Below are 108858 nucleotides of genomic sequence, written 5' to 3'. Positions count from 1 at the left end.
CCGGAGAAAATATCGCGGTCTTCACGCCAGATCTGCCCGGCAAGCGCGACGGTGGCGATGATCTGGCCGAACACACTTGCCGCAATGAGGCTCCCGCCAGTGGCATACCCGGCGGCGCCTGCCCCCAGCTGGGTGCCCGTCGCCAGCACTTTGCTCGCCACCGTGGCAACAGAAAGTCTGCCGAAGTGTTTTGTCCTGGAGTTCCAGGAGTTCAGCGAGAGAAAGACCCCGCTGAAAAAGACGGAAGGAGCCGCAAGCCAGAGATATCTGGCCAGTTCGGGGGCATTCATCATCCCCGCCACAAGATCCCCGTTCAGGGCAAAAAACAGCGTGAGCCCGGAGATGAGGCAGGTGACAAGCAGACACCCGGCAAGGAGGTTCGCCGCTTCAAGATCAGATTCAGGCAGCATGATCGCCATTTCATAACGCATGCAGACGATCACCGCAATGATGGCGGTGACCGAGGTGAAGAGAGAGAGAAGACCAAATGCCTCAGGACCATACATGCGGGTGAGGATGGGGGAGGCAAGAATAACGATCGCCTGGGATATGGCTGTCCCGCCGACAAGTTTGAAAATGTCGCCGGCAAATGTCGATGCCACTCTGACCACGTGGCATAATAGTCTCAGACCTAATAATAGGCTATCCTTGAGATCCGTGCCAAGGTATTATTAAATTGTACAGACAGTATAATTTAAAATGGATTCATCATCTCTGAAAAGATTTGCCGAATACCTCCCATTTCTCATCTCTCTTGCCGTAATAGGAGGAATTCTTTTTGGAGGAATCGTCATATCCCGATGGGACTATTCGGTCAGAGGCCTGTCGATAGCAATTCCCTTTGTGATTGCTGCAGCAGTGCTGGCATATCTCTTCAGGCACCCGCAGGAGATCGGGGATGATGGACCTCTCTTCGGGGTATCCAGGTTCACCCTTTACAGGCTCTATGCAGTAGTATATATGGTATCGATCGTCCTGCTCATCGCAGGATTCGATCGCCATTATTATCTCGTAATGTTAATCGGATTATTTTTGATACTCTTCGTCGGCATATTCTCACGCACGGTCAGTGTCCCTCTCACATTGTGCGGGATCATCCTGACCATGATGAACATCATCTACGGGATCACATGTGCGTATCCCCTCTTCTTCAGCACCACCGATGTGATGGGCCATATATTCATGGCCAGCGTTACCTATCTCTCAGGACATGGCATCCCGGTCGACCTCTCCCCCTCGTACGCCTCGTTCCCCCTCTATCATATATTCATCGCAGAATCAGCCCACATTCTGAACCTGCCCATTCAGCAAGCGCTGTTTCTTGTCACCTGCCCTGCGTATGCGTTATCGGTCGTGTTCATCTATCTGATTTTTACCCGTATAACGGGAAACCCTCGTCTCTCCCTGTTTACGTGCCTGGTTTTTTCCATGACGGGCGTTGTGCTCTCCGAGGGCGTGCAGATGATAACACGCAGTGCGGCCTTTGTCGGTTTTGTCATTCTGCTCCACCTGATCTTCAGGATGGAGGCCAAAAACGGCAACAGGCAGATCTTTCAGGGGCTGGCGGTGATACTTGCACTCTTCATCATCCTTGTACACCAGGTCTCGATCATCCTGATCGTGATCCTTCTCTTCACTCTCATGATCTGCGAGTACATCGTCAGAGACCGGAAATATATCTCAACGATATTTGTCCTGTATATCTGTGTCCTGTTCCTTGGGTACTGGGGCTATTCTGCACTTCAGTTTCTGGCCTGGTTCGGCAGAGCGAGGTGGAACATTGACTTCTTCGAGTTTGAAATAAAACATACCGTCCTCTCAGATCCGACAATGGATCAGACACAGGTGGTGCTGATATATCTGTACAATAATATCCCGACAAGCATATTTGCGGCATTTGCCGTAACAGGAGCAGTATATCTGATATGGCGACAGAAACCAAAGTATCTCGCTGTTTTCGGGCTTTTTTCATTAATAACCCTGATACTCTACCTGCCAAACCCCCTTTTTGCCTCAGAAACATTTGCCCACCTCTTCAGGATCGACAGGTTCAGGATATTATTGAGCCCGATCATGACCCTTGCAATGGCGTCAGGATTTCTCCTGATCTATTCCCATCGGGGAAAGAGAGATGTCGGCAAACGCATTGTACGGTCGATCCTCCTGATTGTATTCGTATGCTTTGCTTTCTTCTCGCTGGGCACTGTTGTCCTTACAGAAGATCCCGGCACCCAGCGACTGTACTTTACCTCAGAAGAACATACGGGGTTCGATTTCGTTTTCCAAAGCGTCCCCTATGGATCGGCACTGTACTCAGATTACTACACCAAACGATATTTTATCCAGAAAAAAACTGACATTACAGAGGAATTTGGTCTCCCCTATTACCAGAGCGGCCCTCTGCCAGGTGCCATCGCGATCCCCCGGATGGAGGGCTACACCATACTGCGCAATAAACAACTCCTGGAGTATAACCTGATATTCGAAGAGAATAACGCCCGCTATTCATTCAGGCCGACCGAAAAGAACATACAGCTGCTCTCTTTAAGCACAGACGCCGCCAATGGAGTCTACTCAACGGGCGGCCTGGAGATCTATCAGGGCCTTCCAGAATGACCTGCAAAAAAGGTGTCGCATCAGAGAGAGGCTACAGGATCCCCTGGCTGTAGTTTCACGCACACCACGTCGAGCACGCCATGGTTCACCGAGACCGAGCTCTGAGCAGGATCGATCTCGTCGTCGAGATCGATCGTCACCTCCCGTTCGCCCATCCTAACGGTGACGGCCACCGGTCCGATCGCGGCCGACGCCCGCCCCTCGCAGGCCGGCGGCACCCGGGCCGTGATATAGACGCACCGTTCGCTCTCGGTCAGTTCGTACGAGATATCCGGGCCGGCATCGTCCTGTCCGGGGGCGCGTCCAGGAGAACCGCCCGAGGCGATGATCGTGCACCCGATGATTCTGGGCGGATCCCCGTTCTCGCCGAGGACGTCTTCAAGGATCTTTGCAATGCTCCTGAATATCTCGTCATAGGGGTTGTTCGGCATAGGGACCACGCAGCATGTACTGGTTTCCGTTCTGTTCGACGATATCTTTTACCATCAGGTCCTGGAGCATCTGCTCCACAGGCCCGGCCTCAAGGCCGGTGTAATCCTCAAGGTCGCGGAGGGAGAGTGTGCAGTGGGCGAGTGCCAGCACAAGGTCCATCTCGGTCTCGCTGGAGAGCAGGTCCTGACTGTACCTGACGACCTCGTCCATCCGCGCATCGATATCGCGCTCGATCTCCTCGAGGTTGGCGATGAGCGTGTCGCGCGTGCGGAGCATCCGGGCAAGCATCGAGAGGGCGGCGAGATACTTCGCCTCACGCGATCCGCCCGGTTGAACAGCCTGAGCCGTGTCTTCCCCGCCATAGCGGATATCGATGCAGATCTCGCGTGTAAGGCTGTAGTATTTTCGCCGGCGGTTGTCATGGAACGAGGAGAGGATCTGCTCCTCCTCCATCATCTGGAGATGTTCTATCACGGCCTTGGGCGAGATCATCAGCTTGTCTGAGATCTCGGTGACAAAGCAGGGCTTCTGCCTGAGAAGATCGATGATACGCCTCCGGTTCCGGTTGCCGAGGATATCAAGGAGACGGGAGGTCTCTCCATCATCAAACATCTTTACTTCACGTTAGTGTCAATAGTATAAAAAAGAAGGAGATCATCCGGTCAGCCGGTAGTTCGGGGCCTCGTCGGTGATCAGGATATTGTGCGGGTGCGACTCGCCCATCCCGGCTGCGGTGATCCGCACGAACCTGCCCTTCGTGCGCAGGTCGTCGATCGTGGCCGAGCCGGTATAGCCCATCGCCGACTTCAGCCCGCCCACCAGCTGGTAGATCACGTCGGAGACGTTCCCGACGTAGGGAATCGCCCCTTCAACGCCCTCGGGGACATATTTCGTCCTGCCGATCCCCTTCTTCTGGAAGTAGCGGTCGGAGGACTCGCCATGGCTCATCACGCCCAGAGAGCCCATGCCGCGGTACTGCTTGTACTTGCGCCCCTGGATCGCGATGATCCGCCCGGGCGCCTCGTCGGTCCCGGCAAAGAGGCTGCCCATCATCACCGCGTTGGCACCGGCGGCGATCGCCTTTGCGATATCCCCGGAATAGCGGACACCACCGTCGGCGATCACCGGGAGCCCGAGCGGGGCGGCGACGTCGGCGACACTCGCGATCGCCGAGACCTGCGGGACGCCGACACCGGCGACGATCCGGGTGGTGCAGATCGAGCCAGGCCCGATCCCGACCTTCAGCCCGTCCACGGTGTCGGCAAGCTCCATCGCCGCCTCTGAGGTGGCGATGTTGCCGGCGACCACGTCGGCCTTCACGCTCCCCTTGATCTCGCGCACCGCCCTGACCACATGCATATTGTGGCCGTGGGCGCAGTCCACCACCAGGGCGTCGACACCTGCCTCGTCGAGCATTGTCGCCCGTTCAAAGTCGAAGGGGCCGACGGCGGCGGCGACGCGCAGGCTGCCCTTTGCATCGCGGTTGGCAAGGGGGTACGAGCGCTTCTCCAGGATGTCCTGCATCGTGATGATCCCGAGGAGGCGGCCATCGCCGTTCGTGACCGGCAGGCGCTCGACCTTGTTTGCGTACATCGTCTCAAGCGCCGCCTCCGCGGTGACGTCCTCCCGGGCCGTGATCGGGAACTGGGTCATGATCGTGCGGATCGACTCTTTCCCGCGCCGGTGCACGATCGCCCTGATGTCACGGCGAGAGACGATCCCGATGAGTTTTTTGTCCTCGATCACCGGGACGCCGCCGATACCGTGCTTGTTCATCATCTCCTCAACCTCGGAGAGGGTGGTCTCGGGGCCGACCGAGAGCACCTCGCGCTCGATCAGGTCTTCGGCGCGCTTCACCCTGACCACCTCGTCCACCGAACGTTCCGGCCGCATGTTCCGGTGAATGACGCCGATGCCGCCGAGACGGGCGATGGCGATCGCCATTCCCGCCTCGGTCACGGTATCCATCGCCGACGAGACGAGCGGGATATTCAACGGGATGTTCTTTGAGAAGATCGAGTGCACATCGGCGTCGTTCGGCTCCACATACGAGGCGGCGGGGACGAGCAGAACGTCGTCGAAGGTGAGAGCCGTCGGGACAGCGAGTTTTTCCGCATACATCATGATCACCTGATCATCGCGAGTGCTTTTTCCACCAGTTCGGGCCTGATGACACAACTCCGGTCGCCGCCGCAGACCATGCCCCTGACCCCGATGATCTCCGGATCGATGGTCTTGAGGGCAGAGAGGTCCTCGAACTTCAGCGAACCTGCAAGGGCGGTGGCAATGCCGCGGCTCCGGTTCTCCTCGGTATAGGAGGCGAGGGTGTCGGCGTCCATGAATTCAAAGGTGCTTTTACCATCTTTCATGCCGGTATCGATCATGGCGATGTCGGCGCCGGCCTCGGCCGCGGCCTCTGCTGCGGTGAAGGGCGATATCGTGCCAAGGCGCTCATAGTCGGAATATGCTGCAATAACAACGGTTTTTTCCGGAAAATCGTCCTTGACCGCCCTGACAACCGCTCTGGCGAGGTCGAAGGCCCGGTCCCTGCCGTCGAACATGAGCCCGACCTTGATGAAATCGGCACCGGCGCAGGCCGCTCCATAGGCTGCAAGGGATGCGCAGCCCGGTTTATAGTCAAAATCACCAATAGCAGCACTGACCGGTTTTCCCGCCATCTCCTTGATCGCGCGGATCACCCAGGGAAAGTTGGCCCCAAGCGATCCCTCGGACGGCTTTTTGACATCGATAATGTCTGCGGCGAGTGCGGATCGGGCCTCTTCGATACTGCTAGGGCTGACCAATAATCGCATAGGAATTAATGATCCTTAATCCTAATAGTGATTACGTTGAACACATGGAATGTATCCTTGCAATGGACCTGAAAGACGGCGCTGTCGTCCACGGGGCAAAAGGGAAGCGGGAGACCTATGCCCCGCTCAACTGGGGGCTGGCCGCCTCGGCTGAGCCGATGGCATACCTTGCGGACATGCAGCCGGAATACCTCTATATCGCCGATCTCGACCGGATCTGCGGGGTGGGGGACCACGACCGAATCGTGAGAGACCTCGCCGGGATGGTGCGGCGGTGCTATGTAGACCGGGGCTGCCGGTCCCCTGCCGACCTGATGGACGGCGTGGTCAATGTGATCGGGACCGAGACCGCCGGAGAGGATCTCGCCGGGTATGCGGGCTGCTATCTCTCGGTGGACATCAAGGACGGACGGGTGATCCCCTCGGGGGAGGCGCCGCTCTCGGTCCTGGAGCGGGCCGACGCCCTGCCCTTTGCCGGCTGCATCCTCCTCCACATCTCCGGCGTCGGGACCGGGTGCGGCCTTCCCACCGACCTCGAGGACCTCAGGGCCGCATATAGCGGGCGCCTCCTCTGGGGCGGCGGGGTCGCGGGGGTGCGCGACCTCGACACCCTCGAAGGGGCAGGTTTCGACGGCGCCATCGTGGCGACCGGCGTGCACCGGGGGACGATCCCCCTTGCCTGGCTGCGGGAGGGGCAGACGTGCTCGTGACGATCGAGGGGATCGACGGGAGCGGGAAGAGCACGCTCGTCGACGGCCTGCATGCCGCCCTCGCCGATCTCGACCCCGTGATCACCCGCGAGCCCGGGGCCACCTGGGTGGGCGAGGCGGTGCGCCGGTCGATCGCCGAGAACACCGACCCGGTCACCGAGTGCCTCCTCTTTGTCGCCGATCATGCCGCCCACCTTGCGCACGTCGTCCGCCCGGCCATCGCCAAAGGGCGGGTCGTCGTCTCTGATCGTTATTCAGACAGCCGCTACGCCTACCAGGGCGTGACCCTGGAGGGCGTCATACCCGATCCCATCGGGTGGCTCAGGGCCGTCCACGCCCCCTTCACCCTTGTCCCCGACCTCACCTTCCTCTGCGTCCTGCCCGTGAGTGAGGCGGAGAAACGGCTCAAGGCGAAAAGGGAGCACTTCGAAGACGCAGAGGTGCTCGAGCGGGTGCAGAAAAACTATCTTGCCCTTGCCCGGGCCGAGCCCGAACGATTTGTGCTGGTCGACGCCCTGCTCCCGCAGGAGGACGTCTGCGGGTTTGTGGCTGACGAGATCAGGCGGCGGGCGAGGTGAATCAGGTCGCCTGATCGTCGAGGAGATCGCCGACGCTTTTTTTGAGGAGCGGGATGTCTCGCTCCACGACAACCCATAATTCTTCCGGGTCGACCCGGAAATATGCATGGACAAGGATATTTCTCAGGCCGACAATCGCCTGCCAGGGAATTTCCGGTGTGTGGCTCCGCACATCCGGAGAAAGAGATGATGCTGCCTCCCCTATCACCTGCAGGTGGTGGATAATCCATATCTGAACAAGTTCGTTCTCAAGGAAGTCCTCTTTTGCGACAGGCGCATACCGCTCGATCTGCGTGATCGAATCGGCGATATCCAGAAGACGCCCTCTATCATCTCTCATAAGGGGATAGAATCTCTCAGTATACTCTTTTTCAAGCGATCTTTCAAGGACCGTTCAGTGACGACGTCCACCCTGCACCCGAGATATGCCTCGAGGTCCTGGATGAGAGCGACATGATCGAGAAGACTCCGGCCAGGCTCCATATCGATGAGAAGATCGAGATCACTTTCCGGATGCGCCTCGCCCCGCGCGACCGAGCCGAAAATTCTGATATTGTATGCACCATGTTTTCGTGCAATCTGTTCAATGTAGCGCTTTTTCTTCCGGAGAGATTCTGTTGTCACTGATTGCATGTCAACACCTCGTTTTTCTCGGGAGAGGACGTGTTATAGGTGCTCACTCCTCATCATAGATATTCAGGATCTCCTCCTCGGTGTCCAGCTGCTCCTCTTCGTCGTACTCCGAAGGAGCGAGCCCGATAACGATCAGGACCACGCCGAGAAGGGCGAGCAGGCCGCCGACGGCCACGTTGCCCGAGACCGCCCAGACGCCGACACCCGCAAGGGCGCAGGCGATACCGATGAGCAATGCATCACGCGACATTGCAATCCCTTCTTCCGGCCCTGTCCATGCAGGAGTGTGCCCCTCTCAGAAGATAGAGGTTGCGCAAAAAAAGGTGCGTGGGCGTTTCAGGCCCGCCGCAGGGTGACGGTGACCTCGCCGATCGTGAGGACGTCCACCGCCTCGCCCTCCACCTGGTAGGCGAACTTCGGAGTGAAGGCGTTTTCGGGCACGGCAACCTCGGCGCCGTCCACGATGACCGTCGCCGGGGGGTTCTGGAGCTGGTCGGCCGGCAGGGCCTCGACGGCCTGCATGAAGCCCTTTGCCCCCTTGCGGAGCGCCGGACCGATCACTGCCATGTTGAACTCCACGCCCGCGGGCACCTTTTCAAGCCGCGGCTCCCCGGTCCGCCAGGCGATGGCGGCGTTCAGGGCCCGGGCAACGTCTCCGGCGTCATCGACCTTTTCGGGAGCGTAGATGGCGAGGTTCCCGAAGGGGGCGTTCAGGGCAAGCCCGAGGTCGTGCTTGTACCGGCGGAGCTCGGCGGTGAGGGCGACGAGGCGGTCGCCAATACGCTCGGCCTCCTCGTCCTCGCAGGCAAATGCCGGCCAGGACTGGACGAGCACGCTCCCCTTTCTGAACTGCGCCCAGCATTCCTCGGCGAAGTGCGGCACATAGGGGGCCAGGAGCCGGCAGAGGACGTCGAGGGTGGTGGTCAGGGCGCGGCAGGCGCTGGCGCGCTCGGCGTCGTCTGAGTAGAGCCGACCCTTCACCAGTTCGATATAGTCGTCGGCAAGGATGTTCCTGGTGAAGTCACGGATCGCCCGCAGCCCCTGGTCGAACTGGTAGGTATCGAGGGCGTTCGTCACCTCGGCAACGGTCTCTGAGAGTTTTGCAAGGAGCCAGCGGTCGAGCACGGCGGTGACCGGGCCGTCTTCCACGGGCTCGCGCTCGATCTGGGTGAGCACGAAGCGGACGATATTCCACATCTTCGTCTGGAAGCGGGAGGCGGCGACCACGTCGTTCCAGTTGAACATGATGTCCTGGCCGGTGGCCGCCCCCATCGCCCCCCACTGCCTGAAGGCGTCGGCGCCGTACTCGACGAGCACGGTCTCCGGGGCGATGATGTTGTTCCGGCTCTTGGACATCTTGAACCCGTCCTCGCCGAGCACCATGCCGTTGACCAGGATCGAGTCCCACGGTTTCTGGCCGGTGAGGGCGACCGAGCGCAGGATCGTATAGAAGGCCCAGGTCCTGATGATATCGTGGCCCTGCGGCCGGATCTGCGCAGGGAAGATCGGCGGCGTACCGCTCCCGTCCCAGCCGGTGATGTTCAGCACCGAGATCGAGGAGTCCATCCAGGTGTCAAGCACATCGTGCTCGGCCACGAACTCCTCGCAGCCGCACTGCGGGCAGGGGCGCTTCGGCTGTTCGGTCGTCGGGTCGACCGGGAGGTCGGCCTCGTCAGGCGTCACGATTGCGCCGCACTGCGCACAGGACCAGACGGGAATCGGGGTTGCAAAGATCCGCTGGCGGGAGATGCACCAGTCCCATTCCATCTGCCCGGCCCAGTTCTCCAGCCTGGTGCGCATGTGCTCGGGGTACCAGGAGACCTGGTGCGCCGCTTCCAGGATCTCGTCCGACTTCACCCTGATGAACCACTGCCGTTCTGAGAGGATCTCGATCGGGGTCTTGCACCGCCAGCAGGTGCCGACGCGCTGCTCGATCGTCTCCTGCCTCCGCAGGATCCCGGCCTTCTCCATGTCGGCGAGGATCACTTCCCGGCACTCCTTTGCGATCATCCCCTGGTACTGCCCGCAGAGCGCCGTCATCCGCCCTGCCCGGTCGATCGCCTTTCTCAAGGGGAGGTCGTACTCCTTCCACCAGTGGACGTCCTGCTTGTCGCCGAAGGTGCAGATCATCACGGCGCCCGACCCGAAGGAGGGGTCGACGGCCCCGTTCTGGAGCACCGGGACGTCGTGGCCGAAGAGGGGGACCTTCAGGTGTTTTCCGGCGAGGTGACGGTAGCGCTCGTCGTCAGGGTGGACGGCGACGGCGACGCAGGCCGCAAGGAGCTCGGGGCGCGTGGTGGCGATCTCGACGCCGTCGAAGTCGAAGAAGTTGAGTTTCGTCTCCCTGGGCTCGTAGCTGACCTCGGCAAAGGCGATCGCCGTCTCGCAGCGGGTGCAGAAGTTCACCGGGTGTTCGCTCTGGTAGATATAGCCCGCATTGAGCATCCGTAAAAAGGAGAGCTGCGTCTTGCGGTAGTATTCAGGGAGCATCGTGATGTACTCGTGGCTCCAGTCGGTCGAGAAGCCGCACCGGCGGAGGGTGGCGCGCATCTTCTCGATGTTGCCGATGGTGAGGTCCCGGCACATCTGCCTGAATTCCTCGCGGGAGACGTCGTTTTTCGTGATCCCGTGGATCTCCTCCACCTTGACCTCGGTGGGGAGGCCGTGGCAGTCCCAGCCCTGCGGGAACATCACGTTATAGCCGCACATCCGCTTGTAGCGCGCAATGAAGTCGATATAACACCAGTTGAGGGCGTTGCCGATATGGAAGTTGCCCGTGGGGTAGGGCGGAGGAGTGTCGATGACGAACTGCGGTTTTGGAGAAGACGGGTCGAAGTAATTGTCCTCGTCGCGCCAGGTGCGCTGCCACCGGTCCTCCACTTCCCGGAAGTCATAGTTTTTTGGGATAGTATGCGAGGATGACATCTTCATTCCTATTGTATTTTCAAGTTTTTAAAAGAATTATACGCTCCGCAGAATGAAGGGCGGCGGCCGCTTCGCACTACAAAGTTCATGTCTGAGAACCCCCTATCATAACACTGAATGATACGGGAAACCGGGCCGGCGCTTGCCACTGTCCTCGCCCTTCTTGGGATCCTGATAGCGCCGCTGATCCAGCCCGCATGGCTCCTGTCCCTCCTGGTGATCCTCTTCTCAGGGGTGCTGCTCCTGATCAAGGGGACGCGCTACGCCTCCATATCCATCATCGTCATCGCCGCCCTGTACGGTCTGGGGCTCCTCTCCCTTGCAGTCTTTGCAGCGACGCTTGCGATCGTCGTCATCGGCGAGTTCGCCTTCAGGCTCAGCGGAGATCGCGCCCGGTCGTATGTCCCGTTCATCTTCACCGCGTGTGCAACGGCAGTTCTCGCCATGTGGTACGTGGGCGTCTTCTCGCCGCTCACCGTGATACTGGGCGTGCTGGTCGCCGTCCTCCTCAGGGCCGCCCTGAACAGCAGGGACGACACCCTGATGATCGAGGGGCTCGGGGTGGCGATGGCGATGCAGCTCTTCTACGAGATCGACTATTCGGTCGACCTCAGCATCCTGGCGATGGCGGCCGTCATCACCCTCGTCTTCGTCGTCCTCTCCTACCGGTTCAGGGTCGCAGACCTATCAGGCCTTTTCTCGGCGGCGATCATCGGCATCCTCCTCATTGTCTTTGCCGACGTCAGGTGGTTTTTGATCATGCTCCTGTTCATGATGCTGGGCTCGCTGGCGACGAAGTTTCGGTACCGGGAGAAGGACGCCCTGGGCGTCGCCCAGTCCCACGGCGGGGTGCGCGGCTACTTTAACGTCTTTGCAAACGGGCTGGTGGGCACGGCCGGGGCCGTCCTCTTCGGGATCACCGGGCACCCGGCATTTGTCGCCCTGTTTCTGGGGAGCGTGGCATCGGCGGCTGCAGATACCGTCGCTTCGGAGATAGGCGTCATGGGCGGCGATCCCTACCTGATCACGACCCTCGAACGGGTGCGCCCGGGCACGAACGGCGGGGTGACGGTGCTCGGCGAGGGAGTGGCTCTGGCAGCCGCCGTTGCAATCTCCCTCTCGGCCTGGGCGCTCGGGGTCGTCGGTCCAGACGTCGCCGTCATCGGCATTCTTGCCGGGTTTTTCGGGACGAACGTGGACAGCCTTGTCGGGGCGACCCTGGAGAATAAGGGCGTCTTCGGGAACGCCGGGACGAACCTCGTCGCCACCCTTGCCGGCGGGATCTTCGCGCTGGTGCTGGCGCTGCTCGTCTGAGCCCGGCCGCAGGGATGATAGAAAATCACGAGTTCCATTTTTGCAGGTTCGTTGCTGGTGCGCGCGGGTATTGCGGGACCCATGCTCCAGCGCCGAGATATGGGGAGACAGCACACTCCCCCTTGCCCGATGTTCGGGGAAAACTCACGCGAAGACGCGAAATGACGCGAAGGTACAGGGGCATTTCAGGGCCTCACTCGTTCGCGTAAACGGACTGAACACCGACGCCCCGGGATCCCCGCGTGAAAGGGCAACGACCAGAAAAAGAGTATATTCTGACGGCGCCGCTCAGTAGCGGTACCACCGCCCCTTCTCGTCGTACTCTCCCACCTGAGAGGCGGCAGCCTCCACGGCACCGCGGCTCTCATAGAAAGCGGCCTTGAAGGCGATGGCGAAGGGGAGGAAGAGAGCGATCACGACGGCATAGACGAGAGCGGTCACCCAGATCCCCTCGGGACCGAGGAGGGCGGCAAACTGCGCCTGCACCGCCGTGGCGTTGGCGGTGTCCATGAGGGCCAGTTCCCCGCTCTCGGCCAGGGGGGCGAGGCGGTCGTAGAGCAGCGCCGTCCAGAGGAAGACCGCCCCGAACCCGACGAGGAGGAGCGCCGCAACATTTGCCGCATAGAAAAGAACAGTCCGTGTAAAGGCGGTGAGGACGAAGGCCGCACTCCGCTGGAGGGAGGCGAAGACGCCCAGTTCGTCCCGGACCGCCGCCGTGTCGTAGAAGTACGCGAAGAGGGCGAACGAGAGGATCACGCCCAGTGCCGTCGAGCCCGCCGCTTCGACGGCGTTCTCCCCGAGAATGATCGAGAGCGGCACGGCCACCAGGAAGATGGTTACGATCGCCGCAAACAGGAGGAAGACGGCGGGGAGGAGGACCCGGAAGTAGTGTTTCTTCCCCTCCTCCAGAAATACTGCCGGACTCCCGTCATTCCGCCTGATCGCCCCGAGACTCCCGGCGACGAAGAAGGGGATGAGGAGAAGCCCGAAGAGGAGGACCTTCCCGGCAAAGAAGGTCTCCCCCGAGAGTTCGAGATAGATGTCGAGCCCTGCGGTGATCCCAACGACGATGCCGGCCGTCCAGATCAGCGGCATTTTTACGAGGAGGCCCAGGGCCTTCCTGAACGATGCGAAGACCATATTACCGGTTCCTGGGCATGGCGACGATCTCGCGCACCTGCAGGTCGAAGAACGTTGCTGTGTGGGCCGGCCTGATGACGCAGACGGTGTCGGCGCCGCTCATCGTCCCGCCGACGGCGACGACCTCCTCGTCCACCCGGATCGCTCCCTGGTCGGCGGCGATGAGCACGCACTCGACGGCCACCTTCAGGCCGACGGCGACGGTGCGCCGCAACGCCTCGGCGATCGCCTCGGTCCTTGAGGCCCCGCCGAGTCTCGGCGAGCGGGAGATCGCCCGCTCGAGACCGGAGAGAGCGTGGGTGCCGGTGACGATCGTTGCCCCGGCCGCCTGAAGCGTTTCAGCCGCCTTTTCGTCGAACTCCCTGACACCCGGCGTCGAGAACCCGACCACATGCGTCACCACGACGAGGCGGAGGCCCGTGCCCGCAATCGCTTCGAGGAACGAAAGGGCGGTGCTGCCCGAGGTGCTGGCCACGACCACCGTCCCGATCCCGGCCTCCCGCGCGCGCTCGACCGCAAAGCGTGCGGCGTCCGCGGTGTTCGCTTCGCCCGGCTTATCGAAGTAATAGGTATTCCGCGTGATGTAGCCCATGGTACCAGATTAATAAGCGTGCAGACGTAAAAGAGAGTTGTTATGATTACGCTCGCACTCGCCGGCAAACCGAACTGCGGTAAGTCCACCTTCTTCAAGGCCGCGACCATGGCACAGGTCGAGATCGCCAACTATCCCTTCACCACCATCGACGCCAACCACGGCGTCGCCTATGTGCGCACCACCTGCCCGTGCAAGGCCCTCGGGCTCTCGGGCTGCACCGCCTGCAAGGACGGCGTCAGGTTCGTGCCCGTCGCCTTCATCGACGTGGCCGGGCTTGTGCCCGACGCCCATAAGGGCAAGGGGCTCGGGAACCAGTTTCTCGACAACCTGAGGGAGGCCGACGCCATCCTCCATATCATCGACGCGAGCGGGGCAACCGATGCCGAGGGCAACCCGGTGAACGCCGGGAGCCACGATCCCAAGGAAGACATCGCCTTCCTCCGCTACGAGATGACGATGTGGGTCGTCGGCATCCTTGCCAAGCACTGGCCCCGCCTCCAGCGGCAGGCCCAGTCGAAGCTCTCCGACGTCTACGACGGAGTCGCCGGGGTGCTCGCCGGCCTTGCAATCACCTACGAAGACGTGAAGGACGCCGCCGACGAGGTCGGGATCGACCTCAGGCGCGCCACCGAAGAGGATCTCGCCCCCTTCTGCGACCGCCTGCTCCAGAAGACCAAACCGATGCTCTTCGTCGGCAACAAGATGGACACCGCCTCGGACGAGATGCTCGACGCATTGAAGGGCGTCGGCTGCATGCCGGCAAGCGCCGCCGCCGAACTCGCCCTCAGGATGGCGGCCGAGGGCGGGTTTATCCATTATCTCCCGGGCGATCCCACCTATACGATCAGGGCGGATGCCAAACTCACCGCGGCGCAGCGGGCCGGGATCGAGCGGCTCGGCATCCTGATGCAGAAGCACGGCGGCACCGGGGTCCAGCAGGCGATCAACCGGGCGGTCTTCGAACTCCTCGACCAGATCGTCGTCTACCCGGTGGAGGACGAGCACCATTTCACCGATAAACAGGGGCGTGTCCTCCCTGACGCCTTCCTGATGCGCCGGGGCTCGACCCCGAAGGACCTCGCCTTCCGCGTCCATACCGAGATCGGCGAGGGCTTCCTCTACGCCGTCGACGCCCGGAGCGGGATGCGGATCAAGGAGAGCACCGAACTGAAGGACGGCGACATCATCAAGATCGTGAGCACCCGGAAGTGAGATAAAACAGATATCTTTTTTAACGACGGCGATGAAGGTCTGATATCCATGGGCGGCGAGGTCTATCAGGCGCAGGTGCTCAGAAACTTTTTCGACACGATCACCGGCAGCGACCGCAACCTCAGCCGCATCTTTATGTGCGTCGTTTCCCTTGCGAAACTGCGGGCGGAACGACCTGAGAAGATGTCGTTTTTGATGGACCAGCTCAGGAAGAGCCAGCAGCACAAGGAGCTCTCGGTCGATATTCTCGACTACATGTGCTCGTGCGCCGCCGAGATCGATCTCGTCTCGGTCCAGACGGCCTTCGGCGTCAGGGAGATCAGGGAGATCGCCGAGTCCTTCGAGGGGATCTCGGTCGACTCGTTATAACCTGTTTTCCAGGCAGAACTGTCAAAAAAGATTTTTTTCAGAGATCAAGCGCTTTTCTATAGGAGTTAAGGATCTGCAGGGGAAAGCCCCGGTGCTCATCGAGCGCCTGCTCGTCGTCGGGCGAGGCGATCAGACCCACCGCATAGAGGAGGAGGAGGGCGTTGTCGAGGGTGTAGCTCTGGGGATCCTCGACCAGATCGGCAGGAAGGTCCAGCGCAAGATACTCTCGATCATCAGGAAAGAAGACCGGAAGATCGGCTGAGACGACGATCGTTGCCTTGAGATTGGCCGCCCGTGTCCGCAGGACACGCATGGCCACAGAGAGTGCCTCAGGCGCCTTGCCGGTGCTCAGCAGCTCAAGCGCCGTATCGGCCCGGGTCACCGCATTGCCGTAGAGGCCGAACTTGAAGCCAAGCAGCGCCGAGGCCACGGCGTGCGCGGTCTCCCTGTCCATCCCCTCAAATGCGGGCCTGATCCTCTCGATATACGCCTCAAAATATTTCTCTGCCTTTCCCATATGCCAAACTTCCACTCCTAATTATTGAAACTTTTTCTCGACCCTGACGGCAAGGATGGTGATCGAGGCGGCAAAGAGCACCTGCATGACAGGACCGGTGGAAAAGTCGCCGACCAGGAAGATGATCACCGCATACATCGGGGCGAGCAGGGCCACGAAATCTTTTCTCGGCCTGGTATAGGCATAGAGGCAGAGCATAAACGACGCCGCGATGTTCGCCCAGAGGCCGATGCCCCACATCGGGTGGTCTACATACATCAGGTCGCCTGCTGCGAAGATTGCAAGCGCCGATACCAGGATGCCGCCGAACGATACGGCCGGAACGGCAAGCCAGAGCCGATCCAGAACTCCGTGCCCTGTTGTCATCACACAATAGTGCGCCGCACTTTTAAATGAAGGTGTGGTAGATCGTAGGTGTGGTCGTCGTCGTCTTCTCAGATGTCCATGCCGATGCCCGGGCGCTTGAGCAGGTGGCATCCTTCCTGGAGGGCCGGCGATTCGCCGGACTGTTCGGGGATATCGAGTGCATCGTCAGCCTCGGCGATCTGCTCGGGCGCGGCTGCGCGCCGGCCGAGACCCTTGCAGCAATGGAACGGCTCAAAACGGAGTACCGGGTCATTTCGCTCCTGGGCAACCACGACCATGCCTTTGTGCACGGGATCCCGGTGAGCGGGAGCGACGCCGCAAGCATCCGCGCGCACGCATCCCTCACGGGGTCGCCCCTTCTCGGCGAGATTGCGGACCTGCCGGTGGAGGCGGTGATCGACCGCACGCTTTTCGTGCACGGCGGACCGCTCAGATTGGGCGACGCCCTCACCGATCAGCCGTTCTGGCAGCGCCTCGCAGAGCGGCCCGGACCGTCGCTCTCGGGTTACCATTACACGCCGGAGATGGCCTTTGCAGAACTCGAACGCCGGGGGCTCAGGCACCTCTGCTGCGGCCACCAGCACACGCCCATCTGCTGCCTGCTGGAGGGGGGACGGATCGTGAACCGGCAGATCAGGTACGAAGGCGGTGTGCCGGCCTCCGACACCGTCGCCCTCGACCGTCCGGCCATTCTCCGGGTCGGGGCGTGCATGGGGCCGCACCCCGAGTTCGCCGTCACCGATTTCGAGCGGTTTTCGTTTCTGCGGCTATGACAAAGCCTTCCCCCTCAAGGGAGAGGGGACGGCCCGCGACGGTTTCAAGGGCATCGTGCAGGGTGCGGGCGCGGGCCGGGAGGCTCTCCTCCAGGCGGAGGATCTCCTCCTCTTTTGCCCCAAGGTCTGTGCTGTCGGCCTCTATGCCCGCGGAAAGCGCCGCGATCTCCTTTTCAAGGTCTGCAATCTCACCCGGAAGGCTGCAGGACCGCACCTCCTCCTGCGCGGCCGAGAGCCGCTCTTTCATCAGGGCGCACCGGCTGAATGCGTCGAGAAAGGCCTGGCCGATCCGGTCGTCCTCGCCGAAGAGGGCGAGATCTTCCTTCCCCTTCAGGGCGAGGTCGCCGCGGGCGATCTGCGCCCTCACCATCGCCGCCGCGGGGGGGAGGGCGGCCAGCACGGCGTCAGGGCCGGCGGCAGCCGGGTCGTCGAGGAGGGCGGTGCATCCGGCAAGCGCCTTTGCATCGGCTTTCGCGCCGGCACGCTCTGCGATCCGCTCGGCCTTGCGCAGCACGCGGGCCGCCTGGGCGCCGAGGTTCCTGAGGTCCTGGTCTGCCCTCGCAGCACCGGCAGAGAGCGTTTCCACCCCCTCCCTGAGGTCGAGGCAGCGGAGGTATTCGGCATCGTCCCTGAGGATCCTGACCAGCTCCTCTTTTTCGGCGATCGTGGATCTGGCCCGGGAGATGCGGCTTTTCAGAGCGGGGATCGCCGCTCTGGCCGACCGGAGATCGTTCCCTCCCTCCTCGAGATCAGCCAGCGCCGCGCGTGCGCCGTCGAGGCGGCCCTGCGCCTCCCGCGCCTCCTTCACGATACCGGTGAGGTCGTTGAGCGACCGGCCGATCCCGGCGGTGAGGTGTTTGGCCTCCTTCATCTCCTCGGGAAAGACCCCGGAGAGGTAGCGTCCCTGCCCCTTCTGGACCTTTAACAGGGCGGCGAGGAGATCGGCCGCCGCAGCATAGAAGGCGTCGGGGTCGTCGGGCAGGTGCCGGGCGATCTGCTGGCGCATCGCCGGGATGAAGACGGGCAGAGAGCGATCGGTGACGCTCCGCAGCTTCGGGTGGATATCTTCCCGCCCCTCTGCCGCCTCGAGGTCGCGGAGCACCTCTTCGAGGCCCTGGAGGCAGTCCGCGACGGCGGCGCGGGTCTCCGCCGTCTTTGTCCGCAGCCCCTCCTCCACCTCTCGCTCGCGTCCGTCCAGCCAGCCTTCCGCCTCCCTGACGGTGAGGGTAAAGGGCTTCTCCTCCTTCTCGAAAAGGCCCCTGAGAAACCTGAACATCATCGATCTATCGGCGCGTTAATATAAAGGGTTTCAGGCCAGCCTCAGTCTGAGGAAGAGATCTGTTTCAGCCGCTCGACACCGTTTATCTCGTCGATCACCGCGGCGACCGGAGCGGGCACCAGGCTCCGCCACTCTTCCCCGGCGACCATGCGCCTGCGCACCTCGGTCCCGGAGAGCGTGTCCCGGCGGTACATCGGCAGGGTCTTCACCTGCATGCCGGCCTCGTCGAAGAGCCTGATCACGAGAGGGTTGTTCGAGTAGACGATATCGAAGTACGGCGTCATGGAAAAGACGTGCGAGGCCCAGAGGGCGTTTCTGCGGAGGTCTTCGATCGGGACGGCATAATAGGGGACGCCGATCTCCTCGAGGGCCGCCGCGATCATCATCAGCCGCTCGCCCGCGGTGAACGGGTTCTCCACCTCGTGGGAGAGTTGCGCACTCCCCACCCCGATGACGATCTCGTCCACCAGGGGAGCGATGCGCTCCAGCACCGAGTGGTGGCCGTTGTGGTAGGGCTGGAACCGCCCGATGTAAAACGCCCGCGTCATCGTCGCCCCGCAAGGGCTGCGATCTGCGCCGCATGCGCCCCGGCCACGAAACCGGCGTCGATGTTCACGACCGTCAGCACGGCGCAGGACTGGAGCATGCTCGCAAGCGCCGCCTGCCCCTGGCCCATATACCCGTAGCCGGTCGAGACCGGGACGCCGATCACCGGGCGGTCCACGAGCCCGGCGACGACGGCCGGAAGCGTGCCCTCGCGCCCGGCGGCGACGATGAGGACATGCGCCTTCGAGAGGCCCTTGAGCGCCGGGAAGAGACGGTGGACGCCGGCCGCCCCGACGTCGTAGGCGGTCCGCACCTCGCAGCCCATCTCCTCGGCGACGACCCGCGCCTCCTCGGCGACCCTGATATCGGCGGTCCCGGCGGTGAGGATCCCGACGATCCCGCCGCTCTTCGCCACCTCCCGTCCGTTCGAGAGGACGAGGGTGCGCGCCCGCTCCTCGTAGCGGCAGGAGAGCCCGGCGGCGCGAGCGGCCCGCGCCACCTCTTCGGCCTGCGCCGGCGTCACCCTGGTCGCAAGGCAGCGGCCGGCCGCCGCGCAGTGATGCTCCATGATCGAGACGAGATCGGCCGTCTCCTTCCCCTCGGCGAGCACCACCTCAGGTATGCCGCAGCGCATCTCCCTGCCGAGATCGATCCGTGCAAGCTCCCCCACCTGCTCGATCCGCAGACCCGAGATCAGGTCGAGTGCGTCGTCAGTGGAGAGCCTGCCGGCGGCATGGGCGGCGAGCACCTCCTTCAGGCTTTTCTCCGCGGTCATGGTCAGATACTACAGTATTATGTGGGCGGATAATAAAACTCCACCCGGATGACGTATCTTCTCTACGTGGCCGGGCTCGGGACGGCGGCGACCTTTTTCCTCTGGCTGCGGGATGCACGGATCTTTTACCGCACCGCCCTCCCGGGCTACCGGCAGGCGGCGTACCGCGGGGTGCTCTATACGGCGCTCGCCCTCGCGGGTTTTCTGATGGCGTACAGTTCGCCGGACCTCGAGTTCCTCGCCCTCGGGGCGGTGCTGCTCGCCCTGTACCTGCAGGGGCGGGTGGAGAAGGAGGGGGTCTGGCAGGGGAACGAGAGCGCGCTGACCCGTTTTCTCGGGAAGGCCCGGCGCAGGTAAGATAAGACAGCGCCCCCAACCTGTACATCAAGGAGTCGAGTGAATGCTTCAGAAACCACGAGGGACCAGGGATTTTCTGCCTGACGAGATGGCGCAGCGGCGGGCCGCGGAGGCGAAGATGCGCGATGCGGCCGGACGATGGGGCTACGGCGAGGTCTGCACCCCGACCTTCGAGCACATCGAGCTCTTCACCATGCGCTCGGGCGAGAACATCAGGCAGGAGATGTACACCTTCGAGGACAAGGGCGGGCGCCAGATGACCCTGCGGCCCGAGGTGACCGCCTCGGTCGCACGGATGTTCGTCAACGAGGGGCGGTCGATCCCCAAACCCGTCCGCTGGTACTATGTGGCCGACTGCTTCCGGTACGAGCGGCCGCAGAAGGGGCGGTATCGCCAGTTCTGGCAGTTCGGCGTGGAGCTGATCGGGGCGGACTCGGCGGCGGCCGACGCCGAGGTGATCATGGTCGCAGACGACCTCCTCCGCTCGGTCGGCCTCGACTACGACCTGAAGGTGGGCTTCCTCGCCCCGATGAAGCACCTCCTCGCCGGGGTTGACCCCGCCCTCCAGCGTCAGGTGATGGGATACCTGGACAAAAGAGATCTGGAAGGGCTCGCGGCCTGCCTCCAGTCCTGCGGTCAGGCAGACCTCGAGTCGTCCCTCTCGGGTCTTGTCTCGTGCGCCGACCCCGAGGAGGCCTTCGAGATCTGCGGCGAGATCCCTGAGGCAGACCGGATCCGCGGGATCTTCTCGGTCCTGGAGGGCGAGGAGATCGAGTACGCCGTGAACTTCGGGATCGCCCGGGGGCTCGACTATTACACCGGCATGGTCTTCGAGGGCTTCGCCCACAATCTCGGCGCCGAGAACCAGGTGGTCGGCGGCGGGAACTACCGCCTCGCCCACCTCTTCGGCGGGGAGGACACGGCGAGCTGCGGGTTTGCGATCGGCTTTGACCGGGTGATGGTCTCCCTGGGCGAGATCGAAGCGCCGCGGCCGCCCGTGGTCGCCGTCCTCGCCCCTGCAGAGATGCAGGTGCACGCCTTCGCGGTGGCGCGGGAAATTCGGGCCGCCGGGGTACGCGCCGAGGTGAACCTCCTCGAGCGCGGCATCGGGGCGCAGCTCTCCCACGCAGCAAAGGGGGCGGACTATGCCTGCATCGTCGGGAAGCGGGAGGCCGAGGCCGGGACGGTCACCCTCAAGGACCTGCACGCAGGGGAGCAGCGCGAGATGACGGTCGCCAGTGCCATCGCTGAGGTGACGGGCAGTGGCGCTCGCTGAAGACCTGGCCAAACAGCAGAAAAGCATCAGCGTCGCCGAGTTCTTCGAGAAGAACAAACACCTCCTCGGCTTCGACTCGCCGGTGAGGGGGATCATCACCACGATCAAGGAGGCGGTGGACAACGCCCTGGACGCCTGCGAGGAGGCCGAAGTGCTCCCCGACATCTTCGTCTCGGTGCGGAAGGTCTCGGCGGATGCCTACCGCGTGGCCGTGGAGGACAACGGCCCCGGGATCGTCCCGGAGAACGTGCCGTATGTCTTTGGAAAACTCCTGTACGGCTCCCGCTTCCACCAGATCAGGCAGTCGCGCGGGCAGCAGGGGATCGGGATCTCGGCGGCGGTGCTGTATGCGCAGCTCACCACCGGGACGCCCGCGATGGTCGTCTCCCGCACCTCGGCAAAGGTCCCGGCCCACCGTTTTTCCCTGATGATCCAGACCGAGACGAACGAGCCGCAGGTGCTGGAGCACGAAGAGGTCGCCTGGGACCGGACGCACGGCACCAGGATCGAGCTCGAGTTCACCAGTTCCCTCGCGGCGAGAAAGCGCCTGATCGACTACCTGAAGTACACGGCGGTCGTGAACCCGCACGCCCGGATCCGAGTGGAGATCGACGGCGAGGCGACGACCTTCGAGCGGGTCTCCGACGAGGTGATCAGGTCGCCGCAGGCGATCAAGCCCCACCCGCACGGGATCGAGCTCGGCACGCTGAAGCGGATGGCGGCGGCGATGCCCGAGGCGACGCTCGAAGATTTCCTGGTCGAGAGTTTCTCGCGCGTCGGGAAGAAGACCGCCGGGGAGATCGCCGGGGCGGCCGGCCTGCCCGCAAAGGCGCGGATGCAAAACCTCGGCGCCGATGCGCAGAAGGCGCTTCTTATGGCGATGCAGTCGGTGCACGTCCCGGCGCCGCCGATGAGCCAGTGCCTCTCCCCGATCGGGGAGGAGCTGATCACGCAGGGGCTCGAGAAAGAGTTCCAGCTCGACTTCGTCAAGGCGCGCACCCGCCCGCCCTCGGTCTTCTCAGGCCACCCCTTCGTGGTGGAGGCGGCGATCGGCTACGGCGGCAAGCTCACGGCCGACGGGACGGCGCAGGTGATGCGGTTTGCAAACCGGGTGCCCCTGATCTACCAGCAGGGCGCCTGCGCGATAACAAACGCCGTCTCGAACGTGAACTGGAAGAGTTACGGGCTCTCCCAGGCCGGCCTCCCGAACGGCCCGGTGCTCGTCCTTGTCCACGTGGCCTCGACGAACGTGCCCTTCACCTCAGAGAGCAAGGACGCCGTCGCCTCGATCCCCGAGGTCGAGAAGGAGATCACCCTCGCCCTCCAGGACCTGGGGCGGGAGCTGAAGGCCTACCTCTCCCGCCGGGACCGGAACCGGCAGCAGGACGACCGGGCGCGGGCGGTCTGCGCCGTGATGCCGGCGATCGCCGAGAAGGTGGCCGAGATCGTGGAGCGCCCGGTGCCCGACATCTCGGCGATCGAGGGGCGGATCATGCGGCGGCTGGTGGCGCGCAAGAGCGTGCGTGAGGGTGTGGTGCAGATCGACGTCCATAACCACACCCACGAGAACCTCGCCCTCGTGATCTACGATATCTCGTCGGACGCCGGCGAGGGAGCCGAACCGAAGCCCGACTTCGCAAGCGACCTCGACGGCGAGTTCACGCGCCTCTGGAACTGCGCCCTGGGGCCCGGCGAGGGCTGGCACGCGGTATATCCCGGAAAGGGCGGCGGGATGCTGGATGTGCGCGGCGTCGAAGAGGCAAAGAAAGTGGTGGTGCACCTATGACGACGAAGGAGGAGATGGAGGCGCTGGGGCGGGCGCGGCTGATGGAGATCGCCGAGCGCTGGTACGACCAGCTCGTCGATGGGCAGATCCCCTCGATCAGCCTTCCCACGCGGACGAAACACAATATCGAGTACGACGATTCGTCCGAGGTCTGGAAGTACGGCGACCGCGAGAGCGTGCGCTCGGCCCAGACGGCGAAGGGCGCCTCGCACCTCCTGAAGATGGCCTACGTGATCGGCTTTTTAAAGCAGCAGATCGCCGAGAACCGGTCCTCCACCTTAAGAGAGATGTATTATATCTCCGAGGGCTGGAAGGGGGCGAAGTTCGGCGCCCAGGACGAGAGCAACAGGGTCGTCGAGGACCTGGAGATTCTCACCGATATCCAGCGGGAGATCTACCACCTCCGGCCCGAGGAGGACGGGGCCTCGATATTCGGGCCGATCAGGATCCGGGAGAAGACGCGGCGGGGCGTGCAGGAGATCCACTGCCAGGAGAACGTCGGCGAGACCGGCTACCAGATCCCCAACAACGTCGACGCCCTCGAATTCCTGGACCACGACGCAAAATTCGTGATCGCCCTGGAGACCGGCGGTATGTACGCCCGCCTCATCGAGAACGGCTTCGACGAGGAGTACGGGGCGGCGCTCGTCCACCTGAAGGGCCAGCCGGCGCGCTCGACCCGGCGGCTCCTGAAGCGTATCCACGAGGAGTTCGACCTGCCGGTCGTCGTCTTCACCGACGGCGACCCCTGGTCGTACCGGATCTATGCTTCGGTGGCCTACGGCTCGATCAAGGCGGCGCATATGTCGGAGTTGCTGGCGACGCCGCAGGCGCAGTTCATCGGGGTGCAGCCCTCTGATATTCGGGATTATGATCTGCCGGCCGATCATCTTTCCGAGCAGGACGTGGCGGCCTTGAAGGCGGAGCTGACCGACCCGCGGTTTGCGACGGACTACTGGCGGGAGCAGATCGGGTTGCAGCTGGCGATGGGGCTGAAGTCTGAGCAGCAGGCGTTCGCGGCGCGGGGGCTGGATTTTGTGACGAGGGAGTATTTGCCGGCGAGGTTGAGTGAGATGGGGGTGCTGTGAGGTGGTAGCGTGAAGATCTGCATGCTGACCACGGTTCACCCTCCTTTTGATACCCGGATATATCATAAAGAAGCAGTAAGTCTTGCCAAGAAGTATGATGTAGTGGTGATTGCTCCGTCTGATGAGGAAATCAATAGAGTCGTCGGGGATGTAGAGGTAAAAACAATTAAAAAGGCGAAAAATAAGATTTTTCATTTTCTTACGCTCTGGAGAATTTTTTTATCGGGCTTAAAAGAAGATTGTGATATCTATCATTGCCATGAATTGGGCTCTCTATTTCTCGGTGTGATATTCAAACTGGTAAATGGAACAAAATTGGTCTACGATGCACATGAGCACTGGCCCAGTCAATTTTTGGAGGATATTGGAATAAACGATACGAACATCCTATATGGTCTGCTTGAAAAGATTATATTAAAATACGAACTTTTTTTATCGGGATTTTCTGACAGCATCCTTGCGGTAAGTGAGAGTGTCGCCGAAAGGTTCAACAATTCCGGAAAACCCCTCAGAGTCATCTTAAACGTCCCTGTCCTTCAGTATTCCCTTTGTGTTGATACATGCACTAAAAATTCCCGGGAACTGATATATATGGGAGGGAAATTGCAGACCTCTCATGGTTTACAGGAGTGCTATGACGCTGTCACCCGTTTGAGGGCCGATTATCCTGATATCATCTTGACGATCGTCGGGAAATTGGATGATCGTCTTAATCTGGTCTTGAAAGAGGATAGTGACCATTTTAACATTACCGGGATATTGCCCTATGATAAAATGTACAAGAGAATCAGTGAAGGCGGGATAGGTCTGGTTTTTTTCCAAAAGGTCAGTTATAATATGTATATCGGCCTGCCCAACAAGTTGTTTGACTATATGTCCTGCGGTCTGCCGGTTGTGGCGAGCGATTTTCCTGAAATCCGAAGGGTACTGGAGGACTGTAAGTGTGGTATCTTGGTCGGTGGTAATGGCAGATACGACATTTATGGGGCCATACACTATCTGATAAAAAATCCTGACAAGGCCAGGGAGATGGGTGAGAATGGTAAAAAAGCGGTTGAAGAACGATACAATTGGGATAGAATGGAGGTAAAGTTATTTGAGATATATTCCGATCCCACTCTGATCATATAGGGGCATCAATTGATTGAATGGAAAAGTGTAAAATACCGTTCTAGGGAATATAATATTGTACACGATTTATTATGGCTGTAATTCTGCGAATTGATGTTGATGGCTCTTATGGCAACAGAATTCTCCACTATGCCAGAGTAAACCAGGAGTGCTTTTTTGGATTTGATTGTCTGGGGTATCTGGATCTGTTTAAAAAACTCATCGCAGATCTGGATGATAGAGGAATAAAAGGCTCACTCTTTTTCTTACCGGGTACAGTGCCGAATTCAGATTTTGCAGAAGGATTATTAAATGGTGGTCATAGTGTTGGACTGCATGCCGTACATACACAAAATTTCTCCCATTTTATGAGGGATCTTGATGCCGTCTCAAAAAAATTTGGAGGTACAATCTCTGGTGTCACAAAGCATGGATCTGGGGGGATGAAACTTTCCCGGAGGCACGATCCAATTTATGATTCTGATACAATGTTAAAATATACCGCTGCTGCCTCCTTAAAATATTTTTTAGGAAATGGAGAAAAACCGACTGAAAAGATGGAACTAAAGGATGGCATTCTTTATGCGCCTTCAGCGTTCTGGATAAATCGGAATTACCGGGAAGATAGATATTCTGTAGATTGGCTCCTCGATCAAAGTGAGTCCCAAAATATTGTTGTTCTTGTTCATCCCGAGGATATACTTCGCGGGACGCCTTTAGTGGCCAAAGAGTACGAGCAGATAGTGAGTAAGGCGACCATTGCGCCTGTAAATGATGTTATTCATGATGTTTTGAAGGGAAAAAAATAATGGAAGGCAGGATTAAACATTTATGCAGATCTCTGCTTTTGGATATGATCAGCCCTCCTGAGTATATGGTGGTGAATAAATGACGTCCACGTTCCGTCTAGAATTACTCAAGCCGTCTCAATATCACATCTGGGATGACCTTGTTGATAATTCTCCTCAAGGTACATTGTTCCATAAAAGTTGGTGGCTAAAAACCGTTGCCGAAAAGCGGGGCACAGATCTCTGTCTTCTCGGTGTCTTTAGAGGGGATGATCTCGTTGGAGGATGTAGTATTTCTGAAGAAAAGAGGTTTTTTTTCAAGCTTGCTTTTTCTCCTCCAATAAAATCTGCCACAGCATATGGGGGTATTATCATTGTGGGATCTGATGCTAAGAACATAAAGAAAAATGAATTCATGAATAATTCTGTCATTGAATCTGTTTCAGATTATTGCCTTGAGCATTATGATTATTCGCAGATTCTTAATTCTCCTGCCCTTACCGACATTCGCCCTTTTCTGTGGAAAGGATGGGATGAATCCGTTTATTACACATATATACTATTTTTGAATAATTTCCCCAGTTTGAAGGATCTATCCCTGCATTATGACGGATCAGTTCGTTGGTCAATTAATAAGGCAGAGAAAAATACAGTGGAGATTCTTACCGTTAATGATGATATCGATCTCATTTATGATCTTCTGATGGAGTCGTACGCTTGGCATAAGGAAGATGCTCCTCTCTCAAAAAACCTTTTCACAGCTTTGATGAAGGAACTGAATAATAGAGGGGCATGCAAGACGTATGTTGCCTATCATGATGATTGCCCAATCTCATTTGGAACATTTTTGTTCTATAAAAATAGTGCCTCCTACTGGTTAGGCGGTTCCCGAAGAGACACCCTTAACCTGGAGGGTTCTAGCGCTGTGTTGGGGCATGCTTTGAAAGAGGCTCTTTCCGATAAAATATCTTATATTGACTTTATTGGGGCAAATACCCATCCAATCGCAAAATTTAAATCAGCATTTAATCCTCAAATTATTCCTTATTATAATGCCGAATGGGCGAAGCTGCGTACTAAGTTTGCAAAGTCCCTTTATTCCGTGTTTTAATTGGGTGGTTATTATGTCAAAAGTGTGCATGATTTCAACGGGGCATAGTCCTTTTGATGACCGTATATTCCATAAAGAGGCAAAATCTCTAGAAAAAGCAGGTTATGTTGTCGCCGTAATATGCCAGAGTGATAATGATTTCAGTACGATCCTTGGCAATATCAAAGTTGAAGGTATCAAGAGGAGAGGATCAGGGATCATCGGGGAGTTGTTCGTGATGGGTAAATTATTTTTGAGGTCGTTAAATCTGAATTATGACATATATCACTGCCATGAACCCCAATCATTAATTGTTGGATTATTTTTGAGGTTCCTCTGTCGTAAGAAGATAATTTATGATGTCCATGAGCATTGGCCGAGTCAGATATCATCTCGTTATGGTGGATTGAGAAAAAAAATCATCACGAATATTGTTGAAAAAATCGAACATAAATCGCGCGCATATGTGTCCTATTTCATCGTTGCTCCCCCCAATCTAAAAGACCGTTTTTCAAAGGACAATATAAAAAATAACGTGGATATTCTATACGTTTGTCCGGAGCTGGGCATTTTTAGTCACATTAATGATGCAATAGTTCGTGAATTTATTGACAGAAATACGATCGTGTATGAAGGGAATATTGATATAAAATATCGAGGTTTGGACGTTTTCGTAAAATCTTTGCCAATCCTAGCAAAACATTACCCTGATCTGCTATATTTAATCGTTGGGCGAATGTTGATCAGTTCGGCAGAGATGGAGTCTTTGAATCAATATTTAGCGGAGTATGAAGTTTGTGATCATTTTACTTACACGGATTGGGTCGAATATCCCGATGTCCCAAGTTATCTCTCTGCATCTAAATTGGGCGTAATCCTGCTCCAACCTGTTTCGTACAATAACATTATTGGAACCCCAAACAAACTTTTTGATTATATGGCTGCAGGTATTCCTGTCGTGGCCAGTGATTTTCCAAATATCCGAAGCATCGTTGAGGATGCCCAATGCGGGATTCTTGTGGATCCTACCGATCCTCAGAATATCGCAGATTCTATTGCATATCTCTTGAATAATCCTGAAATTGCAATATCAATGGGAAAAAATGGAAGAAAAGCAATAGAATCAAAATATAACTGGGAGAATATGGAACAAAGACTATATCGTATCTATCATGAGGTTAGTGAATGACATCTCTTTCTCAAGTTATTGACACGATGGAACAGATGCACCAATGGAGAAATAATTTTAATGGCGATCAGATTGGATACGGATATGATGAGTATTCGAAATATAAGGGTTTGATTTACCCAGAAGTCTACGCAAAATATGCGGTTGGCTATCTATTCCTATATAAACAAACTGAAAACGACGAATATTTGAGATTATGCAGGGATGCTCTCCAATGGTTAAAGAATAACACTTCTCCTCATTATAATGACTATTGCTGGGGTTTGCCTTTTTATTTTGATGGTGTTCCGGCAAATGGACCATATCTGTTAACAACATCTTTTTGTGGCCATGCGTTTCTGGACTACTATGAGTATTCAAAGGACAGTACTTATCTTAACACCGCCGAAAGTGCGATGGACTGGATCGTTGATAATCTGTTCATGAAAATAGGAGGGAATGATATATTGTGCTATTCTCCCTATGATGGTGATAGGTATTTCATTCCCAATGCTGTTTCTATAGGATTGGGTTTTCTATCGAGAGTTTCTGAATACACTCATAGCGACATTGATCCTGTTGTTAAAGCAGTGCTACAACCGCTGCTCAGTTCCCAGAATAGGAAATATCTCTGGAGATACAGCACACGGAGTCCAACTATAGATAATCTTCATAATGCATATGTGCTTGAAGGATTGTGGCGACATTGGTTATCTTATAGAGATCCTTCTATTTTAAAAACCATTACAACTGGGACAGATGCACATTGGAAAATATTTTTTGAAGAAAATGGATATGGTCGGGGTTTTTTATTGAGTAACCTTCGAGATTTCAAGGAAGTAGATCTTAAGATAATGATCCGTGATATGATAGTACAGACTGCAAATAGATTCGGATTTTTAATGAATAAAAACCCCGAAACTAGATTATGGGGTTATGCAGCATCGATTCGTACTTTCACTTATGCCAGTAATTGGGATAAAAAATATCTTTTATATGCCTTGAAAGCGCATAAACATGTTAAAACCACATTGTATAATGACTTAGGATATTTTTATTATCGAAGTACGGAAAAAGAATCTTATATCCGCCACCAGGCACATCTCTTTGAAGCGTTAAGTGTGCTCGGTGAGAGAATGACTTCTGGGAGTTTGAATTATGATTGAAAAATTAATGCATGGCCTAAATAATCCTTGTTTGGTCGAAGATTGGCTAAAAAGGAGATATTATCATGTTATCTATCGATTACCCCCTAATAAATTAAATTCTCCCCATTGCCAGCGGATTGCACTCTCATTAAACAGCATCTGCAATCTAAAGTGTCGAATGTGCGACATTGGTCAACGTCGTTCCGGGGAATTTTATAAGAATGTAACTAATGGCGGAGAATTGTCTATAGATACTTTAAGACTGTTTATTGAGGACGTTGTTAATAGCGTTGATAATCCTCCGGTAATTGCGATAAATGGAACAGAACCTCTATTATATCCTCATATTGCAGATCTGATCAAGTATATACGGTCTAAAAATATAATGTGTGAACTTACGACAAATGGTTATTTGCTGCAAAAGTTTGCGCAGGATCTTGTTAAGATTCAATTACCATTAATAAATATATCTATCCATGGTCCAGAGAGCATTCATAATGCCATAGTTGGTGTACCAAATAGTTTCGAAAAATCATACCGTGGTATAGAGCAGATTATCGAGATGAAATCAAAAACCAAAAGTAAATTCCCGAAAATATTTGTTGCATTTACCATATCCGACGCTAATTACCAATATTTATCCGAAACTGCGACTATATTTAAAGATCTAGGTGTCGATGGAATCAAATTTACTCACCTTAATTTTGTAGATAACGAAATGGCACAGTCACATAACGAAAAATATGGGTGGTTTTATGAGGTAAAAAAAAGTAGTGTAGGTTCGACCACTCCTTGTTCTGTGGATGTAGATGTTCTTTCAGATGAAATCAAGGCTGTTAATGCGACCTATCAGGGTAAGTTTGTTTATTTCTCTCCAAATATCGATCGAAGTGACCAGATATGGCAATATTATCATAAGTCATCACAATTTATAGGATCAAAAAAATGTGTTGTTCCTTGGACAAATATGCAGGTTTTATCAAACGGAGACGTGATACCGGCTTCAAGATGTTTCCATATAAAATATGGGAATATCTATACAAATACATTTAATGAGATCTGGTTCGGTCAAAATGCCATGGCATTTAGAGATTTTCTGAGAAAAGTCGGAGCAACCCCCGCATGTTCTCGGTGTTGCGGTATATTTTAGGGATTCGGTAGTAAGAATATGTTTATTGACGAACTCCAGACATATTTCTTTAAAATACTGTCAATGATCCCTGGAAAGGTGGGATATTCACTTAGATCCAGAATATATGGCACCATATTTATGTCTTCTGGGAAGAATTTCGTCATTTTGGAGGATGTTGTGTTATTACATCCCGAAAATATTTCTATTGGTTCATTTAGTGGAATTAATCGAAATTGCTATGTTGATGCATATGGTGGGATTAATATTGGGAATTACGTTCAGGTTGGGCCTAATACACATCTGATATCGGCAAATCATAATTATTTAAGGGTAGATATTCCAATATGCAAGCAAGGCCATACTCCTAAAAAAATTATAGTCGAAGATGATGTCTGGATTGGGGCGAATTGTGTTATTTTAGCCGGAGTAAAAATCAATAAAGGCGCAGTAGTGGCAGCAGGTGCTGTTGTAACAAAAGATGTGCCCCCATACTCGGTGGTAGGGGGTGTACCGGCAAAAGTTATTAAATACAGACAAAATCCCGATCTCTAATATGCCTCTCAATCCCAAACACCGCATGACCCAGGGCATATACTCTCTCCCTTGCTCCTCTTTTCCCGAACGCCCCCAGCAACACAGAAAGATCTTTATATTATATTCCCTAATATTGTATCCCACATTCCGCACCCCACATTCCGCACCACTTTTTTCATGAGTAGTAATTTTCATACTCCCTCCCAAGCAACCGGAGTATCTTCCACAATTCCGGCGTCATATTGGTAACAAGCACTTTTATGCCATCTACTGCCCTGAACCTCAGTTCCCTGACTCCCCGAAAGAGGAAGAAGGTCCATTTCAGGGTTGGGTTCTGGGTCTGCTTCTTCGTCTGTCCGGTCACCGTTTCGCTGGCGTTCTGCAGTTCCCTGCGCAGCCGAAACTCTGTCATCGCATAGATGAACAGGCAGAGCACCATGATCATCGCCAGTGCCTGGATCCTGGACGGCTTCTTCAGAAAGATCTCCGCCACCCTGAACGAGGGATCCTTGAGAAACCGGAACCCCCGCTCCACCGCGCCCTGCTCCTTGTAGTTCGTCAGGAGTTCATCGGGAGAGAGATCCCGGTCACAGTACTTCTCTAATTCCTTCCTCCCTCTCATTTCATTCAACGGCGTTTCTCGCTCCCTTTCCTAAACAGGATACCTTAACACAGGAATAGCTCTGGCACCCCTCATCGATGTGCGGATCGCCTCCCAGATTATGCACATGAAGGAGCTGAACCGGAAGCCGCGCACCTCAATGGTTTGTGGTCCCTGTTTCACGGGGGAAAAGTGCTTCCAGAGTATATCGATCCAGATATTCTTGAGGAGGAACGATATTATGGCGTAGAGATACCGGATGACCGGGTTTTTTGTGCTCGTACGGGGTTTCACCTGGTTGCGCATCCGATAGGACGATTCAATCGAGAACCTGGACCGATAGGTCTGATGGACCCGATGGGGATTCCACCGGAGGTTTCCCACGACGTAACCCAGATTCTCAACGCCGCGCTTACCCCGTTTTCCTTTTGCATACTTCACGGCAATCGCAATCGTCAGGACCAGCACTGGTTTTCCGTGCATCCGATATTCAGCATACCGGGAGTGTGTTCCCTGGAGGACTTGTTTCATCCTTTTCCCGTGTTTCCTGACAGGAACGATGAACGGCACCTGGACGTCCATCAGAAACCCGAGCACCTTCCGGGTGTAGAACTCCCGATCCAGGCAGAGAACTTCGATGCGAAGACCGAGTTCAGTGATCCGATCGAGACATTGCGCGATGTATCCGACCTTCGAGGTATTCTGGCGCACCGGGAACACGGCCAGCGTCATCTGCCGGTTCCTGGTGGTCACATACAGAGTGATGTAGGAATAAAACTCATTTGTTGACTTTTTCCGCTTACTTCGCACGATATAGGCCTCATTCTCCTCATCGGTTGACCCGTAGTACGGATCGTTGGTAAAGTCAATCGCAAACGGATAGGCGTACCCCGGTTTGAGGACGTGGTGCATATGGGTGGTGAGGATCGATGTCAACGGCGGTGCAAAAGTGTACAGATCGGACGGAATAAAAGTGTACACCTCGATCGCATAATAGTATCGGAACTCATCCTGGCAGGGTGTGTGAAAGAAGCCCCTGCCTCCGTCGTTCCTTCAAGCGATAACTATCCCCTTTAATGTTCAGGGTGGTGCAGTGGTGAAGAATCCGGTCAAGAACCGCTGCGGCGATCACATGATCCCCGAAGATCTCGCCCCACTCCCCGTACGACTTATTCGAGGTGAATATCGTCGATGATTTCTCGTATCTTCGTGAAATAAGGCTGAAGAAACAGTGAGCTCCCTCGCTGTTGAACGGCAAATATCCCATTTCATCGATGATCAGAAGATTGAATTTCGCCAGTGCCTTGATCCTCTCTTCAAGTTTATTCTCCCGGTTCGCTTTCACCAACCGTTCAATGAGGCTGGACGCATTCGCATAATACACCCGAAATCCGTTCTTCACCGCCTCGTGGCCAAGGGCAAGAGCAAGATGGGTCTTCCCTACTCCCGGAGGTCCGAGAAACACCACGTTCTCTGCGTGATGGATAAACCGGAGTGAAGAGAGGTCCCGGATCACCGCGGGATCCAGCGATGGCTGAAAACTCATATCGAAGTCATCCAACCTCTTCTCCATCGGAAAACTTGCTAACCTCATCCTGAACTCAAGCGCACGCTCCTCCTTGCTCTTCACCTCCTGATCCAGCAGGTAGTCGAGGACTTCAAGGGTCGATCGTTCCTCCTTTGCAGCAACCTCAAGATAATTGTCGAGAAGTGCTTCAAAGGTCGTCAATTTCAACCTCTTCAGGTTATCATGAACCCGTTCATAGACCAGAGCGGTCATCGTCGCACCTCCTCGGAGAACTGGTCATAGACTGACAGTGGGCGCTGCTCCACCTGTGGAGCAACGATCGAAAACAGTGGTTTTGAGGTCTTCCTGCACCGTGCATTGCACTGCATGGCCTCAGCAAGAAGGCCGGAAAAGTGCTCCTTCTCCCGGATGACCCGGGCATGGCCGGGAACGATCGTATGCGAACATACCGCTTCGGTGCCGACGCGGACTGTCATCTGATTATCCTGCAGTTCCAGGACGGCCTCCCTCCCGGCATACCGATACGGGACCGAATACCGGTTGCCCCGGTACGACACGTAGGCCTCGCGCGAAATCTTCCGGTGTTCTTCTCTTCGGAGCGGGTAGGGGGGAACGCCAGTCATGGGTTTCAGGTTCTCCTGGTCCAGGCGGTCGAACGGGATCTCGTTCGTGGTCCCGTGGGGCGTGGCGTTGATCCGGTTGAGCCATTGCAGGAGTTGTCGGTTCATGTCGTCGAGGGACGTGAACGTACCTCCCAGCAGGAAATCGCGTTTCAGGTACCCGATGGAGTTCTCAACCTTTCCCTTGGTCTGGGGACAGTAGGGCCTGCAGAGCCGCGGGATAAAACCGTAGTGCGAGAAAAAGTCTTCGAACTTTGCGTTCCACTGGTGGTCGCTGGCACGAAGTGCCCGCTTGAGGATCACCGTCTTGATGTTGTCGTAGAGGATCTCTTCAGTGTAGCCGCCAAAGTAGTCGAAGGCATGGAGATGGCACTGAATGAGGGTGTAGACGTCGGTGGAGAGGGTGAATTCCATGAAGCGCATCCGGGAATACCCGAGGATCATGCTGAAGCAGGAGAGTTTGTGGGAGTGACCGTCTTCCTCGATGTGATTGCACTCTCCCCAGTCGACCTGGGCCTGGACACCGGGTTTGGTTTCATACCGGAGGACAGCCTGTAACGTTTCGCGGGGGCGGATCGTGCTGATATAGTCTTTGACGATGGTACATTTCCCATCAAATCCCATCTCCTGGATTTCACGATAGATCCGGGCTGCACTGAGGGGATACTCGGTGATGCGTTGATGGATATATGCCTTGAACGGGTCGAGTTTGCTCTGTCGGGGTCCACGGGATGCAGGTGCCGGCAGGGTTTGTGCGGCAAGATATTTTCGGACCGTGTTTCGGTGATAGCCGGTTGTGCGTGAGATCTGGCTGATGTTCAGCCCCTGGTGATGCAAGTCGCGTATCATAAAGAACTCCTCCGCAGTGAACATTGCCACAACCCTCAAGAACGTGAATGAGGGTTAGCAGGTGTACACTTTTAGACCGCCGAAAATGCACAAACTTACACCGCCGATGACATCGAGGTGTTATTCTGTTCCAAATCGGCCATATCGAGTTTTTTGAGGTGGTAGCGAACGGACGTTTCGCACGGTACCCGATCCAGGATGTGGGTGATTGAGTGAACTGACTGATTCATTACAGCCATGCCGACCAGAGAAGAAATCAAGTCTGTTTGAGTGAGTTTTCCCTGAATGGGAATGGTTAGATGCTGATCCAGTGCCGAAACAACAGGGGCGCAACAGTCTTTAGGTTTCAGAATGTTGCTCTTTCTGCAGGTCACCCTCGATTTAGGTAAAGGCATGAGGGGAAGCCTGCAATCTATATAGATCTTTCGATTTTGGGCGGGCTCTGGGCGGTAGAGGGAGATTTGGGGTCTCTAAAATTAGCGAAGTACTGGGAGAGGATTGAGGTGTCATCGAAACCGTCGACGAATCTCGCGGTTGTTGATAATTCGGAAAGGGGATCACGTTACTGCGGATGCTGGGTAGATTCGCAATACCATAAATTCTGGATAGCCTCAATATTCTGTGGCGGAGAGACCTCAATTATATAGAACTTGGCGCATGTTGCGATCAGGTACCTCTTCTCTCAGTGTTTTGCGAGTTTATCCGGGGATATGATTATTGATGATTTTATCCCATGGTATAGTGTGTCCCCCGCCCAGCGTCTTACCCACCTTATGGGCATCGATCCCATCAGGAGACAGAGCATAATCAGCCTTATCTCTACGATTGTATTGACAGGCATTGGTTTTCTTGCCACGATGTACTTTGCTCATGTCCTTGGCAAGGCAGCATATGGCGTCTATTCACTATTTCTTGCTTATTATGGGATTTTTACTCTCCTTGGTGAAAGCGGGTTCAGCGGTGCAGCAGTCAAACGAATTTCTGAAGGCAATGAACAGGATCAATATTTCTCGGCATATTTTATTCTACGGATTGTGCTTCTTATAGGTTCTATTACTGCCGTGCTTGCTCTACGCCCTCTGCTTTTTGAACTTGAGACCTCAGGAATGCTACCTTGGTTGCTCCTCGCCCTTATAATTGGAGCGTTTCTCGCGATCCCATCTACAGGTGTTTACGGTACCGGCATGGTCGGCGTGAACCAAATTGCCGGTCTGCTTAATAATGTTACAAAAGTTTTATTGCAGGTTATTGCCGTTTTTCTTGGTTTCGGCGTGGCTGGACTCGCAGGTGGCTTTGTATTTGGTGTACTCGTTGGTGGTCTGGTATGCCTGCCCTTCCTCAAACTCCATTTCACCCACTTTCACATCGGACACCTTAAAAATCTCTTCATCTTCTCTTTCTGGATCTTCCTCTCTGGAACAGGTGCCATCGTCTTCTCGTATGCCGACACGATCCTGGTCGGCTACTTCATGTCCGCTGCCGATGTAGGTGTCTATAGGATCGCCTTCCAGTTCACCACTGCCGCAACTTTCGTTACCATTGCCTTTCAGACCACCCTGTACCCGAAGATCAGCCGCTGGCACGCCGACGGCTTCCTCGACCGCATCACCCTTTCCCTTGCGCGCGCCGTCACCTACTCCCTCCTCCTCGCCGTCCCGGTCGCCGTCGGTGGCTGGGTTCTCGGCGACCGCCTCCTCTACTTCTTCTATGGCGCGGGTTTTGCTGAAGGCACGGCGACCCTCGCGATCCTCCTCCTCATGCAGATAGTCAACGTCTTCATGTATCTCCAGACGATGTGCCTCAACGCGATCGACCGGCCACGCGAGTCCTTCTACGCAACCGGGACGGCAGCGGTCGTGAACATACTCCTCGATCTCGCCCTCATTCCCTTCCTAGGGATCGAGGGAGCGGCGATAGCCACTCTGGTGACGATGCTCATCAATGCAGGGATAGCCAGATATTATCTGTCAAAACAGATCCCGGTGTGCCTCGAACGCGGCCCTGTCCTCCACATCCTCTTCGCCGCCGGGGCGATGGCCATCGTCGTCCTCGCATACCGCCTTGCCATTCCCCTCTCGAATGCCTTCCTCGTCCTCGGCGCCGTAGCTCTTGGGGTGATCGTCTACGGCCTCGTACTCCTGAAGGCCGACGCCGGCCTCCACAACGAGATCAGAGACCTTGTGGTGCAATTCGGCATTCCCTGGCCCAAATGGCTATGAAGCCTTTCTTATGATCATGAATGACAGACATTTTCTTTGAGAAAAAAGCATTCATGTAAGACAACTCTGGATCTATGAGTACTCCATCGCCAGTGAGAATCCCATGTGTGGCATAGCAGGCATCTATAAAACCACAGGCGAGGCCGATCCCTCTCTCCTCAAGACCATGTCCTCCCGCCTCGCCCACCGCGGCCCTGACGGCGAGGGGACCTACCTCCAGGGATCGGTCGGCCTCGCCCACCGCCGCCTCTCCATCATCGATCTCTCCGATCTGGCCGCCCAGCCCATGGCCAATGAGGACGAAACCCTCTGGCTCGTCTTCAACGGGGAGATCTATAACTATCGTGAACTCAGAGAGGACCTTCTCCGCGCCGGCCATGCCTTCCGCTCACAGACAGACAGCGAGGTGATCCTCCATGCCTACGAAGAGTGGGGATCAGAATGTGTCAAAAGGTTCAATGGCATGTGGGCCTTTGCTATCTATGACCTGAAGGAAGACCACCTCTTCTGCTCCAGGGACAGGTTCGGGATCAAGCCCTTCTATTACACGATCGTCGACGGCACCTTCCTCTTCGCCTCAGAGATCAAGGCCCTGCTCGCCCACCCCGAGGTCGGAAAAAGACCCAATGACACGCGCCTGATGGACTATCTTGCATGGGGCGTGCTCGACCACACCCCCGAAACGATGTTTGAGGGGGTCTTCCAGCTCCCACCGGCCCACTCGATGGTCGTCAGGCAGGGGGTGCCCAAAGAGCCGACCCCCTACTGGGACCTCAGGATCTCTGACGCCCTGACCGGGGCCGATGACCGGTCGGCCGCAGACCGTCTCCGCGCCCTCCTCCTCGACGCCGTCCGCCTCCGCCTCAGGAGCGACGTCCCCGTCGGCACCTGCCTCTCGGGCGGCATCGACTCCTCGACCATCACCGCCCTGATCAACGACCTGATCAGGCAGGAAGCCCCCTCCAGTGTCGGCGGGAGACAGAAGACCTTCTCGGCCTGTTACCCGGACGGAAGATTCGACGAAAGCCGATATATCGACGAGGTCGTCAGGGCGACAGGGGTCGATGCACACCGCACCTCCCCTGACCCCGAGGCGTTAAAACAGGATCTGGAGCGCCTCGTCCATCTCCAGGACGAGCCTTTCGGCTCCCTCTCCATCTATGCCCAGTACCGCGTGATGGCCCTTGCCGGGGCGCATGTCAAGGTCGTTCTGGACGGGCAGGGTGCAGACGAGCAACTCGGCGGCTACATCGGCTACATCGTCCCCTATCTCAGGAGCCTGAAGGCCCATCCCCTTGCCCTCCTCTGCGAAGGGGTGTGCGGCAGTTACCGTCATCGCGGCTTCTTCTTCGATGCAAAGAAGCAGATCGCCGCACGATCGGAGCGCCGATCTCTCCTCCGTGGGGCGATCCCCTCAATCGACCGCTATAGCGGAACCCTCCCCGAGGTGCTCACCAGGGAGATCAGGTCCACGAACCTCCCCTCCCTCCTCCACTACGAGGACCGGAACTCGATGGCTTTCGGGGTCGAGTCGCGGGTGCCCTTCCTGGATTACCGGATAGCGGAATACCTTGCCTCTCTGCCCCTGGACCAGAAGATCAGGCATGGTGTGACAAAACATGTCCTGCGGCAGGCGATCCGTGGTCTGGTACCGGAGAATATCAGGTGCCGGATGGACAAGATGGGTTTCGTGACCCCCGAGGAGGTGTGGATGCGGGAGGAACTCCGCCCTCTCATGGAGGATATCCTCGCCTCTGACAGATTCAGGGCGCGGCCATACTGGGACGCGGACCTGGTGCGCCGGAGTTATCTGGCATATGTTGAAGGGCAGGTCACCTACTCCCCTGAGATCTGGCGGATCGTCTGCACAGAAATCTGGCTGCGGACCTTCTTTGACAGAAGAGAAGATAGGGTTTAATCCCCTCCTGAACCCAAAATTATCCCGGTGTCCTCCACTACTCCACTCGCCCGCCTCATGAACATCGACCCCGTCCGCCGGCAGAGCCTGATCAGCCTCGGCTCCACTATCGGGCTCACCCCGTCGGCTTCGTCGCCACGATGTACTTCGCCCATGCCGTCGGGGCGACCGCCTACGGGGTCTTCTCCCTCTTCCTCGCGTACTTCGGGATCTTCAACCTGATCGGCGACGGTGGCTTTGGCGGGGCGGCCGTCAAGCGGATATCAGAGGGGAGAGACCAGAACGCCTACTTCACCGCCTTCCTCTTTTTGAGGGGCGCCCTCCTCGCCGCCTCGGTGGTGGCGGTGCTCGCCCTCTCCGAATATCTCGCGAGCGAAGGGACCGAGAGCATGGTTTTCTGGCTCCTCATCGCCCTGGTGGTCGCCATCTTCTATGGTGTTACGATGAACGGCACCTACGGCGAGGGGATGGTCGGCATCAGCCAGACCGCCGGCCTCCTCAATAACATCGTCAAAGTCCTCATCCAGGTCCTCGCCGTCTTCCTCGGCTACGGCGCCGCCGGGCTGGTAGGCGGATTCATCGCCGGGATGGTCGCCGGCGGCCTTTTCTCCCTCCATTTCCTCCGCCTCCGCCTCGCCCCCTTCACCGCCGCCCACCTCAGAAACCTCTTCACCTTCTCCTTCTGGATCTTCCTTTCCACCAGCGGTGCCATCGTCTTCTCGTACGCCGACACGATCCTCCTCGGCTATTACATGACCACCGCCGACGTCGGCATCTACCGGATCGCCTTCCAGTTCACCGCCGCCGCCACCTTCACCACGGTCGCCCTCCAGACAACCCTGTACCCCAAGATCAGCCGCTGGCACGCCGACGGCGCCCTCGACCGTGTCACCCTCGCTCTCGCCCGCGCCGTCACCTACTCCCTCCTCCTCGCCGTCCCGGTCGCCGTCGGGGGCTGGATCCTGGGCGACCGCCTGCTCTACTTCTTCTACGGCGCGGGCTTTGCCGCGGGCGCCCCGGCCCTGGCCGTCCTCCTCCTGGTGCAGGTCGTCAACGTCTTCATGTACCTCCAGACGATGTGCCTCAACGCGATCGACCGCCCCAGGGAGTCCTTCTACGCCACCGGGACGGCGGCGGTCGTGAACATCCTCCTCGACCTCGCCCTCATCCCCCTCCTCGGGATCGTCGGGGCGGCGGTGGCGACTCTCATCACGATGCTCGTCAACGTGGCGATCGCCCGCCACTATCTCGCACGACAGATCCCGGTGGAGATCGAGCGCGGCCCCACACTCCATATCCTCCTCGCCGCGGGGGCGATGGCCGTGGTGATCCTCCTCTACCGCCTCGCAATCCCGCTCTCAAACGTCTTCCTCACCCTGGGCGCCGTCGCACTGGGGGGGATCGTCTACGGCCTCGTGCTCCTGAAGGCGGACGCTGGACTCCACGACGAGATCAGGGACCTGGTGATGCAGCTCGGGGCACCGTGGCCGCGGTGGCTGTGATCTGCCGGGTAGAGAGCGCTGGAGTAGGGTCTATCGGCAAGAGAAACGCTTCTGGCCCCTCGTGCGAACGGTATCAGCCGCAGCTTCTCTCTGTTTTCAGGAATTAGAAACCCATTTTCCCGAAGAGGATCATTCTCGAAAGTTATTTGTATGGCTCTCCCCTATGGCATAGATGCCATGAATGCCACAAAGCGCATCATTGTCAAGGAAGCCGTATGGGCCGAACTCTCACTGATGAGAGAACCAGGGATGACATTTTCCGAACTGATCGAGACAATGATCGAGCGCGACAAGAAGCGGCGCCTCGTAGAAGACATCAAGCGGATCCAGGAGGAAGAAGATCTCGTGGAGATCTCGCTGTGACATTTTCCGTCCTCTTCAGGCGGTCGGCTGCAGACTCCCTGACCTCACTGCCGGAGAAATCTCAACGCATCATAAAAGAAAAACTCGCCGTTCTCAAAACCGATCCCTATCCCGGAAAAACGGGTGACAAAGAGCGCCTCAACACCGGGGAGATGGATGTTTATCGCCTCCACATTGGGAGGTCGTTTACGGCGCTGTACATCATCCATACCGACAAAAGCATGGTCGAGATCACGCACCTGATGACCATCGAACAGGCGCATAAGCGGTACGGCAGACTCTAAAAAATATTCAGGCCGTTTCACGCGGCTCGCACGGAGCGCTTTTATCCAGAAGAAGATCTCTCAGCCGTTCCTTGCCCGAGGGCTCGGGGATCTCTCTCTTCCTTCCTGCCGGGCGACCGTCATCCAGAGCTCGATGGCGACCTTCACCTCCTCCAGCGCCTCCTCCTCAGTCGCACCGAAGGCAGAGCACCCGGGAAGCTCAGGGACGACGGCGATAAACCCCTCATCCTCGTCGCTGTAGAAGATCTCGATTGCGTATTTATATGGCATTCCTCTCCTCCTGCCAGGGGCAGAATCGTGATCAGGGCAACACTCCTGTCCATCTCCCTCGGTCTGATCACTATGGCCATCTTCCTGAGGGATGGAGTCAGATTATCACCTTCTCGCCGATATAATCATACAACCGGTGTTTGAAGTCGTCAAACTCCCGGATCGTCTCCAGGGCAATGTCATAGAGGAAGCGCTCATCAGAGTAATAGAGCACATGCTCGAATCCTTCGATCGCGGAGAGCCGCGAGAGGACCTGGTCGCGCTCCTGCATGGACAGCACATTCTCCTCAGACGGCATCATCGCACCTCCTCATCCCACATCTCTCTTCTGCCTTCATTATAACCTTCTCGGCTGTCGGCCGACGGCGAGAGAGGTCTATTCTCTCCAGAGCGGTTCGAAAAAACTGTGGAACACTCCCGGGCACAACCGGAATCGTTAATATTCCAGGGGCTGAATGGAGTGCATGGCCGGAACGGTCGAGACAATCCCTGAAACCTGGGAGGTGCGGCAGATCCTTGAAATTCTTAATCAGGCAAAGCCCGATCTCCAGAGAAAATATGGCGTCAGGGAGATCGGCGTCTTCGGGTCCTATTCCAGAAACGAGCAGGTCGAAGGGAGCGATGTGGATATCCTGGTCGATCTTGCAGATCCAATCGGGTGGGATGTCGTGGACCTTCGGGACGACCTGGAGCATCTTCTCGGCCTTAAGGTCGACCTGGTCCTGAAAGGTGGAATCGACCGGCGCAAAAATCTGAGGAGATCCATTTTCCGGGACCTCGTCTATGTCTAAGCGTGAAATTACTTTCTTTCTTGACGATATTCTGGAAGGTATCGGTGCCATTGAGGACTATATCAGCGGTCTCTCTGAAGAGGAGTTCGCCAGCGACCGAAAGACCTTCGATGCCGTGATCAGGAACCTTGAGGTGATCGGCGAGGCCTGCAGCAATATCCCCGACACCCTCAGGGAGCAGTATGCCCGGATACCCTGGCGAAAAATTGTCGGCCTCAGAAACGTTGTCATTCACCATTACTTCGGTGTCGATCCTGAGACGGTCTGGTTCATCATCACCAAGCAACTCCCTGAGTTGAGAGAGCAGATCGAGAAGATGCGTCTCACTCTGAAGCCTCCAGAGAATGAGTGATCCACCAGGGTTACAGATTCCTCCACGAAGGTCCGTAGGATGAACCCCCGCCTCCCCCCATCGCAAACCCTCATCTCCTCCCCCTTCCCACACTCCCCAGCATGAAGATCCTCACCGTCGTCGGCGCCCGCCCGCAGTTCATCAAGTGCGCACCCGTCTCCAGGGAACTCAGAAAAGAGCACGAGGAGATCCTGGTCCACACCGGCCAGCACTATGACCGGGAGATGTCAGACCTCTTCTTCGAGGAGCTCAAGATCCCGCGGCCGGACCACAACCTCGGGATCGGCTCGGGCACCCACGGCCGGCAGACCGGGGCGATGCTCGCCGGGATCGAGGAGGTGATCCTGGCCGAGGAGCCCGATCTCCTCCTCGTCTACGGCGACACGAACTCCACCCTGGCAGGCGCCCTGGCGGCGGCGAAACTCCACGTGCCGGTGGCTCACGTCGAGGCCGGCCTGCGGAGCTTCGACCGCCGGATGCCCGAGGAGATCAACCGGGTGCTCACCGATCATATCTCAGACCTCCTCCTCTGCCCGACAGAGACGGCGGTCGAGAACCTGCGGAGAGAGGGGATCACCGCCGGCGTCCACCTCACCGGCGACGTGATGGTCGACGCCCTTCTCGAGCACGCAGAGGTGGCGCGGGCATCCCCGGTTCTCGCCGACCTCGGGCTTGACCATTACCGCCTCGCCACCGTCCACCGCGCCGAGAACACCGACGACCCGGCACGGCTCGCCGCGATCATGCGGGCGCTCGGCGACCTTGGCGACGTCGTCCTCCCCTGCCACCCGAGGACCGAGAAGATGCTCAAAAACGCCGGGCTGTACGAAGAGGCGAAGAGGAGGATCAGGCTCATCCCTCCGGTCGGCTACCTGGAGATGCTCGCCCTGGAAGCCGGGGCAAAACAGATCCTCACCGACTCAGGCGGCGTCCAGAAAGAGGCCTACGTCCTGGGCGTCCCCTGCATCACGATGCGGGAGACAACCGAGTGGGTGGAGACCGTCGAGGACGGCTGGAACGTGCTCGTGGGGAGCGATTACGATGCGATCGTGGGGGCCGCCCGCACATTCGCGCCCGAGAGGGAGCGGTCGGACGTCTTCGGAAAGGGAGAGGCGGCGAGGGCGATCGCGGCGGTCATCGGGCAGATGGGGGAGTGAGGGGTGGTTTTGCGCGGACGCTATGAGGACGGGATGAAATGACCGGAACGGATCGGATAGATCTCCCGGCTCTTGCCTGTAAAGACGACGATGGCTTCTATGTGGTAGAATGCCCTCTTCTTCCCGGGTGTTATACGCAAGGGAAGACACTTGATGAAGCGTTGAAGAACCTCCAGGAGGTCATCGACCTCTGTCTCGGAGAGGAGGCAACGTGTCCACCCAACCGGTCTGCCCGAGGCTGAAGTAGAGGAGTGACAGCATCGGCGCCCACACCGATCTGCACCTCCATACCCCTGCCGGGGATAATGATTATATCCATAATAATTATAATCACAATCACCATGCGCTTCTACGGCAGGACGGCGGAACTCGGGCTGATGGAGCACCTCTATGCCGCCGCACCCTCTTTCCTGGTCGTCACCGGCAGACGGCGGGTCGGGAAGACCGAACTGATCAGGGAGTTTTGCAGGAACAAGCAGGCCCTCTATTTCTACGATCAAAGCAGGCAGAGTGCTCCCCCTTCAGTGAGGAGGTGAATGCCGTCCACCGATAACTCTATCTAAGGTAAATATCAATGCAGCATTACAATGCTTAGGGCATATCGGTACAGGATCTATCCAACGAAATCTCAAGTCACTCTGTTAGAGCAGACGCTTGAGATATGTCGGTGGGTCTATAACGATACCCTTGCATTGCGAAAGGACGCATGGGAACAAGAACAGCGTTCTATCCCCCTTTTCGAAACAAACAAGATCCTGACCCAGTGGAAGAGGGAGCGCCCTGAACTGAAACAGGTCTATGCTCAGACCCTCCAGAATGTTCAGGTCAGGGTGGACCTTGCATTTAAAGCCTTTTTTCGGCGGGCGAAGGCAGGGGAAAACCCCGGTTATCCCCGGTTCAAGGGGAAAGGTCGATACGACAGTTTCACGTATCCTCAAGGCCAGAAAGGAGGGTTCAAACTCAATGGGGACCACCTCCATCTCTCGAAGATCGGAGATGTGAAGATCGTCCTCCACCGTCCGGTCGAAGGGACGATCAAGACCCTCACGGTCCGGCGGTCTTCGACCGGAAAGTGGTATGCCTGCTTCTCGGTCGAGTATGATCCCACGCCTGCACCGCAGAAAGAGACCGTAGTCGGGATCGATGTCGGGTTAGAGTCCTTTGCCACCCTCTCAAACGGTGAGAAGATCGAGAACCCACGGTTCTTCCGCACCGACGAGAAGGCCCTTGCAAAGGCGCAGAGGAAACTCTCGAAATTAGAGAAAGGAACTCCCGAACGGAAGAAGGCCAGGAAGATCGTCGCACACGTCCACGAACGGATCGCCAACAGACGGCTCAATTTTGCTCACCAGACCTCCCGGCAGTTGGTGGATCGGTTCGGTACGATTGTGTTCGAGGACCTGAACATCACACATATGCAGAAGAACCATCATCTGGCAAAAAGTATTGCAGATGTCGCCTGGAATCTGTTCATCACGATCACAGAGAGCAAAGCGGAAGATGCTGGCTCACGCGTGATCCTGGTGAACCCCAGAAACACGTCTCAAATATGTTCCAGATGTGGGATGATCGTCGCAAAGACACTTTCTGATCGTGTCCATTCCTGCCCGCATTGCGGGTTGGTGATGGATCGCGACCAGAATGCGGCGATCAATATTATGAGATTGGGGCTGCAATCTCAGGGATAACATCCCAGGATGCCCCCGACGAGAGGAGGGGGAGGGGTCACGTGGACGCAAACAAGAGCATCGAAGCCCTGATCGAGGAATTCGGAGAGTTGATGACGAAAACGCTCGACCTGCCCGGCTACATCAGGACCGATACCCCGGAAGCCTTCCTCGAATTTCTCTTCTCCTATGAACGCCCCCTGGTTGTCGTCTTCGACGAGTTTCAGCGCTTCCAGAAGGTCCACCCCTCGTTCATCTCGCAGATGCAGCGGTTCTGGGACCTCAAAGGACGAGCGTCAAACCTCTTTCTCATCGTCTCGGGATCGTCGGTCGGGATGATCAGGAAGATCTTCCTGGACGGCGATGCACCTCTTTTCAGGCGGGCCGATAATATCCTCACACTCCGTCCCTTCGAGCCGCGAGACTGCTTCTCCATTCTCAACGATATCGGCGTGCGGGATCCGGCAGCGCAGCTCGACCTCTATCTCCTCTTTGGCGGGACAATCTACTACTACACCTTCCTGGAGAAGTACGGCTGCACCGATCTGTCCAGTGCTCTTGACCGGCTCGTCCTCAACGACCTCGCCCCCCTCAGGCGGGAGATGAGCGAGGTGATGATCGAGGAGTTCGGGCGCGAGCATGCGACCTATTACGAGATCTTCGCCGCCATCGCAGAGGGAAAGATGGCCCAGAAGGAGATCGCCGATTTCACCGGCCGCGCACCGACCTCCCTCCCGCCGTACCTGCGGGATCTCGTCGACCTCCCCGGGATCCTTGAGTACCGGGTCCCGGTCACCGAGGATAGGCACCGGTCGAAGATGGGGCGGTACGTCTTTTCCGACAATTTCTTCCGGTTTTATGCCCGCTATATCTACCGGAATATGAGCCTGTACGAGGGTGGGCGCTATGATCTCCTGAAGGGCAGGATCCTCTCTGAGTGGAAGGGCTTTTCAGGCCGGGCCTTCGAAGAGATGGTGCGGGCCCTCCTGGTGCGGGAGACGGCCGCACAGTATGAACGGGCCGGTGCCTGGTGGAACAGGCGCGGAGACGAGATCGACCTCCTTGCCCTGGGCTCTCAGGGAAACCTTGCGGTGGAGATCAAGAACCGTGACCTGACCTTCTCGGAGGCGCGGGGCATCCTCTCCGCCCTTGAAAAGAAGATCCCGCGGGTAAAGGGGCTCTCGGGGCCGGTGAAGATGGGGATTGCCGCCCGCACCGTCCAGGGAAAGGAGATGCTGAGGGAGGGGGGCTTCTCCGTCTGGAACCTTGCCGACCTCGGGATCTGCCCGGTGAGAGGATGACGCAGAAGGTATATGTGCATATGATCCCCATCTCAACTAAAAGGGGGTGAAGAAAGGTATGGAAACAGCAGCAGAGGCATGGCCCCACGTGGTCGGGCCGCTTGCAGATCATCCGGCGGTCCTTGCCATCGTCCTCTTCGGCTCCACGGCAACCGGGAACCGGCGACCGTTCTCCGACATCGATCTCTGCATCATCGCCTCCCGCCCCCTCCAGAGAGAGGAGAAAGAGGATCTCTTCAGCAACAGTGCGCCGGGGTTCGACCTCTCCCTCTTCCAGGACCTCCCCCTCATCATCCAGTACCGTGTGTTCAGGGACGGAAAGGTGCTTTTCTGCCGTGACGAGATGCAATTGCAGAGGCTGAAGGGAAGGACCATCAGCAGATATCTGGATTTTTCTCACATTCTCAGACGCTGCTCTGAGCGGGTGCTGGGGGAGTGCCATGCACGATCGTGAACGGATCAGTGTCATCCTTGCGGATATCGACCGATATTGCGCCGACCTGAAGGAGTTCCAGATCCGATCGACAGACGACCTCCATGATAAAAAGACCTATTATGCCGTCTCCATGGTCCTCTTCTCCCTGCTCAACCGGGTGATCGATCTCGGCAGCGAGATGGTGATGGGGGCCGCCCTCGGGACGCCAGCGACCTACCGGGACATCTTCAGGCTGCTGGAGAACGACGGGATAATCGATAGAGAACTGAACCGCGCTCTTTCATCGCTGGTGTATTACCGGAACCTGCTCTCTCACGAATACCATACGTTTGATGAGAGCGACCTTATGGAGATCCTCACACGCCTGCCCCAGATATCATATTTCGTTCAGCAGGTGAGAGCAGCCCTGCGGTGATCACCGCTCCACGTTCTTGATGTGCCGGTCGGTCTCCTTCATCAGGTCGGTGCGGCCCTCGATCCTGGCCACCTCCCTGATCACCTCGAGCACATGGACCGACTCTTCGAGAAACGAGAGGATATCGGCGGGGAAGACCTCGATCCCGTACTCCTCCAGGATCGTCTCAGAGATCTGCCGGTGGTCGAGCCCGGTCTCCCGGTACTCGACGATCGTCTTTGCGAATTTCCGCTCGGGACACCCGCAGTTCGGGTTGTCCCGGCAGGTGCAGGCGAGAAAATCGCGGTGGATATTGAGGAGCTGCTCCCGCACATGGGCGTCGAGGGCGCGGTTGCCCATCGCCGGGGCGACGGCTTCGAGAAAGGCGGTATTGAAGACCCGGTCAGGGAGGCGAAGGCCGGTGACCCTCTCGATCTTGCGGGAGGATCTGAACCTGGCCCGATCGGCGATCACTATACTTCACCGGGCTCTTCGTCGAAGTTCTTCAGGGAGGCGACCGCCTCGGAGATCGTCTCAATCTCAGCGAGCCACTCGTCGAAGATCGTCGGTTCGTCCTTGCTCTTGAGGTAGGTGGCGCTCCACTTGCCGCCGCCGATCATCTGGGCGCCGAGTTTTGCCGCCACATCGAGCGCCGCTTCGGGGTCGTCCCCGGCGACTTTTCTTCCTTCCTTCACCAGGGCCTTCGGGTCGGCCTCATAACCGCCCTCGAGATAGGAGCGGCACGAGGCGAAGAGCGCGAGCAGCGAGATCTGCACCCCGCCGACGAACTCGGCGAGGGCGTCGTCCTCGGGGAGCTCCCGCATCACGATCCCCTCGACCACGCCGAGCTTATCAAGGGCCTCCTCCTTTGAGAACCGCTCGTTCTGGTAGAGTTTGACGATCTTCAGCACCGAGATGGTGATGTCCTCGACAAAACTCTGGAGGGTCTGGAAGCCCGGCGGCATCTCCTCTGCATCTGGATCGCCCTCGAAGTCCGCCTCCCGGAGGGAGGAAAGCCAGTTATTCCAGCGTTCTTCGCTGTAAAAAATATAGAATAACTTCATCGGCTCTTCTGTTTTCGCGCTCTTCTTCGCCATTGACATAGAGGTTGAATACCTCGAATTAAAGAATTTTCTATACAGGATCGGCAAGCACAGATGGTTTTCCCGGGCTTTGGGCGGCACAACCCCTTTATCCGATGGACAGAAATGAGGTACGCATGAAGATTGCAGTCGCCACCGACGGGGAGGGGGGGCTTGATGCGATTGTGGCCACGGACTTCGGGCGGGGCGAGACCTTCACTCTGGTCGAGGTCGAGGGAGAGGCGATCGCCGCCGTCCGGGTCGTCGAGAACGAGGGGAGGCGTATGGCACAGGGCGCGGGGATCGCCGCCGCCGAGCAGGCGCTGGAGGAGGGGGTGGACGCCGTCGCCGGCGGACACTTCGGCCCGCACGCCGAGGAGATCTTCAGAGAGGAGGGGATCGACCTCGTCTATATCCCGAAGGTGACGGCGAGAGAGGCGGTGGAGCGGTATCTCGCACATCTGAAAGGTGTATGATCGCCGATCAGATGCCCGAGTGCCTCCGGGCCTATCTCGTCGCACACGCTCCCGTCGTCGTCGCCCTCTCGGGAGGGACGGACAGCGCCGTTCTCCTGGCGGCGGCGACGAAGGCCGGGGCGACGGTGGCGGCGGTGACCGTGGAGACCGGGCTTGCGCCCCCCGGCGAGGCAGGGCAGGCTGCAGAGGTGGCGGCGGCGCTCGGTGTTCCGCACACCCTCCTGCACGTCGATATGCTCGCCATCGAGGCGGTGCGGTTCAACGCCCCTGAGCGCTGTTATCTCTGCAAGCGGCGGATGATGGAAGAGGTCGCCGGGTGGGCACGCGCGCACGACTATGCCTCGGTCGCCGACGGGACGCATGCCGGCGACGATCCCGGCGAGCGTCCGGGCGTCCGGGCCCTGCGGGAACTCGGCGTCGTCAGCCCGTTTGCCGCCTGCGAGATGGGAAAGGAGGAGATCGTCGCCCTCGCGCGGGCCTGGGGGATCCCGGTCCGCCCCTCCTCGTCCTGTCTTGCGACCCGCCTGCCCGAAGGCGCCGAGGTGACGCCGGCGGCGCTGCGGCAGGTCGCCGCGGCCGAGGCGATCCTCAGGGAGGAGGTGCCCGGGCGGGTGCGGGTCAGGGTTGTGGGGCGCTCGGCCAGGATCGAGGTGCCGGCCGGATTCGAGGAGCGGGCGAGGGCGCTGGTTCCCAGGATAAAGGCGCTCGGGTTTGAAGAGGTTATCATAGGAGACGAGTAGATGGGCACGGTGCTGCTGCGGTTCGGGGAGTTGTTCTTAAAGAGCGAGAGCGTCAGGCGGATCTTCATGGAGACGCTGAGGAGGAACCTGGAAAAGGCGCTGGCGGCGTCCGGGCTCGAGCACGAGGTCGAGGTGCGCCGGGACCGGGTCCTGGTCCACGGCCCTGACCCCGAGGGGATCGCCGGCGTCGCCGCCAGGACCTTCGGGATCGTCGATGTCGCTGTCTGCACCCGCACGGGAACGAGCATCGAGGAGATGGGGGAGGCGGCCCTTGAGAGGGCGCGCCGGCACCTCCGGGCCGGGATGACCTTCGCGGTCCGGGCCCGGCGCGAGGGCGTGGAGGGGTATACGAGCCAGCAGATCGGGGCCGAGGTCGGGAGCGTGATCTACGAGGCGATCCCCGGGCTTTCCGTCGACCTCACGCACCCTGACTACGAGGTCTTCGTCGAGGCCAGGCCGTACGGCGGCCTGGTCTACGACGAGCGGATCCCGGCGCCGCGGGGGCTCCCCTTCGGGACGCAGGAACGGGTGCTCTCCCTCCTCTCCGCGGGGATCGACTCGCCGGTGGCCGGCTGGCTGGTGATGCGCCGGGGCTGCACCCTCACCCACCTCACCCTGGACGGCGGGCGGTGGCAGGGCGAGGAGGTGCGAGAGGCCGTGCTCAGGCATCACGCCGTCCTCTCGACCTGGTGCATGGGCCATCCCCTCGACCTGATCGTCGCCGACATGGAACCGTTCTTCGATGTGATGACCGCGGCGGCCGAGCCCCGGTACCGCTGCCTCCTCTGCAAGCGCTTCATGTTCAGGGTCGCCGACGCCGTCGCCCGGCGTGAAGGAGCGTTCGCCATCGTCACCGGCGACAACCTCGGGCAGGTCGCCTCCCAGACCCTGGTGAACCTCGGGGTGATCGAGTCGGCCGCCACCATGCCGGTGCTACGCCCGCTCATCACCTATGAGAAGGCCGAGGCGGTCGATATCGCCCGGCGGATCGGCACCTTCGACGAGGACGCGGGCGACCTCTCCTGCCGTGCCGTGCCGAAACGCCCGGCGACGCAGGCCGATATCGCGGCGATCGAGGAGAACGAGGCAAAAATCGATCTCGACGGCCTCGTCGCCGGGGCCGTTGGATCGCTGCGGTTTGTCAGGGCGATCAACGGAGAGATCGTCAGGACCGGTTGAGTCCTGCCTCCCGCACCATCGCCCAGCTCTCCACCTCTGTTCCCGGGATGAGACTCTTTTCGATCACCCGAAAGCCGTAGTGCTCGTACAGCGCTACATTCTGCTCGTTTTGAGTGACGAGATAGCAGGGGAGCCCCTCCCCATCCAGGCGGGCGAGCACCGGGCGGATCAGGCGGCTCGCATACCCTTTTCCCTGGCAGGTCGGGTCGACGCCGATGAAGAAGAGGTAGTGGTGGGGACCGGGCATATGCCGGCGGTGGAGGGTGTCGAGGTAGTCTGAGAAGGAGAGAATACGTTCCAGGGCCTCTTTTCCAACCCCCTTCCTGAACCGGAAGAGCCCTGCCCGAAGGGCCCTCCAGAGGGTGATTTCCACATTTTTCTGTGGGAGCCAGACGGCGACACCCTCAAAGTGCGGCGAGGTCGTATAGACTTCTCCGTAGATCAGGCCGTACCTGAGGAGGAACTCGAAGTGATGGCGTGCGATCTTCAGACGGTTCCCTTCGTCCGGAACAAAATAGTCCATCTTCGAGTCCTGCCAGAATGCCCGGGCGAGCATCTCCGCGGCAGAGCCAATATGCTCCTTTTTGAGGCGGTGGAGAACGCTGGAATCAGCCAGAACTTCCATAACTCGCATGGCATCATGGGACGGCATACCGGTATATTATCGTTGGCCCCGCCGCGGTCACGGTGTGGTGACCGAAAAAAAGAGGCACACCTCTCCCCTCACGGGGAGACGACCGAAAGCCCGTTCTCCTCTGCAATCTCGATATAGGCAGCGGCAACATACTCTGCCTGCGCCCGGGAGATCCCGTAGGTGTTGAACTTCCAGACCTTCGTCGCTCCCGGGATCACGCCGACGATACCCTTCTTGTTCAGGGCCGAGGAGAGGAAAAAGCCGCGTTTTTTGTGCGTCTCGGCGATCAGGTCAAACGACGCCGAGGTGTCGACGCGGGTCAGGGTGTGGCGGCGGGGCATCTCGGACTTCACGACCGTGCCCTCGATCGACCGCAGGGCGTCGAGGACGATCCGGCCGTTCGCCAGCTCCTCGTCCCAGCGGTCCACGCGCGCCCGCACATGCGGGAAAGAGGCCATCATGCCCATGAGGGTCACGCCCATCAGGGTGCAGCCCATCATCTCCACCTCCTTGATCCCGAAGGTCCGGCCGGTGAGATCGCCCTTGATCTGCGTTGTCCTGAAGACCTCCTCAGCCCGCTCGGCGGTCGTCGCCAGCACGCCCGAAGGGGCGGGCGCCGCCATGCTCTTGTGCCCTGAACCGACGACGAAGTCCACGCCGAGGGCTTTGCCGTCCACCGGCATCGTCCCGACCGTGTAGGCACCATTGAGGAGGACCGGGATGTCGTACCCGTGCGCCACCCGGGCGATCTCCTGCACCTCGTGGAGGTTGCCGAACTGGTAGTCGACGTGGTCGATGAAGAGCAGGACCGGCGGCCGTCCAGAGGCGCGGGTCACCTCCTCGATCCGCTCGGCCGCCGCATCGGCCCTGATGATGTTGTTTTCGTCCTTCGGGATCTCGTGCGGGACCCCGCCGGCGTTCTCGACGGCGATGAACTCAGTGTAGTGGGAGAGGGCGGTGAGGACCACCGGGTCGCCTTTCTGCACATAGGTGCCGGCGACGGCCTGGAACCCCCGGCGCGCCCCCGGGACCACCCGCGCCTCGTCCATGCCGACGAAGGCGGCGAGGTCGTCGTGAAAGGTTGCGATCGGCGGTTTTTCGATATAGTCGAGCCTGAAAGGTTTCCGGCAGTTGTCGCAGACCGAGTAGCCATCGCCATAGGCGATCACCGCCTTCATCGCGTCGGCGGTCAGGCGGCCGGCCGCCTGGATGGGATCGATATTGATGTTCATCTCCTCGACGTCGCGGAGATCGATATCCGGCGTGCACTTCATCTGACCATCTCCTGCTCCAGGATGCCAATCTGCTTTTTCAGTTTCTCTATCGCTTTTGCAGCTTTAGCCCGCTGTTCCTCGTCGAGATCGTGAAGGGGCGCCGTCTCCCGCATCAGCGCCCTGAGATCGGTCAGGAGGAACAGGGCCTGGAAGATCGCATCCACGGACCGCTGTGTCATGAGAATCACCACCCTCATAGTGCGCACCGACCATAGATAGTGGTGACGCTTCACTTTCGGGGTGCACGGAGCGCCCTTTATATAAGGCCTGATAAGAGATCGATCAGGTCAACTACCTCGGCCTAAAGACCGAGGCTTGTAACTATGGAGGAATCACCATGTCACATCCACACAAACCTGATAACCGGCTTATGCTGGCACCGAAGTGCAGGCTGGTTGACAACAGCCTACCTGATCGAGATATACCCAATCAGGCAATGTCTCCCCTTTCTCAAGCATTTGCGATCTGCAACTTCAGCCGTTATCTCTCCTATTGGGGAGTGCCTATCCTCAGAAAAAGGTATGCAGACAAATGCTTATCTGATGTATTAGCGTTCGACCATAAATCCATTTCGGAGGGGGCAATTCCTCCCCGGCCTGAAGTCCGGGGTCTCCTTGCCCGTTTTAGATGAAATTCATCCATATCGCCGATACGCACCTGGGCCTTGCGGCCTTCAATAAACTGGACGCCACCGGGATGAACCTTCGGGAGCGGCTGATATATGAGAATTTTCTTGCGGGGATCGAGCGGATCATACAGGAGCGGCCCGACGCCGTCGTCCATGCCGGCGACCTCTTTCATACGGTCAAGCCGAAGACCCGCGCCTATACGACGGTGCTTGCGGCCCTCGATCTCCTGCAGGATGCCGGAGTGCCCCTCATCGTCATCGCCGGCAACCATTCGATGGCAAAGACCCGCTACACCGAGTCGCCGTTTGCAGTCCTGGAATACCACGGCGCGGAGGTCCATGCCGCATACCGCTACCGCTACGAGGCAGTCGAGGTCGGGGATGCGACCTTCCACCTCATCCCGAACATGCTGGAGGCGGCAGACTACCGGCGGGAGTTCGACGGGATCGAGCGCCGCTCAGGAACGGCGAACGTCCTGGTCACTCACGGCCTCGCCTCGATGCTGAAGGAGCACCGCCTCCACACCGTCGCCGAGCACGAGATCGACGCGGCGATGATCTCTGACGAGTTCGACTACATCGCCCTGGGCCATTACCACGGCCAGGTGCAGATCGCCGGGAACGCCTGGTACAGCGGCTCCATCGAACACTGCACCTACGGCGAGCGAAAGGACAGAAAGGGCGCCCTTGTCGTGGACACCGCCACCGGGCGCGTGGAGCACCTCGACCTGAAGAAGACGCCGATGCTCGATCTCGGGACGATCGCCTGCGCCGATCTCTCGGCCGAGGAGATCGCCGACGCCGTCGCCGGGCTGGTCGAGGGCGTCAGGGAGGAGCAGGCGATGTGCGAACTCACCCTGGACGGCATGCGGCGCGAGAGCCAGCGGCACCTGGGCCGCCGGGCGCTGGCCGGGTGCGCCGGCCGCCTCCTCGACCTGAGGCTGCGGGTGGTCGCCCAGGAGGAGGAACGCCGGCGGTTTGCCGGGGACGACCTGATCGGGGTCGATTATGTGGGCGAGTTCGGGCGGTTCGTGCAGGGGAAAAACCTCCCGAAAGAGGCCGAGGAGTATGTCCTGAAGGCGGGCGGGGAGGCGCTGAGACGGGCGATCCTGGTGCACGCGGAGGGCGACGATGCTCCTGCATAGGCTGGTCATGCGCAACTTCAAGCGCTACCGAGAGGAGGAGATCAGGTTTGCCGACGGGATCACCGGGATCGTCGGGAACAACGGGGCGGGGAAGAGCACGATCGTGGAGGCGGTCGTCTTCGCCCTGTACGGCCTCCAGGGCGGGAGCGGCGGCGCCTATATCGTCTCCTCGTTTGCCGGCAAAAAGGAGCGCTGCGAGGTCCGCCTCGATTTCTCGGTCGGCGGCGTGGAGTATGCGGTGACGCGGACCTACCGGCGGACCGAGACCTCGGTCCAGCACGACGCCGCCCTCTTCATGGAGGGTGCGCATCTCGCCGAGGGGGTGAGCGACGTCGCCCGCCAGGTGAGGCGGATCCTGGGGATGGGGCCGGAGGACTTCAGGCACACGGTGTTTGCCGCCCAGAAAGACCTCCTCTCCCTCCTGGACCGGCAGCCGGGCAAGCGGAAGGAGTGGTTCATGCGCGTGCTCGGGATCGACCACCTCAGGGACGAGGGGCTCGCCGCCCTGAAGGAGCGGCTCGATCTGGTCGAGCGCGACCTCGACGGGATCGGCGGGCGGCTGGCTGAGGTCGATGAGGAGGCGACGGCCGTGCGGCTGGCGGAGACCGACGTGCAGATGCGCGAGGCCGAAGCCGCCATTGCAGATACAGACGCCGCCCTCTCCCGCGCGGAGGAGGAGGCGAGGGTGCTCGTCGAGCGCCTCCGCACCCTCGAAGAAGAGGAGCGCCTCCATCTCCGCCTCCTCGAGGGGCGGCAGGCGGCAGAGCGCGAGGTGGCGAGGTTTAAGGGTGATGAGGAGCGGCGTTCGGCAGAGATCAGGGCCTGTTCAGCACTCCTTGCCGAGTGCGAGACGCTCGCCGCCGCGGAAGAGAGGGATCATGAGATCCTGGAGGCGTTCGACGCCGCCGAAGAGCGGCGGCAGGTCTACGAGCGCTGTGCCGAACGGTTCCAGACCCTTCTCTCCGCGGCCGGGGAGACAAAGCAGCGGCTCGAAGGTCTCGATGCCGCCCTGGCGCGGCTCGACGCCGACGCGGAGCTGGTCGAGAGGCTGCGGCCTGCGGTGGAGCGGCTGGGTGAGGTGCGGCGGTGTCTTGCAGAGGAGCGGGGGAGAGAGGCGCGGCACCGCGATCTCCAGGCCGGGATCGGTGCCGCCGCGGAGCGGGTGCGCGGGATCGAGCGCACTCTTGCCGCGCTTGATGCCGAGATCCTGGGCCTTGCCGGGAAGCAGGACGAACTCGATCGACTGGCCCCGGAGATTGCCGGCTCCGAAGGGCTCTCTGCCGTGGCGGCGCATATGCAGGAGATCGCCCGGCTCTTGCCCGAGATCGGGGCCGAGGAGCAGGCGATCGCAGGGCTCAGGGAGGACCTCAGCAGGCTGCAGGGGGAGGGAGAGGCACCCGGCGAGATCGAGGCGGCGATCGAGGGGGTGCAGGCTGCGCTCGGCACCGTCTCCGAAGAACTAGCCAGGGCGGTGGCCGAGAGTGAGAGGCTCAACGCGGCGCACGAGGATCTGGTCAGGGAGATCGAAGCCCTCATGGCGATCGGTCCCGACTCGCCCTGCCCCACCTGCCACCGCCCGCTCCACGACCACTACGACCGCCTCCTCGCCGACCTCACCGGGAAGGCCGGGGAGACCCTCGCCGAGATCAGGGCCCTGGATGCACGGGCCCGGGACCTGACAGGGGAGCGCGATCACCTCGCGGCCCGCCAGAAGGCCCTTGCCGCGGCGGCCCGGGCCGCAGGGGAGCGCACCAGGGAGATCGCCGTCCTCGAAGAGGGCGTAAGAGCCAGGGGAGAGCGGATCAAGGCCCTCAAGCAGGCCGTCGACGTAGAGGAGGAGAGGCTCGACGCCCTCGGGTCACCGGGCTATGACACTGAACGGCACCGGTTGGTGAAGGAGCGGTGCGCCGACCTTGAAGCGATGAAGGGGCGCTTTGACCGCCTCTCTGGCGAGTGCACCGCCCTGCCGGATAAGATCAGGGAGCGCGAAGGGCTGGTCCAGGATGCAGAGGCGGCCCGCGCCGGGATCGAGCGCGCCCTGGCCGAATGCGAGGCCCTCGGTTTTAACCCGGAAAGGATGAGCGCTCTTCAGGAGGAAGAGGTCGGGCTCGAGGAGACGTGGAAGGAGTACCTGGCGGCCGAGACGCGCCTTGCCGGGCGAGCGGCGATCGAGGAGGAGAGAGCCGCTGTACTCTCCCGCTTCGAGGAGCAGCGCCGTGCCATGCAGGCGTGCAGCACCGCGATGGAGGAGATCGGCCACGATGAAGAGCGGCACTCCCTCCTCAGGAAGGAGGCCGGGGCCGCCAGGGCGCGGCGTGATCGCCATGTCGAGGTGAAGATCGCCACCGGTCACCTGCCGGCACTGGAGGGGGAGCTGGCTGCGGTAAAGGGTGCGCTTTGTGAGGCAGAGGAGCGACTCCGGGAGACCGGGGCGCGGATCCTGGCCCTCGGCTTCGATCCCGCCGTCCTGCAGGCGGTGCAGGAGGAGACGAAGCGGGTCGGCGAGCGGTGCGCCGCGCTCCGGGAGGACCTTGCCGGGAAGCGGCGCGACCTCGCCCACCGTGAAGAGGTGCGGGTCGATCTCGCCGCCAGGCTGGAGCGGGCCCACAGCCTGAAGGGGCAGGCGGCCGCCCTGCAGACCGAGCGCGAGCACCTGAAGCTCGCCCGCTCTCTCATCTCCGAATATGCCGCCTACCTCCTCGGCGTGGTCAGGGGCCGCCTCGAAGGCGTCGTCGGCGAGGTGCTCGGCGAGATCACCGACGGCCGCTACGACACCGTCTTCATCGACGAGGACTTCACCCCCCTGATCAACGATATGGGCGCAGACTACCCGGCCGAACGCTTTTCAGGCGGCGAACAGGACGACATCGCCATCGCCCTGCGCATCGCCCTCTCCCGGTACCTGGCCGAGGTGCGCGGCGTCCAGGACGCCACCGTCCTCATCTTCGACGAGATCTTCGGGAGCCAGGACGAGGAGCGGCGGGCCAACCTGATACGGGCGCTGCGGACGCAGGAGGCCCATTTCCCGCAGATCTTCCTGATCTCCCATGTCGGCGAGGTGCAGGAGGAGTTCGAGACGACGCTGCGCGTCGAGGCCGGGCCTGGCCCTGAGAGCCATGTGGAGGCCTCAGAGTGAGCCCGGTCGAGCCCGGGGACGTTGCCGCCGTCCTTGCATGGATGGCGCATATCCGCCCCTCCGACCTTGCCGAACGCTTCGCCGCCTGCGGCGGGTTCGACGCCTCGTCCTATCTCCCCTGCCCCCCTGCATGCCCCGGGCACATCGCTGCGGTGGACGGGAGCAATGCCGAGGTGCTGGCCTCGGGGAGTTTCTCGGTGGCGGTGGTGCGGGCGGTCGAGGTCACCTACCGCAGGGGAAGGAGGGCGCATGCCGGGGAGAGCCCGCTCAGGGCCTTTCGGATCGGGCCTGAACGGGAAAACCCGGCATATGCCGATCTCTATGCAGAATGCTTCGACGGCGCCCTTCCGGCACGATCCCTCGAGAACGAGGACCGTTCAGAGGCCGCCGCCACCCTGCGCGACACCCTGGAGTACTGGGTCGCACGCCGCCTCGCAGAGAGCCTGGACGCCGGCGACGTCCTCCTCCTGGACGGCGCCCTCAGGGTGGGCCACGAGAGCCACCGCCCGGTCTTGATGGAGATCCTGAGGAAGGCCGCCGGGCGCGGCGTCCTGGTGGCGGCGGTGACCAAGGCGGCGGCGGCGACCTGGGGGAACGGCATCCCCCTCGTCCCGGCCGCCGCGGCGCTGGCTCGCCGGCTCGGCGTCGCGGGCCCATGGTACCTCGAGGTTCCGGCCACCCTGGGCGACGCCGTGCGCCACCGGGAGTGGGACTTTAGCGCCACCTATGTCGCCTGCCTCCACCCCGGATCGCCGCACCCCTTCAAGGTGGACCTGCCGGTCGGCACCTCGCCTGAGGAGGCGACCAGGACATTCTCGGCCCTTGCCGCCTATGCCGACGACGGGCGGGTCACCGGTTACCCCTTTCCCCTCTTCGACGCCCACCGCATGGCCGCGATCACTGCCGATCAGACGGAGTTCGTGAAGCAGCAGGTGATCGGGGCGATGTCGGGACGGGGCATGACAGAGCGCGAATACCAGGAATTGTTCGGAGATATGCATGATGAATTTGCACGCTATTGAAACAGAAGGCGCCGCCTTCAGGCTGATCGGCACCAGCGTCCTCTCGTACCGTTTCATCGTCCCCCACGACGAACTCCTCTGCGTCGGCGACCTCCTGAAAATCCAGGACGGGGTCAAAGGGCTCGCCTTTTTCGGGAAGGTCACCGACATCCTCCACGACTGCAACTTCGCCGACCCGAAGTGGGACACGCGGCCCTATACGAGGCAGTTCTACCAGATGGGCGAGGACGTCTTCCTGGGCGTCGACGCCGTCCCCCTCGGCTACCTCGACCGGGAGAAGAAGTTCAGGCGGCCAAACACGATCCCGGCGAAGTTCTCCCAGGTCTCGGTCGCCACCGCAGACGACCTCGGATTCCTGCGCGGCCTGATGGGCGAGATCGAGGTCGGGGTGATGAAGACCGGGCAGGGCGTCCTGGAAGGCGTACCGGTCGCCCTCCACGCGCGGGTGATGGCCCAGCACATGGGCGTGTTTGCGACGACCGGGATGGGGAAGAGCAACTTCATGAAGGTTTTCTCTGCCTCGTGCATGAGGGAGAAGCAGTTCGGGCTCCTGATCGTCGACCCGCACGGGGAGTACGCCGCCGGGGGGCGCTCATCGACCGGGGAATCGACGAAAGGGCTTATCCACTACACGGCCGGGAGGGACGGGCTCGCCGTCTTCACGATCAGTGATGAGAACGTGAAGAAATACTCGTTCTCCAGGCTCAGACTCGAGTACGACGACGTGCGGGCCTCCGACCTCAACCTTCTCTTCGATCACTCTGACGCCCAGCGGGACGTGCTCGAACTCCTCGAGGACGTGAACGGCGCAGAGTTGATCGGTTTCTTCCAGGAGACCGACTTCGAGACCTTCGACCCGGCAAAAGAGGCGACGTATCCAAAAAATCATAAAGCGACTGCCGAACATCTCCGCGGCTTCCACCCGGGCACCCTGAAGGTGATCGCCCGCCACGTCCAGATCCTCACCAGGACGAACGCCGCCTTCTTAAAGCCCTCGGGCTCGGCGATCGAGGAGATCGTCGACGCCCTGGAGGAGAACCGGGTCGTCCTCATCGACATCCCGAAGATGGGCGAGCGCAGCGAGCTCTTCGCCCTCTCGGTGATCACCCGGCGGATCATGCAGCGCCACCGCGAGTGGGGCGTCGCACGCGAAGAGGAGCCCCCGCAGGTGCTCATCGCCATCGAGGAGGCGCAGCGGGTGCTCGGGGCCGGCGGGCGGCGGACGCAGATCTTCCGCGAGGCGGCGATGGAGGGGCGGAAGTTCGGCGTCGGCCTCTGCGTCGTCACCCAGCAGCCAAAGAACATCGACCCCCGCGTGCTTGCCCAGTTAAACACCTTCGTGGTGATGGGGCTCGGCGACCGCGGCGACCGCGATATCGTCGCGAGCAGCGCAAAACAGGACCTCTCCCGCATGGACACCGAGATCCAGACCCTCGACACCGGCGAGGCGGTGATCTCCACGCTGAAGATACCCTTCCCGGTGAGCACCAGGATCCATCTCTTCGACGAGTATATTGCGCGGCTGAACAGGGAGAGACGATCGTCACTCGATGAAGGACTGCACCGGGGCTTTTCCTAGGGCCCCTGCTCCTTCATGCAAAAGAGTTACTTTTCTTGCGGCTTTATCTTCCTGATCGAGACGCAGTTGACCACCGGTTCGCCGGTTGCCACATAACGACGGATGATAATACCGAGCACTTCGACGACGTCGCCTTTTTTGACGTCTTCCTGCGGCGACGTGAACATCTTCACCGAGATCTCGCCGCTCTTGTCGGCGACGAGGTACTGCGGCCTGTTCAGGAAACGGAACATCGATCGTTCGACGACACCGCGGATCCTGACCGGTTTGCCCAGCATACTCTCGTTGATCGTCTTGATCCTGACGTCCTTTGCCTCCTGTTCATAGACCGGGACCAGGTCGGCATACTGGCTCTGGCTCATGTAGTTGAGCGCCAGCGGTATGACGAAGAGCAGGATGATCGTCGGGATGCCCCAGATGAGAATTGTGCGGTTGCCGGTGATGACGAATGTCACCAGGACAAGAACGATAAAAAATGCGGCGACGGCCAGGGAAACGGCCGAAATCCGCACATTGGTGTTTCTGATTTCCATTGTGCACGCTGGTTACTTGAGTGCCGCGATCTCTTTCTTGAAGGCGACCCAGTAGATGACGCCGACGAAGAGCAGGCCACCAACGATGTTGCCGATGGTAACGACGATGATGTTGTTGGTCCACATGGTCACCCAGCTGAGCTGCTGGAGGTTGGCACCGATACCTGCGGCCTGTTCGGCACTCAGGTAGGGTGCGGTCAGAATGCCTGCCGGTATGAAGTACATGTTTGCGACACAGTGCTCGAACCCGGTGGAAACGAAGGCCATGATCGGGAACCAGATGCCGAAGAACTTGCCTACCGCGTCGTCGGCGCAGATGCCGAGGAGGATGGCCAGGTTGACGAGCCAGTTACAACCGATCGCCTTGAGGAAGAGCGACCATACGGCTGGAGCGCTGAAGTACGATATCTTGCCCACCGCAATGCTGACAGCGCTCACGCCAAAGACGTTCGCGGCGCCGACACCTGCGGCGTTCCAGCTGGTCAGGGGGCCCATCGCCATGATGTAGGCGTAGACGATCGAGCCGATGAGGTTGCCGATATAGACCCAGATCCAGAGGTTGATCACGTTAGCCCAGGAGATCTTGTGGATAAACGCAGCCATCGGGGCGAGCATCGCGTCACCGGTGAAGAGTTCTGCACCGGTAAGGACGGTGATGATAAGCCCTACGGGGAAGACGGCACCCAGGATCAGCTTCGCCATACCTGCACCCAGGAGCGGGGCAGCGCCTGTGAAACAGACGGTTGCCAGACCGGCACCCATGGCGATGTAGGCTCCTGACATGAACCCTCTCAGGATCATGTTCCATGCGGGGAGGGAGGTCTTGTACTTCCCTGCGTCACCCGCCTTTGCGACAATTGCTACTGGAGGATGGAACACCATTTTTCTTTACACCTCTTAAACGTCCTACCTATACAGCACTATAAAGTCTTTCTCGTATAGGTCAAACTTAACTCTCTTGAAATCTTATTAAAGACTTTCTAAACGATAGTGCAAAACCGGATCTTCGCGGCGCCGTACCCGAGCCGGCCGGCCAGACCGGTACACAATTTTTAATTAACATTTTGTAATAGTTAATTGATTAATTTACGGCACGTCTCCGCCCCGATCCCATCGCGCCATTATACGCGCCGAAATCCCCCGATTGCTCGATGAGCGCGCAGAGTTTTTGCTGCGCCCCGCAAGGCCGGCCATATCCCGCCCGATGGCAATTCAGGGATGGCGAGATACGTTTTATCCCGTTTGCCCCACAATGTTCATGCTGAAAAACCATGACCGGCGGCGCCACACCTTCGCAGCGGATCCTTCTCATCGCCATCGTAGTCGGCGTGATCTCCGGCGTCGGCGCCCTCCTCTTCTTTGAGGGGCTCGAGATCGGGACACACTTCTTCATGGAGACGATCGTCGGGTTCAACCTCCCCGAGGAGGGAGAGAGCATCGCCGATATCTCCCTCTGGTCGTCCCCGGAAACCCCCTGGCTCATCCTGCCGGTGATCTGTTTCGGCGGCCTCCTCTCCGGCCTCCTGGTCTACACCTTCGCCCCTGAGGCAGAGGGGCACGGGACCGATGCGGCGATCCGGGCGTTCCACGGCGACGGGCGGATCAGGCACCGCATACCCCTGCTCAAGGCGATCACGGCGATCATCACCATCTCCACCGGAGGAAGCGCGGGCCGGGAGGGGCCGACCGCCCAGATCTCAGCCGGGTTCGGATCGATCGTCGCCGACTATCTCGGGCTTTCCGAGAAGGAGCGACGCATCGCGATCGCCACCGGCATCGGGGCCGGGATCGGCACGATCTTCAAGGCTCCCCTTGGCGGGGCGATCCTTGCGGCCGAGATCCTCTACCGGCGCGACTTCGAGTCTGAGGCGATCATCCCGGGCTTCCTCGCCTCGGTGATCGGGTATGCGATCTTCGGGACGGTCGAGGGCTTCGATCCGGTCTTCTCGCCGGTGGCGGTGGCATGGACCATTCCCCAGCTCCCCTTCTTCCTCGTCCTCGGCGTGATCTCGGCCGGCTTTGGGATCCTGTATATCAGGACATTCTACGGGGCGAACAAGGCATTTAACAGACTTTTCCAGCGATATCGGATCCCGAACCATGTCAAGCCCCTCGCCGGCGCCTTCCTCACGGGCGCCGTTGCGGTCGGGCTCTGCTACCTCTCCCCCTGAGACGGCGGTGATAGGCCTGGCCGGCCTCGGGACCGGCTACGGCTTTGTCCAGCTCGCCCTCTACTCGATGCTCCCGCTCTCTGTCCTCCTCATCATCCCCTTCGTCAAGATCCTCACCACCTCCTTAACCATCGGATCAGGAGGGAGCGGCGGCGTGTTTGCGCCCGGCATGATGATCGGGGCGGTGGCCGGCGGGGCGGTCGGCATGGTTTTTCATACGGTTCTCCCGGGCATGGTCCCGCTCGACCTGGTGCCGGGGTTCGTGGTCGTCGGGATGATCGCCCTCTTTGGCGCCATCTCCAACGCACCCATCGCCGTGCTGATCATGGTCGTCGAGATGACCGGAAACTTCTCCCTTTTTGTGCCTGCGATGGGAGCGGTGGGGATCGCCTATGTGCTCGCCCGCGAGGAGACAATCTTTCTCGAGCAGGTGCAGAGCAAGGCAGAGTCGGGCGCTCACCGGGGCGAGTTCGAGGTGGACATCCTGGAGGCGATCCTGGTGGGCGAGGTGATGGTCCCGGCCCCCTCGGTCATCGCCCTCTCGCCCGCCGACCCCTGCACAAAGGTCTTCTCCCTGATCTCGACCACGACCCACACCGGCTATCCGGTCCTCGAAGGGGACCGCCTCGTCGGGATCATCACGACGCGGGACGTGCGCGAACTCCTGGCCGGCGGCGACCTCTCCAGGCCGGTCGGGGAGCGGATGACCCGCGCCCCGCTGACGATCCACGAGGGGCGCACCCTCGAAGAGGCATTGCGGGTGATGATCGAGCACGACATCCACCATCTCCCGGTCGTCGGGGAGGGGGAGCGTATGACCGGGTTTTTGACCAGGACCGACCTGATGCTGGCGCACACCCGCTTCATCGCCTCCTCGGGGAGAGGAAGGCGAAAATAAGGCGAGCACAATATACAAATATTTATATAGTAATTCCGTCGTTACTCAGACGAGGCGATGATCTGAAGTATATCATTACGGGAGGAGCAGGGTTTATCGGCTCGAACCTCACCGAAGCACTCACAGATGCGCACGACCTGATCGTGCTCGACAATCTCTCGACCGGGCATATCGAGAACATCGAACCGCTCATCCGCGAGGGGCGGGTCTCGTTTGTCCGGGGGAGCGTCACCGATCTCCCCCTCCTCCAGAGGATTTTTGCAGGGGCGGACGGGGTCTTTCACCAGGCGGCATTGCCCAGTGTGCAGCGCTCGGTGGAGAACCCGCTTGCCACGCATGAAGCGAACGTCACCGGGACCCTGAATGTCCTGATCGCCGCCAGAGACGCAGGCGTGAAAAAAGTCGTGATGGCCTCCTCCTCATCGGTCTACGGGAACACGCCGACCCTCCCCAAGCGCGAGGATATGGTCCCGGCCCCGCTCTCGCCCTATGCCGTCTCGAAACTCGCCGACGAGCACTACGCCTCGGTTTTTTCCGACCTCTACGGGCTTTCGACCGTCTGCCTCCGCTATTTCAATGTCTTTGGCCCGCGGCAGGACCCGAACTCGCAGTACGCGGCGGTGATCCCGCACTTTCTGACGTGGATCCTGAACCGTCAACCGCCGGTGATCGACGGCGACGGCGAACAGACGCGGGACTTCACCTACGTGAAAAACGTGGTGCAGGCGAACATCAAATCGATGCAGAGCGATGCACAGGGAGTGTTCAACATCGCCTGCGGGGAGCGGACGAGCATCAACGCCCTCGCCCGGACGATCATGGACCTGACCGGAATCGACCTCGAGCCGATCCACCGGGAGCGGCGGGCCGGGGATGTGCGGGACTCCCTCGCCGATATCACCCGCGCCCGGGAGGCGTTCGGCTACGCACCCGCCTACTCCCTGGAGGAGGGGCTGGCGGAGACGATCCGGTGGTTTTCGGCCCTATGAAGCGATCCTGAACGCTGCCCCGCTCCTGCGGACCACCCTGGCCTTGAAGAGGTCGGCCAGGAGGTCGCGCAGGTAATCGAGGTCGAGTTTCAGGGTGATCTCGCCCTCCCCGGTGGTGAGGGGTTCGCCCTTCATCATCTCATAGATCTCCATCGCCGTAGCGGTGCCGCGCTCCTCGATGCACTCCAGGACCCGCTCCACCACGATCATCTTGACGGAGAGGCGCTCCATGAAGGCGTCGTACTCCTCCTCGTCGATCTCCAGGTCGGCGATGAGGGCGTCGACCTCCCCGATATCCATCCCGGCGATCGCATCGGCGCCGAACGTCACCCGGCAGAGCGGCACCGAGGCGATCGTCATCATCACCCTGATGCCATAGGTGCCGAGCGACTCGGGCTCTGCTTCATACACGAGCGCGAAGGGGAGGGACATGACAAGGTCGTCCGGGTCGGCATGGCGCTGCAGGGCCATCTCCCCGTCCTCCCGGATCTCGATGAGGCCGTTGCTCTGCAGCAGGGCAAGGGCCCTGATCCAGTGCACGAATTGTTCTGCGGTCTCGTCAGGGATGGTCTCCCCGGCTCCGTCCTTCTCGAGCGCCTCCATGACCGGCCTGATGAGGTCCTGCCCTGCGTCATCGGGAAAGGGGACGCCCGGGGGGTGTTCGGCCATGAATGCGGCGACGCTCTCCACCGTCTTCTCGATATCGGCGAGCGTATGTTTGTATCCCTCCTTCAGGCCCGGGTCTGCGACCTGTACGATCTCCCCGGAAAAAAGCGATCTGAAATCCCGGACCCGCCCGGTCAACACCAGGGAGCGGTCCAGTCTGGTCGTCCGGGAGAGGCGCGCCGTCATGCCGGCGCCCCTGAGGGTCCGGACGAGGTCCTCTGCATCGTCGATATCATTGAGCGTCAGCGTCTCTTCGAGCACCATGGTTGATCCCATAGATGTGGCGTCAGCATATTATAAGGCCGCATCGAGGTGCCGCCGCGCCGCCGCCGTCGTCTCCCGGCCCTGGGGCGTGCGCTTGATAAACCCGATCTGGATCAGGTAGGGCTCGTAGACCTCTTCGACGGTCCGCACCTCCTCTCCCACCGAGATGGCGATCGTCCTGACCCCCACCGGCCCCCCGCCGAAGTCGTCTGCGATCACCGAGAGGATCCGGCGGTCGAGGTCGTCGAGGCCCAGGCGGTCGATGCCGAGCATGGTGAGGGCGGCGTCGGCGGTCGCCCCGTCGATGCGGCCGTCGCCCCGGACGAGGGCGAAGTCCCGCACCCGCCTGAGGAGACGGTTGGCGATCCTGGGCGTCCCGCGGCTCCGCCGTGCGATCTCGTCCGCCCCTTCAGGGGTGATCGGGGTCTGCATGATCGCGGCGCTCCGTTCCACGATCCTGACCAGGTCGGCGGCCTCGTAGAGGTTGAGGCGGAAGATGAAACCGAACCGATCGCGGAGGGGGGAGCCGAGCAGCCCGACCTTCGTCGTGGCCCCGACCAGGGTGAAGGGCTCGAGCGGGAGCTGGACCGAACGCGCCCCCGGCCCCTCGCCGATCATCACGTCGATGCAGGCGTCCTCCATCGCCGGGTAGAGGATCTCCTCGACGACCGGGTTTAGCCGGTGGATCTCGTCGATGAAGAGGACGTCTCCGGCAGAGAGGGCGGTGAGCTGGGCGGCCAGGTCGCCGGGCCGCTCGAGCACCGGGCCTGAGGTGCTCCTGATCCCGGCCCCCATCTCCCGGGCGATGATCTGGGCGAGGGTGGTCTTCCCCAGGCCCGGCGGACCGGAGAAGAGGATGTGGTCGAGGGACTCGCCGCGCTTTTTTGCGGCGGCGATGGCGATGGCGAGGGTCTCTTTTACCTGCGGCTGGCCCACGAACTCGTCGAAGGAGGCCGGCCTGATGGCGACGTCGTCGGGCTCGTCCCTGAGGAGGGCAGGTGAGGGGATGCGTTCTGTCATGCGGACCGGTGCTCCCTGATGTATGCAAGTGCGGCCCTGATCAGGGCCTGCACCGTCGGGTCGGCGAGGCCCGGGAGGACGGCGTCGACCGCCGCTTCAGCCTCCTGCGGCGAGAACCCGAGGGAGATGAGGGCGCTTGCGGCGTCGCGGACCTCGGCCGGGCGCCGGCTGACGGCCAGGGTATCGGCACGCTTCTTCATCTTCTCCTTCAACTCCAGGATCAGGCGTTTCGCACCCTTCTGCCCGATCCCCGGGATCCGGGTGAGCGCCTTTTCGTCCTCGTCAAGGACGGCGAGTGCGAACTCCTCGAAGGAGAGCCCGGAGAGGATGTTCATGGCGGTCTGGGGGCCGATCCCGGTGACGCCGATCAGGATCGTGAAGAGGTCGCGTTCGCTCGGGTGGAGAAAGCCATAGATCTGGATGTCGTCGTCGCGGACCACCATATGGGTGTGCACCATGACGCGGCCCTCGGTCTGCCTGAGGCGCTCCAGCGCCGGCCTGGTCACCTGCACCTGGTAGCCGACGCCGCCGATATCGATCACCACCCACCGGTCGCCGGTGGATGCCAGTTCTCCAGAGAGATGAGCGATCATCTTATCGTACCATATTGATGTGGCAGAGGGCGATGGCGAGGCCGTCGGCGGCGTCGTCCGGACGGGGGAGTTCGTCCAGGCGGAGGAGCCGCCGCATCATCTCCTGCACCTGGTGTTTGTCGGCACGCCCGGATCCGGTGACTGCCTGTTTGATCTGGTTCGGGGTGTACTCGGCGATCGGGATCCGGCGCTGAACCGCGGCAAGGAGGATGACGCCCCTGGCCTCGCTGACATGCATCGCCGAGGTGACGTTCCTGGAGAAGAACAACTTTTCCAGGACGACCCATGCGGGGTCGTATTCGTCGAGGAGGGCCGAGACCCGCTCGTGGATCTCGAGCAGCCGCTCCGGGGGGCTCCGGTCCCCGCCGGTCTCGATGCAGCCGAAGGTCAGCGGCGCCGGAAACCGCTCGCCTTTTCTGAGGACGCCATAGCCGACTCTTGCCAGCCCGGGATCGATGCCGATGACGATCATGGTGATATGCCGTTTACGTGAGTATTCGGTGCTCCTGGTTGATACCTTTTGTTGAACGGTCAGGCGCCCTTTGCCCAGCACGGGTGGTAGTTTTTCAACCGCTCCTTTCTGGCGTCGGCGTCCGGCATGACCGCCCTGAGGGCGTCGTAGAAGGTCCGCTGGTGGTGGGGGTGGAGGATGTGGCAGAGTTCGTGGGCGACGACGTATTCGATGAGGTCTGCGGGGAGCATGGCGCAACGCTCGTTGAAGACGATCTTCGGGTCGGGGTGGCAGCGGCCCCAGAAGGTCTTCATGAAGCGGACCTCCACGGGGGGAACGGCCACGCCGAATGCACCGGCATATCGCGGGAGGGAGCGGTTCACCCGGGCGAGCGTTGCGGTGCGGAGATATGCGGAGACGGTCGAGTGAATGGAGCGGTCGTCCGGGACCAGGAGGAGATCCCCTTCGAGGGAGGGCTCGCTCCTCTCCTCTGCCCGGATCGTCACCTCCCTTCCCCGGAGGAGGAGGGCGCCGCCGTCGGCGTATTCGACAGAGCGCGCCGGGGACCGCCCGGCGATCTGCTTCTGGATCTGGGCGGCATGCGCTTCGACGAATGAGCGGACGCGGTCTCTCGATATGCCGGGAGGAGCGGTGACCTGGATAGTGTTGTCGGGCAGGATCCTCAGGGTGAGGTTGACCGCCCGCGGGCGGTAGGCGATCACGTACGGGACGGCCGTCCCGCCGAGGAGAAGGGTGGCATGCGCTTCGCCGGCGGCCCGGAGGATCCAGGCCTCGTTGGTGCGCAGGGCGGCGGCGATCTCTTTCTGGGGTGTGCCGGGCGGCGCCCGCACCACGATTTCGCCATCCCTGACCCCGATGCGCACGCTCCGGCAGCGGGGGCAGGGCTCGACGGCGTACCGGATCAGGCGCCCGCCGGCCCTGAGGATGCCGCCAGAGGGGGTGCGCTCTCCGGGACGGTGCCGGTCTGTCATTGCCATGATCTCTGTCTCCTGAGGGGAAAAGGGATGCCGGTCGAGATCGCCTGCATGTTCTCTGGTGCAATCCCCTTCCAGGGGCTGGCTGCCCCCGCAAACCAGCGATTGGGTGGGGCCGGCGAGGCAGAGAGCACTCGCCCCTGCCATGGAGATAAAAGAGGGCTCTTCGCTACTGTGTGTGGGTAGCCCTGATATCTTCATTTGACTCCTCTCAGGCGACACGGGATAATGGGCTGACCTCACGAAGCAGGTCGCGATTGATAAAGCGAGGAGTGTTTCCAGAGAATTGCGATTAACTCCTCCCTGCCATCAGATACTCGCTCCCGACTGCCCTCTTCCCCTCGCTGTTCAGCCGTTTCCTTCCTGAACCCCTGCATTTAGAGGGTTTTTTGGATTTTCTCGAGAGCTATCGCTCGGCAGCTTGCGCTTTGAGGGTAAGAAGTTGCCTGAAGTTGAAATTCATGCAGGAGAAGATGTTCTTGACGTGCACTCTGGCAACCGTCGTGACCATGAGGTGGCCTGCATGGAACACCCGCTTGATCACGGCAAACGGTCGTTCCACCAGCGATCGTGTTCTGCTGATGGCCTTGTTCCGCCGGTTCTCCTTGATGGAGAGGGGATGGTTGCGAACGGCCCGGTGCATGGTCTTGTCCATAGATGCCTGCGGTTTCACCCCAAAATAGCCTTTATCGCGATAGACCGTCTCACCTTCCCGGGAGAGATCGATCCTGCTGTCATGGAGTGACGCCGTGGTGGTCTCAATCCGGCGGATCAGCTGACTGTCCTTGTCGAGCAGGATGTGAAGTTTGTACCCGAACTGTGACTTCGAGCCCTTCTTGGCCCAGGTGCCGTCGCGGCTGCGCCGCGTCTCTGCCTGATCTCCCCGGGGCGTGCCGGCAGGAGCATGCCCGGGATCGGCGGTGATGAACGTCGCGTCCTGCATGACACCGCGTTTGATGGCGAGCCCTTGTACTTCGAGTTGCCGCTGGAACTCATCCCAGATCGCGGTATCCTTCCCGGTTTGCGCCAAGCGTTCCCGGAACAGCCAGACCGTCGACCGATCCGGAATGGTTTCCGGATATCCCAGGAAGTGACGGAACGAGATCCGGTCGGTCGCCTGACGCTCCAGTTCGGGGTCAGACAGGCCATACCACTGCTGAAGCACCAGCAGCCGGATCATCAGAACGACGTCATAGTTCGGACGGCCGCCTCGCCCCTCGGCGTTGGTGTAGAGGTCAGCAAGGAGAGGGCGGAAGGCATCCCAGTCGATCAGACCGCTGACCTCACCCAGCCGATCACCCAGAGCTGCAAGGCTGGCATATTCGTGGTGGATCGCGAAATTGGTAAACGTGCTCATGGGAAAAAGGTCGATCCGGGACTATAAAGTACTTTGGGTGAGGTGGGGTTGTTCGAAATTCTCTCCAGATTAAAAGGAGTTGATCCCTGTGCTGGTGCCTGGGGGCTGGCTTGCCCCGCTGATCTGCGATAGGAGGGATGGGCGTAATCCCTCAGGATCCCGTGTGCGCCTTCCCGGTCCAATCGTGCGCGGGGGTCCGGGGGTGCAACCCCTGGCGTGCAGTGTGGGGAAGGCGGTTGATCGATAGGCACGTGTGAAAGCGTTACCCACATGAAACAGCGAAGAGCCTAAAAGAGTATCGTGAGCGGGTGAATGAGAGAGAGGAGACAAGAACGTCGGGCACAAAACCCCATGACGCGGGATGGGGAGCAGCTCAGACCTGGATGCCTGCCCGGGCAAGCGCTTCCTTGATGGAGACGAGTTCCTTCCGGATCTCTCCAAACTCGTCATCAAGACGCTTCCTGGTATCGCTCCGGAGCCCGACAATCTCTTCTTTCGTCTCTCTGCCGATCTGGAGGCCCTGGTCCTGTTTGTCCAGCACCAGGTCCTGTTTGTCCAGCATCAGGTCCTGTTTGTCCAGCATCGTGCGCTGTAACTGGAGGCTCTGGTCTAATTTCATATCCATGCTGTGCAGTACATTCCCGGCGTAATCCATCCGCTCGAATGTCTCCTCCTGGATGTCTCCCCGGATGATCTCAAAATCGGCGTACTCTCCTGTGGCTTCTTCCCATCTGACGGTGAACGATTTGACGGCAATGGGTCTTCGTATGATATTGATCTCGTTGATGAAGTCCTGGAGATCCTGCTCGCTCCCCTCTGCGACGATCTCGACCTCCCCGTTCTTGAGATTCATCACGTACCCCGAGATATTCCGTTCAAATGTCTCGTTGTACACATGCTCCCGATAGCCGACCCGCTGGACACGCCCCCGTGCAGTGGCCACACATCGATTCATTCAATTTCACTCTGTATGGCGGAGATAAATAGTTTCTCCGGATCTGCACTTCACCAGGCGAAGCGCTCTCCATACCCTGCCTGCACCACAAAAGGGGGTAGCAAAAGAGAGAATGTCGATGAAAAAATTCTGCCCCCATCAATACGTGAAGATTTCACCTTTGCGATGCGCACGCGTGAGGGCGCGGATGATGGGTGCGTGTAGCCGGAAAGGGATGCCCGGGACGTGGTGAGATCGGCAGGGGTTATGCTCGATCAGATCAGGACGGTTGTTCAAACGTGAGGATCACGCGGCTGAGGCAGGAGTCCTGCCCTTTCGAACTTATTGCAAAGGCGCGTTCGGCATTCCTGATGAAGAGATCATCTCACGGCTGCACGGATCGGCGCCTGCCGGCCCACGAATATAACACGGTAATTGCCCGATAATGACCCGAATTTAGCCGTTTTTCGGCCAGAATGCCTCCCCCTCCCCGGCCGCATGCGGGGGTTTGAAGGGAGGCCCATTACTGCCAGTCATACTGGCCGCCAGGGGGGCAGGAGAGGGGGCGGTATTTCGTGGGTTTCTCGAATGACGCCTGCGGGGCCGGGATCGGCGGATCCCGACCGTACTGGCCGCGATTGGCCGGGCGATCCCCGGATCCGGGGGTGATATGGGCGTATTTTGGCGATGATGGAGGGGGGCAATGGAGTGTTCCTCATCGCCGCCCTGAAGCAGGAACGATTATCAGGCGAGATCGAGCATCTCCCTGACCGCAGCCTGCAGATCAGGAATTTTGTTCCGGACGACATCCCACACGATCTCATCATGCACCCCGAAGTAAGCGTGAATGAGAATGTCCCGCATGCCTGCAATCTTTCTCCAGGGAACAGCGGGATGCCCGGACGTGATCGGTTCGGGAATGAGTTTGACGGCCTCGCCGATCACCATGAGGTTCCGGATCACCCCGTCCTGCACAAGATCGTTCTTTATGAACGCCTCGTAGTCCATTCCCCGGGTATATCGCTGAACCCTCTCGATCGCCTCAAGAATGTCTCTTAGATAGAGATTCTATTCCCTGGACATACCTGACGCTCCGGAGGATGTGGGGTGCAAGACCCGGTTTTAAGGTGTCCCGGTCGACGAGGTCGACGCTCCTCCCGAAGAGGTCTTCGAGGAAAAACGTGAGGTCCATATAGGTGTCAAAGGAGCGCCTCCCCTCCTCGAACTCGATCAGGATATCGATATCGCTGTCTTCGCCTTCTTCGCCCCGGACAAAGGACCCGAAGAGCCCGATCCGCCTGACGCCGAGGCTCCTGATCCGCGCCCGGTGATCTGCCAGCGCACCGATGATGCCCTCAGCCGTCAGCATGCTATTACCTCTGGTACGCACGGATCAGGATAAGGGTTTCCTCCCGCGGCCAGAGAGAGGCGCTACCTTTTTCAATCATCGGTTCAAATATGTTCCATGTGGAACAAAATATATCCATTCAGATCGTTGCTCTCCTGCTCAGAGGCGACTCGCACCCTCGCAAACTCGCAAAAGATCTGGGCACTTCTCACACCACCGTGCTGCGGAAACTCAAAGGTCTGTTGGACGAAAATGTCGTCGACTTCAGGGCAGAGGGGAAAAATAGGATCTATTTCCTGAAAAAAACCCTTGAAGCACGGGTTTATGTCTTCATGACGGAGTGGTACACCCTCGGAACGTTGATCGAGCAGGCCCCCCACCTGAGGTCCGTCGTCAGGACGATTCAGGAGAGAGAGGATATCCCGCTTGCCGTGCTCTTCGGGAGTTACGCAAAGGGGACGGCGGACCAGAGGAGCGACATCGACGTCTATATCGAGACGGGCGAGAGAGAGGTGAAGCGGGAGCTGGAACGGTGCCACTCGCGGCTCAGCATAAAAATCGGATCCTGGGACCCGGAGAATCTGCTGATCCAGGAGATCGCAAAACACCATGTCGTCATAAAGGGGGTCGAACGCTACTATGAAAAGACAAAATTTTTTGAGTAAACTCTTCAGAGAGGGGAAGGTCCAGATCGTCGAACCCGGCGGTCAGGTCCAGGAGGCATACCGGAAGAAGTCGGAGAGTTATCTTATCTCGGCAAAGATCCTGCTGGAGAACGGGCGGCTTGAAAGCACGAGATCGAGCCCAGTATGAGCGTATTCTCGGAGGAACGGTGTTGATCGATGAAGACATTTGAGCAGTGCCCAGGTAACTCATCGAAACCAATGCATCTCGCACGCTCAGACATCCCTTCACTCTGACCTCTGGAGAGGGGCAGACATATATGGACATATTGTAAATAGTATTTACAATATGTCCAACATGGCGCCCATCATCAGGCGGGACGCAGAGGAGAAGGTCCGATCGCTCGCCCGGGGATTCCCGGCGGTATCGGTGATAGGCCCCCGCCAGTCAGGGAAGACGACCCTCGTCCGATCGGTCTTCCCGGATCTGCCCTATGTGTTACTGGAAGATCCCGACACCCGCGCCTTTGCAGAGGAGGACCCGCGCAGTTTTCTTGCGCAGTACGAGAAGAGCGGGGCAGTCTTTGATGAGGTGCAGCGGGTCCCTGAGATCTTTTCGTATCTCCAGGGCGTTCTGGACAGGCATCAGAGGCCGGGGCAGTTCATCCTCACCGGGTCCCAGAACTTCCTGATGATGGAACGGATATCCCAGTCGCTTGCCGGCCGGGTCGGGATCATCAAACTGCTCCCCCTCTCGATGAGGGAACTTGTCCGTGCCGGGATTGAGGCCGGAGGGTATGAGGACCTCCTCTATGCCGGTCTCTTCCCCCGCCCGTACAGCAGCGCCATTCAGCCGGCGGATTTCTATTCGTCATATATTCAGACATACCTTGAGCGTGATCTCCGCCTTCTCAAGCAGGTGCAGAACCTCTCGACATTCCAGGCATTCATGAAGATGTGCGCCCACCGGTCAGGCCAGGTGGTCAACTACTCGTCCCTTGCCAATGACTGCGGCATCACCCATAACACGGCGAAAGAGTGGTTGTCCCTTCTTGAGACATCGATGCTGATCGTCCTGATCAGGCCCCACCACAAAAACTTCAACAAGCGGCTGGTGAAGATGCCAAAACTCTACTTCACCGACCCGGGTCTTGCCGCTCACCTGGCCGGGATACAGCGTGCCGACGATCTCTGTTATCATCCGCTCAAAGGAGGACTCTTTGAATCGCTCATTATAACAGAGTTCCTGAAGTTCAGGTTCAACCGGGGCAAAGAGTCCAATCTCTTCTTCTGGCGGGATAAACTCGGGCACGAGATCGACTGCGTCATCGAATATGGAGGACTGGACCCTGTCCCGGTCGAGATCAAGTCGGGCAGGACGGCAAGTTCCGACTTCTTCAAAGAGATCACGTACTGGAACGGGCTCTCCGGCAACACGCCCGATCGATCGTTCGTGGTCTATGGGGGCGATCAGTCCCAGCGGCGGACCGGGGGGCAGCTGGTCGGCTACCGGGACCTGGAACCGATCTTTTCCTATCTGGGGTGAGGGAGAGCGGGGCACGAAGAGGGGGCCAGCGATGCGTGCCTGGCCGTACAGCGGTGCATCCCCTACGATTGGGCCGTGACCTCAAGATATGGCCCCTGTCTTCCTCCGGCCGGGCAAGGCCCCATTCTCCCGGCTGACCCGTATTCCCCCACGATCATGAAATAGTATACTACTCTCTATGAGTGCCTTCCCTGGCCTCGAACTCACCCATCCCCATGAGCGCTCCAGGAGCGAGAGTGCAGAGCTCGTCGAGAGCAGGCCGACCTGATCGATTCGTTCCGGGAAAATCTGCCCTCTCCCGTGCCCGGTACCTCGATCTGCACCGGGTGCCTGGAAACCGGCGCCTTCAGGGATGAGGATCCGGGCGGGCGAGCATTCTGCCTCTGTCAGACCGATTCGCGAAAGAGTAATGGTGCATCACCACCAGGACAGTGTCTGGAGATGAGGAGACGATTGATACAGAAAAAAGACCCTCTATCACCGATGAGCATGGAGAGGGCGTTGCCGTGATTCTTCCCCTCCGGGAGCTGGATCTCCATGATCTGGCTGTGGCGGCAGAGCGTCGTGAGCGAACCGGCCATCACGCTCGAAGAGATGAAGAAGCGAATTTCGACCGGCGGTGGTTGACGGGGAATGCAAGGCAATGATCCCGGCAGACGCTACGGTGCCGCCAGAAGAGTTATGAGAAGGAAGGTTCCATCCTCTATGACTCTGTCTCCCGCGGCGATGCACGAGAGGGATCGGATATCGACCTCTGTGTCTTCTTCGACGGAGATCCCGCGGAGGCGTCGAAGTTCAGGTTTAATGCGCTTGCCGAACTCTTCAGCGACCGCTATGACCTCCAGATTTTTCAGCAGCTCCCGCTCTATGTGAGGGTGGAGGTGCTCCGCGGACGGGTGCTCTACTGCCCTGATGAGCGGTTTTTGTACGACGTCGCCGTCGAGACCATCAGGGAGTTCGACGCATTCAAGCACCGCCTCTATGACTATATCGGGGAGCGGGCGATTCTATGAATGGACCGATCAGAAGTGCCGCCATCAAGACCAAACTTCAGGAGATGACCGAGAGCATCGATATGGTCCAGGACCATCTGCCCGATGCGGCCGAGGCGTTCACCAGACCCGGGATCGTCAGGGACGGTATCTACAAGAGAGCGGGATTCGCCATCGAGAATGTTTTTGATATCTGTGCGGTGCTGAACACCGACCTCCGCCTCGGTGTGCCCGGCACGGACGAAGATATCGTCGACCACCTGATACGGCACGGGGCCCTCAGCAGAGGAATGCTCAAGAACCTCAAAGCGATGAAAGGGTTTTGGAATATTGTCGTCCACCGCTACGGGGTGATCGACGATGCCCTCGCCTTTGCGATCCTGCAGGAGCATATCGGAGATTTCGCTCAGTTCGGGCAGGAGATCGAGGCCCTCCTGTGCAGACGGGCTTGCGGCGGGGAGCGTCCCTGATCAAGGTTATTCAGGAAAGATCGCTCTGTGACGGCTCCCCGACTGAAACTGCAGGCGCAGGCATCCTCTCGTCCGGGAAGGCGTGTAGTCTCGCAGGGATGAACCACCGGGAGAGCATCGCCTGGCACAGGAAGATCCCGCGGCACCATCTCGACGAGGACCTCGATCAGGACAAAAGCCTATGCTACGGGCGGTCAGTAACTCCTCGCTGCTCATCCATTCTCCTCGTCGCCTGACCCCAACGGTTTTCATCGGTCTGCATTCCGCCTGCTGTCGGTGTGAGGTCGTTGACGAGGGGGGAAACCGCCCGGGAACAGGGGAGGTCAGGAGGGGCTGGCTCCCGGTGGTCGAGCCCGGGTGCACCTGCTCGAACAGGACCTGCACGAAACAGAGAGTACTCGCTCCTGCTGTGGAGATGACTGAGTATCATGAGCGAGATCACCGGCGCGGATCAGGTGACGGTATCCACAAAAGATACATAATTGCAGAAAAATAAATCAGTGATGAGATAATCCCCTCGCCGCACCTGCCGGACAGGGGTCCCCACCCACACCATACCAGGTCGATGTGCCATGAGCCGAGTGAAAGAGGAGATCATCAGCGAGTTGAACAATCTCTCGCCCGGGGCGTCCAGAGAAGTTCTCAGTTTCATCAGGTTCCTGAAACATACACGCCAGAAGGCCGCACCCGACACCGCCCTCGCGAGCGAGCCCATGCTCCGAAAAGACTGGCTTCTTCCCGAGGAGGAGGAAGCATGGAGCGATTTGTAAAAGGTGATGTTGTTGTCGTGCCGTTTCCCTTCTCTGATCTTACAACGGTGAAACGGCGTCCGGCCTTCGTCGTTGCCACCCCGGGTGGCGACGACATTATCCTCTGCCAGATCACGAGCCAGCAGGTCCGGGACCGCTATGCCATCAGCGATACCGATTTCACCGAGGGCACGCTCAGAAAAGGGAGCAATATCCGGCAAAACCGACTTTTTTCCGCAGATGCCGGTCTTGTCCTGTATCGGGCCGGCCACCTCAATGATCAGGCGATACTATCGGTCATCACCAGGCTCATCGAGATCCTTCAGGCGGGATAACCCAGGGTGATGTCGCCCCTCCAGCGCTTTTCATCGAGATTATTTCCGGCGCGAGCAATCGCGGACGATGGTTTCTCTATCACAGAGTAAGGTTTATGCCACCTTCACTCAACCCCGGTATCAGGTTGAAACAATCATGTCTCCTGGGCGAGATGGAAACGATATCGATAAAGAACGGATGATCAAAGAGATCAGCCGGTGCCTGTCAGGTTTCGAGGATCTCCTGCTCGGTTACCTCCAGGGTTCGTTCCTGGTGCGGAACGACGTTCATGACATCGATATAGGGATTCTCCTTTCCAGGGAGAGGAAAGCCTATGAACTCTTCAAGTACTCCATGACGATCGCATCAGACCTGGAGCGGTGCATCACCCCGAGGTTTGATGTGGATCTTCGGATCCTCAACAATGCACCTGTGGAGTTTCAGTACGAGGTGGTGAGGAGGGGGAGAGCCGTCTTTGCCCGGGATGAGGGGCTGCAGATCGCATTTGAGGCCGATGTCATGGCGAACCGGTCAGAGCGGGACTGGCAGACGATCGCTGGTATCGACAGGGCGGGTGAGTTCGTCGCCTTTGACCCGGAAGCGATCATAAAGGACGAGTGAGGCGTGGGAGTTCGCTCCTGTTATCAAAAGGGAAGCGGATGAATTTTTGCATGCGCCCTCAGGGATATGGTTCCATCCAGGGGCCCGGGCAACGAGGGACGCCGGCAGGAGGCATATCGGTCACTATTATCTATGAAGGGAGATGATACCCTCGTATGAGGACGTTGACGGCCGTACTCTCCAGGGAAGAGGATATGTACATCGCTGAATGCCCGGAGGTGGGTACTGTCAGCCAGGGCAGGACGGTGGAAGAGGCAGTGGCAAACCTTAAGGAGGCCACAGCGTTGTACCTCGCCGAGTTCCCGATGGAGGAAGGAGGGCGGCCCATCATCACGACGTTTGAGGTGGCCGGGAGTGTCGGTGCATGGTCCCGGGAGAGAGGGTGATAAAAATACTCTCGAAAGAGTAAGGTTTCATCTGCCGAGCGATTGAAACGTCCTGGAATAACAGCCGCCATTCTGCACGACCATAATAACTGCTTCCACAGAAATAGCCAGAGACTTCAGCGTTTACAGACCGGACATATCATCGCAGAAGATCTAAGAGGTCCTCTTTTGCGATGCAGTTCCACTGCGACACCTTTGCGACGATATCATTCAGGGTGCCTTTTGCAATCTCGTCATGGAGGGGAACCGTGATCCGGTGTTCTCCAGCAGGTGTATTCTTGCTCAGTTGAACATGGCTGCCACGCTGCCGCAGAACGGTATATCCAAGCGAGCCGAGCACCTTCACCAGAAGAGAACCGCTAACAACCGGAGATTTTGGCAATTGAACCGACCTGAAGTTCTGTCAGGGATACCACCGTGATCTGCTCTCCGGCATCGATAGTCTCTTCAAAGTGCAGTTCTACGGCATCTTTGATATTCTGCATGAGTTCGTCAAGCGTCGTGCCCTGCGTAAAGATGTCCACACCCATGCCGCGGGCACACCAGAACTCACCGTCAAAATAGATATCAAATTTAACCAGCATGACCGGTGCCTCCTTGTAGTGCATAGTATGTATGTAACCATAAATATGACGGGAGGTGCAGGACGGCAGGTAGTGGCCGGGTTTTTTGCCTGTTTTCCGCGTTAAATACCTTGTTGCCCGGCACATGTCAGAGGATAACAATCCCATACCTCCGGATGGGTGTGCAATGTGAGCACCGGCAGAGGGTGCAGGAGCGTGCCAAGGAGATCATTGCCGGAAGGTTCACAGGTCTTTCTGGACGGTGCATCCAGTTCAGGATCTTCGATTCTGCTGACGACACCCTGCAGAAAGAGATGAATGATATATGACACACACCCCACAGGGGGCAAAAAGAATTGAGCGCGGTAAAAGAGCACTCTATCACTGATGAGCATGGAGAGGGCGTTGCCGTGATTCTTCCCCTCCGCGACGACGAGGAGGACCTCCATGATCTGGCGGTGGCGGCAGAGCGACGGGATGAACCGGCCATCACGCTCGAAGGGATGAAGAAGCGAATTCGAACCTCCAATGGCCCCCTATAAGATTTTTTTCACGTCCAGTGTTCCTTTATGCCCCTGAGTAGAGCTGTACCTTCACAGGATACCCTCCAGAGTGCCGTGCTCCCGTGTTCGGTTGGTATTTATAGGGTATCGGGCTATTGATACATCATGAGCGGATCCGCGGGGTGTGGAAGGAGATGAAATACCTGAATTACCGCATCCTCCTCCGGAGAGAACCAGAGGGGGGGTATACCGTGACAGTCCCATTGCTTCCTGGTTGCGTCACCTACGGGGAGACGATCGACGAGGCGATAGCGATGGCGCGGGAAGCTATCGAGCTCTATATCGAGGACCTCCGGGAGAAGGGCGAGGATATCCCGACCGAGGAGGGCCTGCTGGAGTACACCCTCACCGTCGAAGCCCATGCCTAAAGTTCCCCAACTCACGCCCCAGAAGGTCATCAGGATCCTGGAGAAGAAGGGTTTTGTGCTGAGCCGGGTGAAAGGGAGCCACCACCTCTTCTACCATCCTGAGACAAAGCGCCGGGTTGTCGTACCGGTCCATACGGGCGTTCTGCCGACCGGTACGCTTCTTGAGATCCTCAAACGGGCCGGGATTGAGCGGGAGGAGATCCAGGACCTCCTGTAAGGCGCAGAACTCCTCGACAGAGTACTGTGCCGCCAGGATACGATGGCCCCTGCAGGGTAGTTTCAGGCTCTTCGCCACTTCACATGGGCACGTCCCACCTGATCCCATCAGCCCCTGGCGTGCCTTTTTCCACGTGGAGAGATGCCAGCGCAAATGTCCGCTCACACCCGGAAACGCTCGCCGTAATGGCCAGATTTCCGCCTGCACTCCTTTTCCCTCCCCGGCCGTCTGCGAGGGGTTTGAAGGGGTTTGTAGTACTAACAATCATACTGGCCGCCAGCGGAGCAGGAGAGGGGGAGGTATTTCGTGGGTTTCTCCGATGCCGCCCGAAGGGGATGGATCGGCGGATCACGGCGGTACGGGCCGCGATTGGCCGGGCGATCCCCGGATCCGGGCCCGGTATGGGCGTATTTTGGCAATGGTGAAGGGGGGGGCCAATGGAGTGTTCCCCATCGCCACCCTGAAGCGGGAACGATTATCAGGCGAGATCGAGCATCTCCCTGACCGCAGCCTGCAGATCAGGAATTTTGTTCCGGACGACATCCCACACGATCTCTGTATGCACCCCGAAATTGGCGTGATTGAGAATGTCCCGCATGCCTGCAATCTTTCTCCAGGGAACACCGGGATGCCCGGACGTGAGCGGTTCGGGAATGAGTTTGACGGCCTCGCCGATCACCATGAGGTTCCGGATCACCCCGTCCTGCACAAGATCGTCCTTTATGAACGCTTCGTAGTCCATTCCCCGGGTATATCGCTGAATCCTCTCGATCGCCTCAAGAATGTCTCTTAGATAGAGATTCTATTCCCTGGACATACCTGACGCTCCGGAGGATGTGGGGTGCAAGACCCGGTTTTAAGGTGTCCCGGTCGACGAGGTCGACGCTCCTCCCGAAGAGGTCTTCGAGGAAAAACGTGAGGTCCATATAGGTGTCAAAGGAGCGCCTCCCCTCTTCGAACTCGATCAGGGTATCGATATCGCTGTCTTCGCCTTCTTCGCCCCGGACGAAGGATCCGAAAATCCCGATCCGCCGGACGCCGAGGCTCCGGATCCGCGCCCGGTGATCTGCCAGCGCACCGATGATGCCCTCAGCCGTCAGCATGCTATTACCTCTGGTACGCACGGATCAGGATATGGGTTTCCTCCCGCGGCCGACCCTGCTTGCCATGTCACCCGATCTCGTCTGTACTCCCGGGATTGTTCTCCCCACGGAACGGATTGACGATCTCAAGCATGCATATCCCGGAAAAATCGCTCTCGTTCCGGGTGCACAGTCGTGGACCAGTGCGGTGGCCGCAATCACTGCATCGGGGATCCTGATGCCATGTGTTCGTCGCAGATGGATGGACGTGTCTGCAATTGTTTCGGTCAGGGAATACACTTCTGCAGAGCGGATGAACGCCTCCCGCCCCCCCTGCGTGTAGGACTCGATCCTATCGGTACATTCGAGGATATGGATGAGGTACGGCCAGATCGTCTTTCACAGGGGTACGGCCTCCTGGTGGATGCGGTCCCTGATATACCAGTGCAGTCCTCCCTCGGTCACCACATCGACCGTGCGGCCGAGCAGGTCCTCCAGATCCTGGACGAGGGCGACATGGTCGAGGAGATTTCGTCCCGGTTCAAATTCGACGAGGAGATCGATGTCGCTCTCCGGGGTCTCCTCGCCCCTGACGGCCGAGCCGAAGAGCCGGACCCTAACAGCACCGTGACCTGCTGCGATCCGCAGGATCTCATCCCGTTTTTCGAGCACATCCGCATACAGGCTCATCTGATCCTCTCCCATCTGAATAGAGGTTGCCATGGGGCTGCTCCCGTCTCCGCGATCTGCTGCTGGCCCCTTGCATGGCGTTCGCCCTGATAACGAGAGGCGGGGCCACGGAAGGTCTCTGGAAAAAAGCGCAGAGCACGATCTCGTCCCTCAGGCCGGGGCATGAAGCACCGGTCAGGGATCGCGGGGTTCGAAGAGAGATTCATCCCTCGCGTCCTCTGCCATCAGGTCGTCACGGAGACTCCGGACCGCAGACCTGAGCGGGGGAATATCATTCCGGACCGTCGTCCAGATGATCGCCCTGTTGATCCCGAAATAGGCATGAATCAGTTTGTCCCGCATACCGGCCATTTCTGTCCAGGGAAGAGCAGGGTGTTTCTCTCTGACCTCGCGGGGGATGCATTTGGTCGCCTCACCGATCCACCTCCAGCGCTCGCGTGACCGCATAGACGGTCTTGTCGTCCCCGCAAAACTGCTCATACGACATGCCCTCGGTGAAGATCTCGATCTTGTCAACGGCGTCAAGGATATCGTCCACATAATCGAGGGGACTGCGCCGCGCGGTCATATATAGAGAACCTCTTTCTGGACATGGCGGCCGATGCGGGGTTTGAGTGCACTCTTTTCGACCAGGTCCACCTTTCTTCCGAGGATCTCGGAGAGATACCGCTCGAGCCTGATAAACCCGAAGATCCCCGGAACTTCGGAGAATTCCACCAGAATATCCACATCGCTCCCCTCGCGCTCCTCGCCCCGCCGGCACGACCCGAAGAGGCCGATGGACCTGACGTGGTATGTCTCCTCCAGGTACGCCTTTTTCGCCTGGAGAATGCCGACGATCCTCGCGCATTCCCCGCCACACTGCAGAGCGGCCGTGTCCATTGCTGATCGGGATATGCATCTTTCTCTGTTGTATAGATATCCCCGGCCCACGGGGAATGACCGGGACGGCAGTGAGACAGGACAGGAGGCCCGGCACAAAAACCCCTGATCCGTGCGTTGCTCGACATCTGCGATGCCTGAGGGAAGGACCGAGGGGCGGAGGCGTTCGGTCGGCACCATGCAAAGAGCCATATAGGTAGAGTAAGATAAATCTTACTGGACACCCATGGACATTGGCATCACCAGACTGAGTTCGAAGGGGCAGATCGTCATTCCGGCATCTATGAGGAAAGATCTTGTCGAGGGGACACACCTGCTCGTCATCAGGGAGGGCGGCCGTTTTATCGTAAAACCCCTTGATGAACTGGAGCCGGAGCTAAAAGAAGACATTATCTTTGCAGAGAGAACAGAAAAGGCATTTGAGGAGTTTAAAAAAGGTACATTCACCAGAAAGAGCGATGTCGATTTTATCGATGATCTAGAATCATGGTGACTGTTGCCTACGATGCGTCCTTTAAGAAAACGATCAAAAAGATCCGTGATCGCACGACGAAGAACCGGGTGAAGCAGCAGATCATCAGGATCATCAATGATCCGGCGATCGGAAAGCCAATGAGGTACGGCAGAAAGCAGACGAGGGAGGTATATATCCCCCCATTCCGGTTATCGTATTGCTATGATCAGCAGAGGGATCTGCTGGTCTTTCTGGATCTGTATCATAAGGATGAACAGTAACGCCTGACGATCCTTTGCCAGAGCTCTTTGAAGACCGGCACCCTTCGCGGCGTTCTGAAACTGGCGAGGATCGATCCTGACGATTTTGCCAGGCACCTGTAGCCCCGCATGCTTCTGGACTGAGTGAACTATCCCGCGCCTGTTGGGCGGGGCAGTTCACAATAAGACGCGCAAATCTACCTTTCTGCCCGGAATTCGCCCGATTCCCACTTCGACTCCCTTCCCCTCCCCGGCCGTATGCGAGGGGTTGAAGGGGTTTGTATTACCAACAATCATACGTGCCGCCATGCTGGCAGGAGAGGGGGCGGTATTTCGGGGTTTTTGCCGATGCCGCCCACAGGGCCGGGATTGGCCGGGCGATCCCCCGATCAAGGGGAGATATGGGCGTATTTTCTCGATGAACGAGGAGAGCGGGATCAGGACGTCGAACGCAACCTCACCCTCAGGACGACCGCACGCATGACCCGGGCAGTTGGCGCGGGATGGAGAGAGTAAATCAGACCTGGATGCCTGCCCGGGCAAGCGCTTCCTTGATGGAGACGAGCTCCTTTCGGATCTCCCCAAACTCGTCATCAAGATGCTTCCTGGTATCGCTCCGGAGCCCTACAATCTCTTCTTTCGTCTCTCTGCCGATCTGGAGGCTCTGGTCCTGTTTGTCCAGCATCTGGTCCTGCTTGTCCAGCATCTGGTCCTGTTTGTCCAGCATCTGGTCCTGCTTGTCCAGCATCTGGTCCTGCTTGTCCAGCATCGTGCGCTGTAACTGGAGGCTCTGGTCTAATTTCATATCCATGCTGTGCAGTACATTCCCGGCGTAATCCATCCGCTCGAATGTCTCCTCCTGGATGTCTCCCCGGATGATCTCAAAATCGGCGTACTCTCCTGTGGCTTCTTCCCATCTGACGGTGAACGATTTGACTGCAATGGGTCTTCGTATGATATTGATCTCGTTGATGAAGTCCCGGAGGTCCTTCTCGCTCCCCTCTGCGACGATCTCGACCTCCCCGTTCTTGAGATTCATCACGTACCCCGAGATATTCCGTTCAAATGTCTCGTTGTACACATGCTCCCGATAGCTGACCCGCTGGACACGCCCCCGTGCAGTGGCCACAAATCGTTTCATTCATTTTCACTCTGTAGGGCGGACATAAATAGTTTCTCCGGATCTGCACTTCACCAGGCGAAGCGCTCTCCAGACCCTGTCTGCACCACAAAAGAGGGTAGCAAAAGAGAGAATATCGATGAAAAAATTCTGCCCCCATCAATACATGAAGATTTCACCTTTGCGATGCGCACTGTGAGGGCGCGGATGATGGGTGCGTGTACCCGGAAAGGGATGCCCGGGATGTGGTGAGATCGGCAGGGGTTATGCTCGATCAGATCAGGACAATTGTTCAAACGTGAGGATCACGCGGCTGAGGTAGGGGAGTCGTCATGGCGAGCCGGTGCGAGCGGGACTGGCAGACGATCGCTGGTATCGACAGGGAGGGCGGGTTCGTCGCCTTTGACCCGGAAGAGATCATGAAGGACGATTGAGGCGTGGGAGAAGCGTGTTCACTCTTGTTATCGAAAGGAAAGCTGAAGAATTTTTAAAGAAGCTGCCCGGGAAAAGCCGGCGCATAGTCGTTGAAAAGATTCTGGACCTGAGAGATGACCCCTATCCGGGGGGGAACAAGGAAAAACTCGATTACCCTCATCCTCCTGCGGTGTATCGCCTTCATGTAAGCAGGTCTTTTGCCGTGTTCTCTATCATCGATGACAATGAACAGATCGTGAAAATCGAGACGATCACAACGATCGAGCGGGCCCATAAAGAGTATTCACGCAGATCGGGTTGAGACTCCCGGGCCCTCCGTACGGTGTGCGCCCGCAGGACCCGGATCAGCCGTCTTTTTTGTTCCCTGCACGGCGTTAGCCCCGTACATAACCAGAAAATTCAGGACATTGCCAGGACTCCGGGGATTTCCACCCGGACTCACGTCTCCTCACCTGCCGTATGCGGGGTTTTGAAGGGAGACCCATTACTACCAATCATACTGGCCGCCAGCGGAGCAGGAGAGGCGGCGGTATTTCGGGGGTTTCTCGAATGACGCCTGTGGGGCCGGGATCGGCGGATCCCGGCGGCACTGGCCGTGATTGGCCGGGCGATCCCCGGATCCGGGGACGATACGGGCGTATTCAACCCAATCTATCCCCCTCACCAGAGAGGGTCATTCAGCACCAGCACCACTATTCTATGATCTCCGTCCCATCCCTATCGTACGGTATGTCAGACGTCACGATCATGGTGCCTCACGATATCGTCCAGGCGCTCCGCCTTCCTCCCGATGCCGTCCAGGCCGCAGGGGCCTGCCCTGGCACTCTACCAGCGCGGCATTCTCTCGTCCGGGAAAGCGTGTAGTCTCGCAGGGATGAACCGCCGGGAGTGGGAGGCATTGCCTGGAGCACGAAAGATCCCGCGGCACTATGCCGATGAGGACCTCGATCAGGACAAAAGCCTATGCCGCGGGCGGTCAGTAATTCCTCGCCGCTGATCCATTCTCCTCGTCACCTGACCCCAACGCTTTTCATCGGTCTGCATCCCGCCTGCAGTCTGGCGCGAGGTCGTGGACGAGGGCCCATCTATAACAGAGCATTCAGTGCAACGCTAGCTTTATCCTACCTTCACCCAACCCTAGTATCAGGTTGAAACAATCATGTCTCCAGGGCGAGATGGAAACGATATCGATAAAGAACGGATGATCAAAGAGATCAGCCGGTGCCTGTCAGGTTTCGAGGATCTCCTGCTCGGTTACCTCTATGGTTCGTTCCTGGTGCGGAACGACTTTCATGACATCGATATAGGGATCCTCCTTTCCAGGGAGAGGAAACCCCATGAACTCTTCAAGTACTCCATGACGATCGCATCAGACCTGGAGCGGTGCATCACCCCGAGGTTTGATGTGGACCTTCGGATCCTCAACAATGCACCTGTGGAGTTTCAGTACGAGGTGGTGAGGACAGGAAACGTGGTCTTTGCCCGGGATGAGGGGCTGCGGATCGCATTTGAGGCCGATGTCATGGCGAAGTACCTCGATCTCAAGCCTCTCTACGACAGGATGGACAGGGCCCTTCTTGCATCGGAGGTACGATGAGAATTCTTCATCACATGCGGGAGCTGCAGGACGCAATTGGAGACTGGGAGCGGTATCAATGCATCTCCCGGGAGCAGTTTTTTTCCGATCGGGATACCCGGAACATGGTTTTTCATGCGATGATGGTCGGGATCCAGTCGGCGATTGATATTGCGACCGATCTGATCGCAGAAGAGCGATTGCGGAGACCGGCAAGTTACCGGGAAACATTTGAGATCCTCGGGGAAAGCGGGATCCTTCCCGAACAGCTCACCCGAGACCTTTCAGCTCTGGCAGGATTCCGTAATGTCCTGGTCCATATCTACTGGGATCTTGACCTCGAACAGGTTTATGCAATCCTCCACCAGGATCTCGCTGCTCTCAGAGAATTTTTTGCTGCCATACAGGAACATCTCCAGGAACGGCGTTTGTCCGACCAATAATTGTGGCTCACGATCGATCACCCCGTATATCCCCCAGCACGAGTGAGACCGGCGGCCTTCAGATCAAGCGCATTCCCGTGAAAGAGTACACCGGGAAGAGTCTGCACGACCTGAAAGAAGCCGGACAGAGCTATGATGACCTGCTCTCCGGGATGATCCGGCGCGAGCGGGACTATCGGGACTGGCAGATGATCGTTGATATCGACAGGGAGGGCGAGTTCGTCGCCTTTGACCCGGAAGCGATCATGAAGGACGATTGAGGCGTGGGAGAAGCGTGTTCACTCTTGTTATCGAAAGGAAAGCTGAAGAATTTTTAAAGAAGCTGCCCGGGAAAAGCCGGCGCATAGTCGTTGAAAAGATTCTGGACCTGAGAGATGACCCCTATCCGGGGGGGAACAAGGAAAAACTCGATTACCCTCATCCTCCTGCGGTGTATCGCCTTCATGTAAGCAGGTCTTTTGCCGTGTTCTCTATCATCGATGACAATGAACAGATCGTGAAAATCGAGACGATCACAACGATCGAGCGGGCCCATAAAGAGTATTCACGCAGATCGGGTTGAGACTCCCGGGCCCTCCGTACGGTGTGCGCCCGCAGGACCCGGATCAGCCGTCTTTTTTGTTCCCTGCACGGCGTTAGCCCCGTACATAGCCAGAAAATTCAGGACATTGCCAGGACTCCGGGGATTTCCACCCGGACTCACGTCTCCTCACCTGCCGTATGCGGGGTTTTGAAGGGAGACCCATTACTGCCAATCATACTGGCCGCCAGCATGGCAGGAGAGGCGGCGGTATTTCGTGGGTTTTTCGAATGCCGCCCGGCGTGGCCGGAGCTCTGGATCCCGGCGACACTGGCCGTGATTGGCCGGTCTATCCCCGGATCCGGGGACGATACGGGCGTATTCAACCCGCTCTATCGCCGGATCCGGGGACGATACGGGCGTATTCAACCCAATCTATCCCCCTCACCAGAGAGGGTCATTCAGCACCAGCACCACTATTCTATGATCTCCGTCCCATCCCTATTTATCAGGTGAAGCAGTATGTCAGACGTCACGATCATGGTGCCTCACGATATCGTCCAGGCGCTCCGCCTTCCTCCCGATGCCGTCCAGGCTGCAGGGGCCTGCCCTGGCACTTTACCAGCGCGGCATTCTCTCGTCCGGGAAGGCATGCGCTCTTGCAGGGGTGAAACGGTGGGAGTGGGAGGCATTGCCTGGAGCACGAAAGATCCCGCGGCACTATGCCGATGAGGACCTCGATCAGGACCTGCACCCGGGCGAGGCAGTACAGCTGTAGACGTCCAAACACCTTCTACGCGGTCCGGGACAACGAGTATCCGTGACCATGCCCCACGAGGCTACAGGGAGGGGCCAGGCGGCATCTGTCCCTTCCCGGTCCGCACAATGCAGAGGCCTTCGTCACCTACCCCGCACCTGCTGGCTCCCACATGAAATGAACCCGGCACCGGGAAGCCATTCCCATGGTACTGAAAGAAGGACTATGTAGGATCAGCACCTACCATGGTTCGATGACCGCTACGGAGTTCATCCCCGTATCAGAAAGAACCTATAAAGCCATCTCGGATCTCAAGGGTCCGGACAGAACATTCGACGAAATCATTGCCGATCTGGTAGAGCATGCCAAAAAACAGCAACTCGAAGATGATGTTGAGGCTGTCCTGGCCCGCAAAAGGTTCGTGGAGCTGTAAGTGTGGTTTTTCGCGTTTGTGTGGATGAAGAGGCTTATGCGTTTTTGAATTCCCTTGATCCAAAGAGCCAGCGGATCATCAAAGACACCCTGAACCTCCTGAAGGAGAACCCTTATCCTCATTCTCGCGGTGACAAAGAGAGACTCCATACCGGCAAAAACCGGTCCATCTACCGGATGCATAGTGCACGTTCGTTTACCGTAATTTATCTTGCGGGGGTGAAGGGGGTGGAGCGAGAAGACCCCGGCCAACAGGTGCGGGGATGAAAGCGGAGCCGCCCTTCTGGTATGATCCCAATTATTACGACAAACTATATTTTATTATAATCCATAATACTGCCCGTATGCTTCAAGCCTACAAGTATCGGATGTATCCTTCACCGGAGCAGATTACGCTCCTCATGAAGCACATCCATGCTTGCCGGTTTGTTTACAATCATTCTCTGGAGCAGAAGATCCGGGCATATGAGCAGGAAGGTCGAAAACTCTCCTGCTTCGACCTGAACACCCGTCTTCCCGCGCTTAAGGAAGAGCACCCGTGGCTCAAAGAAGTTAATGCTCAATCTCTCCAGAGTTCACACAAGAATCTTGATAATGCCTTCACCCGGTTTTTCCGCGAGAAAAAAGGATTTCCTCGATTCAAGTCAAAGAAGAATCCGGTACAGTCCTTTCAGGTACCGCAACATTATCGCGTAGACTTTGATCTGGGGAAGATCAGATTTCCAAAGATCGGTGAGGTTAAGACTGTCTTCCACCGTGTCTTCACCGGGAAGATGAAGTATGCCACCGTTTCCGTAACATCGACCTGGAAATGGTTTGTCAGCATCCTTGTTGACGACGGGAAACCCGAACCTGAACCTGCACCGTTCTCTCTGGACACAACTATTGGGATCGATGTCGGGCTAAAGGACTTTGCAACTCTCTCCATGGGAGAGAAGATCGAGAATCCACGATATCTGAAGAACTCTCTTGCTCGGCTGAAAGTATTACAACGCCGAGTATCTCGGAAGGTCAAAGGATCAAAGAACCGAGCGAAAGCGATCCAGAATCTTGCTCGGTGCCACGAACGGATCGCCAATCAGAGAAACGATTTCCTGCACAAACTCTCTTTTCGAGTCGTGAGCGAGAACCAAGCCATTGCAGTGGAATCGCTGAATGTTGGTGGTATGATGAAGAACCATCATCTGGCGCAGGGGATAGGGGATGTTTCGTGGAGCTCGTTCTTTGCGATGCTGGAGTACAAGTGCCAGAAGTACGGGAAGACGCTCCTGAAGATCGGGAGATTCGATCCCTCCTCGAAGATATGCAATAATTGTGGGTATCTCAAGCGGGATCTTGCCCTCTCGGAGAGGGAGTGGGTCTGCCCTGACTGCGGCACTTATCACGACCGCGACATCAACGCGGCGAACAATATCAAGACGTTTGCCCTGCAAGAACAGAATCTTTTCGGGGTATCAGGTGCGGAACGCGCCGCTGAGCCTGTGGACTCGCCTCAAAAGAGGGAGAATGAAGCAGGAAGCCCCGCCCTTTAGGGCGAGGTAGTTCACACCGTCGATTCAGGATAGTGTAACGAATCTTCTGTAAAAATAATTTGGCCCTGAATCCAACCTAGATTTGGACAAAGGAGAAACAGGGCCATGGATCCCTTAGCGTTAATCGAAGATTATCTTTCCGATAATGAGAATGGCATGAAGACCCTCATCACCTGGTTCCTCAACCAGGTGATGCTGCTCGAAGCCCTCCACCAGGCGGGAGCCGAGCAGTATGAACGAACCGATGCGCGGAAGGCTCACCGAAACGGCTACAAGAAGCGCTCTCTAAAAACCCGATATGGAGAAACGATCCTCCAGAAACCACAATTCCGAGAGTTCCCCTTCGAAACACAGGTATTTGGACGCTATTCCCGGGTTGAGAAGGCTCTTGAGAATGCTATCTTTGAATCCTACCTTCAGGGAGTCTCAACCCGCCGGATCCAGGAGATTGTTGCTCATTTTGGCATCGAACAACTCTCTCCTGCTTCAGTATCCAGGATAGCAAAGGACCTCGATGAACAGGTCCATGCATTCCTTCAGAGGCCTATTGAACAGGAGATTCCCTATCTCTTTGTGGATGCTTCGTACTACAAAGTCAGAGAGGGACCACGCTACATCACCAAAGCTCTTCTGGTGATCGCCGGTGTTCGAATGGATGGCTACCGGGAAATCCTGGGAGCTAGAATCACTGATTGTGAAAATGAGATGTTCTGGTCGGGATTGTTCGAAGACCTCAAAGAACGAGGATTGGTGGGTGTCAAGATGGTTGTCTCAGATGGTCATGCCGGGATCCAGAAGGCGGCGGAAGCCGCCTTCCTCGGCGCATCGTGGCAGATGTGCTCGGTCCATTGCACCCGGGCGGTTTTAAAGAATATTCCACGGAAACATCAGAAAGAAGTTGCTGAGTCCTTGAAGGAGGCATATGGGGACGAGGAAAGACTTCAGCAGCTTGCAGATGATCTGAACGAACGAGGATATCGGAAAGCGGCCAATACGATCGAGAGATTCATCCCGGGACTTATGAGTTACACGGCGTTCCCGAAAGAGCACGCAAAGCGGATCCGAACGACGAACATGATGGAAAGAGTCAACAAGGAACTGAAACGGAGAACCAAAGTTGTAGGGGCCTTTCCCAATGAAGAGTCACTCCTCAGGCTGGCAGGATCCATCCTGATGGACATCAATGAGGAGTGGGTGACCGGCAGAAGATATTTGACGATGGAGGGGGAATGATCAAACAAGGAGACAGGGCTCAGACGAATTACAGAAGATCTGAAACACTACCCGATTCAGAGGCTGCGATCGTCCATATCACTCACCTCATGACGAATAGAAAAGGCACACCGGAGATACGGGCGCTTATAGCCGCAGGAGGTCAGTGATTTCCTCATTCATTTTCTGATCGCCCCAGCCCCCTCCAACACTTTTCATCGAGATTATTTCCGGCGCGAGCCTACCAGGAGAACTGTGTGGTCGAGCCCGGGTACACCTGCTCGAACAGGACCTGCACCCGGGTGAGTCGGAGAGCATCGCTCTGGCCCTGGAGATGAAACCCGATATTCTCCTTCTCGACGAGACCGAAGCCCGCCGTATCGCCGGACTCTACAATCTTCCGGTCACCGGTATTATCGGCATTTTGTTGCAGGCGAAGGCTGAAGGCCGGGTTGCCTCGATGCGCGAGGAGATGGACGGGGAGGGGGGCGGGTTCTGGATTCAGGATGCGCTGTACAGGCGCATTCTCACCGTGACAGGGGAAGCGTGAACCGTCCGCACCGAACCAGAAAAACACCATAAAAAACGCAGTTATATCCAATCAGGCCGATAGTCAGGCCACATTCCGCCCGGCATCCTGCTCCACCCCCGGCCGTCTGCGAGGGGGTGAAGGGGTTTGTAGTACTAACAATCATACGTGCCGCCATCCTGGCAGGAGAGGGGGCGGCATTCCCCTGGTTTCTCGAATGCTCTTTGCAGGACCGGGATCTGGAGATATCGCCGGTACGGGCCGGGATTGGCCGGGCGACCCCCGGATCCGGGGGCGATATGGACGTATTTTCTCGATGATGGAGGGGGGGTCCCCGGGAGCGCGGCCATGCGCCCCATGCCAGAGGTACCGGAGGTTTCGGGCTTTTGCAGCGGGTGTGCCGGGAAATAACCGCCCTTCTTAGAGATCGGCAGGAGGGGCAAAGAGAAATCCACTTAAACAATTGCCGCAAAATAAAAGATGAGTTTTCGCACATTCATCAGGAGCACCACGTATGCAGATCCCCATCGCCCACCCACTCATCGGCCAGGAGGAGGCCGATGCTGTCCTGTCAGTCCTCGCCTCGGGCACGATCGCCCAGGGCCCGGTCACCACCGCCTTTGAAAACGAGTTCGCCGCGTACTGCGGCGTCCCCCACGCCGTCGCCGTGAACAATGGCACTGCCGCCCTCCATGCGGCCTTACTCGCGGCCGGGGTCGGGCCGGGCGACGAGGTGATCGTCCCGGCGTTCACCTTCTTTGCGACCGCCTCCTCGGTCTCGATGTGCGGGGCCGTGCCGGTCTTCGCCGATGTGGACGGGGTGACCGCCACGATCGACCCGGCCGACGTGAGCGCGAAGATCACGCCCCGGACAAAGGCCGTGATCGGCGTCCACCTCTATGGCCAGCCCTGCGACGCCGGGGCGCTTTGTGAGATCTGCTCCGACAACGACCTCGTATTCATCGAGGATGCCGCCCAGGCCCATGGCGCCACCTACAAGGGGCGGAAGGCCGGGGCGCTTGGCGACCTCGCCTGCTTCTCGTTCTATGCGACAAAGAACATGGCGACCGGCGAGGGCGGGATGGTGACAACTGCCTCCGACGAGTACGATGCTCGTCTCCGCCGGATCATCAACCACGGCCAGAGCGAGAAGTACCTCCACACCGAGCTCGGCTACAACTACCGCCTCACCGACATCGCCTCGGCCGTCGGGCGGGAGCAGCTGAAGAAGATCGACGGTTTCAACCACCGCCGGCAGGAGAACGCCGCCTACTTCAATGCCCACATCACCGCCCCGGGCATCGTGCTGCCGTCTGTTGCTGCCGGCAGGAGCCATGTCTGGCACCAGTACGCCCTCAGGCTCACCGAAGCGTTTCCTCTCTCCCGCGAGGCGTTCATGGCCTATCTCAAGGAGCAGGGGATCGGCAGCGCCATCCACTACCCGGTCCCGCTCAACCGCCAGCCGCTGTACCGTGAGTCGTCACCCTGCCCGGTCGCTGAGGCGCTCGCCGCCTCAGTGCTCTCGATCCCGGTCCACCCGGCCGTGACCGCAGAGGAGCGGGCGTACATCTGCGAGGCGATCAACGGGGTGAGCGAATGATGGACGCGGGCGTCATCGGCACCGGAGCGATGGGAAGGAACCACGTCCGGGTCTACACCGAACTCAAGGAGGTCGGGACCACCTATGTCTATGACCTCAACCGCGCCGGGGCCGAGGAGGTCGCCGCCGCCACCGGAGCGGAGATCTGCTCCTCGATGGAGGAACTCCTGCAAAAGGCCGAGTGCGTCTCGGTCTGTGTCCCCACCCCCTACCACTTCAACACCGCACAGCAGGTGATCGGGGCCGGCGTCCACACCTTAATCGAGAAGCCGATCTGCCTCACCGTCGAGGAGGGCGAGCGCCTCATCGAGCAGATCCCGGACGGTGTCACCGTCGGGATCGGGCATATCGAGCGCTTCAACCCGATCGTACGGGAGATCGGGGAGATCGTCGCCGCACCCCTCTATGTCGCCTTCCACCGGCACAACCCGGCCTCGGCCCGGGTCACCGGGTCTTCGGTCGTCGAGGACCTGATGATCCACGACATCGACGTGGTCTTCAACGCCCTCTTCCCCGGAAAGGACTACACCCTCTCCTCCAGCGGCACCGAGGACGTTGCAGGTGTCCTCGCCACCTTCGGGACGACGCCGGTCTACCTCTCGGCCTCCCGCAAGTCCTCGAAGAAGATCCGCTCGATCTACATCGAGGAGGAGAGGCGAACGATCGAGGCCGACTTCATGACCCAGGAGGTCTATGTCTACCGGAAGCCCTGCCACTACGACCAGACCGACGGGCTGTACCGGCAGGAGAATATCATCGAGAAGCTCCTGGTGAACAAGGTCGAGCCCCTCAAGACCGAGCTCCAGGCGTTTGTCAGGTGCGCCCGCGAGGGCAAGCCCTTCCCGGTGACGCCCGAGCAGGGGCTGCTGAACCTGCAGGTCTGCGAGGCGGTCAAAGTGGGCCTGGGCATATGAAGGTCCTCTCCATCGTGGGGGCACGGCCCCAGTTCATCAAGTGCGCCCCGGTCTCGGCCGCCCTGCGGCGATCGTGTCAGGAGGTGCTCGTCCACACCGGGCAGCACTATGACGCCAATATGTCGGACGTCTTCTTCCGCGACCTCGGGATCCCGGCGCCCGACTACCACCTCGGGATCGGCTCGGGGAGCCAGGGAGAGCAGACCGGGCGGATGCTCGCCGCCATCGAGGAGGTCATTCTGAAAGAGGAGCCAGATATGGTGCTCGTCTACGGCGACACGAACTCAACCCTGGCGGGAGGGCTGGCGGCGGCGAAGGTGCATGTACCGGTGGCGCACGTCGAAGCGGGCTTGCGGAGCTTCGACCGCGCGATGCCCGAGGAGATCAACCGGGTGCTCACCGATCACCTCTCCGCCCTCCTCTTCTGCCCGACCGATACGGCGGTGCAGAACCTCGCCCTGGAGGGGATCGCCGGAGGCGTCCACCTCACCGGCGACGTGATGGTCGACGCCCTCCAGCGCAACCGCTGCCTTGCCGCGGGTTGCGCTCCGATGCCCGGGCTGGAGGAGGGCGGCTACTACCTGGCCACCGTCCACCGCGCCAGCAACACCGACCAGGAGGGGAACCTGCGCTCGATCATGGGGGCCTTCGCCGCCCTCGACCTGCCGGTCGTCTTCCCGGCCCATCCCAGGACCAGGAAGTACCTGGCCGCCTACGGGATCGAGGTCGGGGCGAACGTCCAGATCATCGATCCCCTGCCATATCTCGACATGCTCCACCTCCTCTCCCATGCCCGCGCCGTCCTCACCGACTCAGGCGGGGTACAGAAGGAGGCCTATATCCTGGAGGTGCCGTGCGTCACCCTCAGGGAGAACACCGAGTGGGTCGAGACCGTCGAGGACGGCTGGAACGTCCTGGTCGGCGCCGACCGCTCGAAGATCATCGAGGAGACAGCACGGGCAGGCGGCCGGATAGGCCGGCACTCCGCCCGCTTCGGCGACGGCCATGCCGCCGAACGGATCGCCGCGATCATCACCGATTATGAACCCTGAAGACCAACCATAGAGGCATACAATGACCGAGAAACTCGCAACACTTATCAAACAGCGCGGACCTATTCAAACAATCGGCGTCTTCGGGATGGGCTACGTCGGCATCCCGGCCGCCCTCCTCTTCGCCGACGTCCCGGGCATCGAGCACGTCTACGGCTTCCAGCGCGCCTCCCGGACCTCGGGCTATAAAATAGAGATGCTCAACCAGGGCGAGTCGCCCCTGAAGGGCGAGGAGCCCGGGCTTGAAGACCTCCTGCGAAAGGTCGTCTCCGCCGGGAAATTCTCCTGCACCCCTGACTTCGCGAAGGTCGCCGAGTGCGACGCCGTCACCCTCGCCATCCAGACCCCATTCAAGGACAAGAAAGACCTCCTCCCCGACTTCACCCCCCTGATCGAGGGGATCAGGAATGTCGGGCGGCACCTGACGCCGGGGACGCTCGTCGTCCTCGAATCGACGATCACCCCGGGCACCACGACCGGCATGGCCCGGCAGCTCCTCGAAGAGGAGTCCGGCCTCGTGGCAGGCGAGGACTTCGCCCTCGCCCACGCCCCCGAGCGGGTGATGGTCGGGCGGCTGCTCAAGAACATCCGCGAGCACGACCGGATCGTCGGCGGGATCGATGACATAAGCACGAAACGCGCCGTCGAACTCTACTCCCCGGTGCTCACCGCCGGCCGCGTCATCCCGATGACCGCCACCGCCGCCGAGGTGACGAAGACCGCCGAGAACACCTTCAGGGACCTCCAGATCGCCGCCGCCAACCAGCTCGCCCTGTACTGCGAAGCGATGGGCATCAACTTCTACGACGTCAGGGCCGGGATCGACTCCCTCAAAGGCGAGGGGATCACCCGTGCGATCCTCTGGCCGGGCGCCGGCGTCGGCGGCCACTGCCTGACGAAGGACACCTACCACCTGGAACGGGGGGTGCAGCAGCTCGGGCCCGACGCCCTCGACTGGCCCGGGGACATCGCCTCCCTGTACATCACCTCCCGCCAGATCAACGACTTCATGCCGGCCCACATGCTCCGGCTGACGAAGTCGGCGCTGGCGCAGGCAGGCAAGACCCTCGCGGGTTCAAAGATCGCCCTGCTCGGCTGGGCGTTCATCAATGACTCCGACGATGCGCGGAACACGCCGGCGGAGCCGTTCTATGAGATGGCACGGGCGGCCGGGGCGGATGTTGCCGTGCATGACCCGTGGGTGGATCCCGCGACGGCGCCGGATGTGCCGGCGGGATTGTCGAGGGATTTAGAGGGGGTGCTTTCTGGTGCTGATGCGGTGGTGGTGTTCGCCGGGCATCGGGAGTACCGGGGGCTGGTGCCGATTGAGGTGCAGCGGTTGTGCGGGTCTGCGCGGCCGGTGATTGTTGATGGGAGGAATGTGGTGGAGCCGGATGGGTGGATCGAGGTAGGATTTGCGTACCGGGGGATCGGGCGGGGGGATAAGAATGGACACTCGATACAAGAGATAGCATGAGCCCTTAAGGACACAATATATTAACAGATAGGGCATCTATTACCCCCACATTCTTTTAATCCACTTAAAAACGGAATAGAAAATAACTGAGGTTAAAAATTGAAGATCCCACTGAGCAAGACAATGATCGACGTGCAATGGGCGTTCATCAGTATCGTCACAGCGTCACTGGCCCATTTTATACTCAGAATATTTATCGGAAAATATCTCGGAGCAGAAGGACTTGGAGTTTACACACTCACGTTCACTATTTATTTCTTTGGGATGGTTTTTGCTGCGTTCGGGATACATGTAGCATTAACAAAATATATAGCAGAATTTCTCGAAGATCGTGAAACTATCGATAGTGTAACGAATTTTCTGTAAAAATAATTTGGCCCTGAATCCAACCTAGATTTGCAGAAAGGAGAAACAGGGCCATGGATCCCTTAGCGTTAATCGAAGATTATCTTTCCGATAATGAGAATGGCATGAAGACCCTCATCACCTGGTTCCTCAACCAGGTGATGCTGCTCGAAGCCCTCCACCAGGCGGGAGCCGAGCAGTATGAACGAACCGATGCGCGGAAGGCTCACCGAAACGGCTACAAGAAGCGCTCTCTAAAAACCCGATATGGAGAAACGATCCTCCAGAAACCGCAGTTCCGAGAATTTCCCTTCGAAACACAGGTATTTGGACGCTATTCCCGGGTTGAGAAGGCTCTTGAGAATGCTATCTTTGAATCCTACCTTCAGGGAGTCTCAACCCGCCGGATCCAGGAGATTGTTGCTCATTTTGGCATCGAACAACTCTCTCCTGCTTCAGTATCCAGGATAGCAAAGGACCTCGATGAACAGGTCCATGCATTCCTTCAGAGGCCGATTGAACAGGAGATTCCCTATCTCTTTGTGGATGCTTCGTACTACAAAGTCAGAGAGGGACCACGGTACATCACCAAAGCTCTTCTGGTGATCGCCGGTGTTCGAATGGATGGCTACCGCGAAATCCTGGGAGCCAGAATCACTGATTGCGAGAATGAGATGTTCTGGTCGGGATTGTTCGAAGACCTCAAAGAACGAGGATTGGTGGGTGTCAAGATGGTTGTCTCAGATGGTCATGCCGGGATCCAGAAGGCGGCGGAAGCCACCTTCCTCGGCGCATCGTGGCAGATGTGCTCGGTCCATTGCACCCGGGCGGTTTTAAAGAATATTCCACGGAAACATCAGAAAGAAGTTGCTGAGTCCTTGAAGGAGGCATATGGGGACGAGGAGAGACTGCAGGAGCTTGCAGACGATCTGAACGAACGAGGATATCGGAAAGCGGCCAATACGATCGAGAGATTCATCCCGGGACTTATGAGTTACACGGCGTTCCCGAAAGAGCACGCAAAGCGGATCCGAACGACGAACATGATGGAAAGAGTCAACAAGGAACTGAAACGGAGAACCAAAGTTGTAGGGGCCTTTCCCAATGAAGAGTCACTCCTCAGGCTGGCAGGATCCATCCTGATGGACATCAATGAGGAGTGGGTGACCGGCAGAAGATATTTGACGATGGAGGGGGAATGATCAAACAAGGAGACAGGGCTCAGACGAATTACAGAAGATCTGAAACACTACCATTGTATTTTAACTCCCCCATTCTCCGTTCTCCCCACCAATCAAAAGATTTTAATATTTTTAATGCGCTTATCCATTAAGCATATGAAACCCCTCATCCGGATCAAACGTATCAAAGGGAAGGAATACTGGTACGAAGACACCCCCTACTACGACCCCGAAACAAAGCAGATCCGGCACAAATCCCGATATCTCGGGAAAAACATCGACGGAAAACCCGTCAAAGTACGGACCGAACCCGCCGGTGCATCCATCGCCTCCGTCCCCACAAACGCCTATTCTCACGGTCCTTTTCTGCCTCTCCTGGCAATCATCAAGGATCTTCACCTGGATGAGTACCTCTCATCATTGACAAGCGAGATCGAAACAAACGTCATTTTAGCGCTCTCCATGAACCGGGTCGTGCGGCCGATGGCCATGCACCTCATCTCGTCGTGGTACGAAGATACCTCCCTCTTCCTGACACACCCGGACCTCCCCCTCTCCAGCCAGCGGATCAGCGAACTCCTCTCCGAGATCGGTGAAAGCGGCGTCCCCGACGCATTCATGACGTCTCTCCTCAGGGGCATCGGTACCGACTCAACCCTGATCTACGACATCACCAGCCTGTCCAGTTACTCTCGGCTCATCCCGCTCCTCGAACACGGCTATAATCGGGACGGCCTCGATCTGCCGCAGATCAACTTCTCGCTCATCTTCGACACCGAGCACGCGATTCCGGTCATGTACGATATCTATCCCGGCAGCATCGTCGACGTTGTCACGCTGAAGAACACCGTCCACAGGCTCGGCGCGCATGGCATCCACAATTATACCATGGTCCTGGATCGCGGATTTTTCAGCCAGGGAAACCTGGAGGAACTCCTTCAGGAAGAGATATCCTTTGTCATTCCAGCCCCACTCACCCTCAAACAGGTGAAGGAAGTGCTGACGGAAGCACAGCGGGATCTCGAAAGCCCGCAGTACCTGCAGATATATCAGCAGGATCCGATCTTCGTGAAACCCGTTACCCTGACGATTCAGGGAAGTGTGGTTTTTGGATTCTGCTATTATGATCTGAAACGAGAGCAGACGGAACGCAACCTGTTCTACATTCGCCTGCATGACCTTAAAGCGAAACTCGAATCGAGTCGGATTCCCGGGTGGCGCAGGCCTGAAGAAGTATTCAAGGAGCGGGCGGGAAAGATGGCGAACTACTTTTCATGGCAGGTGGTCGACAACCGATTCCAGGTTGAGATCCGGAAGAATGCGGTCTCGCAGCGGGTAAACCGAATGGGAAAACAGATCATCCTCGCCCACAGTTCGCTCGACTGGCAGGAATGTCTCACGGTGTACCGGGAGCGCGACGCGGTGGAGAAGGCGTTCCGAACGTTGAAACAGGACATTCAGGTGATGCCCCTCAACGCGAAGAACGAGTCTTCGATGAAGGGATTTCTGTTTGTGACCTTCATCAGCCTGATCCTGAGGATGCGGTTGTTGAAGTGGATGAAGGAAACGGGGCTGATGGAGGACTATACGCTTGAGGGGATGCTGCTGGAACTGGCCAAGATCAAGAAGATCAAGCTTGCCAATGGCGAGATCATGGTGACGGAGATTTCGCGGAGGCAGAGGGCGATCCTTGAGAGGTTGGGACTATGTGCTTAATTTTCGGGAAGTCAGGACGCTCGGCGAATATTCAGCGGACTGATGAATAAAAAGGGTTTCTGACGAATCTGTCGATTTTCAGGCAGGATAGAGCGAAAATTCCTCTGAAATATCTTTAGAGAATTTCGAACAACCCCACCTCACCCAAAGTACTTTATAGTCCCGGATCGACCTTTTTCCCATGAGCACGTTTACCAATTTCGCGATCCACCACGAATATGCCAGCCTTGCAGCTCTGGGTGATCGGCTGGGTGAGGTCAGCGGTCTGATCGACTGGGATGCCTTCCGCCCTCTCCTTGCTGACCTCTACACCAACGCCGAGGGGCGAGGCGGCCGTCCGAACTATGACGTCGTTCTGATGATCCGGCTGCTGGTGCTTCAGCAGTGGTATGGCCTGTCTGACCCCGAACTGGAGCGTCAGGCGACCGACCGGATCTCGTTCCGTCACTTCCTGGGATATCCGGAAACCATTCCGGATCGGTCGACGGTCTGGCTGTTCCGGGAACGCTTGGCGCAAACCGGGAAGGATACCGCGATCTGGGATGAGTTCCAGCGGCAACTCGAAGTACAAGGGCTCGCCATCAAACGCGGTGTCATGCAGGACGCGACGTTCATCACCGCCGATCCCGGGCATGCTCCTGCCGGCACGCCCCGGGGAGATCAGGCAGAGACGCGGCGCAGCCGCGACGGCACCTGGGCCAAGAAGGGCTCGAAGTCACAGTTCGGGTACAAACTTCACATCCTGCTCGACAAGGACAGTCAGCTGATCCGCCGGATTGAGACCACCACGGCGTCACTCCATGACAGCAGGATCGATCTCTCCCGGGAAGGTGAGACGGTCTATCGCGATAAAGGCTATTTTGGGGTGAAACCGCAGGCATCTATGGACAAGACCATGCACCGGGCCGTTCGCAACCATCCCCTCTCCATCAAGGAGAACCGGCGGAACAAGGCCATCAGCAGAACACGATCGCTGGTGGAACGACCGTTTGCCGTGATCAAGCGGGTGTTCCATGCAGGCCACCTCATGGTCACGACGGTTGCCAGAGTGCACGTCAAGAACATCTTCTCCTGCATGAATTTCAACTTCAGGCAACTTCTTACCCTCAAAGCGCAAGCTGCCGAGCGATAGCTCTCGAGAAAATCCAAAAAACCCTCTAAATGCAGGGGTTCAGGAAGGAAACGGCTGAACAGCGAGGGGAAGAGGGCAGTCGGGAGCGAGTATCTGATGGCAGGGAGGAGTTAATCGCAATTCTCTCATGCCTGTTCTGTCTGATCGGGTTGTGGTCCAGTCTGTTCCCGCCGATCAGAAGGGATAGTCGTCCGGGTTGCTGATATATTCCTCGATATTCCTGAAGACGACCGTCGTTCCACCGCTCGTGACGAAGAAGCCGTCGCGAGCGATCACGACTCCCTCTAGGGATGTCCCCTCAAATGTTACCTTTCCATTGGGTGCGTAGAATACACCGGTAACGCGCCGGTCTCCCATATTTTTCAGGGTTATATCTCCGGAGCGTGCGATGATGACTATGTTGTTTGCGGTAGAACTCCAGGTCGGTGGTGAGTAGCCAGGGGCATCGTAACTGTCGGCATAGATCCTTATCCCGTCCGTCAGGGCCCCGCCTGAGACATATCCCCGTTCTGCATACCACTCTGCCGGCTTTGTTGGCGCGATTCCCTGATCTGGTATATCGACCCCCGGCACCGTCGCCTGGTGGACGCATTTTTTAAGGATCTCTTCGTCGTAGTAATTGGGGTGCTCTATCTTACCGGTGTAATAGATCCGTGCATCATCGACAAGCCATGGCGTCCAGTTCAGGGTCAGATCCCCGTCGACGTACACATTACCGTGTATTCTCGCGTCTTTGAGGAAGAAGTTGCCGGCGACGTACGTATCGCCGTAGATGTTTCTGCTGCCGCTTCCGAGCGTCAGATCGCCATTGACATAGATATTTCCAGGTTCAGTTGCCGATCCAAGGCCGGCACTCCCTCCGTCCAGGGTAACATCGCCGTCGATATAGATCTCTGAGACGGAGATGGAGGTGCCGCCATTGAGATCCGATGTAACAAGTCCTCCAGTAATAACGACCGTTGCTCCCGGCCCTGTGACGGTGTTCCCGCTGAAACTGAGGACGTTGCCGTAGACGAAGACATTCTCGTCGATGACAAAATTGATGAAGGACCTGTTCACGGGCACCACGATGGTGGGCGTCGGTGTCCCTGCCGTGCCGTTCTCGTAGAGGAGCCATTCCGAGCCGCTCTGGCCGACGCCGGCGGCGACGATCATGATCCTTGACGTTGAAGAGACACCTGGAAGGACGAGGGCCTGCCCGGTTCCCCATGTCGTCCAGTCTGAAGATTCATCGCCCAACGGGCTGTAGAGGGTGGCCTCGCCCGTCCGATCGATACCGTCGACGATGACTGCAAAGCGCCCTCGCTCGAGGGGGTCGCCGCCGTCGTGGTAGAGGTAGGTGCTCCCGTTCTCCTCATCGACATGGGCAAGCATTGCCGGGGCCGCGTCCCCCGGCGGGTTCGAGAGCATGACGACGCCGACGATCCCCACCGCCACCGCAAAGATGGCGATGAGGATCACGACGGCGATGATCTCGCTGGCAGCGGTGGTATTGTCATCCTGTTTTTTTTGAATCATCATCTTCCAGCTCTGATATCTGATGGTGGTTCAGAGTTACTTACACGATATGTGCCTCTGTTTTCAATGCATCGACGCCGAGGAGGCTGGTGTCATTATAAAGAAGAAATACAAGGGTGATGGGATCGCCGTCGTTGATGGTGTTGCCGGTGAAGGTGATTTCTTGCGAGAATATCCCCCTGCCCTCTGCCACATCTCGATAGATCGTCACCTCTTTTGTTCCGCTGCCCGATGGATCATTATAGGGGTATATCACGAGGTCGACACGCGTCACATCCTCACTGGTGATGTTTCCTTCGACGGTTCCTTTAATGGATCTCCCATTTCCTTGTTCTTTTGCTGTGAGATTAAATGGATCGCCAATAGGAGGTTCAATAATGATAATGGAAGGTTCAGGCGTCGGTGTAGGCCCCGGCGTCACCGTCACCACCGGTGTCACGGATCCTGACCCCCCGGCATCCGCATATGCCCCTGCCGCCGCCACTCCAAACCCATAGGGTTCGGCGATCACCGTCTCGCCGCCGCCCGAATCGACGACCGAGATGACGACCCGTTCGGGCGTGCCGCCGCCCGTGTAGGTGAGGTTCTCCCCGATCGACCAGATATCATCGCCAGCAAGGGAGAACTCGGTGGTCCGGTCCACAAGCCCGCTGCCATTGTCCACGTAGATCCGGTAGTTCCCCGCGGCGAGGGCGTCGCCGCCTTCATGGAGAAGCACAAAGGTGGTGTTGTCGGCCGTCGTTCCCGCTACCACGCTCACGTGCGGGATCTCTGAGGGCGGGGGCTGGGAGAAGAGCGCCACCGCCACGATCGCCACCCCGAGCACCGCCAGCGATACCAGGAGGACGGCCCCGATTACCTCGGAGACGCCCTGTTCGTCTATCATTTTCATCGTCTTCACCTCACTCGATCAATGATGCTGCCGTTGCGATACTCACCAGGTAGTCGGCCCGCACCGTCCTGAGGGTGACATCTCCTGTGGCGCCCGTATACCGGCCGGTGATGTTCATATATGCCGTTTCTGAGGCTCTTCCGACTGCATACCATGAAGGGTCGATCCCCTCGCGCAGTGCTGCCTCCTTAAACGCCCGCTCCCATGCCCGCGCCATGCCCTCGTCGCCCGCCTCGATCGAGATCTTCACCCAGGCGAAGGTGCCGGTGAGGTTTGCATAGGGCGGCATGTCACGCAGCCTTGTTTCGATCCGCACCGGCCCTGACCCGGCCAGGAGGGCCGATCCGGTGATGTTCACCGGGGCGATGCACACCGAGGCGTTGCCGCTGACATTGTAAACCGAGAGGGACGGTGACGCCCGCACCGTCGTCCCGCCGCTCTGGGTGAGGAAGACTCCGCCCATCTGGTAGGTCCAGGTCTGGTCCACCCAGTAGTTGTTCCCGGAAACATACTGGAGACTGCCGAGCGGGATCTCTGTTGCATTGTTCGGGGTCGTGATCGTCAGGACCGCCCCGCCTGACCTGACGCTCACCGCTCCGGACGACCCGGCCGGGCTGAGGATCGGGAGGGAAAGCCCTCCTCCTTCCGTCGCCGCCGACCCGGTGCCGAGGTCGAAGGCCGTCGAGAGGGTGACGCCGGTCACGTTATTTTTGTTCACCCAGAGCGAATCGAGGGCGATCTTGTAGTCGATGAACCGGTCCTTCACCATGTTCATATGCCCGATCTCGTTCGCCCGCCCCTCTGCCGGCACGGCATAGATCTGGTAGACGGAGAGCGCCATGACGAGCACTCCCAGAAGGAGCACGAATCCGACGACCTCGGAGAGACCTTCTTCGTTCCGGGCGGCAGGCATTGTACCGGAGTTTTTTTCTCGGGCTCTATATATTCCTTTCAGAATGTACGCCCCTGCAGATGTGCATAATGTTAAGAAATCACCGGTTCATAAATATAGGAAGATAAAATAGCGGGGAATTTTGACGTGTCCGAAATCACAGGCAGCACATCCCGTCTGGCGCGGGGCTGCGTCCTCTGTTATGAGGGCGCCAAGATGGTTCTTTTTGTGACCGGCAGGTGCGGGCGGGACTGCTGGTACTGCCCCATCTCTGAGAAGCGGCGGAATGGCGATCTGGTCTATGCAAACGACCGCGTGGTGACGTCGCCGGATGACATCATCGAGGAGGCCGAGATGATGAGCGCTCTCGGGAGCAGCATCACCGGGGGCGAACCCTTCCTGGTGCTCGACGTGGTCGTCAGCGCCTGCCGTCTCCTCAAGGAGCACTTCGGACCCGACCACCACATCCACCTCTACACCGGGATCGCACCGACAGAAACGCAGCTGCTCCCGCTCCGCGGGCTTGTCGACGAGATCCGTCTCCACCCGCCGCAGGAGATCTGGGGTCGCATCCTGGATTCTCCCTATGCCCGCTCGGTCGAGACTGCCCGCCGCCTCGGGTTCTCGATCGGGATCGAGGTGCCCTCCCTGCCCGGCATCGAGGCCCTTCGAGTGATCCTTCCAGACCTCGACTTCCTCAACATCAACGAACTCGAGTGGAGCGAGACAAACGCCGAAGCGATGCGTCTGCGTGGCCTCGACCTTGAGGACGGCCTTCACAACGCCGTCGGCGGCGCTGCGGCGCTGGCAGAGCCCCTTCTCGACGACCCGAAGGTGCACTTCTGCTCGTCCGGGTTCAAGGACTCGGTCCAGCTGCGCGAGCGGCTTCGGCGCATCGCCGAGAACACCGCCCGCCCCTTCGACGAGATCACCGAGGATGGCACCATCGTCTACGGGTTCCTCGAACTGGAAGACGACACCCTGCCGACGGTCCTCCGCGAACATATTTATGATATCGAGGTCTCTGGTAATCAGGTTGAGATGGCCTGGTGGGTGCTTGCCGAATTGAAAGATGAACTCCCCGGTAAAAAGTCCGTGATCGAGCGCTACCCCAATGGGGGGATCATCCTGGAGGTGACCCCGCTCTGAGGATCAGAGACCGGATCGATCCGCTCTACGAGCGCTACCTGCAGTGGCAGTGCAAACATATCCCCGGCCACATCGCCATCATTCAGGACGGCAACCGCAGGTATGCCCGTCTCCTCGGTGTCGGAACGATCGAGGGCCATCGTGCAGGCGCCGAAACGACCCAGCAGGTGCTGGAATGGGCAAAGGATCTCGGGATCAGGACGATCACGCTCTACTCCTTCTCCACCGAGAACTTCAACCGTGACGAGGGTGAGGTCAACTACCTCTTCGATATCTTCAAGGAAAAGTTCATCGGCGTTCTCAGCGACGAGCGGGTCCACGCAAATCAGATCAGGGTCCAGATGATCGGCGACCGATCGATGCTCCCTCCAGACCTTCTTGAGACGATCGAAGCCGCCGAAGAAGCCACCCGCCACTACAGCCGCTTCTTCCTCAACATCGCCCTTGCCTACGGGGGCAGGAACGAGCTGGTCCATGCCGCCAGGCGGGTCGTCGCCGGCGTCCGCGAGGGTTCAATCGCCCCTGACGAGATCACGCCGCGTACGGTCGAGAACTACCTGTACGAGGGCCTTCATCTCCCCCCGGTCGACCTGATCATCAGGACCGGGAACGAGCGGCGCACCTCGAACTTCCTGCCCTGGATGGCAAACGGAAACGAGTGTGCCGTCTATTTCTGTGCGCCGTACTGGCCGCTCTTCAGGAAGATCGATCTCCTGCGGGCGATACGCCTCTATGACCAGCGGATCCGTGCCGGAGAATAGGGGTCATCAGGCCCCAAAACGTCTTTTTCTTGCCCCGAAGTCTCTCAGTGCCCTGAGAAAATCGATCTTCCTGAACAACGTCCAGTTCACGTCCAGGAAGAAAAACTCCGAGTAGACCGACTGCCAGATGAGAAAATCGGTGAGATAGTTGCCGCCGGTCTTGATCACCAGGTCAGGGGCGCACCTGAAGGTGAGGTGCCGTTCGATCACCGCCTCGTCGATCTCGTCGGCACAGATCTCCTCTGCGGCGATATTTCTGATGCATGCGGCGATCTCTTCCCTTCCGCTCTTGCCGACGGCGACGATGACGTTCATCCCCTCTCCCGTCGTCTCGATCCGGTCACCGATATGGAGGTTGAGCCTGCCGATGGAGGCGATCTTTCTGATCTCCGGCAGACAGGGTGCGATCCGGCCGGGGTCGTCGGTGGAGATATGAAAGGTTGCGGCCTCAAGCCCGGCGTCCCTGCACCACCCGGCCACCTCGACGATCTTCTGCGGGGCCTCGATCATATCCTCCTCGGTGATCATGAAACAGATCTCTCGGGGAAGGACGGTGAGGCTGCGTTGCAGCCTCCGTTCATAAAACCAGCGGATCATCTCCGCCTCTCCAGGAGGGCGTCGGCAGTGCGGGTGTTGAGGACGTCATTGGGCCCGCACCATCCCCGGCGGGCCAGGGCGACGCCATATCTCATATGGGCAAATTCAGGCTTTCGGTGCGTGTCGGTCCCGATCGCAAGTATCACGCCCCTTTCTTTTGCCTGCCTGATATAAATATCATCCAGATCCATCCGCGCCGGCGATGCGTTGATCTCAAGGGCCGTCCCGGTCGCGGCCGCCGCCTCGATGACCCTTCCGATGTCGAGCGCTGTTCCGGGGCGGTGGCCGATGAGGCGGGCGGTCGGGTGCCCGAGGATATCGACGTGCTCGTTTTCGAGGGCGGCGATCACCCTCCGTGTCATGGTATCCCCGTCCTGCCTGAAGGCCGAGTGCACCGAGGCGACCACCAGGTCGCAGGCTTCAAGTGCTGCATCAGGGAGAGAAAGCCTCCCGTCCGGGAGGATGTCGGCCTCGACCCCGGCGAGAAGGGTGCAGGACGCCGTTCTGTTCACCGCCCTGATCTCCTGCCGCTGTTTCTCCAGCCGTTCGGCGTCGAGGCCGTGAGTGATCCCGATGCCGGCCGCGTGATCGGTGATCAGGATGTACTCGTAGCCCATCCGCTCTCCCTCTGTGGCGATATCTTCCAGGGAGAGCACGCCGTCGCTCCATTCCGAGTGAACGTGGAGGTCCCCCCTGATCCCGGTCTCGTCCAGGAGAGGGGGAAGTCCCCCGCCCAGGGCGGCCTCCACCTCCCCGCGGTCCTCCCTGAGTTCAGGCGGGACCGGGTTCATCCCGAGGGCGGAAAATACGCCCTCCTCTGTCGGGAAGGTCAGAAGGTTTCCCGATCCCCGGTCGGTCAGGCCGTACTCGTTCAGGCGCATCTCCTTTCGCCCGGCGATCTCCCTGAGCCTGATGTTGAAGGCCTTCGAGCCGGTGAGGTAGATCAGCATGGCGCCGATCGATCCGGGATCGGCAAACCTGACGTCGGCCCGCCGCCCGCCGATCGTCACCGAGATCTTTCGTTCCCCCTCGTCGATGACGGTGTCTGCGATCTGCCTGAGGGCCAGTCTCGTCTCCCGTGGCGGTGCCGTCGTGACGATGTCGATGTCCCCGATGGTGGAGCGGCCGCGCCTCAGGCTCCCGGCCACCCATGAATCCCCCGGGATTGCGGCGGTCAGCGCCGCGGCCAGTCGTTCGGCCTCGGCCCGGTTCATCCGCCCTGCCCCTTCTTTCGCCTCTGCGATCGCCTTCAAGATGTCGTCTTCCTTCTTTGCCCCGAACCCTTTCAGGGCCCTGATCCGGCGGCTTCGTGCTGCAGCCTCAAGGGCCTCGACTCCATCCACCCCGAGTTCGGTCCAGAGCCTTCTGACCGTCTTCGGGCCGACACCATTGAGCGCGAGGAGGGGGATGAGGCCAGGGGGAGTGGCGGCACGGAGCCTCTCCAGCTCGGCACAGGTGCCGGTATTCAGGATATCCTGTATTTTTCCGGCGATCGCCTCTCCTACGCCGGGTATCGCCTCGAGATCCTCTGCGCTCAGAGAGGAGACCGGCTCTGCGAGATGATCGATCTGTTCGGCCGCCCTCGTATAGGCCCTGATTTTGAAGGGGTTCTCTCCCTGGATCTCCAGCAGCGTGCCGATCTCACCGAGGAGCCGTGCCACCTCCCGGTTGCTCGTCGCCATGCATGAGGGTGGGCGTGTTCCTATATAGCGCTTGAGTGACCGCCCTCTCTTCTGTCTCCCTTTCTGCAGGGAAGCAAATCCATATGAGCAAAAAGCTCAAATGGAATGTATGAATTCCTCCGTCCGTGAAGACTGCCTTGAGGCAATTCTCACCCTGACGCAGGCGAACGGTGGCTC

Annotated in this window: 131 protein-coding genes and 2 pseudogenes (2 of these 133 running past the window's edge); 81 read left to right on the top strand and 52 right to left on the bottom strand. The window is 58.7% G+C overall.

Features of this window, described 5'->3' with window-relative positions:
- Positions 1-611: the 5' end (the start) of an oligosaccharide flippase family protein gene (locus HWN36_RS01710; RefSeq protein WP_343044902.1), read on the bottom strand. Its footprint begins 871 nt before the window's first position; 611 of the gene's 1482 nt are visible here — the first part of the coding sequence; its start codon is at positions 609-611; its stop codon lies beyond the left edge, outside the window.
- A gap of 88 nt (positions 612-699) precedes the next feature.
- Between HWN36_RS01710 and HWN36_RS01705 the strand changes: the two genes are divergently transcribed.
- Positions 700-2616 (top strand): hypothetical protein, encoded by a 1917-nt coding sequence (locus HWN36_RS01705; RefSeq protein ID WP_176787671.1) that lies wholly within the window; start codon positions 700-702, stop codon positions 2614-2616.
- Between the two features lie 20 nt (positions 2617-2636).
- Here HWN36_RS01705 and HWN36_RS01700 read toward each other — a convergent pair whose 3' ends face one another.
- Genes HWN36_RS01700 through HWN36_RS01685 form a run of 4 tightly spaced genes read right to left on the bottom strand, consistent with a single transcriptional unit; the run spans position 2637 to position 5861 of the window.
- Positions 2637-3047, bottom strand: coding sequence for an alpha-crystallin domain-containing protein (locus HWN36_RS01700; RefSeq protein WP_176787669.1), 411 nt, complete (start codon positions 3045-3047; stop codon positions 2637-2639).
- Positions 3028-3660 (bottom strand): ArsR/SmtB family transcription factor, encoded by a 633-nt coding sequence (locus HWN36_RS01695; protein WP_176787667.1) that lies wholly within the window; start codon positions 3658-3660, stop codon positions 3028-3030. The genes HWN36_RS01700 and HWN36_RS01695 overlap by 20 nt, the downstream gene beginning before the upstream one ends.
- A 42-nt stretch (positions 3661-3702) precedes the next feature.
- Complete coding sequence (gene guaB, locus HWN36_RS01690) at positions 3703-5169, bottom strand: IMP dehydrogenase (protein ID WP_176787665.1); 1467 nt, start codon at positions 5167-5169, stop codon at positions 3703-3705.
- A 5-nt stretch (positions 5170-5174) separates the two neighbouring features.
- The gene (locus HWN36_RS01685) at positions 5175-5861 is read right to left on the bottom strand and encodes a (5-formylfuran-3-yl)methyl phosphate synthase (protein WP_176787663.1); all 687 of its coding nucleotides are present in this window, start codon (positions 5859-5861) and stop codon (positions 5175-5177) included.
- A 44-nt stretch (positions 5862-5905) separates the two neighbouring features.
- Between HWN36_RS01685 and HWN36_RS01680 the strand changes: the two genes are divergently transcribed.
- Complete coding sequence (locus HWN36_RS01680) at positions 5906-6571, top strand: HisA/HisF-related TIM barrel protein (RefSeq protein WP_176787661.1); 666 nt, start codon at positions 5906-5908, stop codon at positions 6569-6571.
- A complete protein-coding gene (gene tmk / locus HWN36_RS01675) occupies positions 6562-7149 on the top strand; it encodes a dTMP kinase (RefSeq protein WP_176787659.1) in 588 nt (195 codons plus the stop codon). Before HWN36_RS01680 ends, tmk begins: the two co-directional genes overlap by 10 nt.
- A gap of 1 nt (position 7150) precedes the next feature.
- Here the strand turns inward: tmk and HWN36_RS01670 are convergent, their stop codons facing one another.
- From HWN36_RS01670 to HWN36_RS01655, 4 genes are all read right to left on the bottom strand, one after another.
- Positions 7151-7489: a HepT-like ribonuclease domain-containing protein gene (locus HWN36_RS01670; RefSeq protein ID WP_176787657.1), complete on the bottom strand. Its 339-nt coding sequence runs from the start codon at positions 7487-7489 to the stop codon at positions 7151-7153.
- Complete coding sequence (locus HWN36_RS01665; protein WP_176787655.1) at positions 7486-7782, bottom strand: nucleotidyltransferase family protein; 297 nt, start codon at positions 7780-7782, stop codon at positions 7486-7488. The genes HWN36_RS01670 and HWN36_RS01665 overlap by 4 nt, the downstream gene beginning before the upstream one ends.
- A 43-nt stretch (positions 7783-7825) precedes the next feature.
- Positions 7826-8032: a hypothetical protein gene (locus HWN36_RS01660; RefSeq protein ID WP_176787653.1), complete on the bottom strand. Its 207-nt coding sequence runs from the start codon at positions 8030-8032 to the stop codon at positions 7826-7828.
- Positions 8033-8118: 86 nt separating this feature from the next.
- On the bottom strand, positions 8119-10707 hold the full coding sequence (locus HWN36_RS01655; RefSeq protein ID WP_176789548.1) for a valine--tRNA ligase: 2589 nt from the start codon (positions 10705-10707) through the stop codon (positions 8119-8121).
- 117 nt (positions 10708-10824) lie between these two features.
- On the opposite strand from HWN36_RS01655, the gene HWN36_RS01650 reads away from it, so the two are divergent.
- Entirely contained in the window at positions 10825-12021 is a 1197-nt protein-coding gene (locus HWN36_RS01650) for a DUF92 domain-containing protein (protein WP_176787651.1), read from the top strand.
- Between the two features lie 288 nt (positions 12022-12309).
- Here HWN36_RS01650 and HWN36_RS01645 read toward each other — a convergent pair whose 3' ends face one another.
- A complete protein-coding gene (locus HWN36_RS01645; RefSeq protein ID WP_176787649.1) occupies positions 12310-13161 on the bottom strand; it encodes a DUF7847 domain-containing protein in 852 nt (283 codons plus the stop codon).
- A gap of 1 nt (position 13162) precedes the next feature.
- Positions 13163-13753, bottom strand: a complete 591-nt coding sequence (locus HWN36_RS01640; protein WP_176787647.1) for a pyruvate kinase alpha/beta domain-containing protein — start codon at positions 13751-13753, stop codon at positions 13163-13165.
- 42 nt (positions 13754-13795) lie between these two features.
- On the opposite strand from HWN36_RS01640, the gene HWN36_RS01635 reads away from it, so the two are divergent.
- Together HWN36_RS01635 and HWN36_RS01630 are read left to right on the top strand one after the other, a co-directional pair.
- Positions 13796-14968 (top strand): redox-regulated ATPase YchF, encoded by a 1173-nt coding sequence (locus tag HWN36_RS01635; RefSeq protein ID WP_176787645.1) that lies wholly within the window; start codon positions 13796-13798, stop codon positions 14966-14968.
- Between the two features lie 48 nt (positions 14969-15016).
- Complete coding sequence (locus HWN36_RS01630; RefSeq protein WP_004038307.1) at positions 15017-15337, top strand: hypothetical protein; 321 nt, start codon at positions 15017-15019, stop codon at positions 15335-15337.
- 37 nt (positions 15338-15374) lie between these two features.
- On the opposite strand, the gene HWN36_RS01625 is transcribed toward HWN36_RS01630, so the two are convergent.
- Positions 15375-15854, bottom strand: coding sequence for a hypothetical protein (locus HWN36_RS01625; protein ID WP_176787643.1), 480 nt, complete (start codon positions 15852-15854; stop codon positions 15375-15377).
- Between the two features lie 21 nt (positions 15855-15875).
- Entirely contained in the window at positions 15876-16220 is a 345-nt protein-coding gene (locus tag HWN36_RS01620; protein ID WP_176787641.1) for a hypothetical protein, read from the bottom strand.
- A 50-nt stretch (positions 16221-16270) separates the two neighbouring features.
- On the opposite strand from HWN36_RS01620, the gene HWN36_RS01615 reads away from it, so the two are divergent.
- Positions 16271-16993, top strand: coding sequence for a metallophosphoesterase (locus tag HWN36_RS01615; protein ID WP_176787639.1), 723 nt, complete (start codon positions 16271-16273; stop codon positions 16991-16993).
- Here HWN36_RS01615 and HWN36_RS01610 read toward each other — a convergent pair.
- From HWN36_RS01610 to larB, 3 genes are read right to left on the bottom strand one after another with little or no spacing between them, the layout of a single operon-like run.
- Positions 16956-18272 carry a hypothetical protein gene (locus HWN36_RS01610; protein ID WP_218133177.1) on the bottom strand — a complete coding sequence of 439 codons (1317 nt, stop codon included), beginning with the start codon at positions 18270-18272 and terminating at the stop codon, positions 16956-16958. The two genes, HWN36_RS01615 and HWN36_RS01610, sit on opposite strands and share 38 nt — an antisense overlap.
- A gap of 41 nt (positions 18273-18313) precedes the next feature.
- Positions 18314-18820, bottom strand: a complete 507-nt coding sequence (locus HWN36_RS01605) for a nicotinamide-nucleotide adenylyltransferase (RefSeq protein WP_176787635.1) — start codon at positions 18818-18820, stop codon at positions 18314-18316.
- Positions 18817-19593 carry a nickel pincer cofactor biosynthesis protein LarB gene (gene larB, locus HWN36_RS01600; protein WP_176787633.1) on the bottom strand — a complete coding sequence of 259 codons (777 nt, stop codon included), beginning with the start codon at positions 19591-19593 and terminating at the stop codon, positions 18817-18819. The genes HWN36_RS01605 and larB overlap by 4 nt, the downstream gene beginning before the upstream one ends.
- Positions 19594-19641: 48 nt before the next feature.
- Here larB and HWN36_RS01595 point away from each other — a divergent pair, with 48 nt between their 5' ends.
- The 11 genes from HWN36_RS01595 (at position 19642) to HWN36_RS12345 (ending at position 31088) form a co-directional block, all read left to right on the top strand.
- Entirely contained in the window at positions 19642-19950 is a 309-nt protein-coding gene (locus tag HWN36_RS01595) for an ABC transporter permease (RefSeq protein ID WP_176787628.1), read from the top strand.
- A 43-nt stretch (positions 19951-19993) separates the two neighbouring features.
- Positions 19994-21226, top strand: a complete 1233-nt coding sequence (hisS, locus tag HWN36_RS01590; protein ID WP_176787626.1) for a histidine--tRNA ligase — start codon at positions 19994-19996, stop codon at positions 21224-21226.
- A complete protein-coding gene (locus HWN36_RS01585) occupies positions 21213-23012 on the top strand; it encodes a DNA topoisomerase VI subunit B (protein ID WP_176787624.1) in 1800 nt (599 codons plus the stop codon). The genes hisS and HWN36_RS01585 overlap by 14 nt, the downstream gene beginning before the upstream one ends.
- The gene (locus HWN36_RS01580; protein WP_176787622.1) at positions 23009-24100 is read left to right on the top strand and encodes a DNA topoisomerase IV subunit A; all 1092 of its coding nucleotides are present in this window, start codon (positions 23009-23011) and stop codon (positions 24098-24100) included. The genes HWN36_RS01585 and HWN36_RS01580 overlap by 4 nt, the downstream gene beginning before the upstream one ends.
- Before the next feature lie 9 nt (positions 24101-24109).
- Entirely contained in the window at positions 24110-25231 is a 1122-nt protein-coding gene (locus tag HWN36_RS01575) for a glycosyltransferase (RefSeq protein WP_176787620.1), read from the top strand.
- 71 nt (positions 25232-25302) lie between these two features.
- Complete coding sequence (locus tag HWN36_RS01570; protein WP_176787618.1) at positions 25303-26019, top strand: hypothetical protein; 717 nt, start codon at positions 25303-25305, stop codon at positions 26017-26019.
- 79 nt (positions 26020-26098) lie between these two features.
- The gene (locus tag HWN36_RS01565) at positions 26099-27109 is read left to right on the top strand and encodes a GNAT family N-acetyltransferase (protein ID WP_176787616.1); all 1011 of its coding nucleotides are present in this window, start codon (positions 26099-26101) and stop codon (positions 27107-27109) included.
- A 13-nt stretch (positions 27110-27122) separates the two neighbouring features.
- Complete coding sequence (locus HWN36_RS01560; protein WP_176787614.1) at positions 27123-28277, top strand: glycosyltransferase family 4 protein; 1155 nt, start codon at positions 27123-27125, stop codon at positions 28275-28277.
- A complete protein-coding gene (locus HWN36_RS01555) occupies positions 28274-29422 on the top strand; it encodes a glycoside hydrolase family 88 protein (protein ID WP_218133176.1) in 1149 nt (382 codons plus the stop codon). The genes HWN36_RS01560 and HWN36_RS01555 overlap by 4 nt, the downstream gene beginning before the upstream one ends.
- Positions 29415-30554, top strand: coding sequence for a radical SAM protein (locus HWN36_RS01550; RefSeq protein ID WP_176787610.1), 1140 nt, complete (start codon positions 29415-29417; stop codon positions 30552-30554). Before HWN36_RS01555 ends, HWN36_RS01550 begins: the two co-directional genes overlap by 8 nt.
- 18 nt (positions 30555-30572) lie before the next feature.
- Complete coding sequence (locus tag HWN36_RS12345; protein WP_176787608.1) at positions 30573-31088, top strand: acyltransferase; 516 nt, start codon at positions 30573-30575, stop codon at positions 31086-31088.
- 157 nt (positions 31089-31245) lie between these two features.
- On the opposite strand, the pseudogene HWN36_RS01540 reads toward HWN36_RS12345, so the two are convergent.
- The 4 genes and pseudogenes from HWN36_RS01540 to istA form a co-directional block, all read right to left on the bottom strand.
- A pseudogene (locus HWN36_RS01540) lies at positions 31246-31659 on the bottom strand (IS1634 family transposase); the annotation flags it as partial.
- 63 nt (positions 31660-31722) lie between these two features.
- Complete coding sequence (locus HWN36_RS01535; protein ID WP_246269816.1) at positions 31723-32607, bottom strand: ISH3 family transposase; 885 nt, start codon at positions 32605-32607, stop codon at positions 31723-31725.
- A 70-nt stretch (positions 32608-32677) separates the two neighbouring features.
- A complete protein-coding gene (gene istB / locus HWN36_RS01530) occupies positions 32678-33451 on the bottom strand; it encodes an IS21-like element helper ATPase IstB (RefSeq protein WP_176787327.1) in 774 nt (257 codons plus the stop codon).
- The gene (gene istA, locus HWN36_RS01525) at positions 33448-34692 is read right to left on the bottom strand and encodes an IS21 family transposase (RefSeq protein ID WP_176787328.1); all 1245 of its coding nucleotides are present in this window, start codon (positions 34690-34692) and stop codon (positions 33448-33450) included. Before istA ends, istB begins: the two co-directional genes overlap by 4 nt.
- 686 nt (positions 34693-35378) lie before the next feature.
- On the opposite strand from istA, the gene HWN36_RS01520 reads away from it, so the two are divergent.
- The 5 genes from HWN36_RS01520 (at position 35379) to HWN36_RS01500 (ending at position 40954) form a co-directional block, all read left to right on the top strand.
- Entirely contained in the window at positions 35379-36887 is a 1509-nt protein-coding gene (locus HWN36_RS01520) for an oligosaccharide flippase family protein (RefSeq protein WP_176787606.1), read from the top strand.
- A gap of 103 nt (positions 36888-36990) precedes the next feature.
- A complete protein-coding gene (gene asnB / locus HWN36_RS01515) occupies positions 36991-38805 on the top strand; it encodes an asparagine synthase (glutamine-hydrolyzing) (protein WP_176787604.1) in 1815 nt (604 codons plus the stop codon).
- Between the two features lie 140 nt (positions 38806-38945).
- On the top strand, positions 38946-40307 hold the full coding sequence (locus tag HWN36_RS01510) for an oligosaccharide flippase family protein (RefSeq protein ID WP_246269815.1): 1362 nt from the start codon (positions 38946-38948) through the stop codon (positions 40305-40307).
- Between the two features lie 177 nt (positions 40308-40484).
- Positions 40485-40670 (top strand): hypothetical protein, encoded by a 186-nt coding sequence (locus tag HWN36_RS01505; RefSeq protein ID WP_176787602.1) that lies wholly within the window; start codon positions 40485-40487, stop codon positions 40668-40670.
- A complete protein-coding gene (locus HWN36_RS01500) occupies positions 40667-40954 on the top strand; it encodes a hypothetical protein (RefSeq protein ID WP_176787600.1) in 288 nt (95 codons plus the stop codon). Before HWN36_RS01505 ends, HWN36_RS01500 begins: the two co-directional genes overlap by 4 nt.
- Positions 40955-41014: 60 nt before the next feature.
- On the opposite strand, the gene HWN36_RS01495 is transcribed toward HWN36_RS01500, so the two are convergent.
- Both HWN36_RS01495 and HWN36_RS01490 read right to left on the bottom strand, forming a co-directional pair.
- The gene (locus HWN36_RS01495; protein WP_246269814.1) at positions 41015-41224 is read right to left on the bottom strand and encodes a type II toxin-antitoxin system HicB family antitoxin; all 210 of its coding nucleotides are present in this window, start codon (positions 41222-41224) and stop codon (positions 41015-41017) included.
- Positions 41225-41321: 97 nt separating this feature from the next.
- On the bottom strand, positions 41322-41525 hold the full coding sequence (locus tag HWN36_RS01490; RefSeq protein WP_246269813.1) for a hypothetical protein: 204 nt from the start codon (positions 41523-41525) through the stop codon (positions 41322-41324).
- 163 nt (positions 41526-41688) lie between these two features.
- On the opposite strand from HWN36_RS01490, the gene HWN36_RS01485 reads away from it, so the two are divergent.
- From HWN36_RS01485 to hepT (HWN36_RS01445), 9 genes are all read left to right on the top strand, one after another.
- A complete protein-coding gene (locus tag HWN36_RS01485; protein WP_246269812.1) occupies positions 41689-42015 on the top strand; it encodes a nucleotidyltransferase family protein in 327 nt (108 codons plus the stop codon).
- Positions 42008-42367, top strand: coding sequence for a HepT-like ribonuclease domain-containing protein (locus HWN36_RS01480; RefSeq protein WP_176787594.1), 360 nt, complete (start codon positions 42008-42010; stop codon positions 42365-42367). The genes HWN36_RS01485 and HWN36_RS01480 overlap by 8 nt, the downstream gene beginning before the upstream one ends.
- 101 nt (positions 42368-42468) lie before the next feature.
- On the top strand, positions 42469-43524 hold the full coding sequence (gene wecB / locus HWN36_RS01475; protein WP_176787592.1) for a non-hydrolyzing UDP-N-acetylglucosamine 2-epimerase: 1056 nt from the start codon (positions 42469-42471) through the stop codon (positions 43522-43524).
- 38 nt (positions 43525-43562) lie between these two features.
- Positions 43563-43766 carry a type II toxin-antitoxin system HicB family antitoxin gene (locus tag HWN36_RS01470; RefSeq protein WP_176787590.1) on the top strand — a complete coding sequence of 68 codons (204 nt, stop codon included), beginning with the start codon at positions 43563-43565 and terminating at the stop codon, positions 43764-43766.
- Positions 43767-43865: 99 nt separating this feature from the next.
- Positions 43866-44060 carry a hypothetical protein gene (locus HWN36_RS01465; RefSeq protein WP_246269811.1) on the top strand — a complete coding sequence of 65 codons (195 nt, stop codon included), beginning with the start codon at positions 43866-43868 and terminating at the stop codon, positions 44058-44060.
- Positions 44061-44111: 51 nt separating this feature from the next.
- A complete protein-coding gene (locus tag HWN36_RS01460; protein ID WP_176787588.1) occupies positions 44112-45212 on the top strand; it encodes an RNA-guided endonuclease InsQ/TnpB family protein in 1101 nt (366 codons plus the stop codon).
- Positions 45213-45253: 41 nt separating this feature from the next.
- Positions 45254-46492, top strand: coding sequence for an ATP-binding protein (locus tag HWN36_RS12215; protein WP_343044901.1), 1239 nt, complete (start codon positions 45254-45256; stop codon positions 46490-46492).
- Positions 46493-46550: 58 nt separating this feature from the next.
- Positions 46551-46946, top strand: coding sequence for a type VII toxin-antitoxin system MntA family adenylyltransferase antitoxin (mntA, locus tag HWN36_RS01450; RefSeq protein WP_176787587.1), 396 nt, complete (start codon positions 46551-46553; stop codon positions 46944-46946).
- Positions 46933-47343, top strand: a complete 411-nt coding sequence (hepT, locus tag HWN36_RS01445; RefSeq protein ID WP_176787585.1) for a type VII toxin-antitoxin system HepT family RNase toxin — start codon at positions 46933-46935, stop codon at positions 47341-47343. Before mntA (HWN36_RS01450) ends, hepT (HWN36_RS01445) begins: the two co-directional genes overlap by 14 nt.
- Here hepT (HWN36_RS01445) and HWN36_RS01440 read toward each other — a convergent pair whose 3' ends face one another.
- Both HWN36_RS01440 and HWN36_RS01435 read right to left on the bottom strand, forming a co-directional pair.
- Positions 47344-47796, bottom strand: a complete 453-nt coding sequence (locus HWN36_RS01440; protein WP_176787583.1) for a DUF5814 domain-containing protein — start codon at positions 47794-47796, stop codon at positions 47344-47346.
- Positions 47796-48425: a DUF2150 family protein gene (locus HWN36_RS01435; protein ID WP_176787581.1), complete on the bottom strand. Its 630-nt coding sequence runs from the start codon at positions 48423-48425 to the stop codon at positions 47796-47798. Before HWN36_RS01435 ends, HWN36_RS01440 begins: the two co-directional genes overlap by 1 nt.
- Before the next feature lie 116 nt (positions 48426-48541).
- On the opposite strand from HWN36_RS01435, the gene HWN36_RS01430 reads away from it, so the two are divergent.
- Genes HWN36_RS01430 through thiI form a run of 3 tightly spaced genes read left to right on the top strand, consistent with a single transcriptional unit; the run spans position 48542 to position 50799 of the window.
- Complete coding sequence (locus HWN36_RS01430; RefSeq protein ID WP_176787579.1) at positions 48542-48880, top strand: NifB/NifX family molybdenum-iron cluster-binding protein; 339 nt, start codon at positions 48542-48544, stop codon at positions 48878-48880.
- Positions 48877-49620, top strand: coding sequence for an ATP-dependent sacrificial sulfur transferase LarE (gene larE / locus HWN36_RS01425; RefSeq protein WP_246269810.1), 744 nt, complete (start codon positions 48877-48879; stop codon positions 49618-49620). Before HWN36_RS01430 ends, larE begins: the two co-directional genes overlap by 4 nt.
- A complete protein-coding gene (gene thiI, locus HWN36_RS01420) occupies positions 49621-50799 on the top strand; it encodes a tRNA uracil 4-sulfurtransferase ThiI (RefSeq protein WP_176787577.1) in 1179 nt (392 codons plus the stop codon).
- On the opposite strand, the gene HWN36_RS01415 is transcribed toward thiI, so the two are convergent.
- From HWN36_RS01415 to HWN36_RS01405, 3 genes are all read right to left on the bottom strand, one after another.
- Positions 50786-51424, bottom strand: coding sequence for a GNAT family N-acetyltransferase (locus HWN36_RS01415; protein WP_218133175.1), 639 nt, complete (start codon positions 51422-51424; stop codon positions 50786-50788). The genes thiI and HWN36_RS01415 overlap by 14 nt on opposite strands.
- A 98-nt stretch (positions 51425-51522) precedes the next feature.
- Positions 51523-52707 carry an O-phospho-L-seryl-tRNA:Cys-tRNA synthase gene (pscS, locus tag HWN36_RS01410; RefSeq protein ID WP_176787573.1) on the bottom strand — a complete coding sequence of 395 codons (1185 nt, stop codon included), beginning with the start codon at positions 52705-52707 and terminating at the stop codon, positions 51523-51525.
- Positions 52704-52886: a hypothetical protein gene (locus tag HWN36_RS01405; RefSeq protein WP_176787572.1), complete on the bottom strand. Its 183-nt coding sequence runs from the start codon at positions 52884-52886 to the stop codon at positions 52704-52706. The genes pscS and HWN36_RS01405 overlap by 4 nt, the downstream gene beginning before the upstream one ends.
- 448 nt (positions 52887-53334) lie before the next feature.
- Between HWN36_RS01405 and HWN36_RS01400 the strand changes: the two genes are divergently transcribed.
- The 4 genes from HWN36_RS01400 to HWN36_RS01385 are packed head-to-tail and all read left to right on the top strand — an operon-like array spanning position 53335 to position 60217.
- Complete coding sequence (locus HWN36_RS01400; RefSeq protein ID WP_176787570.1) at positions 53335-54480, top strand: metallophosphoesterase family protein; 1146 nt, start codon at positions 53335-53337, stop codon at positions 54478-54480.
- Positions 54467-57616 (top strand): AAA family ATPase, encoded by a 3150-nt coding sequence (locus HWN36_RS01395; protein ID WP_176787568.1) that lies wholly within the window; start codon positions 54467-54469, stop codon positions 57614-57616. The genes HWN36_RS01400 and HWN36_RS01395 overlap by 14 nt, the downstream gene beginning before the upstream one ends.
- Positions 57613-58638, top strand: coding sequence for a DNA double-strand break repair nuclease NurA (locus HWN36_RS01390; RefSeq protein WP_176787566.1), 1026 nt, complete (start codon positions 57613-57615; stop codon positions 58636-58638). The genes HWN36_RS01395 and HWN36_RS01390 overlap by 4 nt, the downstream gene beginning before the upstream one ends.
- Positions 58616-60217, top strand: a complete 1602-nt coding sequence (locus HWN36_RS01385; protein ID WP_176787564.1) for an ATP-binding protein — start codon at positions 58616-58618, stop codon at positions 60215-60217. The genes HWN36_RS01390 and HWN36_RS01385 overlap by 23 nt, the downstream gene beginning before the upstream one ends.
- Before the next feature lie 26 nt (positions 60218-60243).
- On the opposite strand, the gene HWN36_RS01380 is transcribed toward HWN36_RS01385, so the two are convergent.
- Entirely contained in the window at positions 60244-60750 is a 507-nt protein-coding gene (locus HWN36_RS01380) for a nucleotide-binding protein (protein ID WP_176787562.1), read from the bottom strand.
- Between the two features lie 12 nt (positions 60751-60762).
- Positions 60763-61632, bottom strand: a complete 870-nt coding sequence (locus HWN36_RS01375; RefSeq protein WP_176787560.1) for a formate/nitrite transporter family protein — start codon at positions 61630-61632, stop codon at positions 60763-60765.
- Positions 61633-62021: 389 nt separating this feature from the next.
- Between HWN36_RS01375 and HWN36_RS11890 the strand changes: the two genes are divergently transcribed.
- The 3 genes from HWN36_RS11890 (at position 62022) to HWN36_RS01365 (ending at position 64808) form a co-directional block, all read left to right on the top strand.
- Positions 62022-62921, top strand: coding sequence for a chloride channel protein (locus HWN36_RS11890; protein WP_281361624.1), 900 nt, complete (start codon positions 62022-62024; stop codon positions 62919-62921).
- Positions 62922-62928: 7 nt separating this feature from the next.
- Positions 62929-63819 (top strand): chloride channel protein, encoded by an 891-nt coding sequence (locus HWN36_RS12105; protein ID WP_343044899.1) that lies wholly within the window; start codon positions 62929-62931, stop codon positions 63817-63819.
- A 62-nt stretch (positions 63820-63881) separates the two neighbouring features.
- Positions 63882-64808: an SDR family oxidoreductase gene (locus tag HWN36_RS01365; RefSeq protein ID WP_176789546.1), complete on the top strand. Its 927-nt coding sequence runs from the start codon at positions 63882-63884 to the stop codon at positions 64806-64808.
- On the opposite strand, the gene HWN36_RS01360 is transcribed toward HWN36_RS01365, so the two are convergent.
- The 9 genes from HWN36_RS01360 to HWN36_RS01320 form a co-directional block, all read right to left on the bottom strand.
- Positions 64803-65750 carry a hypothetical protein gene (locus HWN36_RS01360; protein WP_176787558.1) on the bottom strand — a complete coding sequence of 316 codons (948 nt, stop codon included), beginning with the start codon at positions 65748-65750 and terminating at the stop codon, positions 64803-64805. The genes HWN36_RS01365 and HWN36_RS01360 overlap by 6 nt on opposite strands.
- Before the next feature lie 18 nt (positions 65751-65768).
- Complete coding sequence (gene ruvB, locus HWN36_RS01355; RefSeq protein ID WP_176787556.1) at positions 65769-66758, bottom strand: Holliday junction branch migration DNA helicase RuvB; 990 nt, start codon at positions 66756-66758, stop codon at positions 65769-65771.
- On the bottom strand, positions 66755-67351 hold the full coding sequence (ruvA, locus tag HWN36_RS01350) for a Holliday junction branch migration protein RuvA (RefSeq protein WP_176787554.1): 597 nt from the start codon (positions 67349-67351) through the stop codon (positions 66755-66757). The genes ruvB and ruvA overlap by 4 nt, the downstream gene beginning before the upstream one ends.
- Position 67352: 1 nt before the next feature.
- On the bottom strand, positions 67353-67823 hold the full coding sequence (gene ruvC, locus HWN36_RS01345; RefSeq protein WP_176787552.1) for a crossover junction endodeoxyribonuclease RuvC: 471 nt from the start codon (positions 67821-67823) through the stop codon (positions 67353-67355).
- 59 nt (positions 67824-67882) lie between these two features.
- Positions 67883-68800 (bottom strand): M48 family metallopeptidase, encoded by a 918-nt coding sequence (locus tag HWN36_RS01340; protein ID WP_176787550.1) that lies wholly within the window; start codon positions 68798-68800, stop codon positions 67883-67885.
- A 403-nt stretch (positions 68801-69203) separates the two neighbouring features.
- Positions 69204-70154: an IS5 family transposase gene (locus tag HWN36_RS01335; RefSeq protein WP_176787388.1), complete on the bottom strand. Its 951-nt coding sequence runs from the start codon at positions 70152-70154 to the stop codon at positions 69204-69206.
- Positions 70155-70527: 373 nt separating this feature from the next.
- Positions 70528-71109 carry an acylphosphatase gene (locus HWN36_RS01330; protein ID WP_176787548.1) on the bottom strand — a complete coding sequence of 194 codons (582 nt, stop codon included), beginning with the start codon at positions 71107-71109 and terminating at the stop codon, positions 70528-70530.
- A 723-nt stretch (positions 71110-71832) separates the two neighbouring features.
- On the bottom strand, positions 71833-72096 hold the full coding sequence (locus tag HWN36_RS01325; RefSeq protein ID WP_176787546.1) for a HepT-like ribonuclease domain-containing protein: 264 nt from the start codon (positions 72094-72096) through the stop codon (positions 71833-71835).
- 34 nt (positions 72097-72130) lie between these two features.
- The gene (locus HWN36_RS01320) at positions 72131-72457 is read right to left on the bottom strand and encodes a nucleotidyltransferase family protein (RefSeq protein ID WP_176787544.1); all 327 of its coding nucleotides are present in this window, start codon (positions 72455-72457) and stop codon (positions 72131-72133) included.
- A gap of 89 nt (positions 72458-72546) precedes the next feature.
- Between HWN36_RS01320 and HWN36_RS01315 the strand changes: the two genes are divergently transcribed.
- The 10 genes and pseudogenes from HWN36_RS01315 to HWN36_RS01270 all read left to right on the top strand — a co-directional run bounded on the left by HWN36_RS01315 (position 72547) and on the right by HWN36_RS01270 (position 78138).
- Entirely contained in the window at positions 72547-73101 is a 555-nt protein-coding gene (locus tag HWN36_RS01315; protein WP_176787542.1) for a nucleotidyltransferase domain-containing protein, read from the top strand.
- Entirely contained in the window at positions 73094-73249 is a 156-nt protein-coding gene (locus tag HWN36_RS11880) for a hypothetical protein (RefSeq protein WP_246269809.1), read from the top strand. The genes HWN36_RS01315 and HWN36_RS11880 overlap by 8 nt, the downstream gene beginning before the upstream one ends.
- Before the next feature lie 168 nt (positions 73250-73417).
- Entirely contained in the window at positions 73418-74605 is a 1188-nt protein-coding gene (locus HWN36_RS01305; protein ID WP_218133174.1) for an ATP-binding protein, read from the top strand.
- Positions 74606-75282: 677 nt separating this feature from the next.
- A pseudogene (locus HWN36_RS01300) lies at positions 75283-75618 on the top strand (nucleotidyltransferase domain-containing protein); the annotation flags it as partial.
- The gene (hepT, locus tag HWN36_RS01295) at positions 75615-76067 is read left to right on the top strand and encodes a type VII toxin-antitoxin system HepT family RNase toxin (RefSeq protein ID WP_246269808.1); all 453 of its coding nucleotides are present in this window, start codon (positions 75615-75617) and stop codon (positions 76065-76067) included. The pseudogene HWN36_RS01300 and the gene hepT (HWN36_RS01295), both read left to right, overlap by 4 nt.
- Positions 76034-76303 (top strand): hypothetical protein, encoded by a 270-nt coding sequence (locus HWN36_RS01290; RefSeq protein WP_176787540.1) that lies wholly within the window; start codon positions 76034-76036, stop codon positions 76301-76303. The genes hepT (HWN36_RS01295) and HWN36_RS01290 overlap by 34 nt, the downstream gene beginning before the upstream one ends.
- Before the next feature lie 336 nt (positions 76304-76639).
- Positions 76640-76837 carry a hypothetical protein gene (locus tag HWN36_RS01285; protein WP_218133173.1) on the top strand — a complete coding sequence of 66 codons (198 nt, stop codon included), beginning with the start codon at positions 76640-76642 and terminating at the stop codon, positions 76835-76837.
- A complete protein-coding gene (locus HWN36_RS01280; RefSeq protein WP_176787538.1) occupies positions 76822-77151 on the top strand; it encodes a type II toxin-antitoxin system PemK/MazF family toxin in 330 nt (109 codons plus the stop codon). The genes HWN36_RS01285 and HWN36_RS01280 overlap by 16 nt, the downstream gene beginning before the upstream one ends.
- A 136-nt stretch (positions 77152-77287) precedes the next feature.
- Positions 77288-77752, top strand: coding sequence for a nucleotidyltransferase domain-containing protein (locus tag HWN36_RS01275; protein WP_176787536.1), 465 nt, complete (start codon positions 77288-77290; stop codon positions 77750-77752).
- Between the two features lie 155 nt (positions 77753-77907).
- On the top strand, positions 77908-78138 hold the full coding sequence (locus HWN36_RS01270) for a type II toxin-antitoxin system HicB family antitoxin (protein ID WP_176787534.1): 231 nt from the start codon (positions 77908-77910) through the stop codon (positions 78136-78138).
- A 139-nt stretch (positions 78139-78277) separates the two neighbouring features.
- Here the strand turns inward: HWN36_RS01270 and HWN36_RS01265 are convergent, their stop codons facing one another.
- Both HWN36_RS01265 and HWN36_RS01260 read right to left on the bottom strand, forming a co-directional pair.
- Positions 78278-78484 (bottom strand): type II toxin-antitoxin system HicA family toxin, encoded by a 207-nt coding sequence (locus HWN36_RS01265; RefSeq protein WP_343044898.1) that lies wholly within the window; start codon positions 78482-78484, stop codon positions 78278-78280.
- Positions 78485-78497: 13 nt separating this feature from the next.
- Positions 78498-78746 carry a type II toxin-antitoxin system HicB family antitoxin gene (locus HWN36_RS01260; protein WP_218133172.1) on the bottom strand — a complete coding sequence of 83 codons (249 nt, stop codon included), beginning with the start codon at positions 78744-78746 and terminating at the stop codon, positions 78498-78500.
- A 131-nt stretch (positions 78747-78877) separates the two neighbouring features.
- Between HWN36_RS01260 and HWN36_RS11780 the strand changes: the two genes are divergently transcribed.
- From HWN36_RS11780 to HWN36_RS01245, 4 genes are all read left to right on the top strand, one after another.
- The gene (locus HWN36_RS11780) at positions 78878-79030 is read left to right on the top strand and encodes a hypothetical protein (protein WP_218133171.1); all 153 of its coding nucleotides are present in this window, start codon (positions 78878-78880) and stop codon (positions 79028-79030) included.
- Between the two features lie 27 nt (positions 79031-79057).
- Positions 79058-79243: a type II toxin-antitoxin system Phd/YefM family antitoxin gene (locus tag HWN36_RS11775; protein WP_218133170.1), complete on the top strand. Its 186-nt coding sequence runs from the start codon at positions 79058-79060 to the stop codon at positions 79241-79243.
- A 155-nt stretch (positions 79244-79398) separates the two neighbouring features.
- The gene (locus HWN36_RS01250; protein WP_176787528.1) at positions 79399-79632 is read left to right on the top strand and encodes a type II toxin-antitoxin system HicB family antitoxin; all 234 of its coding nucleotides are present in this window, start codon (positions 79399-79401) and stop codon (positions 79630-79632) included.
- Positions 79625-79849 (top strand): type II toxin-antitoxin system HicA family toxin, encoded by a 225-nt coding sequence (locus HWN36_RS01245; RefSeq protein ID WP_176787526.1) that lies wholly within the window; start codon positions 79625-79627, stop codon positions 79847-79849. Before HWN36_RS01250 ends, HWN36_RS01245 begins: the two co-directional genes overlap by 8 nt.
- 478 nt (positions 79850-80327) lie before the next feature.
- On the opposite strand, the gene HWN36_RS01240 is transcribed toward HWN36_RS01245, so the two are convergent.
- The 6 genes from HWN36_RS01240 to HWN36_RS01220 form a co-directional block, all read right to left on the bottom strand.
- Positions 80328-80591 carry a HepT-like ribonuclease domain-containing protein gene (locus tag HWN36_RS01240; RefSeq protein ID WP_176787524.1) on the bottom strand — a complete coding sequence of 88 codons (264 nt, stop codon included), beginning with the start codon at positions 80589-80591 and terminating at the stop codon, positions 80328-80330.
- A 34-nt stretch (positions 80592-80625) separates the two neighbouring features.
- A complete protein-coding gene (locus tag HWN36_RS01235; RefSeq protein WP_176787522.1) occupies positions 80626-80952 on the bottom strand; it encodes a nucleotidyltransferase family protein in 327 nt (108 codons plus the stop codon).
- Positions 80953-81330: 378 nt separating this feature from the next.
- Positions 81331-81621: a nucleotidyltransferase family protein gene (locus HWN36_RS01230; RefSeq protein ID WP_176787520.1), complete on the bottom strand. Its 291-nt coding sequence runs from the start codon at positions 81619-81621 to the stop codon at positions 81331-81333.
- 174 nt (positions 81622-81795) lie between these two features.
- Complete coding sequence (locus HWN36_RS01225; RefSeq protein WP_246269807.1) at positions 81796-82068, bottom strand: HepT-like ribonuclease domain-containing protein; 273 nt, start codon at positions 82066-82068, stop codon at positions 81796-81798.
- Positions 82034-82189, bottom strand: a complete 156-nt coding sequence (locus HWN36_RS11875) for a HepT-like ribonuclease domain-containing protein (RefSeq protein ID WP_246269806.1) — start codon at positions 82187-82189, stop codon at positions 82034-82036. The genes HWN36_RS01225 and HWN36_RS11875 overlap by 35 nt, the downstream gene beginning before the upstream one ends.
- Positions 82186-82503, bottom strand: a complete 318-nt coding sequence (locus HWN36_RS01220) for a nucleotidyltransferase family protein (protein ID WP_176787518.1) — start codon at positions 82501-82503, stop codon at positions 82186-82188. The genes HWN36_RS11875 and HWN36_RS01220 overlap by 4 nt, the downstream gene beginning before the upstream one ends.
- 226 nt (positions 82504-82729) lie before the next feature.
- Between HWN36_RS01220 and HWN36_RS01215 the strand changes: the two genes are divergently transcribed.
- Both HWN36_RS01215 and HWN36_RS01210 read left to right on the top strand, forming a co-directional pair.
- Positions 82730-82996 (top strand): AbrB/MazE/SpoVT family DNA-binding domain-containing protein, encoded by a 267-nt coding sequence (locus tag HWN36_RS01215; RefSeq protein WP_176787516.1) that lies wholly within the window; start codon positions 82730-82732, stop codon positions 82994-82996.
- Positions 82990-83238, top strand: coding sequence for a type II toxin-antitoxin system RelE family toxin (locus tag HWN36_RS01210; RefSeq protein WP_176787514.1), 249 nt, complete (start codon positions 82990-82992; stop codon positions 83236-83238). The genes HWN36_RS01215 and HWN36_RS01210 overlap by 7 nt, the downstream gene beginning before the upstream one ends.
- A gap of 496 nt (positions 83239-83734) precedes the next feature.
- Here the strand turns inward: HWN36_RS01210 and HWN36_RS01205 are convergent, their stop codons facing one another.
- Entirely contained in the window at positions 83735-84358 is a 624-nt protein-coding gene (locus HWN36_RS01205; RefSeq protein WP_176787512.1) for an acylphosphatase, read from the bottom strand.
- 427 nt (positions 84359-84785) lie between these two features.
- On the opposite strand from HWN36_RS01205, the gene HWN36_RS01200 reads away from it, so the two are divergent.
- From HWN36_RS01200 to HWN36_RS01105, 20 genes are all read left to right on the top strand, one after another.
- A complete protein-coding gene (locus HWN36_RS01200) occupies positions 84786-85073 on the top strand; it encodes a hypothetical protein (RefSeq protein WP_176787506.1) in 288 nt (95 codons plus the stop codon).
- Positions 85074-85562: 489 nt separating this feature from the next.
- On the top strand, positions 85563-85769 hold the full coding sequence (locus tag HWN36_RS12210; RefSeq protein WP_343044897.1) for a UPF0175 family protein: 207 nt from the start codon (positions 85563-85565) through the stop codon (positions 85767-85769).
- A gap of 162 nt (positions 85770-85931) precedes the next feature.
- On the top strand, positions 85932-86369 hold the full coding sequence (gene mntA, locus HWN36_RS01190) for a type VII toxin-antitoxin system MntA family adenylyltransferase antitoxin (protein WP_176787510.1): 438 nt from the start codon (positions 85932-85934) through the stop codon (positions 86367-86369).
- Positions 86366-86791 (top strand): type VII toxin-antitoxin system HepT family RNase toxin, encoded by a 426-nt coding sequence (gene hepT / locus HWN36_RS01185; RefSeq protein WP_176787508.1) that lies wholly within the window; start codon positions 86366-86368, stop codon positions 86789-86791. The genes mntA (HWN36_RS01190) and hepT (HWN36_RS01185) overlap by 4 nt, the downstream gene beginning before the upstream one ends.
- Positions 86792-86868: 77 nt before the next feature.
- Positions 86869-87051, top strand: a complete 183-nt coding sequence (locus tag HWN36_RS01180; RefSeq protein ID WP_246269805.1) for a hypothetical protein — start codon at positions 86869-86871, stop codon at positions 87049-87051.
- Positions 87052-87065: 14 nt separating this feature from the next.
- Positions 87066-87353, top strand: a complete 288-nt coding sequence (locus HWN36_RS01175; RefSeq protein WP_176787506.1) for a hypothetical protein — start codon at positions 87066-87068, stop codon at positions 87351-87353.
- Between the two features lie 541 nt (positions 87354-87894).
- The gene (locus HWN36_RS01170; RefSeq protein WP_246269804.1) at positions 87895-88089 is read left to right on the top strand and encodes a UPF0175 family protein; all 195 of its coding nucleotides are present in this window, start codon (positions 87895-87897) and stop codon (positions 88087-88089) included.
- A 184-nt stretch (positions 88090-88273) separates the two neighbouring features.
- Positions 88274-88501, top strand: coding sequence for a hypothetical protein (locus tag HWN36_RS01165; protein ID WP_218133168.1), 228 nt, complete (start codon positions 88274-88276; stop codon positions 88499-88501).
- Positions 88502-88521: 20 nt separating this feature from the next.
- Positions 88522-88767 (top strand): hypothetical protein, encoded by a 246-nt coding sequence (locus HWN36_RS01160; protein ID WP_176787502.1) that lies wholly within the window; start codon positions 88522-88524, stop codon positions 88765-88767.
- 77 nt (positions 88768-88844) lie between these two features.
- On the top strand, positions 88845-90032 hold the full coding sequence (gene tnpB, locus HWN36_RS01155) for an IS200/IS605 family element RNA-guided endonuclease TnpB (protein ID WP_218133167.1): 1188 nt from the start codon (positions 88845-88847) through the stop codon (positions 90030-90032).
- A 105-nt stretch (positions 90033-90137) separates the two neighbouring features.
- A complete protein-coding gene (locus HWN36_RS01150; RefSeq protein WP_176787304.1) occupies positions 90138-91265 on the top strand; it encodes an IS256 family transposase in 1128 nt (375 codons plus the stop codon).
- Between the two features lie 313 nt (positions 91266-91578).
- The gene (locus HWN36_RS01145; protein ID WP_176787500.1) at positions 91579-91794 is read left to right on the top strand and encodes a DUF3368 domain-containing protein; all 216 of its coding nucleotides are present in this window, start codon (positions 91579-91581) and stop codon (positions 91792-91794) included.
- A gap of 493 nt (positions 91795-92287) precedes the next feature.
- On the top strand, positions 92288-93373 hold the full coding sequence (locus tag HWN36_RS01140) for a DegT/DnrJ/EryC1/StrS family aminotransferase (protein ID WP_176787498.1): 1086 nt from the start codon (positions 92288-92290) through the stop codon (positions 93371-93373).
- Entirely contained in the window at positions 93373-94287 is a 915-nt protein-coding gene (locus HWN36_RS01135; protein WP_176787496.1) for a Gfo/Idh/MocA family protein, read from the top strand. Before HWN36_RS01140 ends, HWN36_RS01135 begins: the two co-directional genes overlap by 1 nt.
- Positions 94284-95339 carry a non-hydrolyzing UDP-N-acetylglucosamine 2-epimerase gene (gene wecB, locus HWN36_RS01130; protein ID WP_176787495.1) on the top strand — a complete coding sequence of 352 codons (1056 nt, stop codon included), beginning with the start codon at positions 94284-94286 and terminating at the stop codon, positions 95337-95339. The genes HWN36_RS01135 and wecB (HWN36_RS01130) overlap by 4 nt, the downstream gene beginning before the upstream one ends.
- 22 nt (positions 95340-95361) lie before the next feature.
- Positions 95362-96816, top strand: coding sequence for a nucleotide sugar dehydrogenase (locus tag HWN36_RS01125; RefSeq protein ID WP_176787493.1), 1455 nt, complete (start codon positions 95362-95364; stop codon positions 96814-96816).
- Between the two features lie 123 nt (positions 96817-96939).
- Positions 96940-97182, top strand: coding sequence for an oligosaccharide flippase family protein (locus tag HWN36_RS01120; RefSeq protein WP_176789539.1), 243 nt, complete (start codon positions 96940-96942; stop codon positions 97180-97182).
- Between the two features lie 53 nt (positions 97183-97235).
- The gene (locus HWN36_RS01115; protein ID WP_176787296.1) at positions 97236-98363 is read left to right on the top strand and encodes an IS256 family transposase; all 1128 of its coding nucleotides are present in this window, start codon (positions 97236-97238) and stop codon (positions 98361-98363) included.
- A gap of 114 nt (positions 98364-98477) precedes the next feature.
- Positions 98478-100058, top strand: a complete 1581-nt coding sequence (locus HWN36_RS01110) for an IS1634 family transposase (protein ID WP_449405513.1) — start codon at positions 98478-98480, stop codon at positions 100056-100058.
- A 181-nt stretch (positions 100059-100239) separates the two neighbouring features.
- A complete protein-coding gene (locus tag HWN36_RS01105) occupies positions 100240-101190 on the top strand; it encodes an IS5 family transposase (RefSeq protein ID WP_176787388.1) in 951 nt (316 codons plus the stop codon).
- Positions 101191-101364: 174 nt separating this feature from the next.
- Here HWN36_RS01105 and HWN36_RS01100 read toward each other — a convergent pair whose 3' ends face one another.
- From HWN36_RS01100 to HWN36_RS01090, 3 genes are read right to left on the bottom strand one after another with little or no spacing between them, the layout of a single operon-like run.
- Positions 101365-102711 (bottom strand): type IV pilin, encoded by a 1347-nt coding sequence (locus HWN36_RS01100; RefSeq protein ID WP_176787489.1) that lies wholly within the window; start codon positions 102709-102711, stop codon positions 101365-101367.
- A 37-nt stretch (positions 102712-102748) separates the two neighbouring features.
- Positions 102749-103600, bottom strand: coding sequence for a type IV pilin N-terminal domain-containing protein (locus tag HWN36_RS01095; protein ID WP_176787488.1), 852 nt, complete (start codon positions 103598-103600; stop codon positions 102749-102751).
- Between the two features lie 10 nt (positions 103601-103610).
- Positions 103611-104513, bottom strand: coding sequence for a hypothetical protein (locus HWN36_RS01090; RefSeq protein ID WP_176787487.1), 903 nt, complete (start codon positions 104511-104513; stop codon positions 103611-103613).
- Positions 104514-104639: 126 nt separating this feature from the next.
- Between HWN36_RS01090 and HWN36_RS01085 the strand changes: the two genes are divergently transcribed.
- Together HWN36_RS01085 and uppS are read left to right on the top strand one after the other, a co-directional pair.
- Entirely contained in the window at positions 104640-105641 is a 1002-nt protein-coding gene (locus HWN36_RS01085; RefSeq protein ID WP_176787486.1) for a radical SAM protein, read from the top strand.
- Positions 105638-106402, top strand: coding sequence for a polyprenyl diphosphate synthase (gene uppS, locus HWN36_RS01080; protein ID WP_176789538.1), 765 nt, complete (start codon positions 105638-105640; stop codon positions 106400-106402). The genes HWN36_RS01085 and uppS overlap by 4 nt, the downstream gene beginning before the upstream one ends.
- A gap of 6 nt (positions 106403-106408) precedes the next feature.
- Here the strand turns inward: uppS and HWN36_RS01075 are convergent, their stop codons facing one another.
- Positions 106409-106999, bottom strand: a complete 591-nt coding sequence (locus HWN36_RS01075) for an undecaprenyl diphosphate synthase family protein (protein WP_176787485.1) — start codon at positions 106997-106999, stop codon at positions 106409-106411.
- Complete coding sequence (polX, locus tag HWN36_RS01070) at positions 106996-108681, bottom strand: DNA polymerase/3'-5' exonuclease PolX (protein WP_176787484.1); 1686 nt, start codon at positions 108679-108681, stop codon at positions 106996-106998. The genes HWN36_RS01075 and polX overlap by 4 nt, the downstream gene beginning before the upstream one ends.
- Positions 108682-108790: 109 nt before the next feature.
- Between polX and HWN36_RS01065 the strand changes: the two genes are divergently transcribed.
- Positions 108791-108858, top strand: the beginning of a protein-coding gene (locus tag HWN36_RS01065) for a metal-dependent transcriptional regulator (RefSeq protein ID WP_176787483.1). 559 nt of this gene lie beyond the right edge of the window; only the first 68 of its 627 coding nucleotides appear in the window; it begins with the start codon at positions 108791-108793; its stop codon lies beyond the right edge, outside the window.

Source organism: Methanofollis tationis, assembly GCF_013377755.1.
GTDB classification, from domain to species: Archaea; Halobacteriota; Methanomicrobia; order Methanomicrobiales; family Methanofollaceae; genus Methanofollis; species Methanofollis tationis.
Note: the sequence above shows the minus strand (reverse complement) of the source record. Positions and strands in the feature narration are given on the sequence as shown.

Excerpts from the sequence above, each read along its gene's own strand:
- HWN36_RS01135 (WP_176787496.1), top strand. The coding sequence starts at position 93,373 with ATGGACGCGGGCGTCATCGGCACCGGAGCGATGGGAAGGAACCACGTC.
- HWN36_RS01460 (WP_176787588.1), top strand. The coding sequence starts at position 44,112 with ATGCTTAGGGCATATCGGTACAGGATCTATCCAACGAAATCTCAAGTC.
- HWN36_RS01305 (WP_218133174.1), top strand. The coding sequence starts at position 73,418 with ATGGCGCCCATCATCAGGCGGGACGCAGAGGAGAAGGTCCGATCGCTC.
- HWN36_RS01210 (WP_176787514.1), top strand. The coding sequence starts at position 82,990 with ATGGTGACTGTTGCCTACGATGCGTCCTTTAAGAAAACGATCAAAAAG.
- HWN36_RS11875 (WP_246269806.1), bottom strand. The coding sequence starts at position 82,189 with ATGACCGCGCGGCGCAGTCCCCTCGATTATGTGGACGATATCCTTGAC.
- ruvA (WP_176787554.1), bottom strand. The coding sequence starts at position 67,351 with ATGATCGCTCATCTCTCTGGAGAACTGGCATCCACCGGCGACCGGTGG.
- HWN36_RS01490 (WP_246269813.1), bottom strand. The coding sequence starts at position 41,525 with ATGATGCCGTCTGAGGAGAATGTGCTGTCCATGCAGGAGCGCGACCAG.
- HWN36_RS01555 (WP_218133176.1), top strand. The coding sequence starts at position 28,274 with ATGACATCTCTTTCTCAAGTTATTGACACGATGGAACAGATGCACCAA.
- guaB (WP_176787665.1), bottom strand. The coding sequence starts at position 5,169 with ATGTATGCGGAAAAACTCGCTGTCCCGACGGCTCTCACCTTCGACGAC.
- HWN36_RS01565 (WP_176787616.1), top strand. The coding sequence starts at position 26,099 with ATGACGTCCACGTTCCGTCTAGAATTACTCAAGCCGTCTCAATATCAC.
- HWN36_RS01635 (WP_176787645.1), top strand. The coding sequence starts at position 13,796 with ATGATTACGCTCGCACTCGCCGGCAAACCGAACTGCGGTAAGTCCACC.
- HWN36_RS01320 (WP_176787544.1), bottom strand. The coding sequence starts at position 72,457 with ATGCTGACGGCTGAGGGCATCATCGGTGCGCTGGCAGATCACCGGGCG.
- polX (WP_176787484.1), bottom strand. The coding sequence starts at position 108,681 with ATGGCGACGAGCAACCGGGAGGTGGCACGGCTCCTCGGTGAGATCGGC.
- HWN36_RS01360 (WP_176787558.1), bottom strand. The coding sequence starts at position 65,750 with ATGGGATCAACCATGGTGCTCGAAGAGACGCTGACGCTCAATGATATC.
- larB (WP_176787633.1), bottom strand. The coding sequence starts at position 19,593 with ATGACCGCGGAGAAAAGCCTGAAGGAGGTGCTCGCCGCCCATGCCGCC.
- hepT (WP_176787585.1), top strand. The coding sequence starts at position 46,933 with ATGCACGATCGTGAACGGATCAGTGTCATCCTTGCGGATATCGACCGA.
- HWN36_RS01340 (WP_176787550.1), bottom strand. The coding sequence starts at position 68,800 with ATGGCAATGACAGACCGGCACCGTCCCGGAGAGCGCACCCCCTCTGGC.
- HWN36_RS11890 (WP_281361624.1), top strand. The coding sequence starts at position 62,022 with ATGACCGGCGGCGCCACACCTTCGCAGCGGATCCTTCTCATCGCCATC.
- HWN36_RS01280 (WP_176787538.1), top strand. The coding sequence starts at position 76,822 with ATGGAGCGATTTGTAAAAGGTGATGTTGTTGTCGTGCCGTTTCCCTTC.
- HWN36_RS01385 (WP_176787564.1), top strand. The coding sequence starts at position 58,616 with ATGATGAATTTGCACGCTATTGAAACAGAAGGCGCCGCCTTCAGGCTG.
- HWN36_RS01700 (WP_176787669.1), bottom strand. The coding sequence starts at position 3,047 with ATGCCGAACAACCCCTATGACGAGATATTCAGGAGCATTGCAAAGATC.
- ruvB (WP_176787556.1), bottom strand. The coding sequence starts at position 66,758 with ATGACAGAACGCATCCCCTCACCTGCCCTCCTCAGGGACGAGCCCGAC.
- HWN36_RS01510 (WP_246269815.1), top strand. The coding sequence starts at position 38,946 with ATGTACTTCGCCCATGCCGTCGGGGCGACCGCCTACGGGGTCTTCTCC.
- HWN36_RS01170 (WP_246269804.1), top strand. The coding sequence starts at position 87,895 with ATGCCGTCCAGGCTGCAGGGGCCTGCCCTGGCACTTTACCAGCGCGGC.
- larE (WP_246269810.1), top strand. The coding sequence starts at position 48,877 with ATGATCGCCGATCAGATGCCCGAGTGCCTCCGGGCCTATCTCGTCGCA.
- hisS (WP_176787626.1), top strand. The coding sequence starts at position 19,994 with ATGCTTCAGAAACCACGAGGGACCAGGGATTTTCTGCCTGACGAGATG.
- HWN36_RS01620 (WP_176787641.1), bottom strand. The coding sequence starts at position 16,220 with ATGACAACAGGGCACGGAGTTCTGGATCGGCTCTGGCTTGCCGTTCCG.
- HWN36_RS01485 (WP_246269812.1), top strand. The coding sequence starts at position 41,689 with ATGGCCGGAACGGTCGAGACAATCCCTGAAACCTGGGAGGTGCGGCAG.
- hepT (WP_246269808.1), top strand. The coding sequence starts at position 75,615 with ATGAATGGACCGATCAGAAGTGCCGCCATCAAGACCAAACTTCAGGAG.
- HWN36_RS01685 (WP_176787663.1), bottom strand. The coding sequence starts at position 5,861 with ATGCGATTATTGGTCAGCCCTAGCAGTATCGAAGAGGCCCGATCCGCA.
- HWN36_RS01400 (WP_176787570.1), top strand. The coding sequence starts at position 53,335 with ATGAAATTCATCCATATCGCCGATACGCACCTGGGCCTTGCGGCCTTC.
- asnB (WP_176787604.1), top strand. The coding sequence starts at position 36,991 with ATGTGTGGCATAGCAGGCATCTATAAAACCACAGGCGAGGCCGATCCC.
- istA (WP_176787328.1), bottom strand. The coding sequence starts at position 34,692 with ATGTTCACTGCGGAGGAGTTCTTTATGATACGCGACTTGCATCACCAG.
- hepT (WP_176787508.1), top strand. The coding sequence starts at position 86,366 with ATGAGAATTCTTCATCACATGCGGGAGCTGCAGGACGCAATTGGAGAC.
- HWN36_RS01270 (WP_176787534.1), top strand. The coding sequence starts at position 77,908 with ATGAGGACGTTGACGGCCGTACTCTCCAGGGAAGAGGATATGTACATC.
- HWN36_RS01670 (WP_176787657.1), bottom strand. The coding sequence starts at position 7,489 with ATGAGAGATGATAGAGGGCGTCTTCTGGATATCGCCGATTCGATCACG.
- HWN36_RS01505 (WP_176787602.1), top strand. The coding sequence starts at position 40,485 with ATGAATGCCACAAAGCGCATCATTGTCAAGGAAGCCGTATGGGCCGAA.
- HWN36_RS01520 (WP_176787606.1), top strand. The coding sequence starts at position 35,379 with ATGATTATTGATGATTTTATCCCATGGTATAGTGTGTCCCCCGCCCAG.
- HWN36_RS01275 (WP_176787536.1), top strand. The coding sequence starts at position 77,288 with ATGTCTCCTGGGCGAGATGGAAACGATATCGATAAAGAACGGATGATC.
- HWN36_RS01205 (WP_176787512.1), bottom strand. The coding sequence starts at position 84,358 with ATGAAACGATTTGTGGCCACTGCACGGGGGCGTGTCCAGCGGGTCAGC.
- ruvC (WP_176787552.1), bottom strand. The coding sequence starts at position 67,823 with ATGATCGTCATCGGCATCGATCCCGGGCTGGCAAGAGTCGGCTATGGC.
- HWN36_RS01470 (WP_176787590.1), top strand. The coding sequence starts at position 43,563 with ATGACCGGAACGGATCGGATAGATCTCCCGGCTCTTGCCTGTAAAGAC.
- HWN36_RS01640 (WP_176787647.1), bottom strand. The coding sequence starts at position 13,753 with ATGGGCTACATCACGCGGAATACCTATTACTTCGATAAGCCGGGCGAA.
- HWN36_RS01220 (WP_176787518.1), bottom strand. The coding sequence starts at position 82,503 with ATGGACACGGCCGCTCTGCAGTGTGGCGGGGAATGCGCGAGGATCGTC.
- HWN36_RS01695 (WP_176787667.1), bottom strand. The coding sequence starts at position 3,660 with ATGTTTGATGATGGAGAGACCTCCCGTCTCCTTGATATCCTCGGCAAC.
- HWN36_RS01660 (WP_176787653.1), bottom strand. The coding sequence starts at position 8,032 with ATGTCGCGTGATGCATTGCTCATCGGTATCGCCTGCGCCCTTGCGGGT.
- HWN36_RS01150 (WP_176787304.1), top strand. The coding sequence starts at position 90,138 with ATGGATCCCTTAGCGTTAATCGAAGATTATCTTTCCGATAATGAGAAT.
- HWN36_RS01325 (WP_176787546.1), bottom strand. The coding sequence starts at position 72,096 with ATGGACTACGAGGCGTTCATAAAGAACGATCTTGTGCAGGACGGGGTG.
- HWN36_RS01215 (WP_176787516.1), top strand. The coding sequence starts at position 82,730 with ATGGACATTGGCATCACCAGACTGAGTTCGAAGGGGCAGATCGTCATT.
- HWN36_RS01630 (WP_004038307.1), top strand. The coding sequence starts at position 15,017 with ATGGGCGGCGAGGTCTATCAGGCGCAGGTGCTCAGAAACTTTTTCGAC.
- HWN36_RS01595 (WP_176787628.1), top strand. The coding sequence starts at position 19,642 with ATGACGTATCTTCTCTACGTGGCCGGGCTCGGGACGGCGGCGACCTTT.
- wecB (WP_176787592.1), top strand. The coding sequence starts at position 42,469 with ATGAAGATCCTCACCGTCGTCGGCGCCCGCCCGCAGTTCATCAAGTGC.
- HWN36_RS01115 (WP_176787296.1), top strand. The coding sequence starts at position 97,236 with ATGGATCCCTTAGCGTTAATCGAAGATTATCTTTCCGATAATGAGAAT.
- HWN36_RS01120 (WP_176789539.1), top strand. The coding sequence starts at position 96,940 with ATGATCGACGTGCAATGGGCGTTCATCAGTATCGTCACAGCGTCACTG.
- HWN36_RS11780 (WP_218133171.1), top strand. The coding sequence starts at position 78,878 with ATGGGTGTGCAATGTGAGCACCGGCAGAGGGTGCAGGAGCGTGCCAAG.
- HWN36_RS01090 (WP_176787487.1), bottom strand. The coding sequence starts at position 104,513 with ATGCCTGCCGCCCGGAACGAAGAAGGTCTCTCCGAGGTCGTCGGATTC.
- HWN36_RS01100 (WP_176787489.1), bottom strand. The coding sequence starts at position 102,711 with ATGATGATTCAAAAAAAACAGGATGACAATACCACCGCTGCCAGCGAG.
- HWN36_RS01680 (WP_176787661.1), top strand. The coding sequence starts at position 5,906 with ATGGAATGTATCCTTGCAATGGACCTGAAAGACGGCGCTGTCGTCCAC.
- HWN36_RS01560 (WP_176787614.1), top strand. The coding sequence starts at position 27,123 with ATGTCAAAAGTGTGCATGATTTCAACGGGGCATAGTCCTTTTGATGAC.
- HWN36_RS01665 (WP_176787655.1), bottom strand. The coding sequence starts at position 7,782 with ATGCAATCAGTGACAACAGAATCTCTCCGGAAGAAAAAGCGCTACATT.
- HWN36_RS01315 (WP_176787542.1), top strand. The coding sequence starts at position 72,547 with ATGTTCCATGTGGAACAAAATATATCCATTCAGATCGTTGCTCTCCTG.
- HWN36_RS01230 (WP_176787520.1), bottom strand. The coding sequence starts at position 81,621 with ATGAGCCTGTATGCGGATGTGCTCGAAAAACGGGATGAGATCCTGCGG.
- HWN36_RS01580 (WP_176787622.1), top strand. The coding sequence starts at position 23,009 with ATGACGACGAAGGAGGAGATGGAGGCGCTGGGGCGGGCGCGGCTGATG.
- HWN36_RS01395 (WP_176787568.1), top strand. The coding sequence starts at position 54,467 with ATGCTCCTGCATAGGCTGGTCATGCGCAACTTCAAGCGCTACCGAGAG.
- wecB (WP_176787495.1), top strand. The coding sequence starts at position 94,284 with ATGAAGGTCCTCTCCATCGTGGGGGCACGGCCCCAGTTCATCAAGTGC.
- tnpB (WP_218133167.1), top strand. The coding sequence starts at position 88,845 with ATGCTTCAAGCCTACAAGTATCGGATGTATCCTTCACCGGAGCAGATT.
- HWN36_RS12345 (WP_176787608.1), top strand. The coding sequence starts at position 30,573 with ATGTTTATTGACGAACTCCAGACATATTTCTTTAAAATACTGTCAATG.
- HWN36_RS01140 (WP_176787498.1), top strand. The coding sequence starts at position 92,288 with ATGCAGATCCCCATCGCCCACCCACTCATCGGCCAGGAGGAGGCCGAT.
- pscS (WP_176787573.1), bottom strand. The coding sequence starts at position 52,707 with ATGAAGTGCACGCCGGATATCGATCTCCGCGACGTCGAGGAGATGAAC.
- HWN36_RS01330 (WP_176787548.1), bottom strand. The coding sequence starts at position 71,109 with ATGAATCGATGTGTGGCCACTGCACGGGGGCGTGTCCAGCGGGTCGGC.
- HWN36_RS01570 (WP_176787618.1), top strand. The coding sequence starts at position 25,303 with ATGGCTGTAATTCTGCGAATTGATGTTGATGGCTCTTATGGCAACAGA.
- HWN36_RS01335 (WP_176787388.1), bottom strand. The coding sequence starts at position 70,154 with ATGAGCACGTTTACCAATTTCGCGATCCACCACGAATATGCCAGCCTT.
- HWN36_RS01605 (WP_176787635.1), bottom strand. The coding sequence starts at position 18,820 with ATGACGCGGGCGTTTTACATCGGGCGGTTCCAGCCCTACCACAACGGC.
- HWN36_RS01435 (WP_176787581.1), bottom strand. The coding sequence starts at position 48,425 with ATGTCAATGGCGAAGAAGAGCGCGAAAACAGAAGAGCCGATGAAGTTA.
- HWN36_RS01165 (WP_218133168.1), top strand. The coding sequence starts at position 88,274 with ATGGTACTGAAAGAAGGACTATGTAGGATCAGCACCTACCATGGTTCG.
- HWN36_RS01235 (WP_176787522.1), bottom strand. The coding sequence starts at position 80,952 with ATGCTGACGGCTGAGGGCATCATCGGTGCGCTGGCAGATCACCGGGCG.
- thiI (WP_176787577.1), top strand. The coding sequence starts at position 49,621 with ATGGGCACGGTGCTGCTGCGGTTCGGGGAGTTGTTCTTAAAGAGCGAG.
- HWN36_RS01655 (WP_176789548.1), bottom strand. The coding sequence starts at position 10,707 with ATGTCATCCTCGCATACTATCCCAAAAAACTATGACTTCCGGGAAGTG.
- HWN36_RS01110 (WP_449405513.1), top strand. The coding sequence starts at position 98,478 with ATGCGCTTATCCATTAAGCATATGAAACCCCTCATCCGGATCAAACGT.
- HWN36_RS01610 (WP_218133177.1), bottom strand. The coding sequence starts at position 18,272 with ATGATGTTCAGGTTTCTCAGGGGCCTTTTCGAGAAGGAGGAGAAGCCC.
- HWN36_RS01240 (WP_176787524.1), bottom strand. The coding sequence starts at position 80,591 with ATGGACTACGAAGCGTTCATAAAGGACGATCTTGTGCAGGACGGGGTG.
- HWN36_RS01250 (WP_176787528.1), top strand. The coding sequence starts at position 79,399 with ATGAAATACCTGAATTACCGCATCCTCCTCCGGAGAGAACCAGAGGGG.
- HWN36_RS01225 (WP_246269807.1), bottom strand. The coding sequence starts at position 82,068 with ATGCGGTCACGCGAGCGCTGGAGGTGGATCGGTGAGGCGACCAAATGC.
- mntA (WP_176787510.1), top strand. The coding sequence starts at position 85,932 with ATGTCTCCAGGGCGAGATGGAAACGATATCGATAAAGAACGGATGATC.
- HWN36_RS01705 (WP_176787671.1), top strand. The coding sequence starts at position 700 with ATGGATTCATCATCTCTGAAAAGATTTGCCGAATACCTCCCATTTCTC.
- HWN36_RS01285 (WP_218133173.1), top strand. The coding sequence starts at position 76,640 with ATGAGCCGAGTGAAAGAGGAGATCATCAGCGAGTTGAACAATCTCTCG.
- HWN36_RS01075 (WP_176787485.1), bottom strand. The coding sequence starts at position 106,999 with ATGATCCGCTGGTTTTATGAACGGAGGCTGCAACGCAGCCTCACCGTC.
- istB (WP_176787327.1), bottom strand. The coding sequence starts at position 33,451 with ATGACCGCTCTGGTCTATGAACGGGTTCATGATAACCTGAAGAGGTTG.
- HWN36_RS01145 (WP_176787500.1), top strand. The coding sequence starts at position 91,579 with ATGAAACCCGATATTCTCCTTCTCGACGAGACCGAAGCCCGCCGTATC.
- HWN36_RS01550 (WP_176787610.1), top strand. The coding sequence starts at position 29,415 with ATGATTGAAAAATTAATGCATGGCCTAAATAATCCTTGTTTGGTCGAA.
- HWN36_RS01380 (WP_176787562.1), bottom strand. The coding sequence starts at position 60,750 with ATGGAAATCAGAAACACCAATGTGCGGATTTCGGCCGTTTCCCTGGCC.
- HWN36_RS01625 (WP_176787643.1), bottom strand. The coding sequence starts at position 15,854 with ATGGGAAAGGCAGAGAAATATTTTGAGGCGTATATCGAGAGGATCAGG.
- HWN36_RS01465 (WP_246269811.1), top strand. The coding sequence starts at position 43,866 with ATGCGCTTCTACGGCAGGACGGCGGAACTCGGGCTGATGGAGCACCTC.
- HWN36_RS01480 (WP_176787594.1), top strand. The coding sequence starts at position 42,008 with ATGTCTAAGCGTGAAATTACTTTCTTTCTTGACGATATTCTGGAAGGT.
- HWN36_RS01095 (WP_176787488.1), bottom strand. The coding sequence starts at position 103,600 with ATGAAAATGATAGACGAACAGGGCGTCTCCGAGGTAATCGGGGCCGTC.
- HWN36_RS01375 (WP_176787560.1), bottom strand. The coding sequence starts at position 61,632 with ATGGTGTTCCATCCTCCAGTAGCAATTGTCGCAAAGGCGGGTGACGCA.
- HWN36_RS01650 (WP_176787651.1), top strand. The coding sequence starts at position 10,825 with ATGATACGGGAAACCGGGCCGGCGCTTGCCACTGTCCTCGCCCTTCTT.
- HWN36_RS01260 (WP_218133172.1), bottom strand. The coding sequence starts at position 78,746 with ATGCACTACAAGGAGGCACCGGTCATGCTGGTTAAATTTGATATCTAT.
- HWN36_RS01105 (WP_176787388.1), top strand. The coding sequence starts at position 100,240 with ATGAGCACGTTTACCAATTTCGCGATCCACCACGAATATGCCAGCCTT.
- HWN36_RS01125 (WP_176787493.1), top strand. The coding sequence starts at position 95,362 with ATGACCGAGAAACTCGCAACACTTATCAAACAGCGCGGACCTATTCAA.
- HWN36_RS01430 (WP_176787579.1), top strand. The coding sequence starts at position 48,542 with ATGAAGATTGCAGTCGCCACCGACGGGGAGGGGGGGCTTGATGCGATT.
- HWN36_RS01415 (WP_218133175.1), bottom strand. The coding sequence starts at position 51,424 with ATGGAAGTTCTGGCTGATTCCAGCGTTCTCCACCGCCTCAAAAAGGAG.
- HWN36_RS01495 (WP_246269814.1), bottom strand. The coding sequence starts at position 41,224 with ATGCCATATAAATACGCAATCGAGATCTTCTACAGCGACGAGGATGAG.
- HWN36_RS12210 (WP_343044897.1), top strand. The coding sequence starts at position 85,563 with ATGCCGTCCAGGCCGCAGGGGCCTGCCCTGGCACTCTACCAGCGCGGC.
- HWN36_RS01645 (WP_176787649.1), bottom strand. The coding sequence starts at position 13,161 with ATGGTCTTCGCATCGTTCAGGAAGGCCCTGGGCCTCCTCGTAAAAATG.
- HWN36_RS01245 (WP_176787526.1), top strand. The coding sequence starts at position 79,625 with ATGCCTAAAGTTCCCCAACTCACGCCCCAGAAGGTCATCAGGATCCTG.
- mntA (WP_176787587.1), top strand. The coding sequence starts at position 46,551 with ATGGAAACAGCAGCAGAGGCATGGCCCCACGTGGTCGGGCCGCTTGCA.
- HWN36_RS01405 (WP_176787572.1), bottom strand. The coding sequence starts at position 52,886 with ATGACACAGCGGTCCGTGGATGCGATCTTCCAGGCCCTGTTCCTCCTG.